This window comes from Treponema denticola (assembly GCF_024181645.1).
GTDB classification, from domain to species: domain Bacteria; phylum Spirochaetota; class Spirochaetia; order Treponematales; family Treponemataceae; genus Treponema_B; species Treponema_B denticola_A.
The window spans coordinates 2,591,703-2,707,045 of sequence record NZ_CP058624.1 but is presented as its reverse complement, the minus strand read 5'-3'; the positions used below and the strand labels follow the sequence as shown (position 1 = coordinate 2,707,045).

Here is a 115,343-nt window from a genome sequence, read left to right as displayed (position 1 = left end):
TCGAAGGGAGTTGATGCAACAGCCCAAAACATAAAAAGAATTGCTCGGGAAAACAACATTCCTACTATTGAAAATGTTCCATTGGCCCGTGCCCTATACGCTAACGTAGATTTAGGACAGATAATTCCAAGCGAATATTATCAATCGCTTTCGATTATTTTCTTAAAAATTTACTCGATGAAAGAAAAAGAAATGTTAAGGAAAAGATGGAGGTAACCCGATAAATGGCCGAAAACAGAATTTTTAAGGAAGCACCGAATGCCTTGGTAGCTATGGGAGCTATCTTGGTAATATTTGTAATTGTTATTCCTCTGCCTACTGCTCTTTTAGACTTTTTTATGGCACTGAATCTTATATTCAGTTTGATAATATTACTCATAGTTTTATTTGTAGATAAGCCTACGGAGTTTACGGTTTTCCCTTCATTGCTTTTAGTCTCCACCATATTCGGCCTTGCCCTAAACGTTTCATCTACAAGGCTTATTCTAACATATGGAGAAAAATTTGACGGAAAGATGATAGCAGCCTTCAGTCAATTTGTTATCGGCTCTACAGGAAATCAAGGTTTGGTCATAGGTTTTGTAGTTTTTATTATCTTGATTGCCGTTCAAGCCTTTGTAATCACAAAGGGAGCAACAAGAATTGCCGAGGTTGCAGCCCGTTTTGCCTTAGACTTTAATAATACCAGAAGTATGTCTATAGAAGCAGAGTACAATGCAGGCGTTATAACTGAAGCCGAAGCTCGAAAGAAAAAAGAAGAATTACAAAGGTCTACGGATTTTTACGGGGCTATGGACGGTGCGAGTAAATTCGTTTCGGGAAACGTAAAAATAGGAATCTTTATAACGGTCTTAAATATTGTAGCAGGTTTAATCGTAGGTATAGTGTTTAGACAAGAAGAATTCACTAAAGCGATGCAGATGTACACAAGGTTTACAATAGGGGACGGACTTTTAGCTCAGCTTCCTTCTCTTTTTATATCGGTTGCAACAGGTCTTGTAGTAACCCGCTCAGCTTCAACAGGCTCTTTTGGAAAAGACATCACGGACCAGTTTGCACGCAATTCGACTGTTTATTACATAGCCGCTATCACCTTGACTGTGATGGCAGTTTTACCCGGTTTCCCCTCAATAATCTTAATCATCATCGCATTAAGCCTTGCTTTTTTAGGCTGGAGGCTGCAGACAACAAAGGTAACAAGGGCTCAAAAAGAACAGGCGGCTAAAGAAGCCCAAGCAGCATCGGAAAAAGCGGCAAAAACCGAAACAGACGATACCAAGGCTGTAAGCCCATACGACGATCTATCCTTGCAATTCGGATACGGCCTTATTCCATTGGTCGATGAAAAAAGAGGCTCAGACCTCGTTCCGCGGGTTAAACGCATAAGAAAAGAAATAGCTCTCGAAACCGGTCTTGTAATGCCGGTTATCAGAATGATGGATGCCATGAACCTTCCTCCTGATGAATATTGTATTACAATACAGGGAGCCGAGGTAGCAAGATCAAAGATAAGAATGGGCGCATACCTCGCAGTAAACCCTGGAAATGTTCAAGATGAAATACCCGGCGAACCTACCTTAGATCCGGCTTTCGGTCTTCCGGCTATTTGGATTTCCGAATCAAACCAAGCAGCCGCCGAAAGGGCAGGATATACGGTTATAGATCCGCCTTCCATCATAGCAACTCATTTAACTCAGGTTATAAAAACACATGCGGATGACATCCTTTCAAGACAAATGGTAAACAACATCTTGGATTCCGCAAAAAAATTAAACCCAATCGTCGTCGACGAAATTCAGTCAAACGACAAGCTGACATTGGGAGACTTGCAAACAGTCTTTAAGTGTCTCCTTAGGGAAAATGTTTCCATACGCAATACCACAGCCATTCTTGAAACCATCGCAGACTATAGGCGCATAACCGGCGACATGTATATAATAGCCGAAAAAGTCAGACAAAGGTTAGGCAGACAAATTGTTCAGCAATATCTTGGAGAAGACAAGGCATTGCGAGCTTTTATGGTAGACTCCGCTTTTTTCCAAACCGTTTTGGCAAGCCGCATAGATACCCTGACCGGCCCTCAACCTGCAATAGACACTGAATCGAAAAAAGCATGGCTTAGAGCCGTTCAAAACGCATACAACAACTTTAATGCTCAATTTGTAGGCATTGCAGTTATCCTCGTTCCCGAAGAAGGCAGACTTTTGATAAAACGGCTTCTTGAATACGAAATGCCCATGGTTCCGGTCTTATCAGTCCCCGAAATTCCAAAGGATATTTCGGTCATCGGCATGGGAAACATCACCCCGGAAATTCAATAAGTGAAAATATTGACTTTTTTCTTAAATAATAGTAGAATAGGGCTATGATATTTCCATTAGAAGAACTCATCGAGTTTGATGACAATATTTACGAGATTACATGCGCATCGACAAGAAGGGCCTATCAGCTGGCTAAAATCCAAGAGCCTAATGCCGAAAAAAGCGGAGACAAGGTTGTTTCAGCCGGAGCAAAGCAAATTTTTACCGGTGAAGTAAACTATCAGATAGAACGGCACCCCGAATTCAACTAAAATTTCTGCTTCAAAAGTTTGCGTGGTTCCCGTATTGATTTTTTTCGGAGCGACGGCTTCGGGAAAAACAAGCTTAGCTTCCGAGATATTTTCTTATAAACATTCAAAAGATTTCTCAAAAGAGGACGGAATTTCGGCTCTTTCAGCTTGTGCCGAAATTATAAGCGCCGACTCGGTTCAGGTGTATAGACACCTGCATATAGGCTCGGCTTCTCCTTCCAAAGAGGAATTAGACGGCCTCCCCCATCACTTAATCGCTATAAAAGAGCCTTCCGAAGAATTTTCGGCAGCCGATTTTGTAAAAGAAGCCGATAAACTTTGCCCCGAAATATATAGGCGGGGAAAACTTCCGGTCTTGATGGGAGGCACGGCTTTTTTCTTAAAGAATTTTCTATACGGCCTTCCCGTTACGCCCACAGCCGACTCTAAAATCCGCGAACACTTTCAAAAGCGGGCAAAGGAAGAAGGGGCAGGCGTTCTTTTAGAAGAGCTAAAAAAAATAGACCCCGAAACGGCAAAGAGGCTCCATGTTCATGATGAATACAGAATAATAAGAGCTCACGAAGTTTTTGCCGCTTCAGGGAAGCCTTTAAGCTCTTTTGCCCTCCCCGAAAACCCAAGAGAAGAATACGAGTTTTTTATCTTAAGCCTCGAAAGAACCCGCTCCCTTTTATACGAAAGAATCGAAAAGAGGGTCGATGCCATGTTTGCCGAGGGCCTATATGATGAAGTAAAAAAGCTTTATGAAATGGGCTATACAAGCGAAAGCCCCGGACTCAAAGCCATAGGCTACAGGGAATTCTTTGATGAAAATAGGCGTTTAAAACCGGAATCGGACTTGGAGGAAGTCTCGGCCCTTATAAAACGGAATACCAAACACTACGCCAAGCGTCAAGAAACCTTTTTTAAAACAATCCCCGATGTTCACCGTTATTTTATAGAAGATAAGGCTGAAATATTAAGGCTTTATAAGGATATTTGCGGATTTTATGAGAAATGGGTGTAATTTTTATTCATATCTTACGCAAGTTCAATTTCATTATAACTTGAATGCCCGCCCGCATTCCTAAGGCTTACAATATATACAGGATAGCCTCTTCCAAAAATTATCATTTGTTTAATCTTTATTAAATAAATCATCCGATACATCACTGTATATTGTCGGAAATGGAAATCTCGGTACAGGAGGAATAGGCGGAACCTCATAGCCGGGAACCGCAGGCACAAGAGGAGTCCGTACCTTAAACATATTCAGAACCATACCATTATTAAGCTCACCCACATAGCTGCCGTCGCTTTTATGAACATGACTTCCGTCAAGCGGACCTGAATAAGCTCCCTTCATGTCATAAATGCGGTTATTTTTCATAATCCCAACCGCATTTCCGTTTTTTGCATTATGTTTATATTAAAAATGCTTCTCTAATATATCTTTTAATTGTTTTGCGACATCTTCTGTAAATCGTAAAGATTGACTAGTTCTTCCATAATTTTTTCTTTCAGAAGAACCATAAGAGTCTATTTGAAAATATTTTTTATCATCTTTTTCAAATATAAAATATGTACATTCTGTTTCTGTAATATTTTCTCTTATATTTTTAGATTCTAGTCCTTTCAAATTTTTTACTAATGCCATAAAGTTCTCCTTAAAACATCTAAAGATTTAGATACATTATACAACAAATTAATTAAAAAGCCAGTATATAGCTATATTTTTTAGGATTATCAGCAATTCCATAAAACTGTACACAAACCTTTATTTAAAATACTTCTTTAAGTCTATTTTTTTTCCTTCAAATTGGTTTATTCCGTTTTTGTATCGAAGTTTTTTACCTGTAAAACAATAGTCAAAAATCTGGGTGTCTTCATGATACCTCATTTCATAACAAAAATTGCCGCCAAAAATAATTGTAATAGGACTATATACATCAGTATCAAAAGCACAATCGGAGGAGCTGTCTATCAAAAACTCCACAATTTTATCATACATTTCATAGGCGGTTTCTGCACAGTCAAAATAAAAAATTGTCATTTGCCTATTTTCCGGTGCAAAATTTTCAAATTGAATTACATATATTGGCTGTTTATCGGAATAACATTTGCGCGGAAAATTCATATATTGATTTTCTTCTATGTATGAAAGGTTAATATACCTCAAATTTATATAAGCAAATCTGTATACCTTATTTAAATTTAAGTTATTTTTTATGTTATGAAATTTAGAAAGATCGAATTTAGGATTATCATTATTTTGTACGGCAGATGGATCTTTTTCAAGTAGATTATCAGAACAAAAGTATTTAAGAACCTCATCTCTTTTTCCTGCAAATTGCATACGCTCAAAATCAAAATTATGTTTTAATCCCGTACTGCAAAATTCAAGTATAGTAAATCCATCTTCCTCTGTTACTTCCATATTTCCCATTTTCCTATACCTCCATAACGCGATGTTTTGTGCAAGAAATATCAATTTCTAAAAAAACAGTCTATCATAAATATTTGCATAATTTAATTTTTAATTAAAAATTTTGATTTTTTCTGCGAATCACGGGTTCAGTTAGTTTTAAAAAGCCTTCATCAGCCTCATCCGATAGGAGAATCATGTCGTCAGGGATTTGCTCCACTAGATCTATAAGCAACAAACAGAGTAATTTATCCCTTTTAGTATTGGAAAGTCCTGTTGAAGCACTATTTTTACTTATTTTTTTGCCGATGGGTGACAAGGAATTTAAATAATTTCTTCTTATAATTTTGAGCTCTTTAAGCCTTTCATTGAGAGATTTAAGGATATTTGATTTTGTTTGTTTGTCTTGAAACGGAGGTAATCCAATTTCTTTCTGCAAAGAACCGATATCGCAATGTTCCATGCTTTTTAATGTTTTTTTTATTTCTTCGATTGCAGAAGTATATGACCTTGCAATAATAGGCGGCTCTTTATACACCCATAATATCCACTCATAAAATTCAAGATCAACATCTTCACAAATATTCTCAAAAAACATGGTGTCGAAAAACATAAGCCATCGCCTCCATAAAAACTTTGAAATTAATTCGGTAATTATGGAGATGATAGCACACAATCAAAAAATAGTATTCATGCGAGTCAAAAAAATTCAAATTTTTATCAAAATCTTTAAGATTTGCCTACTCTTCCCCTTCCTCGTCTTCAGTTTCGTCTTCGGGGGGAGGCGTTTTTTCCTTTACAGGCTTGGGAGCTTTCTTTTTTACAGCAAAACGCCTCGGTTTTTTCTTATAGCTCATTACATAAAAAATAAAGCTTAAAATAAGACCGCAAATAATGGTTACACCTATCACTATGGGGGAAAGTAAAACATTTTTTATAACATAAAAAAAATCGGGCGAATTCATATTTCTTTTATCGGAAAAACTTATAAAAACTTTTAGAGGCTTCTCCTTTTGCTGCTTGTCAAAATGGGGGATTCTTAACCTTATCAATAAACCATTGCCCTTATTTTCTTTTTGTTTTTAAGGGAATGTTTAAATATTTGTGGGAATTACTTTAATCTATAATAACAAATGTTTTTTCCTGAGCCTTCTTTTTTCAATTCACCGGCTGATACTAATTTTCTGAGCCCTCCCTCGATAGAACTTATACTCAGTGAAGGACAAAGTTCACGAATATCCTGCTTAGTAAATCGGCCAATCTTATTTAGAGCGGCACGTCTTACAGTTTCAAGAGCAGGAAGTTTTATTTCCACTAAAGCGAAGCGGTCTGCAAAATCTCTATAGGCCACAAGAACCGTTCCAAGCAAGTATTTGATAAAAGGAACCACATCTTCTTTGCCTTCATGCCAACCAATCTGAGCTCTACCAAGTGCGTCATAATATAAATCCTTGTTTTTTGCAATTTTTGCTTCCAAAGAGATATATTTTCCTACATAAAAGCCGTTTCTGTATAACAGAAGAGTTGTCAGCAGACGGCTCATTCTTCCGTTACCATCGTTAAAAGGATGTATGCAGAGAAAATCATGAATAAAAACAGGAATTGCTATTAAGGGCTCCACTTCCATATTTCCAATTACTCGGTTATATTCTTCACAAATTTTATCCAACGCCTCCGGTGTCTCAAAGGGAGCAAGCGGCGTAAATAATATTTCCGTATGATTATCCGAATATGCAGCACTGATATAGTTCTGTACACTTTTTATTCTGCCTGCCATCGGATTGTTCATATGACTATACAGAATCTTATGGAGCTGCAGAATATAGTTTTGGGAAATAGGAATCGCATCAAAACTTTCGTGGATTATATTTAATACATCACGGTAACCCGCAATTTCTTGCTCATCACGATTTTTAGGTGTTGTTTTCTCTTTCACCAACTGCTTGATACGGGTACTTGTTGTTACAATACCTTCAATTGCATTCGATGCCTCTGTACTTTGTATCTTTGCAATCTCGACCAGTTTCTCTAATTCTTCCGGACGCTGTTTCAAGTACATTTCCTGTTTTCCGGCTTCTTTATATATTGCAGCAATCAGACCCAGGGTACCGGAATCCCACTTTTGATTTTTGATTTTAGAATAATTAAATGGTCTCATTGTTTTGCCTCCGATATTTTCCCTTAAATTATAGCAGAAAATAAGGGGAAATTCAAGTCAATTTAGATATTCATTCTTGTAACTGCTATATTCTTCAACCGCCGGATAAAGGCTTCGTTATCTTAATCTTAATTCCATTCTTTCGGCCAAAAATCGAAACTTAGGAAAAAAGCTTTTATTTGGGAATTAAAAAGAAATTTTAAAAAAAGCTAAAAAAAACTTGACTTTTAATCAAAAGAGGCTTAGAATGTATACATGGAATTTAAAGATGCATTAAAACCCGATTCTGTAGATTTGAAGGATGTTATAACTCCTGAAACCATTAATCTGCACTTAAAAGGGACTACAAAAGAAGCTATTATTGATGAGTTACTTGATACGCTTGTAAAAGCCGGAAAAGTAAAGGATAGGGTTGCTACAAAGGCTTGTGTTTTAGATAGGGAACGCAAGATGTCTACAGGGATGAAGCATGGCATAGCCATACCTCATGGAAAGACGGACTCTGTAAGTGATCTCGTTGCCTGTATAGGCATTGCAGATAATCCGGTAGACTTTGATTCTTTGGATCAAGAACCGGCCAGAATATTTATTATGACTCTTTCCCCTCTGGATAAGACAGGCCCCCACTTGCAGTTCCTTGCACAGATAAGTTTATTATTCAAAAGTGCAGAAAAAAGAGAAGAACTTTTAAGGGCTGCAAACGAACAAGCCGTCATCAAGCTTTTAATGGAAAGTGACGAAGAGTAACAGGTTAAAAAGCTGTAAATAATGGTCTATGCCGGACTTGGCACAGACCGTTATTTTTTGCTCAACTTATTTTTACTCCATGAGCCGCTGTACCGGTTGACAAATTAGCGAATTTAACACATATTATTATCATGGCCCATAAAAAAGAAAGTTTTTTCCAAAAAATAATAGGTTTATTTATGTCCTCAGAGAGTCCCGAGGCCGTCAAAAGGCGTAAGTTGAAGGATATTGCAAAAACCATAGGAAAAACCAGATACAGCAAATGGTATAAATCGAGTTCTCAAGAGGTATTACCCCAAGCGGCACAATTTTTTTACAACATTTATAAGGTCGTAGGCCCGGCCCGGCCCCTCTTAGCAGGAGCTGCTTCTTCGAAGGTTTTAAAAAACGTTACTGTGGAAAACTCTTTTTCGGATAAACAAAAAAAACTTCTTGAAAATTTGTCCGAAGAATCAATAATAGAACAGTCAAAAAACACAAATACCGAAGTCCTCGCCGAAAAGGTAAAAAAGGAATTAAAAACCTTTATAGGAGAACTTGATTCCAATCAAATACAAAAAATAGATCTAAGTTACCAACATCTTGATGCCTTTATACAGTTTGTACTCTTTGACTATTATTTTTTACTTCGAAAATTCGATTCCAACTTTATTGAAAATAATTTCAACTATACCCCTAACTTTCAGGCAATAAGGGGAGAGTATATTTCCGAAGACTTAAAAGATTTTGCATCGGTTTTCTATCAACTAAGTATAGATACCGATTGGAATCTTATCTTCGATATAATAAAAACCTATAAAAACATTCAGCCGGTTCATGCAGGCCAATGGAAAAAGCTTTTAGGAACCCTAAACGACCTTCGCCGCTCACGGGCTCTCGAATATATTATCCAACATATTACCGAGGATATAATTTACACGGTTGAAACAACCCCCTTTACCGAAAAAGTAACGGATACCTATGTGTCACAAATTAAAACAAATACCCAAAACGTTATCAATAAGCTCATCGAAGAGCAAAGATCGTCAAAGGTTGCGGTTTTAATACACAAAATATTCGGGGAGCAAGTCATCTCCGGTATGAAAAACTACGTCATCGATGCAAATAAGCCTTTTACAAAAAGAGGCTTATCGGGATATATCTATGCCGAAGAAATGAGTTATCTAAAATCTTTTTTATTAGAATATGTAAAAACGGATATACGGGCTCTGTGCGACCTATTTTTAGTACGGGGAAATTGGGGAGGCTTTGCCGGCACTACAGCAGATTTTTCCAATAGTTTTCATGCAATAATGCAAGTAACTTCCAAAACGGTAGAGTTTGATGATAAACTTTCCGAGGTATCCGATATAGGCGTAAAGTTCCGAACCCTTCTTTCCAGAATGGAAAGAGAAAAGGAAGCAGGACGCCAGGCTGCAAAACTTTTAAATGATGTAAATGACACAGCCCTTAAGCTTATAAATATTTCGCTAAAGCACATCATAGTAATAGGAAACAACTTTAAGAATATAATAGCCGATTATGACAAACCCCGCCGTGAATTAATTCAAAACTGGAAAGAGATTGAACAAAATTCGGAAAGGCCTGTAAGGGAATGGCTTGTCGAAGCCTACAAAAAAATCTACGATTTTACCATGTTGATGCAGCTTTTTATAAAAAAAGAATAAAAAGCTTCTTCACAAAAATCTCAATCCTATCTTTAGTCTGTACTATCCTTAGCTTATATCATTGTAGTGGGCTGACCTGTAGCATCCAGAGCATCACGCCACAAAGAACTTTCAGGGTTGACATATTTCCTTTCCGAAACAACTTGTTCAATCGGCAGGTGCACAAATTTATTGTTTACAAGCCCGATAAGGGTGCGGGTCTTCCCTGCCATAGCAGCATGAACCGCATTGTTGCCTAAGCGTTCGCAATAAACCGAATCAATGGGCGCTGCAATTGAAGATCTAATCTGATAACTGGGATCAATGTACTTTAAGTTTATGTGCATACCAATCTTTTCAAAATACTCGGTTATTTCTTTTTTCAAAAACAAACCTATATCTGCAAGTTTTTTGTTTCCTGAGGCATCCGTTTCTTCTTCAATATTCATTAAATGCTGACCGGCGCCTTCGGCGGCAACAATTAGGGCATAACCGTTTTCAATAAGCTTTTTTTCCAAAAGCTTTAAAAAGCCGTTTTCGCCGCCCAATTCAAAGCGGACTTCAGGTATAAGAACAAAGTGAGCCTCATGGCAGGCAATGGCCGTATGGGTTGCGATAAATCCCGACTCCCTTCCCATAAGCTTTACCAAGCCTATACCGTTGATCTGCGAACTGGCCTCCATATTGGCAGCGGCAACAGATTCGGTAGCCTTTGCAATAGCCGTATCGAATCCGAAAGACTTTTGTATAAAAGAAAGGTCATTATCTATCGTTTTGGGAATACCTATTACCGAAATTTTTAATTTACGCCTTTCAATTTCTCTTGAAACCTCTAGGGCTCCTTTTTGCGTACCGTCACCGCCGATAAAAAATACCATATTGATATTCATCTGCTCAATTCCGTCTACTATTTCGGTTACCCTTGTACCTCCGCCTCGCGAAGTACCCAAGAAAGAGCCCCCCGTTTTATGTATTCCGTTTACTGTTTCAGGAGTCAATGGAATGGGAGAAAACCCATATTCGGAAATAAATCCCTTATATCCGAATTTTATACCGCTGATTCGGCGGACTCCGTATCTTGTCCACAGACAGCGTACTATAGCCCTTATAACATCATTTATACCGGGGCATAAACCTCCGCAGGTAGCAATTGCAGCATGTACATAGTTAGGGCTAAAATATATCTTTTGGCGAGGGCCGGCCTTTTCGATAAGGTCGGCATGGGTTAGAGGCTCTCCGGTTTCACCCAAGGAGGCATCCAAATTATACCTTATAAATTCGTTATCGGTAACATAGTTTGCAATCAGATCTCCGTGTGTCTCCGACAGCATAATAGGAGACTGTATTTTACATTCTCCCAATGTAGAAATGGAAAAGTCCGTTTTTTTCATAATAACCTCCTAACTCCCGTTCAATGAATTATTTAATTTTTCTCTTCAAAAGATAAATCGTTTCTTGCGTCAATTTATCGCCTTCTTTTATATCCATTCTTTTAAACATACCTTGAGGAACTTCAAGAGCATAGCGTACGGAATAAGTACTTTCAATTGTTTCCAGACTATAAGGTGTCATATCGCATATTTCTTTAATTATACCGGAGCTGTCTATAAAAGCAATTGAAAGGGGATGGGGCGTATTCTTCATCCAAAATCTTAACTTAGTATCTTCTTTATACAAAAAAATCATTCCCGTGCCTTCAGGGATAAGTTTCCGCTCCATAAAGCCTCTTTGCTGCTGGGCAGGAGTGATTGCAAGTTCCACATTTATTTTTTCGATATTCTTTTTAACGGATTCTTCGGTTTTTGCTTCTTCATTTGTTTCATCCGTTTCTTCATTTGAGATTTTTTCTATAAAGATATCTTCCGTTTCCATTTTATTTTGAGAAGAACACGAAGCAAAAAAACAAAGCATTAAAAATACTATTAGAACCTTTTTAAAAATCATTTATAAATTCCTCTCGCAAAATATCACTGTAGGCCTTATCGGTTTGACTTTTTTCTAAAAGCTCATTAAATACCTTTAAATCAATATACTTTATTGCCAGAGGGCGCTCTAAAATCATTGACACGGTTTCGTTTTTCCAAATAGCCCTTTTGGGATCTATACTTAAAGGCTCACCGTATTTTGAAGTCAGCGCAGAATACATCGAATAATAATCTATCTTGTCGGTATCCATCTGGATAATAATAATATATAGATTGTCCTCATAAAATTGAAACCAAGCTCTTTTTATATTGCTTGAGCCCTTTGTTTCAATAAGGCTGCGGTTTTTCCCCGGTAAAAGCGAAATATCCCTTTCTCCTCGATATCCGAATATGGAATCTTTTAAAAGGGCTTCTTTAACAGCATCCATACTCATTCCAAGGCTTATTTCTCTATATCCGGCAGGAAGTTCAGCAAACTCAAGCTGCTCTTCTTTTTTTTCGGTTTCAGTTTTTTTAAGAATTTCTTTAGCGGACTCTGTATCTTCGGAAAAAGCAAAGCCTATCAAAATAAAGACTATACAAAAAAACAATTTTTTCATAATGCGTTTCCGTTCTACCAATATCCGCCGTTCTTTGCACGTGCATTTATACGGGATTTTTCAATTTCCTGCATCTTTTTAAAGTAGGCAGCCTGTTTTGAAAGCTCCAACTCATCCGTTATGGAAATTTTAGATCCGTCACATCTTACTATCGGTTGTTTTAAAAATTTTGTAACGGCTTCGGCTACTTCTTCTTTAGGTATACCGCACATATTTGCCAACTCGACGGGGCCGAAATTAAAGGTATGGTACTTGCCCTTTACAGGTTTAATTCTGGATTTTTCAAGTTGAATAGCAAGCATATCATACATTTTTTCGACATGGTCTTTGATAAGGGTATTGGCAAGCTGCTTGTACATTGCCCAAATTCTATCTGCAAAGGTAGTTGTAAGGCGGGCAATCAGCTGGGGCTGAGTTGAAACCATTTGATTAAAGTTTTGGCGGTTTACGGCTAAAAGCTGACATCCTTCTTCGGTAACAATAGCACTTGCAGATCGGGGTTTATTTTCCAAAAGGGCCATTTCACCGAACATATCGCCTTCTTTTAAGACAGCCAATAGAACTTCATTATTATCAAGAATCTTTGTTATTTTTACATGGCCTTTTTGAATAATATACAATTCCGTTCCGGATTGACACTCACAGAAAATCATATGCTCTTTATCATAGAGCCTTATCATTTGGTTTGTAGGAGGTTCAAGAACTTCCATAGGGATTTTTACCCCCATAGCCTTGATAGCCATAACCCTTTTTTGAGCTGCATCAGCAAATTCACCCTTGGGCTGAGCTTTTAAATAATGATAATATGCATAAAGAGCCAAATCAAATTTGGACATCCTCAAATAATATTCACCGATTGTAAAAAGATGGGAAATTCCGGTTACGGCATTCCGTTTTAGAGTAATGCGGGTTAGGGCCTCATCCAAATAGCGCATCTTTTTTGAAAAAGAATAAATTATCTTCATTGCAACAGAGGTGTTTTTTTCTATTAAGTGGGGGAACTGGCCGTATGGAACGGAAATTAAAAGCGCATCGGTCAAAGCAATAGCAGTTTCGATTTGAGTATGTCCGGACATACAAGAAACAACACCTAAAAAGTCTCCCGGCCCTAGAACATTGCCGCCTTCTTCAGCAACTACCTCATCTTCCTTTGCGACTTGCACCTTTCCGCTTTGTATAATATAAAAATGATCGGTATCCGACTTTCCTTCTATGAGAATATATGAGCCTTTTCTAAAATTCAAAAATGACAGCTGTAACAAGTTTTAACCTCTCATACCTTTATGCATTGATAAATAGAAACATTGCACATTTACAGTATATTTTGAAAAAGTCGAATTGTCAACCTACTTACCTAAAATACTTATATAATTATTTCTCCGATTGTATTTTTACACTTTTTTTGATAGAATAGGTAAATGAGTACCTTTAAAAAAATTACCGATTTTATTGAATCCAAAACAGACGATATTGTAGGATTGGAAAGGCTTTTAACTTCCATTCCTGCCATGGCTCCGGAATCCGATGGAGACGGAGAATTAAAAAAATGTGAAGCCCTGGAAAAATACTTAAAAGAAGCGGGTTTTAGCAATTTTGAACGCTTAGATGCCCCTGATGAGCGGGTTTCTTCAAAAATACGCCCTAATCTGATTGTTACCATTCCCGGAAAAAACGATAAGGAAAGGCTCTGGATTATGAGCCATCTGGATGTCGTTCCACCCGGAGACCTGTCTAAGTGGGAAAGCGATCCTTGGACTGTAATCGAAAAGGACGGAAAACTCATAGGCCGCGGAGTTGAAGACAACCAACAGGGCCTTGTTTCTTCGGTTTTTGCAGCCTTGGCTTTTATCAAATTGGGAATCACCCCCGAACACACTATTAAGCTTTTGTTTGTTGCCGATGAAGAAGTCGGCTCCCAATACGGTATAATTTACCTCCTCAATAAGCACAATCTTTTTACCAAAGACGATTTGATTCTTGTACCGGATGGCGGCGACCCTAAGGGAGAAACAATAGAGATAGCCGAAAAAACCAGCCTTTGGCTAAAAGTTATTACGAAGGGTGTCCAAACCCATGCTTCAATGCCGAACACGGGCAAAAATGCCTTTGTTGCAGCATGCGACCTTGCCCTCCGCTTAAACGATCTGGAAAATCATTTTAACAAAAAAGACGATTTATTTTCGCCTAATTATTCAACATTTCAGCCGACTAAAAAAGAAGCCAATGTACCGAATGTAAACACAATTCCGGGAGACGATGTTTTTTATGTAGACTGCCGAATTCTTCCTTCTTACGATGTAAACGAAGTCCTAAAAGAAATGCAGAAGAGAGCTTCAGAGGTTGAAAAAAAGTACGGAGTGGGTATCAAGTTTGAATATGATGAGCCTGAGGCTTCCCCTGCAACACCTAAGGATGCGAAGATTGTAAGCCTTCTTTCATCTGCCATAAAAAAGGTAAAAGGAATTGAAACCTCTACGATAGGAATAGGAGGCGGAACAGTCGCTGCCTGTCTTAGAGCTAAAGGATTTAATGCCGTTGTTTGGAGCTCTCTTGATGACAGCTGCCACCAACCCAACGAATATGCTTTTATAAAGAATATCATAAGCGATGCAAAGGTTATGGCAGCCATGATGTTCGGTGTCAAAAATATTTAAAACCCAAACACTTAAAATATGAGCGAAAAAAATTGGAGGGAATTTTCGGCCGCTGAAACAGCAGATTTTGAACAGCCCGTCTTAATTTCCTCCGCTTTTCAAAAATTGATACAGGAAGCAGAGCCCGAAGACTCAAAGGCCCTCCGCCTCCAAGTTGAGCCTTCAGACTGCGAAAAAACAGCATGTTCTTACGAAACTGCCGACCCCCTCGGCGAGCATAAATACTGCATCACCCCCTATCTTGTTCATCAATACGAAAACAGGGTACTTCTTATAACGACAGGAAAATGCCTTTCATATTGCCGTTATTGCTTTAGACGGGGCCTTACCGCCCGATCTCAAAGCTATATTGGAGGCGGAGAATTAAAGGCAGTTACGGACTACATCAAAAAGATGCCTCAGGTTACGGAAATCCTTGTTTCAGGGGGTGACCCTTTAAGCGGAGGTTTTGAAAAGCTTGAAACCGTGTTAAAAAAACTAAGAACCGTAAAAGATGACCTTTTGATAAGACTGTGTACGAGGGCTCCTATTTTTGCACCCGAACTTTTTACTGAAGAACTTTTGAACCTGCTAAAAAAAACAAAACCCCTATGGCTCATTCCTCATATAAACCATCCTGCAGAGCTTGAAAAAGAGCAAGCTAAGGCTTTAAATGCCTGCATTGAAGCCGGCATACCCATTCAAAGTCAAACAGTTCTTCTAAAAGGAGTAAACGATAATGAAAAAACTTTGATTAAGCTTTTTCATAAGCTTACCTGCATGGGCATAAAACCGGGCTATCTTTTTCAGCTGGATCCTGCAGCCGGAACCTCCCATTTCCGTGTTCCTCTAAAAGATGCCTTAGAGCTTTGGGAAAGAGTCGAACCGAAACTTTCAGGCCTATCCCGCCCTCAGTTTGCGGCGGACCTTCCGGAAGGGGGCGGTAAATTTCCCCTTTCGGCACTTATTTATTCCAAAAAAATAATAGAGCAAAAAGAGGATTTAAGTTTTAGTGCCCTTGGTATGGACGGCGTTATACATAAGTATACATATTGATGTATACAAAAATATACAGCATCTTACTAAAAATTATGATTTTTGATCTGAAGCGTCTATAAGTTTTAATAACTCCATTATTACCCTGTAAAAAATAAATAAACTTAGGCAAACTTATAAAAGCATCTTATAAATGTTAGAAAAAATAAATATATTTTAGCACGCTTTTTGCTTACTGACTTATGAGGTAATAAATTATGACGGAAAATCTGCTTTTACAATACATTAAGGATAGCAAAAAATATCCTCTTTTATCAGCCGAACAAGAAGCAGAATTAGCCGATGAGGTAAAAAAAGGCAATGCAGAGGCAGTAGAGACTCTTATTACATCAAATTTGAGGCTTGTAATAAAAATGGCTAAAAAGTTCAGCTCAAATGAAAACCAAATTTTGGAGCTCATTCAAGAAGGAAATATGGGACTTATGAAGGCGGCCTCTAAATTTTCAAAATCGTTTAAAGTTCGTTTTTCAAGCTATGCAGCTTGGTGGATAAAACAGTCTTTTATAAGATACTTAAATTCTTCCGACAAAGTTATAAAACTCCCTGTAAGAAAAGAAGCCTTAATGAGACAAGTACACAAAGAAGAAGAAAATTATAGAATAAAATACGGAATTTCACCTTCTTATAATCAGCTTGCAGAAATAATGAAAGAAAAAGTAGATATTATCGCTCAGATAAAATCCTTTAATTATACCGATATATGCAGTTTAGACGATCCGGTTGATAACGAAAGATCGGCAAACCTGTATGATTTTATTCCATGCAATACCTATAACCCGGAAGAAGAGTTTATAGATAATGAATTCAAAGAAAAATTAAATAAGTGTTTGGAAATACTGAATGACCGCGAAAAAGATGTTTTAAGAAACCGGTACGGTCTTGACGGTACTATGACTTCAACCACTTTTGCCGTCTTAGGAAAAAAATATTCAATCTCGGCTGAATCCATCCGCCAAACCCAACTGCGGGCTTTACGAAAACTAAGAGCCGATACAAATAAGATTAAAGCAATGGTCTCGGTATAGCTTTTCTTTCCAGCTGATTTTTTTTATCAAATATGATACAATGGGCTAGAGGTATAAACAATGAACATAGAACTTTTAGCTCCGGCAGGGAATACTGAGGCCCTTGATGCTGCCGTAAACGAAGGAGCCGATGCCGTATATTTAGGCTTAAAAACTTTTAATGCGCGTATGCGTTCCTCCAATTTTGCATGGAGCCAATTTGAGGCAGCCGTAGACAGCCTCCACAAGCGGAATAAAAAGGTCTATGTTACCGTTAATACGGTTTTAACCCAAGAAGAAACCGAAAAAATGTACCGCTTTTTAAAATATCTTGACTCCGTTTCTCCAGACGGCATCATCGTTCAAGATTTGGGCATAGTTCAAATGGCAAAAACACACTTTCCAAAATTAAAGCTTCACGCCTCAACCCAGATGAATATAGCCTCGGCCAAGGCTGCAAATGCTTTAAGCCGTTTCGGAATATCAAGGGTTGTTTTAGCAAGAGAACTTTCATTAAAAGAAATTGAAGCGGTCAACTTAAATACCTCCTGCGAGCTTGAAGTTTTTGTGCACGGAGCCCTCTGCGTCTGCCAATCGGGGCTATGTATGTTTTCTTCATACCTCGGAGGAAAATCGGCGAACCGCGGAATGTGTGCCCAAGCCTGCCGAAGACTGTACACAGCCCACACACCGCAGGGCGACAAAGACGGCTATTATTTTTCTCCCCATGACTTGCAGCTCATCGATTATGTTCCCGACCTTATAAAAGCGGGAGTTTCTTCCTTTAAAATTGAAGGAAGAATGAAGAGTGCAGAATATGTAGGGACAGTAGTTTCAGCCTACCGCCATGTAATCGACAATTGGGAAAAGAATAAAAAGGAAGCCGTCGAAACAGGCCGCCGCATCCTAGCCGGAGACTTTGCCCGAAAAAAGACGAGCTTTTTATTTGTTTCGTCAAAGGCTGAGGAAATATTAAACCCGAATCAGGCGGGAGGCACGGGTATTTTTTTAGGAACGATAGACAAAACCGCCCAATTTAAGATTAAAGAAGTTGAAGGAAAAACAAAAGAAGAGCCCATGCGCAAGGTTCACTATGTGCTTTTAAAGGGCGGCTCCTATACTCCCGATTTTGGGGATTCGATTCGCCTCCATACAAAGGATGACCGAGGCAGGGAAAGCTGGAAGATTCAAGATATAAGGATTGAAAAAGCCTCTTCACAAAAAGCAGGTTCGGCCGATGAAGCATGGATTCAGGTCCCTGCCGATTTCGGAATAGGCGACAGCGTTTACCTTTTGCAGACTAAAAGCATGAGTAAGCGTTATACTCCGGTGCTGCCCAAAACGTTGAGCTTTTTTAGAAAAAGGCCCGGAGACGAAAAACTTCCCGAACTTAAACTCTATCCCGAAGGGAATCCTGCCGGTAATGAGAATGTAAAGGCCGGGGCAAAAAACAAACAGGACGACAATCGGGCTAAAAAGATTTTAAGTAAATCCAATGTCGATATCTTCCCTGACGGCTTCTATGTCCAAGTATCTTCAGTAAACAGCCTGCACACCATTCTTTCCGACAAACCTGTGCGGGTCATTATAAACCTAAACGAAGATACAAAAGAAGCCTTAGCCGGTACGGCAAAAAACGGCAAACCTCTTCCCTTTTCAAAACGGGAAATTTTTATTTCCCTTGATCCTTTTATGGGGCAGGCCGAAAGCGATGAGCTTGAGCTTTATCTTATGAGCCTCATCGAAAAGGGCTATACTCAATTTGTAGTCAATAATCCTGCTCATATTACGATGCTGAAAAATAAAAATCTAAACCTTGTTGCAGGCCCCTATCTTTACAGCTTTAACCGCTGGGCAGTAAAATGGCTCCAAGAAAATAATATTTTAAAGTTTATATCCCCCATCGAAAACTCTCAAAAAAACCTTGAAGAGGTTTATGCCCCCGGTATGCGAAAACAGGTACTGATTCCGGTATTTGCCTATCCTGCCCTCTTTAGAATGAGATTTACGCTTCCAAAAACTTATGATTTCTTATATTTTTCCGATAAACAAGGAGAGGCCTTCAAGACTTTTTCAACACCGTCTGCTTCATTTGTGCTGCCGGAAAAACCTTTTTCAATAACAGACCGTATCGGGGCCCTCGAAAAGAAAGGTTTTGATAAATTCCTCCTTGATTTTTCTCACACGGAAATTGAACGCAGTGAGTACAGACACATTGTGAATTCATGCAGGAAAGGAATTTTTCTTGAAGATACTTCACGCTTCAACTGGAAAGAAGGCTTTTATGACCCTGTAAAAATTGAGGCGAGAAAACAAAAGTAATATTTTAGAAATTATTGATATTTTTAATAATTTGCAGTATAATGGATATATCTAATATTGTTATCTAAGGAGTTTTTTATGTCAAAAACAACAGACACCTCAGCTCAACTTTCTCATTCGGCAAAAACGAGGTTCTATTCTATAGGAAGTAGGCTTTTACTTTTTACCGTTATATTGCTTTTAGCCCAATATCTAATAATCGCATACAAGGATTGGCGAAGTCTTAAAAAATTCTCTGCAAATCAAATAAAGATGATGGCAGACATAAAACACTCAGCTTTAAACCATGAATTAAATACATATGAACTTATGGGTAAGATAATACTGAATAATATTTCTAAAGATGACGAAATAATACAAGCCTTTGCAGAAAGAGACAGGAAAACTCTTACCGAACTTACCTTACCCCTGTTTGATGAAATGAAAAAAAACTATAAAGCCAAACAATTCCATTTTCATATACCGCCTGCAATTTCATTTTTACGTGTTCACAACCCAAAGAAATTCGATGATGATCTTTCAGGGTTTAGAAAAACAATTTTACAGGCAAATTCCGAAAAAAAAGAAATATACGGGCTTGAAGTCGGAGTAAGCGACTTGGGCTTTAGAGTAGTAAAACCTCTTTTTGATCAAACCAACAAACACATAGGTTCCGTAGAATACGGGGGAGATGTTAATAACGATTTTATACAAAATTTTATTAATAACTGTTCCCGTGAAGTATTGGAAGGCGGTTTAAATCTAAGCATATGTGCCCGTACGTTAGACAACACTTATAAAATAATAGCTTCCAATTTTGAAAGCGATAATTCCGAAGACTCTGCTGCAATTATGGAAGAACTGGGAAACAAAGAGAACCTTATAAAAATTGACGGAACTAATGCAGCAGCTTATTATCCTATGTATGATTTTTCAGGGAATATAATAGGCTACTCAAAATTTTTATATTCGATTGAAATGATTCAAAAAAGTCAAGCAAGCTTCTTCTTAAAAACGGCAGCTGTTTTACTTTTTATATTTGTCCTATTTGTCTTGACAATCATAATATTTACAAAACTTTTTATCATACGACCTGTTAATAGAGTTATCGCAGCTCTTAAAAGTATATCGGAAGGAGACCTGAGGGTTGCTCTTCCTTCAACGGGTAATAATGAAATTGGAAAACTAATCGGTTATTTTTCCGACACAATTGCAAAAATAAGCCATATGATAAAAACGGTTTTAATGAATTCGCAAGAAATGAAGAATGTCGGTGAAGTACTTGCACAAAATATATCCGAAAGAGCAAGTGCCATACACCAAATTACTCAAAATATAGAATCGGTAAAAAACCAAACAGTCAATCAAAGCGCTAGTGTAACGGAAACGTCTGCAACAATCGAACAAGTTATAAGCAGACTTGGCGAATTGGACAGCGACATCGAGGTACAGGCATCAAGTATTGAGCAATCATCCGCAGCAGTTGAGCAAATGGTTGCAAATATTGCCTCGGTTACAAACAACCTTGAAAAAAACAATGCCCTTATTAAAACGGTATATGAGCAAACGAAAAACGGTAAAATCGGAGCAAGGTCGGCAAATGATGTTGTAGCTCAAATAGCATCGCTATCAGCATCTCTTATGGAAACGAGTGAGATTATTCAAAACATTGCAAGTCAGACGAATCTTTTAGCTATGAATGCCGCAATAGAGGCAGCTCATGCAGGTGAAAGCGGAAAAGGCTTTGCAGTTGTAGCCGATGAAATCAGAAAGCTATCGGAAGAGTCAAATATGCAGGGTAAGCAAATAGGCGAGGTTATGAAAAAATCTACTCAGATTATAGAAAAGCTCTCAGTCGTAGGAGCGGCCGCCGAAAAGTCCTTCATTACAGTATATGAATTAGTAAATCAAATTTCACAGCAAGAAGAGCTGATGGTAGCAGCTATGAAAGAACAAGAAAACGGAAGTAATGAAGTCTTACAGGCTATAAAAAATATAAATGAAATAACGGGTGAAGTAAAGACCAGAGCAGTAGAAATGCTGTCGGGTGGTATTAAGGTTTCAGAAGAAATGCAAAAGCTTGATGCTCTTACCAAAAATATTAACAACAGTATGAATGAAATGGCCGCCGCTTCTTCCGAGATAAATGACTCAAGTAAAGAAGTAAGCGATATTTCTCAAAAAAATAAAAACAGTATTGAGCAGCTGTCTATTGAAGTAAACAAGTTTAAAGTATAAGGTATTTTTACGTAAATACTATAATTAAACTTGAATAATCAAAGCACCGGTTTTTCTGTCATGGAAGAACCGGTTTATTTTTTCGTTTTCAATTTTTATAAGAGAGCCGTCTACATATTCTTTAAGCTTTGACCGAGAGCTTTTTTTTTCGGTTAAGAGTAAAAAACCTTTTTCGGAACAGGCATAACGGCCGATCTTTCCATCGCCAAGCTTTATTATTTCGGAGCTTATGCGTGCAAGAAAATCTTTTTTTTCCTTTTTAGACTCAGCCTGCTTTTCTTTTTTTTCTTCTCCTCTGCAATATATAAAAGAAAGGCTTGCCCTGGTCTTTTCGAGTTTTGCCGCTTCAGAAAGCTCAACAAGTTTTGGAGGGGTATCATCTGCATAAAAAGAAAAATGACACCACTTATCCGAGGCTATGGGATATTTTATATTTTTCTGTTCAGACATTTTTTTCCCGGGAATAGGACAGATTTCTGAATGTGGGCAGGGAGAAATGATTTTATATTTTTTTTCGATAAAGTTTTTACGCAAGGCAGAAACAAATTCGCCGGCAAGGGGAATGCCGGGCTCAATTATCAAGGCCGCCCCATTCTTTTGAAGATAATGTTGAATTGTTTTTGCAGCTCTTTCAGCTTCACCTTCAATCTTAATTGAAGAATCCCAAAATATTTCGTTAAACATATTTGCACTTACAAAAAGGTTTACCTTTTCTTTTAACGGAAGACCGAAGCTGCCGTTTAATTTTGTAAGTTTCCAATTCGATGTTTGTTCTATTCCGGCTTTTTGATTTGTAAAGGCAAAAAGAGAATTAAACAAAGCCTCTCCTGCCGCCAAAGCCTTCCCCGAAATATCGGCACAATACCAATGAAGTTTTTTTGAACGCAATTCAGGCTTGGCAATCCAAAAAGCACACATAAGAGTCATAGGCCCGCAGCCGAAGTCTGCAATTATGTCGCCGTCCTTTAAATCAAAATCAAGATTACCTATCAATTTTGAAATACGCACCAAGTTCCACCACATATAGTGGTAAATATAGGCTGTTAGTTTTACGGGATTATTTAGGTAATTTACTTTTCGTGAGCTTCTTTCATTTGTAAGCTCATGGAATAGGATGCGGATATCCTTTGGAACCGAAGCAGCTTGCTTTGAAGAAAGTTTTAGAGCATCCTTTATTATTAAATCAAAGGAATTTAAAAGAGCCTTTGTGTCCGCATCATTTTCTTTAAAAATATTTTTGCCGGTATTTTTTGTTTTTACAATCTTTACCGGAAACTCTTCCCGATTATTTTTCTTTTCAGACCTCTTTTCTTTGGTCAGGGGTTCATCAATTTCTTTCTTTTTTTGATGATGAATTTTTGCCTCATTCTTCTTTACAAACTTTTCGTAAAATGGTTTATTTTGTTCAGTCATTTTTTTCTTCCCGTATAATTCCATAAATATCTAAAAGCTGATCCCTAAGCTCGGATATTTTAGCCGTAAGGGAGCCTTGGGCTGCACTTTGGTTTATTATTTCGGCAGCAGCTCCTTCAACCGTGTACTTTTTTTTATTTATTAAATAATCCAGCCGATAGATGATTCCCAAATCATGGGAGCTGTAGATACGTCTTCCGCCCAAATCTTTTTTAGGCTGCAAGATGGGAATATTGTCTTCCCAATATCTTAAAGTATGAGATTTTATCCCTGTAATTTTTTCAACTTCACCTATCGAAAAACCTTTCATTCCTAAAGCCTTTCTTCCCAGCGTTTTCGGCTTCCCTTAACTTTAAGCAAGATAGGAATCATTTCAAAACCCAAATCGCTTCTGATTTTATTTTGAATATATCTCATATAAGATTCGGTTACATAATCGGGCCTGTTTGAAAATAACAAAAATTCAGGCGGACGGGAACCTGTCTGCACAATGTATTTAAAGGTAAAGGCTGTTTGGCGGCCTTGCGGAGGGGGAGCAGCCTGAAGCCAATCTTTTAAGGCAATGTTTAGAGCCGATGTTTCTATTTTTTTATTTAGCTGCTCGAACATTTTGACGGCCGTGTTTAAAAGCTCTTTAATTCCCGTTCCTTCATTTGCCGAAATAGCAAGTACGGGAGCATAATCCATTTTGCCGAACATAACTTTTATGCGCTCTTCTTCATCCTTAAAAGCTTTTTTTGTTTGCTCCATCAAATCCCATTTATTTAAAACAAAGATAACGCCGAGGCTGCGGTTGGTAGCCTGCACTATAATTTTTTTATCCTGTTCTGTTAAGCCTTCTTGAACATCTATCAAATGAAAAACTATATCGGCATTATCCATGCTTTTAATTGCACGCACTACGGAATAATATTCTATATCTTCATTGACCTTTGCCTTGCGCCTTATTCCCGCAGTATCCTGAATAAAAAAATTTTTATTTTTATAAGAAAATTCGCCCTCAACAATATCGCGGGTAGTTCCTGCAACATTTGAAATTATCGAAGCGGAAGAACCTGTAAGATAATTTGCCAAGGTTGACTTTCCCGTATTGGGTTTACCGACAATCGTAATTCTTATTGTATCATCTTCTTCAAATTCTTCTACCTTGCTAAAATCAAGACCGGCTGTCAACTCTTCAGCCAGATCCGAAATATTATCGCCATGCTCGGCACTTATGCAGGTCAAGGATTTAAAGCCGTAAGAATAATAGTTGCAAGCCTCCGCCATGAGTCTTCCGCCCTCGGTCTTATTGACGGCAACAACCAGCTTATTAAAATATGGCCGCAAAAATTGAATAAACTCTTCGTCTTCCGCAGTTGCAAGACCTGCATCGAGAAGAAGCAAAATCCTGTCGGCTTTTTTTAAGGTGGAAATAGTTTTTTCCATGACAAGTTCATCTATCGTATCTTCAAACGCATCACCGCTCCTTGTAAGTTTAAAGCCGCCCGTATCGACAAGCATAACAGGAAGGCCGTTTATAATCGCCTGTGCTTCAACAGGATCGCGGGTTACGCCGGGAGTCGGATCGGTGATGGAACGGCGTTTTCTTAAAAAGCGGTTAAACAATGTAGACTTGCCGACATTGGGACGGCCTACAATGGCTATCAAAGGAATGTTTTTATATTTTTTTTGATGAGAAAATTCCGAGCTATCCGGACTTATATTTTCTTCATCAATAATTTCATCTTTATTTTTCGGCATAATATTTCTCCAATGTTTTTTGTACCTCTGCTTTTATTTGAGATGCAGAATTTAAATTTTTAATTTTTTCATATAAGACTTCCGCATCCTTGACATTTACGGACTGCATAAACTTTTGCATTTTTAAAATTTTCCCGGCAGGCATACTGAAATGTCTCAAGCCCATTCCCAAAAGTAAAAAAGCGGCATCTTCATGCGAGGCCATTTCTCCACACATAGAAACCAAATGTCCTACCTGTTCTTTTATAAACCTTTGTGCATCGATAACATTTTTGATAAGCCGCAAAACAGCCGGTTCAAAATAATTTGCAAGATAAGCAACCTTTGTGTTTTCCCTGTCTGCCGCCATCGTGTATTGAATAAGATCATTTGTTCCGATAGAAAAGAAATCCAAGTGCGGAGCATAGAGATCGGCAGCTACAGCCGTGGAGGGAACTTCAACCATAATTCCGACATTAACCTTTTCAATTATTTTTTTCCCGGCAGCATTACATTCAAGTTTACATTCTTCGATTATTTTTTTAACTTCGATAATTTCTTCAATGTTTGAAATCATCGGAATCAAAAGAAAAACGTTTCCGAATACTCCGGCCCGCAGGATAGCCTTTATTTGAGTTTTAAATACTTCTTTTCTTTCTATGCAATAGCGGACAGCCCGCCAGCCGAGAAGGGGATTTTTTTCACGCAAGGTTTCCTGTTCATCAATCATCTTATCGGCACCCACATCGAAGGTTCGAATAATTACGGGCTTTTTGCCCATAGCTTCAACAACTTTTTTATAGGCTTCAAACTGAGTATCTTCATCGGGAATTTTACCGTCCTCTAAAAATAAAAACTCGGAGCGAAAAAGACCTATGCCGTTTGATATGGTAACGAATTTATTTTCAATTTCTTCGGGGAAGGCAATATTCGCATTTACCGAAACCTTAACTCCATCCTTTGTTGTGATTGAAAGACGCTCAGTATAATTTTTTTGAGCTTCTAAGAGTTCCTTAATTTCAGCATTTCTTTTTTCAATACGGCTCTCATATTCTTTTATAAGAGTCTTGGAAGGGTTAAATAAAACAAAGCCCCCGTCCGCATCGAGAGCCGCTGGCATATTGGTTCGGGCAAAATCCATACAGTTTTTTACACCTACGAGCATGGGAATATCCCAAGCACGGGCCATAATCGAAATATGGCTGGTAACGCCGCCCTCTTCCATAATTATACCGCTCACTCCCGCATTTTTTACCAAGAGAGCCTCGGAGGGTTTTATCAGCTTGGCTGCAATAATCGCACCCTTTGGAACCTTTGTAAATCGGGAATCCCTTGCTCCCTGCTTAAGGAGATGAACAAAAACGGATTCAAAAGCATCCTGAATATCTACAGCTCTGGCACTAAGGTATTCATCTCCGGCTGTTTGTAACATTGCAACGGTTTCGTCCAATTTTCTTTTTAAAACAAACTCGGCATTCATCCTTGTTTTTTCGATATCGGCAAAAACGGAATCCAAAAAGGCCGTATCCGACAGCATAAGAATGTGGGTTGATATAATATCTTCACCGGTTTTGTCATTTTCGTTTTTTTCTACATCAGATGATGAAGAAATTAATTCAGAAAGTCCGTTTTTTGCCTTTTCCACGGCACCGGTCAATCTCGATTTTTGCAAATCAATTTCATTTTCAGATATGGAATAAGAAGGAATCACCGTTTCAGGCTGTTCCATTATACAATACAGCGGTCCGGCGGCTAAACCGTCGGAGGCTATGAGTCCGTTAAGTTTTTTCATACTGTCTTTATTATAGTAGAAAACGAGGGGATTGGCAACTTGTTAGGGGAGGAAAGACACTTTTTCGGATAAAAGTTTCTTTCCTCCCCTATAACCCCTCCTATCTTCAAAAGAACCGCTTAGGGCTCTGCCCTAAGAACCCAGTGTTTTTACAAAGGTTTTGATGGTTTTTTAGTTGAGATTTCAAACATAGGGATTGGGATATGTGTAAAGGTTCAAATAAAGAAGCCATTGCTATTATCTCAAGGCATCATTCTATTTATTTTTTTACATCATAGACCGATACATAATTTGTACAAGATATGCCCGACATATCACCCGTAGTTTTATCATATTTAAAAACGCTTTCTCATGAAGAACTTATCGCATTAATCCATTCTTTTGCAAATGCCCATGAAGATATTCGGTTTACCCTTGAAGAAAAAGCCGCCGTTCAAACGACAAAAAACAAAAACGAGGCTGCCGCAGACAAACAGCAAATACTGCAGACAGCGGCGAATGCTCTTGTTAATCGAAACAGCACGGCACAGGAAAAAATCAATTTGTATACATCTCTCTTTGTCGGCCGGCAGGATGTATTTACCCTGCGATGGTACAATGCAAAATCAAACAAAAGCGGTTATTCGCCGGTTTGCGAAAACAAATGGAAAACGGGAAAATGCGATATGAAAAAATATGCCTGTGCAGCCTGTCCTTTTAAACTTCACGTACCGCTTTCCGATCGGTATATTTTTAATCACCTAGCCGGAAAAGATAGCACCTGCCGCGATGTTGTCGGTTTATACCCGCTTATGGAAGGAGATGTATGCCGATTTCTAGCGCTTGACTTTGATTCACACACGGGAAGTTCCGATACATGGAAAAAAGATGCGGCCGCTGTATGTAAAACCTGTGCGGCATTTTCTATTCCCGTTTCGGTTGAAATATCACGTTCGGGGAAAGGGGCTCATCTTTGGATTTTTTTCAGTGAAAACATTAGCGCAAAACGGGCTCGCAATTTGGGAATGTTGATTTTACAGGCTGCGATGAATGAGCGGCATTCTCTGCCGTTTGAATCATTCGACCGAATGTTTCCTAATCAGGATTCAATACCGAAAGGCGGCTACGGCAATTTAATCGCTTTGCCGCTGCAAGGACAGGCAGTAAAAAATAAATATTCCGTTTTCGTAGATGAAGATTTTATTCCGTTCAATGATCAATGGGCCTATTTAAGTTCCGTCAAAAAATTATCGGCAAAAGATCTGGAAACATGCTGTATAGAAATCACAAAAGTCGTACATAACTTTTTGCCGAACGGATGTGATGACTGCGGAATCAATAAAATAGACGATATTGCCAAAGACAGAACAGCATATAAAATTTCCGGAATACTGTCGAACAATCCAATCAATCAGAACAAGCAATCAAACAATCCGGCATCGAAAAATGTACAACTTACACAAAAAGATTTTTCTTCGGCTGTGTACATTACGCTTTCAAATCAAATCGAAATTACAAAAACCGGAATCTCGGAGCGGGCTCTGGGTATTTTCCGACGGACGGCGGTTTTCTTAAATCCCGAATATTTTAAAAATCTTCACATGCGTCTTCCGCTGTATAATATCCCGCGCTATATCGATTGTTCCGGCGAAACCGAAAATGCTTTACTGCTGCCTCGCGGCAATATCGATCAGATTCAAAAATTATTAAACGATTGCAATTCTCACTATGAAATAACGGACGACAGGGAAGAGGGTATGCGCATTGAAGTCGATTTTAGTGCGGAACTGTATGCGGAACAAAAGGCGGCTTTGCAAGCTATGCTCAAATCGGATATCGGTATTTTATCTGCCGGAACGGGCTTTGGAAAAACGGTAACTGCCGCTGCTCTCATTGCGGAACGGAAAACGAATACGATCATTCTTGTGCAAACGCACACCCTTTTGGAACAATGGAAAAAGGCCGTCAAGCGATTTTTGAATTACGAAGCGGGAACGATCGCTACAGGAAAAGATATGTCTACGGGAATTATCGATATTGCAATTATTAAATCTCTTACGGAAAAAAATTCGGATGCGGTAAAACCGCGGCGGCATACATACGGTATGCTCATCGTCGACGAGTGCCATCATGTATCGGCCTTCGGAACGGAAAATCTTGTAAAGAGCTTCCGCTCAAAATATGTATACGGATTGACCGCAACACCTGTACGCCGTGACGGCCGGCAAAAGATTATCTTTATGCAGTGCGGGCAGATTCTTTATGCAACGACTACGAAGCAGATGAACCGCGTGCAAAACTTTGAGCATTATTTTATCCCGCGTTTTACGAATTTTCATATCACCGCAGAAAATGAAGAAAATTCAAAACAATCAATACAAAATTATTATTCCGAAATGATAAAAGCGGAATCATGGAATTTATTAATCGTTTCAGATGTACAAACCGCCGTCAAAGCAGGACGAACGCCGCTTGTTCTTTCCGATAGGATAGAACATTTAAAATTGCTAAAAGAAAATCTAAAAGATGCAGCTGCCAATGTCATCATGATTACAGGAAAAGGAACGCAAAAACAAAAAAAAGAACAGTTGGAAATACTCAACAAAGTTCCTGCCTCTGAATCGCTTATAGTGCTCGCGACAGGCAAGTATGCCGGAGAAGGCTTTGACAATCCGCGGCTTGATACGCTTATGCTTGCAATGCCGTTTAGCTGGAAGGGTACTCTTGCGCAATATTGCGGCCGCCTGCACAGAAATTTCGCAGGAAAAGAAGAAGTGTTAATTTTCGACTATGTCGATTTTCGTCTTCCGGTTTTCGATAGAATGTACCGGAATCGGCTTAAAGGGTATAAGCAGCTCGGCTATACGATAAAGCCGGTTTTCGATTCAGGTAAGAAAGAAGAAGTACCATCAAAGCTATATTCCGCCAACGACTACACAACCGATTTTATTCAAGACTGCATGGACGCAAAAAAATCGGCTATTCTTTATTCACCGTACCTTTCCAAAACGGAAGTGCAAAAATTTTTACCTCTCGTACCTAAAATTATTTCAAACGGGTGCAAAATTTTTATTATGACAAAACTGCATGAAGATGAAGGACGGCGAAAAAAGCAACAGCAGTATATTAATATGCTCGAAACGGCGGGAGCTGCAGTTTCGGCGAAAGAGAATATTACACAAAGGTTAGCTATTTTTGATGAAAAAATTTTATGGTACGGCAGTATCAACTTTCTCGGATATTCGGAAGAGGCAGATTGCAGTATCCGTATCTGCAATTCGGAAATCGCATCAGCTGTAGAAGCGGAAATTATAAAATGAGCCGACATATCCCGACTCAAGAATATCGGGGTTCTTGATTTATGCTCAACAGGTTTTACCCCATAGCTCCTACTATAGAAGAGCCTCCGATTTTTTTCCATACCTCCCGAATGCCGAAGTTTTCCGTTTTGGAAACTTTGCCGTTGCTATAAAGATAAAAAGCCGGAAATAAGTCTGAATTCACTAAAATCAGTTTTTCTTTGCCGCCTTTCAGATTCCAGTAACACATTTCCCAGTAGTAGACATCTCCTACGGCTTTAAAACTCAAGTAGCGGTTTTCCTCATCGTATACTTCAATAAGCGGATCGAGACCATCGCTGCGTTTTATTTCGTTCAATGTAGACAAAAATGCCGCATCGGGCAAGCGCATCAGCAGGTCTTTCAGTGTTCCTGCTTTTTCGGCAAAAACACCTGAAGTACCTACAGTCAAAATAGTAAGGGCCATAATTAATATAATTTTTCTTTTCATATCTCCTCCTATCTTCAAAAGAACCGCTTAAGGCTTGGACTGCTACACCGACTTGCAATCACTAAGAACCCGTCTTATTTTGTAAATTTTTAGCATTATCTTTATTAAAATATTACCATATAAATATCAATTTTTCAATAGTTAAAAAAGATTGTTCTTTGAACAAACTCACTGTTCCACCTGTTTTGAATTTCTATGTCGATAATTGTGTTGTTCTTTAGGCGTAATTTTACGTCTAAGACTCCGGTTTTAGCGCTTATCAAATCCTTATGAAACTCCTTATCCAAAAGTTCCAAGCCTGCGATTGTTTCAGGGGGAATATCCAATATACACTCCAATAAATCCTGAAGAACATCTTTGTTTTCCTATAAAAAAATAAGCGCAAGGATTTTCAAATCCTGAGCATTATTTTAGCATAGTCGTTGCGGAGGGTTATTTTAAACAATTTTTCCATAATTAAGCCTCGTTAATAATTTTTTTAAAAGAAGAAAAATTCCTCCCTTTTCATAATTATTGTACGAAAAGTTTGCAATAAATAGTAAAATTCTATTGATTTCAAACTCAATTAAAGAATTGACTAAAACCTTGGTAACAATACGGGTTCTTAGGGCAGAGCCCTAAGCGGAATTTTGGCGAAAGGAGGGGTCATAGGGGAGGAAAACACCTTTCTCCGAAAAAGGGGTTTTCCTCCCCTAAAGCATTGTATTGACAAAAAGCTTTTAGTGTGTAAACTATTATCTATGATGACAAAAGACCTATATAACATCCTTAACCGGATAAAAAAAATTTATTTTCATCCTAACACGGTCAAAATAGCTTCTCTTATAATTCTTGGAGGGCTGATGCTTTTGCCATTTAGTATGACTAAAATGGACTTATTCAATACCGTGCAGAAAGCGGTAAATCTTTACCCATTAACGGTTTTATTTTCAGGCTTTGCACAAAGAGGTTTAAACTTTTTTTATGTAAGCAGTCTTTTGCTGTTTTTATTACCTATAGCATTTATAACCATCTTTATATCTATTTTCCAAAGAAAAATATCACGGGAGGTTGTCTATTTTTCGGCCTTAGTTCCTATAAGCCTTTATATTGCAGCCTCGATCTCCGGCATGAATTTATTTGCAAACACCCCCAGATGGTTCTATTCTTTAAGTCCTCTTACATATTTTGCTTTTTTTATAGCGCTTATCTTTCATGCTTTTTTGATAGCACACGGCATAATTTCCATAAAAAGACAAAACGAATCCTATATGGAATATAAACGCTTGTTAAAAGAAGAGGAAGAACAGAAAAAACTGTTAAACAAACGAATAATAGACAAATTAAAAAAACAAAAAGGAAAAGCACTAAAAAATACTTCCGGATCCATGCAAGAAGATGCCTTTTCTGTAGACAAACTATTAAAACAATCTATAAACAAGTTTAAAAACAGAAATAGAAGATCTCACATAAAAATAAAAATTACAATAGTTATTCTTTTTACCATATTAGTGATTCTTTCAACCTTTATTTACACGGATTTAAGAAATTATAACATGCTTCTTACCCAAAATGTCAACACAACCGGAAAAAATCAAGCCGAGCAGGTTGCGGCCATATACAGCTTTTCGGACGGTCTTCACGCTAAAATTAATGCATTCCTCGAAGGAATAAAAAAGACCAATCTATCTTCGCCCTTTCCTTTCCAAAGGGTCGATATAATAACCACAAGCAATAAGCAGCCTGTTTTTCTTGAAGAAATCAATGAATCTACCGAACTTCCTTCTTTTGACGTATTTTCTTATACTACAGCTGCAGGACAGGTACGGCTGATACCGGAGGAAGAAAAAAGCATAAGCCCCGAAGATGCAGCCCTTTATATAAAACATTTTAAAAATGAAAATACGGTTAGTATACCTATTTACAAGAACGAAAAAGGAACCTGCCTTTATATCTATCCTGTAACCTTTACCCGTAAGGAGGGCCAAAGACTCGTAGGCTTTTCCGTGGTTACATATCTTAAAGAAATTCTAGACCGTCCTTATTTTCAGGCAAAGGTATTTGTGTTTTCAATTTCGGCTGTATTTTTCTATGCTTCTATAATAATCGTCCTTTTTTTGGCGGACTTTATTGCAAATCCGATTATTTTCTTATGCGGGAATATACGAAAAACCGCAAATATTTTACGCGGAATGATTTCGAGCAATGCAGCTGTTGAAGCAGATCGGCTTATTTTTGAAGAAAACATCAAAACCCATGACGAAATAAAAACTCTTTCAATAGAGTTAAAAAATATTATCTCACTTATCCGCGGAATTTTACCCTATGTATCTTTTCATACTATTCAAAATGCAGAAAAAAATCTTTCAAGTAAAAGCACCACAAGGGACCTCTGCTTCTTGTTTACCGATATACGGGGTTTTACAAGTATGTGCGAAAACATGCAGCCTCGTGAGGTAATCAATATTTTAAACCGCTATCTCGATCTCGAAACAAAGATAATATTCGAGAACGGAGGAGATGTAGATAAGTACGTCGGCGATGAAATTATGGCTTTTTTCTCAGGACCTAAAAAAGAAATCAACGCATGTAAGGCCGCTATGGAAATACGCAAGGCAATGAGGAGGGAACAGAAGGCAGCTTTAAAAGAAGGTTCGGCTTTAGTTTCAATAGGAATAGGTATTAATTCAGGGCCTGTAGTATTCGGTCCCGTCGGCTCCAAAACCCGCAAAGATTTTACATCCATAGGAGATACGGTAAACCTTGCAGCCCGTCTTGAAGGAGCAAACAAAGAATACGGTTCAAAGTCGATTATCTCGGAAGATGTTTATAAAAATTTAAGCAAAGATTTTATTTGCAGAGAGCTTGATTTTGTTGCAGTTAAGGGAAAAACTGAAGCTGTCCGTATTTATGAAATCCTTCAGCCTACAGAAAAACTTACAACTGAAAAACTTTATGATATAAAAAAATTATTTGAAACAGGACTCGCCTACTATAGAAAAAGAAAATGGAAGCATGCCGAAAAATATTTTTCTGAATGTGCAGAAAAATATAATGATGCACCCTCCAAGGTCTTTTTAAAAAGAGTTGCCCACTATCAAGTTTCTCCGCCGAAACCAAAATGGAGCGGCGTTTTTGTAATGAACGTAAAATAAAACCGGCTCAATTTAAACCGAAAAGGAGTTTTTATGGAATTTAAACAGCTTGAAATATTTATCAAACTTGTAGAAAATTTAAGTTTTTCGACTACGGCAAGCGAGTTGAACATATCGCAGCCTACAGTCAGCCTTACCTTAAAGCAGCTTGAAGAAGAGCTGGATACGCCTCTCTTCTTGCGTTCTACAAGAGAGCTAAAGTTAACCGAAGCCGGAAATAAACTTTACGGCGAAGCAAAAACTATCCTCGCTGAAAGGGACAAAATAATAGAAAAATTTATTCATCCTGAAAGAAAGGTTATAACCATAGGGGCATCCACCATTCCGGCAGGCTACCTTCTTCCTTCCATAGTGAGGGAGTTTAAAAAAAAGCATCCCGACATTTATATAAAGGTTGAAGAAAAAAACAGCCTTGAAACAATAAAAAAGGTTTCACTAAATACCGTCGATATAGGCATTGTCGGAATGAAAATAGAAGACGAAAACTGCGAGTTTCTTCCTATCTATAAAGACGAATTTGTATTTATAACTGCAAATAATGCGTACTATCAAAAGCTAAAAAAATCAAACCCCAACTTAAAACGCATTGCCGAAGAACCCTTTATTATCCGCGAAACAGGTTCGGCCGTTAAGCAAAATATGGAGCTGATTTTAAAATCTCAAAAGATAGATTTAGATGCGATAAATATAAGTGCTTCGATAAATGACACTGAGGTAATAAAACAACTAACTGCAGAAGGCTTGGGTACATCTTTTATATCGAGAATAGCTGTTGAAGACATGGTAAAAAATAAAAAGCTGATAGCCTTTGAATTAGGAGAAGTTCCTCATCAATACCGCAATATCTATCTGGTATGGAATAAAAAAATAAACTACGCAAGCCATATCAAAGACTTTTTAAACTGCACTGAATGTTTTAAGGTAAAAAAAGAACTTAAAAATTTTGAAGATGTTTAAGAGGACTCGAGCAGATATCTTAACTTTAAAAAATAATTTATATATCTTCTAACACAATTCACCTGTTTTGTCAATATAAAATAACAATAAAATTTTATTTACCTCAACTACTTGTAATTTTTTTTAATAAATATTAACATATTATAATAAATATAGAGTAACTCAATCTAAATCATTTTGGAGTATGATTATGAACAATTTGCCTAAGGGCTTTGACAGCTTGGCTGAAGCTCAACAGAAAAAATTTTTAGCTTTAAAAAATCTAAAAGATGCAGGCGGCAAGGTTATCGGCCTTTACTGTTCCTATGTACCTACTGAGCTTGTATATGCAGCAGGAGCCGTTCCCGTTTCTTTATGTGCAACAAGTGAAAAACCCATAAGCGCAGCCGAGCGTGATTTACCTAAAAACCTCTGTCCTCTTATAAAGGCTTCTTACGGACATGCCATAACCGACACCTGTCCGTTTTTTTATTTTTCCGATTTTATTGTGGGAGAAACTACCTGTGACGGTAAAAAAAAGATGTTCGAACTTTTAAACGATATAAAGCCTACCTATGTAATGCATCTTCCTCAAAATAACCTTGATCCTAAAGCCTATCCCTTTTGGACCGATGAGGTAAAAAAACTAAAGGAAAGAATCGAAGAATTTTATAACATAAGGATAACCGAAGCCGATTTAAGAAAGGCTATAAAGGACTGCAATCAGGAAAGAAGAAACCTTGTAAATTTCTTTGAGCTTTCGGCCCTAGACCCTTCTCCTGTTTCAGGCTTGGAACAGTTTAATGTAAAGGAAGCCTTTGGTTTTCAATACGATATACAGCAGAAAAATGCCGAGATAGTAAAACGCACAAAAGAATTAAAAGAATATTGGGAAAAGAATTTAAAAGGCACTAGGGATGAACGCCCGAGGATTTTAGTTACGGGCTGTCCTCTGGGAGGCGTAAAAGAAAAAATTTTGGCACAAATTGAAAAACTGGGAGCCGTAATCGTAGGTTATGACAGCTGTTCCGGTTTACGCACCCACATGGAATTTGTAGATGAAGCCCCCGCAAGGGATCCGATTGAGGCTATTGCCGAAAAGTATCTTAAAACAAACTGTTCCGTTATGAGTCCAAATCCCGGAAGGCTCAAGGATTTGGATTATCTTTTAGATCACTACAAGGCCGATGCCGTAATCGAATGTACCTTGGTTGCCTGCCACACCTTCAACCTTGAAGCTCACACGGTAGGAAAACACATCATGCAAAAAGGTCTTCCATACATTCACATAGAATCGGATTATTCGCAAGAGGATGCGGGACAATTTGTAACAAGACTCGAGGCCTTTTTGGAAGTTGTTTCAGAAAGGAAAAAACTAAAATGAATTATATAATTACCTTTGGAACGACAACAGCAGCGATTCAATGCGACTCAATGATAAAGGCTGACCCTATAAATGCAAAGCTGGTTCCAATACCGGGCTTTTTAAAAGCCGGCTGCGGTTTTGCATGTTTCTTTCAAAACTTAAAAAAAAGCGAGGTCGAAAACTGGATAAGTAAAAACGGCATCAGCTATGAGACTTTGATTGAAGTAATATACGAAAATGGACTTATAAGTCCTAAAGCATAAAAAGAAACGCCGTACAAGAATTATTCTTTACGGCGTTCCCTAAAGAATCAGCAAAATTTATTTCTTTCGGGATTAAAAGCTTTTTCACTTTCCCAAAATTTACTTATTTTAATGCCTTCTTCTTCGATTATCTCCTTAATTTTATCCGTGTCGGAAAAATCATAATAGAGAATACTTACACCACAGCAAGCATCAGCTTCCCTGGGAGTAGGAGCCATTGTACACTTTATGCCTTCTTTTTTTATAAGACCGTAAAGCTTAAGAGCTGTTTTTGAATCGGGCAAAAAAACGTAATAATTTTTCATCATCTTAACATTTCTATAAAAGCACCGATACGGGTTTTTAGCTGTTCTGCATCTTCATCGGTATAATCCGTTTCAATGCCTAAACATGGAATATTATGTTCGCGTAAAACCTTTTCGACAAAATATCCTTCCGTATCATAGATATTACAGAATTTTAAATTTAAATCGATAACACCGTCTGCCTTATATTCTTTTGCAAGCCGGATAATATCATCGATTCTTTCTTTATTTGGGGTAAAACAAGCACAGTTTATATTTCCCAAATACCTTTTTGTTAAGTTATTAACCATTTCATCAATTGTGGTTCCCGTTTCATCAACCAAAGCCTCACAGTATCTTATTCCGGTACACATCTCTTCACAAACAACAGCTCCTCCTGTAGTTTCGATTATGTGATGAATTTTCCAGTTTGGAATTGAAAGCGGAGTTCCCGTCAAAAGAATTCTCTTTGTTCCTTTTTTGAAGACGGAAACGTTTTGCTTTTTTCGTGTCTCAAGTTCATCACAGAGCTTGTTTACCATTGTTACAAAACGGGTAGGATCATCGTAAAAGGCAATTTGATGAATCAGTAAAACGTCCTTTCCGGAAATAGGAATGTTTTCCAGCTTTCTAAAATTATTCAATCTTTGTAAGGCCTTTCTTTTGCTGTTTACAATTTCGATTGCCTTTTTTAAAGATTCGGGAGTTACTTTATTTCCCGTAAGTTCTTCAAGCTTTTTAATATAGCCCTTGATTTCTAAAGCCCATTTTTCAAAATCCTGAGGCCTTTTCATCTGGGGAATGTCCATAATATGCATGGGTGCATCTTCTGCCAAAATTTCCCAAGCTTTCTTTTTTCCGTCACAGGTTGTTTCACCTACAAACAAGTCACATATTCTAAAGAAAGGACAGGTCTTTCCAAAACGGGCTCCCAGCGAAGCCTTAATTAGGGGACAAGTTGCCGTAGGTAAAAATTTTTCACCATCAGGAACCCAAAATTGTGAACCGCTGCAAAGGCCTGTTGCAATGGCTCCTGCAGCAATTACTACTTCATCAGGAACATGAATACAAAAGGAACCTACAACCTTTCCTCCTTCCTTTTGAAAATCCACAAGTTCTTGCGGACGAATACCGTGAATGTCTGCTACAACCATGTTGAAAAAATCCATTCCCTCAGGTCTGTTTTCTTGAGCCAAGTAGACATCTCCAAATGCGCCGGGCAAAGCCTCGCATAACAAGTCGTGGGTTTTAACATCCATACCCAGATCTTCCCACATTTTTCTGTAATCTGCCATTTTAATCCTCCTGGTACATTACGTTCATATTATATTTATACGGACAATATTTATATCCGTAATCCGCATTATTCCAGCCTCGGCAAAGGCGTATAACTCTATTTTCTTTTTTAGGATTAATATCAGCTTTTTTTTTCACCTCCTTTAAAATTGTTTTATATGAACCCCTCGGACAGAGGGCAAAAATTTTTTGAATTATATTTTTTTCGGTTTTAAATTTTATACTGCTGCAAATATCATCAAAATATTTTTTTCTTCTTTCAAGGTCTAAAATATAAGGCGTATAATAACGCAGCAAAAAAGCTTCTTCAGCACTGAGGTCTGAATACTCATCTATTTTTTTTAAAACACTTTCAATGTAATATAAAATTTCTTTTGCTTTTAGGTATTTTAAATTATCAAACTTTTTTCCGTAAACTTCTTGTATGGCTTTTTCCAATTCAGATTTATTTTTATATAAAAGAACTTTTTTATCGGTGTTTTCTTTTAGCTTATTAAAAAAATGAGTACATGTATTTTCTATTAAATACATGCTGCACGAAAAAAGAATGGGACACTTATCGGTTTTTAAATAAATTACGGAACTTTTTATAACATCGCATACATTTTCCATATTACCGAATTTAAAAATTGCAGAATCGGTTCCTTCACAAGGTACGGGCAATAGATCGTAGCCATATAGAATATCAAGAGGTAAATTTTCTCCGAAGATTCCTATAACATTTGATGAGGATAAATAATTTTCGGCAGCTTCGACGTATGCCTCACGTCTAAGATTCTCCAAAAACGAAATATCTATCATGATAATATACAGGCTCCTATTGCTCCGGCAAAGGCTCCCAAATCATCCGATAAAACGGGAGCTTCAAGTTTTTTTGAAATTTCGCCTATTATGTAGTTGTTTGAACTAAAGCCGCCTGTTAAAAAATATAGATCGGAACGCGGTTTCCTGTTTGCTAATGAAACTACTTTTGAAACTATTTGACTGATAACGCCCCTTGCAATATCTTCGCGGGGACTTCCCTTTCCCATGAGGGAGGTTACTTCAGATTCGGCAAAGACAGTACATACGGAAGAAAGGTTTAAATCGTTTCCACGCGCTGCGTACTCGCTTATTTCCTGTAAGCTCAAGCCCAGCCTGTTTGCCATTAACTCCAAAAATTTACCCGTACCGGCCGAACACTTATCGTTCATGATAAAGTCAATTACAAGCCCGTCCTTTACAACAATGACTTTTGTATCCTGCCCGCCGATATCAATTACGGTTACATCTTTTTTTGCCAAAAAGTGAGCCCCCTTTCCGTGACAGGAAATTTCGGTTAAGGTTTTGTCAGCAAAAGGAACGCTCACTCTTCCATAACCTGTGGCGGTTATTTTAAAGTCCTTATTTTGCAAGGTCTCCTTTATCCAGTCCAAGACAGCCTCTCCCGTTTCCTTGCTGTTCCATCCGCTGGGTATACGATTTTTATAAAGAATGTTTTTTTTATTTTCATCCATTATAACGGTTTTGGTTGCCGTTGAACCGATATCTATTCCTATGTAGTGCATACTCACAAGTTCTCCGTGTGGTATCTATAATCCTACATAAAAAATAAAAAGTCAATAGATATATTATAAAATTTATGAATTTATTAAAATTTATATTGACTCTTTTGCAATATCATAGTATCTTAAAATATCTAATTATAATTTTGGAGGGCAAAATGAAAAAAAATATTTTTGCTGCACTATTTTTATTGCTTGCAAGTTCCATTGTGTTTGCAGCCGGTTCTTCCGAAAAAGAGTCAAAAGACCTTTCGGGAAAAACATTGAATGTGGTTGCAACAAGTGCTTACAAGGAGCTCTTTGATGCATTTACAGCAAAGACAAATGTAAAAGTTGAATTTCTTTCGATGTCGAGCGGAGAAGTTTTGGCAAGAACAAGGGCCGAAGGAAAATCTATGGCCGATGTTTGGTTCGGCGGCGGACTTGATGCCTTTATGGCTGCAAAGGCTGACGGACTTTTGGAAAACTATGTTTCTCCCAACTCAAAAGATATTCCGGCTCAATATAAGGACCCTGACGGAGCATGGATTGCAAAAGGAATTACCGTTGTAGGCTTTATCGGAAACAAGGATGTCTTAGCCGAGAAAAAACTTCCCATGCCCAAAACTTGGGCAGAGCTTGCAGACCCCAAATACAAGGGAGAGGTTATTATGAGCGACCCTGCAATTTCAGGTACAAACTACGGAGCGGTAAAAGGCTTACTCGATCTTTTCGGTGAAGAAAAAGGCTGGGATTATTGGAAAAAAATAAACGCAAATATTCCGTTCTTGGGAAAGAGAGGAAAGGATCCGCAAGAAAAAACGGCTCAAGGCGAATTTGCAGTGGGCATTATTCCCGCCGATGGAAAGGCTTTTAAACTTGCCGACGACAAAAACCTGACCGTAGTATATCCCGAAGACGGAATTCCGTGGGTACCGGAAGGAACTGCAATCTTTAAATCATGTCCGAATCTTGATGCGGCAAAGGCTTTTATCGACTTTATGCTTACAAAAGAAGCTCAGGAAATTATCGCAAGGCTTGATGGAAAAGATTCCGCTCAGATTGTAAAGCCGGGCATTAAGGGTCTTTCATTAGGCTTGCCGAAAGATAAACTTATAAAGGAAGATTTAAGCAGCTTCGGAAAAGACAGGCAAAGAATCTTAGATAAATTTGCTTCGTTAAGACCGAAAAACTAAAACAAATGCTAATCACCGGTTTAATATAAAAATCGGTGATTAGTTTTTTTATAAAATACCTTTGTTCGATGCATTTATTTTGATTTCAGAATTTTTTATAATTCTTTTCAAGCTATAGCCGTATTTTTACTTATTTTTCTAAGCCGTTTTAATTCTTTTTTTATTTCTTTTGCGCAAGGATGATTATTATCCCTAATATTTAAAACTCTCAAATGTTCTTGTAATAACTGCTTTTCAATATCGGTCAACTCATTTTTTGCATCACTAGATTTTATCGGATTATCATTAAAAAAATATTCCACTTCCAATTTATCAATAAAATTATCCGTAGCTTCTTTATCATACTGATTATGCACAAGTATACTGGCTATACTTTGTCTAAGAGTTGATAATGTTCCATATTTTACACTGCTTTCCGTATGTTTGTCATTGACATGCCAATTTAATCTATCTCTAATAGATTCTTTTACGGCAATACCGACATATATACAAAACATTCCCGACTTTGTTTCAATTGAGGATTTTATATCATCAAACTTGACATTAAGTTCGGTTAAGATAATATCCAATTCAGTTCGTTTTGCCCACCATTTATAATATCCCGGTACTTTTTTTATCTTTTGTAAATTTTCTTTATTTCTTAATTCTATCGCTTTTACTATCATGAGGCTTTTCGTTCCTATATTCGTTTTTTTTATCCAAATCAATACAATTACTATTTTTATACCTAAAAACAACACAGTTTAAATGAGGCATTAAATGCTCATAGTATGATTTACCGCCAAAAATATAGAATATATCGTTTTTTAAATCATACTTTGACTTTAATTTATTCAACACATCTTCCGCCCATTTCTTTTTATATTCTGCCGATTGTTTTCCCAAATAAAGATTATAATATGAGATATGTTCGTCTTTATCTAATAGTCCGTATTTTCCGGATAGAATATGCCATTCTTCACACTTGTATTTTTTAAATCCTTCTTCTTTTGATAATATAAAGGTGTGCCCTTTATATATATCTTTAGCCAAATATTTTTCGGCAGGGCTGTCTTTTCCTAATTTAGTACTGCTGCAAGCAATTAACCCAATTATTTTACTCATAACTCATCTCCTTTCATACCAATAACAGGTATCTTTTTTTAAAGTCTTTCCATCTTTGTGATATTCAAGTTTATGAACATAAACATTGGTAGAATCTTTTTCCCTTTTATTCACATGAGTAAGTGTATTCCCATATTTATCGTACTCATACCAAGATTCATTATTCTCACTGTCTTTACTATATGAAATTTTTCGCAATTCAATATTATATTCAAACCAAATTTCATATCCATCGGAATCTTTTTTGTGTATTAGATTATTATTACTATCATACTCATTCCAAATTTCATGATTTTTTTTATCTTTTTCATATACCATATTACCGTTGCTGTCATACTGATACCAGTACTCGTATCCGCCAGAGACCTTATGATAGATCATTCTTCCTTTGCTGTCATACTCGCACCACGTTTCATTGCCGTCAGAGTCTTTGGTATGTATTTCTTTATTATTACTGTTATACTCATACCAAACTTCTTTACCTTCGGAATCTTTAGAATAAATTTTATTGCCTTTTTTATCATAGCGATACCATATTTTACTTTTATACAAATCACCATTCTGTTGAGGTTTAATATATATTGTATTTATCAACTTTCCTTTTGAATCATACTCGTAGATAAATTCATACTGACTGTAATCTCCGTATACTTTAGTATGCAGTAAATTTCCTTTACTGTCATATTCATCAATAGATACGAGCTCTACCCATTTACCGATTTCTTCTCCATTAATTTTTATCTCAAGATATACTTTCTCACCGGCAAATAAGAATGCCGTTACAATACTATAGAGAAAAAGAAATATTGCAAAAGATAAAAATTTTCGTATCTTAATTTTGACAATCATAATTACCCCTCCTATAATTGGACCCCGAATAACTCATTTTTACTACCGCATTTTGGACAGACTCTATCAGACACTTTCATATTTTCACCGCAAGAAGAGCAAGACACCATTGGAGTTTCATCTTTGTTTATTTTTATATTATTGCTTCTCTCCGTATTATTTATTCTTTCTACCAGAGTAAGAGATTCGGTTTTTCCTTTTGCAGGTAAATTTTCGCATAATATGTCATATATTTTAAACACTATCACAAAAAAAGGTATTATTGCAGCTTCTATTAAAAAGGCAATCACAATAAATTTAATGGCACCTAAAAAACTATATAAAAACTCGTCATTGCCGATGATTTTATTTGCATAGTCATAACCGCGTGTACCTCCTATAATACCCGCAATTATCAAAAAAGCCCATGCAAAAATTTCCATCAAATATTTATAACATTTTACAAGCAGTTTTGTAAGCATCATATTTCTCCTTACATTATAAATACAGTTTACTCAAGCATAAATTTCATCGGAAAAAATCCTTTCGGTTTTAATCCATGTTTTATCCACATTTTCCTTGATGATAATTGGCAGTCCAATAAGGCATTTACTATATTGTCTTCCGTGTCCGTATTTATCGGTTTTGCACTAGCACCGATTTCAAATACGGTAGATAAAAATCTGTCATCGGCAAACCTTAATAAAAACACCCCGTTAGAAAAATAAAACCATATATCATAGCCTGTAAAATTCGGTTTAGAGAGTTTCATTACCCGTAGCTCCCATTTGTTTTGCTGTTTATATGATTCATCATATATCATCCATTCATGCGCACAATGCGATAAATTTTTAAGGTAGCCATTCATTTTTTCTTTCACCAACGCAATGATTTTAGCTTCCGTAATTTTCTTATCATTCCGCGTAGAAAATATTTGCTCATACTTAATTTTATCTTGAGTATAAGAAAAATCTTCTTCTTCCCACCAGTTTTGTTCAGCAAAAAGAGAAATGCCGAATAGAATTAAAAATATCGAACACGTAATTTTTTTATATACACCCATGGTAATACTCCTTTATCATTAAACTAGTATTAAAAAATCAATAGATATATTATTTATTGTTTTTCAATCTTTACAATTTTATTGTATTTAATATAAGCGTCTACTGTCATTCCTTCTTTAGTCAATCTTCTGGTATATCCTTGCTTCTCATAATATTTTTCATTTTCAAGTGCTTGCGAAAGGCTAATCTGCCTTCCTTTTGCATCATAATATGTAAGATGTTTCAAATCGAAAACGTAAGCGATCTCTGTTTCAGTAGTTGCCTTTTGAGTTGATGAAACATCCACTCGCCAAATATTATAATGGTAAAAGGGAATATTACTGGGAGGTTCTTTTACATATGGGTTTCCGCCATGATATACGTATTCACTGCTTTTTTTATACACAAAATACCAGCTGCCGACAGGAGTATTATTAAAACATGCATCCTGCTCACTTGTAGAAACAGCTTTGAGTCTTTTAACTTCATACCAGAACCGATTGAGTTCATTTTTTATAATGGCATTATCATTACTATGCCTTGGCATGATCACTTTCCCAAAAGAAGATGTGCCTCCTGAATAATGACTCCGTCCATTTAGAACAAGGCAGCCGTCATTATATTCAACAAAATCCAAAGAAAAAATACATTGCGATGTTCCCTTTTTATACATCTTGACCGTTGTTTTATCCATATAGAGCGTGTCTATTTGATTACAGAATCTTATTACTTTATCATATTCTGTTTTGTTGGATGATTCGATGCCATGGTCTCCAAAATATTTTATCAAATCATTTTCAGTTTTGCCAACAAAATATTGTTCTCCGTGCATCCATACCCCTAAACTTGCACAAGAGGTACATACCAGTATAAAAATGCAGTATACAAGTACTACAGTTATCCATTTTTTCATATCACACCTCCTTTTATCGCAATTATTTTCTTAGTTTATTACGGGCAGCTTTTCTATCTTCTTCCGTAAATAAATCGTGCCACTGTTCTTCAAGGACAATGCTTTCCATTGTCAGTCCAGGATGCCCCAATTCATGAAGTTTAAGAAAACCGCCTTGAGGTCTTGGATCATGAATAAGTCTTTTTATCGCTTGTACTGTTCCATAGTCATTTCTCATTTGCATAAAATAAGTCGGCTTATATCCCAAGCTGTTCATCTTTTTTATGGCGCCATCAATGTATGTTTCAAAGTCCATATTTTATCATACCTCCTTTATTCTCTTTGAAGAGGCTTCCAAAATCGAAAATATTTTTTTTAAAAGCCCCGGTTTTATTATTTATTTTTTATTTCCTGAAAACGATACTGTATTTAGTCCCTGTACCATCACCTTACCGGTTACTTTATTATCACTTGTTATCTTTCCTGTAATGGTAAAAGTTGTTCCTGTCAATTTCGTTTTGCCGGAACCTGTAAAACTCCCACCAGCTTTTATACTACCGCTGCATTCCGATTTTGCGTCAGATAATATTTGAAACCATCCTGTAAAATTTCCTGAAGCACTGACAATGAATTCCCAATATCCAACACCGGAATAATTTTCACCCTCACCGCCATAGGTTCCGGCATAAGATATACCTGCTAGTGCATTTTCTATCTTATTGTTCGTACCTGAACATCCGCTCATCACCACCGCTGCACCAAGTATCAAAACTAATGCACCAACCATTGAAACCGATCTTTTTTGTTTCATCTTAACCCTTCCTTCTTGAGATATAATTTTATAAATAGAATTATTTTTATGAGAAAAACAATAATGTAAAAATTTATTCGTTAGAGATATTAGAATTAATAGAGAAAATGGGGGGGGGGGGGTAAACCAAGGCTAACATCTTTCTCTACTTTTTTAGTAAGTAAATTTGAGTTTTGAGAAAAATAAAATTGAAAATAAGCTAAAAATCTCCCAAGCATATATCCATATTAAGCCAAAACCTAGAATCTGTCAAGCCTGAGTAAAACGGGTTTCCTATATCAATCACCTAAAATTTATTCCATATCATATACTAGTAAATTTATTAAAAATAATATAGACTTATAGGATAATTTAATGAAACAGCAACTTAAAAGAAATTATAACGGCCTTATAGACTATATCCTCATACTAAGCTTAATTTTAGGTATTTTTATATTTATAGCTATGCCTTTTTTTTATGTATTTAAAGAAAGCCTTGTTATAAACGGAAGCCTTAGCTTTGAGCTTTTTAAAGATGTTTTTAAAAATCATCTTCATCTTTTAAAAAATTCCTTATCGGCAGGACTTTATACGACGGTTTTAACGGCAATCGCAGGAATAACCACGGCCTTGTTTTCTTATCTGATGCCTAACAAAATAAAACGCCTTGTTTTTCTAATTTTAGCTGTAACGATGATAAGCCCGCCCTTTGTAACAGCCCTCAGTTATATAAACCTCTTTGGAAGGAGGGGCCTTGTTTCTTATTATCTTTTAGGTATTTCAAAAAGTCCGTACGGAATTACCGGCATTGTGCTGATGCAGTCTTTAAGTAATTTTTCTTTAGCGGCTTTAATCTTAATCGGTTTTTTAAATAATTTGGATAGATCTCAATTAGACAGTGCCCGTAACCTCGGAGCAAAGACAAACCGCCTGATTATAGATATAATTCTTCCCTTTCTTTTTCCTGCAATCAAATCGGTTATGCTCTTAACTTTTTTGCGAAGTTTGTCGGATTTCGGAACTCCTGCAATCATAGGAGGTTCTTTTAATGTGCTTGCAACAGAAAGCTATTTTGCGGTAATAGCTCAAGGCAACTTAGGTAAGGCTTCCGCAATAAATGTGCTTCTTTTAATTCCTGCAATTATTATTTTTATTCTTTATCAAAAAAGTTTTAAAAATATTTCCATATCTTCACACGGCACGGCTTCATCGGAAATTGAAATAAAAAGGCAGGGAATTCTTTTTTATCTTATAAGCGTAATTGCTGTTTTCTTTTTATTATGGATAAGCATTCAATATTCTTCTATTATACTATCCGCATTTACAAAAATGAAAAAAGGGAAAATGATTTTTACCTTTGCAAATATTTTAGAAACAAGAGATCATATTACAAGCACAGTTATAAGGAGCATAGTCTATAGTCTTATCGCTGCAGGCGGAGGCAGCGTAATCGGTTTGCTTATCGCTTATTATAAACAAATAAGAAAAATAAAGATAATGCAGGCTGTAGATTTTGCCGCAACTCTTCCCTATATAATTCCGGGAACTTTTTTTGGGCTCGGTTATTTATTGGCCTTTAATTCAAAACCATTAATGCTTACAGGAACGGCAGCAATAGTTGTTTTAAATATACTATTTAAACAGCTGCCATTTTCTACAAAGATAGGGAATGCTGCAATGGAAGAAATAAACATCGACACTTTAAATTCAATCAGAGATTTAGGCGGTAAAAGAATAAATGAAGTTACCGATGCCGTTATTCCTTTAAGTAAAAATGCCTTAGGCGTTTCTTTTATCAACGGATTTACAACAACTATGACTACAATAGGTTCAATTATTTTTTTGGTATACCCGAGTCAAAAAGTTTTAACCCTTGTTATGTTCGATGTAATTCAAAGCGGTTATTATGAAATAGGCTCGGTAATTGCTTTGCTTATAATTATAATTTGTTTAATTGTAAATTTAATTTACTTTTTAGTTTTAAAGAAAAAATAATTTTTAAAATGCCGGAGGTTTTATGTATTTGGAATTAACAAACCTAACAAAAACATATAAAGAAAAAAATGCGGTAAAAAATATAAGCTTTAATCTTGAAAAAGGGAAACTCCTCTGTCTTTTAGGACCGTCCGGCTGCGGAAAAAGTACGGTATTAAAATCGATAGGAGGATTTTTAAAACCTGACAGCGGAAAGATAATTCTTGACGGCAAAGAAATTACAAATGATCCGCCTGAAAATAGAAATGTTTCTACCGTTTTTCAATCCTATGGACTTTTTCCTCACATGAATGTTTTATCGAATATTATTTACGGTTTAAAATTTAAAAAGATGCCTAAGGCTGAACGAGTTGAAGCCGGAATGAAGATGATAAAAACGATGGGCTTATCGGGTTATGAAAAAAAACACATAAGCGAACTTTCAGGCGGAGAACAGCAGAGGGTCGCTCTTGCACGCAGTTTGATTATAAGGCCCAAACTTCTTTTGTTGGACGAGCCTTTAAGCAACTTGGATGCAAAGCTTAGAATCAATATGCGTAAAGAAATAAAACAAATTCAAAAAGAATTTAATATCACTACAATTTTTGTTACCCATGATCAAAGCGAAGCATTTGAAATTGCCGATAAAATTATTTTGATGAACAATGGAGAAATTATTCAGGAAGGAACAGCCGAATCTCTTTATAATCAACCTGCAAGCGAATTTGCTCTTGACTTTATCGGTGCAAACAATAAAATAGAAAATTCATATATCAGACCTGAAAAGATAAAAGTATTTAAATCCTTACCGGAAGAAGATACGGAAGATTTTAAAGAAGCCCAAATTATCAATATTATTTTTAAGGGAGAAATAATAGAATTATTTCTTAAATCTAAAGAAAAAGAATTAAAGGCCATTGTTTTAAACAATGACTGCAATTATCAAAAGAATGAAAAGGTCTACATCAAATACAATATGGAGAGTTTAAATTGAAGATACTTCACTGTCTTGCACAACTACCGATGAAAACAGGAAGCGGCGTTTATTTTAGTACCCTCATCGAAGGAATGATAAAAAAAGGACATGAAAATGCGGTTCTTTACGGCACACAGCTCCCCTTTGCCGAAAAAACTTTTAATCAATCTTTACCCGACAAATTACAAGGAAGCGTAAAAGAATATCCCATTAAATTTTTATCCGATTATGTGCAAGAAGAAAAAACTGTTTTTAATGAAGACATCCCTTTTCCGATTGCAGGAATGAGCGACATAATGCCCTATACATCAACCGTCTATTCCGAAATGAATGATGAGATGTATCAAAAATGGATTTCGGTTTTTGAAAAAACTCTTCTCCGTGCAAAAGAAGAATTTAATCCCGATGTCATTATAAGTCATCATCTTTTTATTTTAACCTCTTTGGTAAAAAAAATATTTTCCGGCAAAAAAATAATAGGCATAAGTCACGGTACGGATATAAGGCAGATTAAAAAAAATCCTTGGATAAAGACACGGTACATACAAAACTTGGATAAGCTTGATTTATATTTTACCGTAAGCCCTAAGGATATTAACGAAGTACAAACTATTTTTTCGGCACCGCCTAAAAAAATTAAATTGGCAGGAGGAGGCTTTAACCCCGATATTTTTAACGATAAGGATAGACATATCTTTGACGGAACATTCAGGCTTTGCTATGCAGGAAAGATATCCGATTCAAAGGGAGTATTTGAACTTGCAAAAACCCTTCCGCTTATTTTAACAAAATATCCTAATACGGAATTAACCTTAATCGGAAATGCAAGCGAAGAACAAAAGAACATTCTTTTAAAAAATGCAGACTACAGTGAAAATTTAAAAATAGTAAATGCTTCATCTCAAATATGTATGTGTAAAATTTTAAAACAAAACGATATTTTTATTTTGCCTTCGTACTATGAAGCCTTAGGTCTTGTCGCCGTTGAAGCCTTAGCCTGCGGCCTTTTTACAGTTACCACAGAAATTGAAGGCCTAATAAACCTCCTCGGCGAAAAAATCAACACAAGCGGCATTATCGAATTTGTCAAACTTCCACGCATTTACGATGTGGACAAGGCATACGAAGAAGATAAGCCCGCCTTTGTCGAAGCCCTTGCCGAAAAAATAATGCTTCAAATGGAAAGACTTAAATCTCAAAAAGATTTTTATTCCCCTGTCGCAGAAGAAATAAAAAAACATTCTTGGGACAGCATCATAGATAGGGTTGAAGAGGAGATTAAAGGTGCTTTTTCTTATTAATGATATTAATGTGTTTACCTATTGCATAATATATATATATATATATATATAATAAGTATATTATTGATTTACAGAAGATATGACTCTGAAAGTTATAGTTAAAAATCCGAAACTATTATTAACAAAACATTCTTAATTTCTGGATACAAAAGGTAGTTGCGGAGTAAATGAACATAATCAGTATTATAAAACAGGAGACAAAAATGTACTTCATATTGATTTTTATTCTTAAAACCATTCAAACGGCAGTCTCAACAGGTATCTTATATTTTTTTGGATTCGCTATTGATGAATTTACAAAAAATCCTTCACCCGAAAAAATTAAACTCATTATATTCTACGCTCTGCTTGAAATTCTTTTTGTAGTCATTCATCACCTATGTCAACGAGGCGTATTTTTTATGCGCAAGAAATTTGCTCTTCTTTATAGTCAAAATCTTTCAAATGCTATTTTTAATATTCCTCCTGAAGATTTTTTAGAACATGAAACAGACTATTATTTTACCGCATTTAAAGATCAAATACCTAAAATACAAACCTCATATTTACTTGGACGCATTAATATCGCTTCAAGTCTTGTAGGAATTTTACTGACAGTTTTTGTTTTGATATCATTTCATTTTAGTTTGCCGATTATTATGCTCTCGTCTTTTATAATCGGTAAATTAGTTACAAAAATCATTGAACCTCACATTGACAAAATGTCTTCTCAAGAAATTAGACTGCAAGAAGAATATAATGCAAAGACAAGCGAAAATCAAAAAGGCCTTCCCTTCTATATTTTAAACGGAAAAAGAAATCTGCTTTTTACCCGTCAAGTAAGCGCAAATAATATATTTGAAAACAAAAGCTGCAAAATAGAAATTAAAAAAACGGTTTTTGAATGGATAATGATTTTAACTTCAATGTGTTTAGCGGTAGCCGGTTTAGCATTTGCAATTTTTTTGTTTACAAAAAACAAAATAACAATCGGTATGTTGAGTTCTACAATCTTATATATGAATGTTTTTTCGCAAAAGCTTGAAGGGCTGCTTAAGCTTTTTATTGAAGTCCGTTACGGAAAAACAAGCAAAGAAAAAATAGACAAAATTATAAAAAGCAAAAGAAATAAAATTTTATCGGCAGAGGAGTTTCAAACACTTAATTTGAGCGATGTTTCTTTTTCATATAATACAAAAAACGGAGAGAGCATTCCGATTCTAAAAAATATAAACTTACAAATCAACAAGGGCGATAAAATATTATTAACGGGAAAAAGCGGCAGCGGAAAATCTACTTTGATAAAACTTATATTGAATTTACTAAAACCTAATACCGGTAAAGTATATTTTAACGATAAACTAATTTCAGATAATGAATATCCGCCGTTTTATTTTATTAATCAAAATTTTCATCTTTTTAAAACATCGATTGAAGATAATATTTTCTTTGGAGATAAAAAACAAAAAGAACCTTATGTATTTGCACGGCTTGAAAAATTTTACGATAAGGATATAACCGCATTAGATACTGACGGAGTACAAATATCCGGAGGAGAAAAAGAACGCACCTCTTTAGCTAGAGTTTTTGCAGGTTCATATAAAAATATAATTATGGATGAAACCTTTGCAGACCTTGACTTTGAAAATTATAAATTTATTCAAAATAAATTTTTGGATGATAAAGAGTTAACATATATTGAAATTTCGCATCGTGAAATTGATACCGAAAAATTTGATTATATATTTACTCTGGAAGGAGGAAAATTAAATGTTACAACTGTTAAAGAAAAATAAATTTCTATTTAGTATAACCTTTTTATTAGTTGCAATGACTGCATTTTTAAATACTTATTCATCAAAAATTTTACAGATTAGCATAGATAAGACTATTGAAGGAAATGGAAAGGTCGAATATGTTTTTCTATTTGCCGCATTCGGTTTTGCTGCAGCTCTGATATTATTTATAGAAAATTTAGCTGAAACTAAACTGCGAAAAGATTGCAGATTGACACTTAGAAACAATATCGCAAATTATATGGCTTTTGAAAACAGAATTGAATATCATCAGGACAAAACAAAATACTATGAGCTTTTTATAAACTCTTGCGATTATTTTTCTTCCGAAGCAATTTGTAATCTAATGGATGCCCTCTATAATATAAATGCAATTATATTCGGTCTCGTAACAATGTATTTTATTTTTCCTCCGTTTATTATTTTTTGTTTTGTTTCAATGGCTTTTTCTTTTTTAATGTTCAAAAAAATTGATCCTAAACTTGATGAACTCTCAAATACATTTATAGACAAAAGGTCTGATTATTATAATTACATTCAAGATATTTTAACGGGGCATTTTACTGTTTTTATTAACCGTGCAAAAAAATATTTTGTAAAACGTACAAAAAAAGAATTTGAAAATTATGAAAACTACCGATATAAATATAGCGCAAACAGAGATTTACTTTTGAATATTGTGAATTTTCCAAGTATTGTTATAAATGTTTTGATGATTATCTTTTTATTCTATTTTATTTTAAAAGGAAAAGCAACAGTCGGATCGGTTGCCGGCATACTCGGATTGAGTGCACTTATTTCAAGCAGCTTTGAAAATTTATTTTATAATATTGTTTCGATTCGATCAGGTCTTTTAATTTTGGACAAAAAATATTTTAAAGTTAAAATTCCTCTTTCGGAAACTAAAATAACCACAAAACCCCTTACTTCAATACAGATAAAAAATCTTAATTTTTCTTATGGAGATAATCCTGTCTTTACCGATTTTAACATATCACTAAAAAACGGGTTTTACTATTTGCAGGCCGAAAGCGGAAAAGGAAAGTCTACTCTAATAAAACTTATTACAAAAGAATTACCTGCCCCTGATAATTCGATTTTTATTAACGGTAAAGATATCAATTCCTATACTGAAGATGAACTTATCGGTGAAATTTCATATATTCCGCAAGAAAATTTTATTATCAATGGATCTATCGAAGAAAACTTTTTTGTTCCTATTGAACAAAAACAAAAAGAGCTTGATCTTGTCTGTGCATTTACCCTTGCAAATACTTTACATGAAAAAGGCAGCTTAGATGAAAAAAGTATTTCTGGAGGCGAAACTAGAAGACTTAACCTTGCCCGAAACCTTGATTTATCAAAAAGCGTTATCATCTTGGATGAGCCTTTTAAAAATGTAGAACGCGAAATTTACAAAAAAATAGAGCACAATCTTATGCAAATAACCGATAAAATTATTATTGCCGTTACACATGAAAAAATTGAAGACAAAAATGCAGCGGTGATAAGCATTTAACTCTCATCATAGAATGAAACAATTTTCTCCATTAGACCTTTATCAATTTCAAAAAAATGTTTTTTGTCCAGATGTTTTTTAAAATACTCGGCTCGTATTTCAGGCGTAATTTCTACTTGCAAAGATTTTTTAAAACTTGTAAAATCTTCGCTGAGTTTTTTACCGTAACTTCTAGCTTCGTCAGTATAATACAAATAATTATGACCTCTATTATCATACTCGATAAAAGTGAAAAAGTATCACAATAGATAAAGTAAGCAATACCCATGGGCAAAATAAAAAGAACAAACATAACAGCTGTTATCCATAAAATCAATTTTCTTTTTATCTCCATATAAAACCTTTTTTAAGCTATTAGTTTTACACCCATTTCTATAGCTATCTTTTTCAATTTTTTATCACAAGTCAGTAGTTTGGCATTATTTTTTCTTGCAGCAATGAGATAAAAAATATCATAAGCAGGATGTTTGTATTTTACCGCTTCTGCGTATACCTCATTACATAAAAATCTCGTATCTACAAAATCATCTATTAGATCTATGCAATATTCAATTCCTTTTTCACATTTTATTAAATCCAAATTAGAAAAAATTCTATACTTCCAAAAAACATTTGTTATTTCAGAAGGGTAAATATCCGGAGCAAGTATTATATCTGCTTCCATACAAGAATTTTTAAAAGCTTCTGCATTTTTCATGTTTAAAGCAATTTCAATTGCGGCACTGGCATCAAGAATTAAAATCAACGTTCTCTATCCTCACGCAGCAGTGCTACAGGGTCTGGAAGTTGATCAGCTTCAATGTTAAGGTCTTCCATTTTTTTAAATACAAGCTGTCTTTTACTTTTATTCCCTATCCTTTTATCAATACTATCCTGTAACATTAAAATCGTTTGTTGCCTTATAGTTCTATGCTCTTTTTTTGCAAGAAGATATATTTGTGAATAAATTTCATCTGGTAAATCATGTACTTGAAGTATAGGCATAATCCCTCCTGCCCTACATTATACCATATTTATATATATAGGGCAATCTATAAAAATATCAAATTCTATCAGCAAAATATTTCTTTTACCTTTTCTTTAAATTTATTACCGCGGTCGAATTCGTTTTTAAACATGCCGAAGGAGGCCGCTCCCGGCGATAGAATTACGACATCGCTTTTTTCTGCATTTTCTTTTAATGAAAACAAAAGAGAGTCCAAGCTGTCAAAGGGGCCATTATATTCAATAGACGTTTCTTTGAGGAGAGGAATTAAAAGGTCTGTTCCCGTTCCTGCAAGAAGATATAGGCTTTTGGCAAGATTTGCTTTTTCGGCAAGCGGAATAAAATTTAAGTTTTTATTTGTTCCGCCGCAAATTAATACGGGCGGCTTATCAAAGGCTTCTAAGGCAGCAGCAGATGCTTCGGGAATTGTAGCGGCCGTATCATTATAAAATTTTATTCCGTTTTTTTCATAAAAGAATTCCAATCGATGTTCAATACCCGAATAATCGTCCATAAATTTACGGATAAATTCGGATTGCTCTTTGATGTTATTGTCTTTTAAGATGTCGTTGCCTTTCAAATTTTCAGGCTTATGAATTTTTTGATAAAGCAGAAGAGCAAGCCCTGCGTTCAAGACATTTTGTTTAAGTTTAAGCCCTGGAACTTTTGCATCCTTTGAAAGTAAAAGCCTTTCTCCACCACTTAAATTGCAAAGGCCTTCTTGGTTCTTATTAAAAAAAACACCTCGATATTCTTTAGCCGGTTTTTTTTCACTGTACCAAAAAACATTTGCCCTTGTTTCTTCTGCAAAAATTTTTCCCCAGCCATCATCAAAATTACAGATTAAATAATCCGCTTCATCCATATTTTCATAGATTATTTTTTTATCGGCAACATATTTTTCCATTGTGCCGTACCAGTTTAAGTGGTCGGGCATTATGGGCGTAATAATCGCAATCTTAGGCTTAAGCAGTTTTTTATTTTTTAAATCGGCAAGCTGCCAACTGGAGAGCTCCAGAACTACAGGTGTATCGCAAGAGGTTTCTTCAAAAAAACTTAAAGGGCTGACTGTAATGTTCCCGCCCAAAAAAGCATTGTAGCCTAACTTTTTAAGCCCGTAATAAAGAGCACTTACCGTAGAGGACTTGCCTTTGCTTCCGGTTACCGCCAAAATCGGAGCCTTTGAAAGGGAAAGAAAAATCGAAACGTCGGACTCTATTCGTTTTGCGGCTTCTAAAAAAACATTTCCTTCAAGTTTTACGCCGGGGTTTTTGATGACAAGATCGGCTTCCCTAAAATCCTCTATTCTATGTTCACCCAACACAAATCGAATATTCTTAAAGGCAAAAAGTTTTTCGATTGACGGCCTTAATTCTTCTGAAGTTTTTAAATCGGTTACCGTAACCTCGGCTCCATATCGTGCAAAAAATTGGGCAGTCGCAAGGCCTCCCCCATTTAGACCAAGTCCCATAACGGTTACTTTTTTATTCTTTATATTTTCTAAGCTTATTTGCATAGCACCATTATAACAAAAAATTTTAGGAAGTACCAGATGAGGGGGAATGGATTGTAAGTACATAAGACTGGAATTATCGATGGAGTGGTAGAATTTGTTAATTATTTGTCATAGGGTATACAAATTTTAATGATTTTATGCTATATTTTATTGGGTGGGTGATATAATGACAACAACAAAAATAAATAATCGTCGATATTTAGGAAATAAATATAAACTGCTTCCCTTTATTACTGATGTTATATCATCGGAATGCGGTAATTTTAATAGTTTTGCCGATATTTTTGCAGGTACAGGAGCAGTTTCTTCTGCATATGCGGATAAACATCTTATTATAAATGATATTCTATACAGCAACTATCTTTGTCACCTAACATGGTTTTCCAATGAGGCATTTGATGAAAAAAAAATACAAAAATATATAGATTATTTTAACTCCGATATACCCTATGAAGAAAATTATATGACAATAAATTTCGCAAACACATATTTTTCGTCTAAAGTATGTTCAAAAATCGGCTTTATACGTGAATATATAGAAAAAGAATACAGCTTAGGAAAAATAAACGGCAAAGAAAGAGCTATGCTTATAACATCTTTATTGTATGGTCTTGATAAAATAGCGAACACATGCGGTCATTACGATGCATACAGACAAAATGTTGAACTTACCGAAGATTTTATACTCCCATGCCCTGAACCCAATATTGACTTAAAGGATAATCTATGTTTTAACAGCGATGCCAATGAACTTGTTAAAAATATTTCTGCCGATGTCGTATACATAGACCCGCCATATAATTCACGCCAGTACAGTGATGCCTACCATCTTGTTGAAAATATTGCCAGATGGGAAAAACCTGATGTTCATGGGGTTGCAAAAAAAATGGATAGATCTTCCATAAAAAGTAAGTACTGCACCCGTTCAGCACCAAAAGCATTTGAGGACTTAATAAGTGATATAAAAGCAAAATATATTGTTGTATCATATAATAATATGGCCAAAAAAGGAAATGACCGTTCAAATGCCAAAATTTCAGATACCCAATTACTTGAAACTTTAAAAACAAAAGGAAGTGTTAAAGTTTTTTCAGAGCAATTCAAGGCTTTTACAACAGGTAAATCCGAATATTTAGATAATCAAGAGAGGCTCTTTGTCTGTAAATGCAATTAAAAGAGAAAACTATAATAAAATCACCCCTTAATTTTACGGGAGGAAAATATAAGTTGCTGCCTCAACTTTTACCTTTATTTCCAAAAAAAATTACTAGTTTTATTGATCTGTTTTGTGGAGGCTGTAATGTATCATTAAATATTGATGCTGATAAAATTATTTGTAATGACAATGACGATAAACTTATTGAGCTGCTTTCATTTTTTCAAAAAAATTCTTTTACAGATCTATTTCCAAAAATAAAAAAAATTATTAATGATTATGGATTATCAGATTCACAAGAAAAAGGATATAAATTCTATCGATGTAATTCATCAGACGGCCTCGGCCGATATAACAAACTAGGGTTTCTATCTTTACGTTCATATTTTAACTCACTATCTATTAAAAACGAAGATTATTACCTCATACTTTATGTACTTATCATTTTTTCATTTAATAATCAAATAAGATTTAATAGTAGAGGACAATTTAATCTTCCTGTAGGAAAACGAGATTTTAATATCAGAATGCAAAATAAATTAAAGGTATTTTTATCTGCAATTAAACAAAAAAATATTATTTTTATGAATAATGATTTTTCACAGATAAATCCGAATGAACTAAAAAAAAGCGATTTTGTGTATGCTGATCCGCCTTATTTAATAACCTGTGCTACATATAATGAAAGAGGTTGGAATGAAATGCAAGAAAAAAAATTACTTGAATATTTAGATAATCTTACAAAAAAAAGAATTCAATTTGCTCTTTCAAATGTGATAACTACTGATAGCAAAACCAATTATATTTTAAAATACTGGTTGGAAGATAATAAAAAGTATAATTGTCACCACTTAAATTTTTCTTATAAAAATTCCAATTACCAGAAAAAAAACATTGGAAAAAGTGATGAAGTTTTGATTACAAATTATTAAAGGTGGTAAATAAATATATGAAACAACTATGGAGCTGTTCAACAACAATGAGAAACCCCGAAAGGGCTTTTCAATTTCTGTCAACAATTGCAGAAATGGAAGGTGTAGAATGGACTAAATCAGCCCAGGAAGAACTGCAAAGCCGATTAATAAAAAACCGTTATTATGTCCCTACAAAAATAGATATTCTTTCAAAAGATTTACAAGATGCCTTTAATGATTTATCTCATAATCTAACATTGGAAGAAGCTAAAGAAATTTTTTATACTCAAGATTACGAAGATCCTCCAATGAGAGGGCGGACTTCATTTGATCCGATTGAAAAAATGGGGTTGGCAGTACTTATTGAAAATAAAATTCAAATTACAGATATGGGTCAGAGATTCCTTGATGGAGAAATAGAAATAGGAGATGTGATGCTTTCATATCTTTTAAAATTTCAATATCCAAATCCCCTTATGAAAGGCTTTAAAGACTATAATACAATTCCATTTATAAATACACTCAGACTTATACGATATGTCAATGAAAAATGCCGGAAGAGAGATATCAAAGAAAAAGGAATATCAAAACTTGAATTTGGCATATTTGCACTTTCGATAACGGATTTTGAAAATGTAGAAAACATTGCAGAAAAACTTATATTGTTTCGCAACAAAATGGAAGCTTTGAAAAAAGATAAAGAAAAAAGCCTATATATTGAATCCTATATTTCAGAATATCTAAAAGATTTTAATAATCCTCAAAAAAACATTCATGAATATACCGATAATATTATCCGATGTTTGAGATTAACAAAATATATATACATACGAGGCGGAGGTTATTATATTGATTTGGAACCTCGCAGAAAAGTTGAAATAGATGCAATTCTTAATGATTTAACAGGTGAAGCTCGCTATTATTCCGTTGAATCATATCAAGCCTTTATTGGAGACTATTACGGTTATACTCTGCCTTTTGAAACAGTTTTTGAACTACAGAGAATTGCTTCCGAAATTATTTTAGAAATTAAAGATTTAAAAACAAAGCTAAATAAAACAATTTCAGAAATAATACTTCAAAAAGACATAGACAATTTAAAAAAACAAATTGAAAGTTTGCGAAAAGAACGGCTTGCTCTGCAAAATGAAATGCTTAAATACACATATGAGAATGATGTAAAAATTGATGATGCAAAAAGGGCTTTACAAAATATTTCTAAACTTGGTATAAAACCCTCTATAGCTTTAGAAAAATGGACAAATATTGCTTTAAACATTATAGACGACGCAAAACTGATAAAGCCGAATTCTCCATTAGGCGATGATAATGAACCAACATTTACCGCTCCGGCAAAAGTTCCTGATATTGAATGCTTTTACAAAAACTTTAATGCAATTTGTGAAGTAACAATGCTCACAGGTAGGGATCAATGGTTTAATGAAGGCCAGCCGGTAATGAGACATTTAAGAGAATTTGAAGACAAAAATAATGAAAAACCCAACTATTGTTTATTCATCGCACCTAAATTACATGAAGATACAATAAATACATTCTGGTTTGCCGTAAAATATGAGTATCAAGGTCAAAAACAAAAAATCATACCGCTTACAATATCTAACCTCATCGACTTGCTGGAAATTTTTAAAACAGCAAAAAAACAAGGCATTAAAATACATCATTTAGATATAATGACGCTCTATAATGCATGTGTGGATATATCCGATGTGTCTGATTCAACTGAATGGCGAACTCATATCTCTAATCAGTTATTATATTTTAAGAAGAGATTTTTAGGGTAAAGAGGTAGAAAAAAATATGGAACTGTGATAGGATTATGTAAACTATGTTATTGATAAGGGAAAATAACGATGAAATATATAGAATCAGAAGAAATTATTAAATTAGATTTTCAAAAAGAGTCTGAAAGTCCTGATATTATTTTTCACTCGCTACAAACGATGTTTAATAGTATAATCACATTACAAAATGAATTGTTAAGTAAAGTTGATCCATTGCTGGATATACAATTTATTCTTTCTGATCTAAAATATAGCTCAATAATAAGCAAATATATAAAAAAAATACTTATTCCAGATGAGGAAGATAATATAACGACTATTCCAACTGTTGAAGGAAATATTATGCAATATTTAAATGCATCACAAGATAGTGTTATTAATACTGTAAGTAATTTTGATGGTCTATTAATAAAAAACGACACATTAAATGAAATAGTAGAAAACATTTCAAAAATATCAGTAGAAACAGGCGTTAGTAAAAATGTTAATTTTCGTATGCCAAATAAAATAATAATAGCTAAATCATTAGAACAATTAGCAGATTCAACAAACATTCTTGATTTAAAAGATAAATATCACTTTATAAGAAAAAATGAAGAAAAAACTATTAGAAAGGTATATCTAAATATTGATTATGATCAGCTTAAAAATGAAATGACAGAAAAAATTATTGAAACACCTATACATATCAAGTTAAAAATAAAAATTGCAGATTTCCTTGGGCATTCTAGATGGAAATTTAAATTAGAAAATGGAAAAACTATCGATGCAAAAATATTAGATGAAGTTTGGTTAAATAAATTTCATGAAAAAAAGGAAATTCTTGGACCAGGAGATTCAATAGAAATAAAAGGAACGGTAAAAGATTATTATGATGAAACAGGCAATATGATTTATTCAGATTACATTATTAATAATGTTATAAGGATACATGAAGCAAATGACCAAAGAGAAATTAATTTCTGAAAAAAAAGCTATACAAGCAGTAATAATAGATGTTGTTTTTACTTTTTTCCCTGCATGTGTATTGATTTTCATAAAAATTAGTACTAAATCAATGGAGAATTTTTTTATACGTTCTGATTGGTCCTATATAGCAATGATACTATTTGGACAATCAATTATAAAAATGATAAATGCTATCTCTGAAAATAAAAATGACAAAAATACTATGTTAATTGTATTACATATGACTTTATTAATATGTTTTGGTTTTGTTCCCTCTGTTATTATATTAGTTTTAATTGAAACCGGATATAATCACTTGCTAATAATAATATTACAATTTGTTTGGTTAATAATATCCGTATTAACTCATTTTTTATTTGGTTGTATAAGTTATATACTTAGTAAAAATAAAACAATAAAGAATTCTGATTTTATACAGTATTAGTATATTTACAATATGACAAATGCCTATTTTATCATATTGTAAAATACCAATTTTTTATTCATATCATTGTCTATGAAATTTATAGTGAAATATATTTTGAAATTGTATTCTAGCTCTTTATTACTTAATATCATTACTACAGCTAAAAAGTTGATATTTTTAAGTTTCTTGTTATATATAATTTATATTATCTACTTTCGCACTCAAAGAGATAAACTCACTATTTCACGGCATATCAAAAATATTTTACCGAAGGTAAATTACAAACTGTCTCAACTGTTGCAAATTTTGCAACAGTTCAAAATGAAGAGAATCGTCTGGTAGAATGTGAATAGACTACTACAACCTTAATTTTTTATGATCTTCAACCATTAGACTATATGAAATAGCGGTATCTTTCCGTAAAATTCACGAAAAATTACGAAAATACACGAAAACAGACTTGACAAATCATAAAAAACTATTTATCATTAAGAAAACCCTTTAAAAAAAGGAGAATCTTTACTTTATGAATAAAGCTTATAAGCATTTTTTTATGGCTATGGCAGCTCTTGCCCTTGTGTCGGCTATGACATCATTGGTTGTACCCTTTCTGTTAAGTTTTTGGGCAAAGACCGATGTTGAGATGAATTTAAAAAGATTTTTTATTGTTATATCGGTGTTGGTACTGATGTTCTTACTTAAAACCGCTATAATTTTTTTGCGTGAAAATTTTGCAAAACATTTTAATATAAAAAATGCAAAAAACATTATTGAAAAAATTTTAAGGTTAAAATATGATACGATTATTTCTCAAGGGAATATGAATTTGGTTGAGCGGATGGCACAGGCTGTAAACAATATGTACATATATATGACGGGAGATGCCGTTCGGATATGGTCAAGCATAATTTCAACAATAATTATTTTAATCGCAATATTTTTTGATAATTTCATTATAGGTTTGATACTGCTTGTTTTAATTCCAATAAATTATTTAGGTTATAAATCCTTGAATGCCGAATTAAAAAAGCGCTCTCAAGTTATGCAAACAAGTACTGCAACGGGATTCCAAGAAATACTTTCAGTTGTAAACCAAACAGATTATTTAAAACAATGCCCCGATTATGATATTGTACTAAACCAATTACAACCCGCATTGGATAAAATTTACGGAAGCATGGCTCAAGTAAACAAATATGCTCAAACTTCTTCATCGTTTATATCATCGCTTAATTCAATGCTGCAAACGGTTTGTATTTTACTTGTTATGTACAATTATCTAAGCGGAGAAAATCAAGTTTTACCGGTTGTAATTTATACAATTGTACTTCCTTTATTTTTTTCCAATATCAGTATAATTACAAATATTAATTTAAACAAAAATAATCTAAAAGTCTCGCAAGAATTTATTGCATTTTTAGATTCGGAACAAGAAAAAGATTCAAATGAGACAATCAGATCGATTGAAAAAATAGAATTTGATATAGGTGCAATACAAATAGGAGAAGAAATATTTAAGGCCAATATAAAAGATAAATTTATAAAAGGTGACATTGTTTGGGTACAGGGAAAAAGCGGCTCGGGAAAGTCAAGTTTAATGAAACAACTTGTAAAATTTAGAAAGACATCAGAAATTTTAATAAATGAGAAACCGATTTCTTCTATTAATAATACTTGTATCAGGTCTCTTATTGATTATATCCCGCAAAATAATTCAATTATAAACGGAACAATTCGTGATAATTTATTTTTAAACAAACATCATTCAAATGAAACTGAAGAAGCACTAAAGAAAAGCGATCTCCTTTCTACAATTTTACAAAACAAAAACTTTGATACAATGATAATGGATATGGGCGCTAACCTTTCAGGAGGAGAAAAACAAAAACTTGCCATAGCCCGAAGTTTATATTCAGATGCAGAAGTTTTAATCTTTGATGAGGTTACGGCTAATATTGATACTGAAAGCACCTCCCTAATTTTAAACGCAATAAAAAATATTTGTAAGAATAAAATAGTCTTTATAATTTCACATGAAGCATTACCTGAAAATTTTGCCAATAAAGTTATACGGATGGAATAAAACTTACAATGCCCGATTGCAATCAAAGAAATTTTATTGTAAAATTAAAATAGGACTAGGGGAAAAAATTTGGAAAAATTATATACAATGAATCAGATAGCCGAGATGCTCGAACTCAGTGTAAGGACAATTCAAAATTATTTAAAAGAAGGAAAACTTACAGGAAAAAAAATAGGTTCTCAGTGGCGTTTTACCGAAAAAGACCTTGAACGGCTTTTTTCGGACGAGAGTTTTATTGATGAAAAAAATATCGATGAAAACCATAGATTACAAGAATTTTTAAAAAAAGATTCCGTTAACAAACCTGAAATCTTTTCAATTCTAAATTATCCGTATAAGAAAGATTTTAAACTAAAAGAATTAATGAAAAAAATAAATGAAAATATCGAGAAAGCAAATAAATGCCGGTTTTATTTTGCCTCAACAGCAAACACTTTTAAATTTTTTTTGGAAGGGGATATTGAATCAGTTATCAACTTACAAAAAATAATAGATGAAAATTTTAAGTTTTAACCTTAATATTACACAAATATAGAGAGTATTCCACGGATCCCTTGACTATATATGCAAAATAATGTATTTTATAAACATATTGGAGATTATTTTATGATAAAAAGACACAAATTAATAGGATTTGCGGCTGTTGCAGCGTTTTTTTTGCTGCTATCTTGTAAAAACAACCTTTCACCGGAAATCCCTGTTGAGGACATTATTATTTCGCCACATAATGAAGGCGAAATTTCTATTGTAAGCGGTATGTCAAAAAACATAACCGTGAAAATCATACCTGAAAATGCGACAAATAAAACACTAGCATATTCTTCAACACCCGGTGAGGTCGCAGCCATTGACAGCTCCGGTTCAATTAGAGCAGGCAAAGTCGGAAATGCGGTCATCAAAATAACGGCAGCAAACGGCGTAAAAAGAGAGATCAAGGTTACCGTTGTGCAGGACCAGAATTCTGTTGCTTCCATTGAGTTTGAGGAGCAGCCTGCAGATCCTGTTGAATTGATTATCGGCGAGTCTTATGAACTCAAGTTGAAGGTAATGCCGGAGACTGCCGCTAATAAAACGCTGAATATCACTTCATCTAATGATAGTGTAGCATGGCCGAATGGCGATGGGAACCGATGGATAAAAGCCGATGGTGCTGTCGGAGAAGCAACTGTAACCATAACCTCTGCGGATAATTCCTCTATCAAAAAAGAGGTTCGTTTTAAGACGAAGGAAAAACCCACAGGACCCTCAATTAGCATAGAAACACTAGACGTTGAGTATGAAAGTGATGAAGCCAATATTACCGTTGCGGTAAAAACGCTTGACGGCAAGCTTGCGTATACGCCTGAGGTCGTAGGAGGCGGAACAGGTGAAAAGGCATGGCTTACCTTTGTTAGTAAAGTCAATACGGATGCAAACACAGATACGGTACATTTAAGTCTTAAGAAAAACAAAACCGTATGGGATAGAACGGCATACATCAAATTTAAAGATAATAATACAAATGAATATATCATTTCTGCAGGTAAGCATCTGGAAGTAAACCTTACCCAAAAAGCAACCAAGAATCCAACCGTAACGATAAAGTGGGTTGATGGCATAGGTGAGCCGACACAGGCTGAAAAGAAGAAAATTCCTGTTTATGGTGGCGAAAAGAAAGTTTATTGGGATGATGATAAGATTTTTTGGTGGAATGAAACCAATGAAACAAAATGGTTTAACAATAGAAAGGCGCAGCCCGTGGGTGCCGTTGCTCCTGACGGCGGCGATGGAAACCAGTGCTGGGGTAAAACCGCTTCCAATATGTTGCATTGGTGGTTTGTACAGAATAAAGAAAACATAGACAATTACATAACAAAGAAAAATATAACAGGTGCTGAAAAAAATAAGTATCAAGATTTTTACAACCGGAATTATTCCGATAGTCAAGAGCCGGAGAAAAGTTATATAGCAAAAACTTTCAGGACAAAGGCACATAACGGAGCTAAAGGAGATTATATTATAAGCGGACTTTCATGGTATTTGTATGGTAATGAAACGGCAAAAATATCAAGACCAGGGAAAGATGCCCCGGCCTTGTTCACAGACGTTTTTAGCAAAGAAAACACGCCTATTGAAAGAATAAATGTGCATGGTAAAGACAATTTTAATGAAATAATATCTAGTGCTCTTAGATCTAAGAAAGCAATCGGGATAGATATATGGGGTACAAAAGGTGGAAATGAGTATGGTCACGCCATAACGCTTTGGGGTGCCGGCTTTGATGAAGAAGGAAATATCCTTATAATTTATGTTGTTGACAACAATTTTAAAGAGAATAGAATATTTCCATATGGAATCTGGTATAAAGAGGGTAAACCGTATTTATTTAACTACGGCGTAAATGGTTTTGTGCAAGATAGGTATGTAGGCCAAGTAACCACCCTCGATAAAGGTGAAGCCCAGTGGCAAGAATGGTTTGATAACAATCCGTAAGCCAAAAAATAAAGGGCTTGGGGCCGGTCTTTTGTTTATAAGGTTTTTACAGATACCCTATAACAAAAGACCGAGCCGCCGGCCTAATTTTAGCCGACCAAGCCTATGGTAATACCAATTATCATTATATTGAAAAAATCAATAAATAAGGAGCCGACTATAGGAACAACAAAGAATGCTATTTTTGAATAGCCGTATTTTTCACATATAGAGCCCATATTAGCCATGGCGTTAGGGGTTGCGGCAAAACCGAAACCGATGTGTCCCGCCGTGATAACCGCAGCATCGTAATCTCCGCCCATAACCTTAAAGGTAACAAAACGGGTGTAAAAATACAAAAGAACGATTTGTGCACTTAAAATAATCATCAGAGGGATAGCCAAACTTACCAGCTGCCAAAGTTTTAGCGAAACAAGAGCTAAAGCCAAAAACATATTCAAAGAAATATTTCCGAGTGCATCAATTTCATCCATATTTACCTTGAATTTTTTTGAGGTATCTGCAATGTTCCGTATAACGGCAGCACAAATCATCGCCCCGATATAAATGGGGAATTTAAATTTGGGCGACAACGAATTAAGATGATTGGTAACAAAAAGACCAAAACCTGAGGCCAGAACTAAAAGCATAAATGACATTAAAAGCTTTTCACTGCTAAGATGCTTTTCAGAACTGGTTTTTGAGTTATCTACTTCACCTTTTGCGGAGGCTTTGTGAATAACTTCTTCTTGAACCGTTACGACTTCCTGAGCTTCTTCTCTGCCTTTTGTGGGATTAAAGAATAGCCTTTTTATAAAGCTCGGATGAAACGTTTCAACTTTCTGAACAACTTTTGTTGTTTTTATGATGTTTCCCGATTCATCAATTCTTACCCTTTCGGAGGAACTTGAAGGCCCTAAGCCGTATTTTTTTATCAGGCGGTTTCCGACGGGGCCGCCTAAGATGGAGCTTATCAAAGAGCCGAAGGTGGGAACGGCTACTGCGAGGGATAAGGCTCCCAGAGTGCTTTCCGGATCAACAATCGGTGCAAAGGAGGCCGCTGTACCGAACCCCCCTGTAAAGGATGTTGAACCCAGCATGACGGCGAGCATCGGACTAAAGTTTATAAGCCTTGCGGCTCCTTGAGCTACAACATTTTGCAAAATAGCAAAAACGATAGCTACAGCCAAAAAGATAAAAACTTTTTTCCCGCCGTCTCTTAAAATCGAAAACCCTGCATTATAACCCACAGAGGTAAAAAACATCACCATCCAATAGGTTTGCAGGGTTGTGTCAAATTCGAAGTCGAGTACTTTTGTTACGTGAAGTGCTAACGAAATCAGCGCAAACAAAAAGCCGCCCACTATCGGGGCAGGTATACAATACTTTTGAAAAAACTCAAACTTCGCCTTAATGAATCGTCCGACAAGCAACCAAGCGATTGCAAAACCGAGCGACTGGTACATATTCATATGAATTACCATAACTCCTCTCCTTTTGCGTGCGTCTAACGCAATTCGGGATGCAAGAGTGAGTATAGGCTTTTTATATGAAGATGTCAATCTATGGATACAACATCTATCGATACAAAATCTTTGTCTTCGGAGGCTTTAGAAAAACCGATTGCTTTTCGGAATAAATAGTAGTATAATATAGCTCTATTGAAGGATAACTTTATGCTGAAAACCTTATCAAAAAGCCTTCGGGAATATAAAAGAACGTCCGTGATCGCAGTGCTGCTGACAATCACGGAGGTTGTATTTGAAATTATTATCCCTTCCTGTATGGCGTATTTAATTGATTTTGGAATTGAGCTCGGTGCAATGGAAACCGTGTTTAAGTACGGTGCGATGCTTTTGCTCTTTGCAATTATTCAATTGCTGACAGGCGTTTTTTCATCGGTTACAGCGGCAAAGGCTTCGGCAGGATTTGCTGCAAACCTTCGGCAAGATATGTACGCTAATGTTCAGACCTTTTCTTTTTCCAATATCGATAAATTTTCAACTTCTTCTATTATAACACGGCTTACCACCGATGTAACGAATGTGCTCAATTCTTATCAGATGCTTGTAAAGCTCGCTGTGCGCGCTCCCGGTATGATGATTTTTGCGATGATTGCATCGTTTAGAATCAGTCCTAAAATTTCCATGATATTCCTATGTATGATTCCGCTGCTGGGACTCGGCATCTTTTTGATTATCAGTAAAGTGCACCCGATATTCAGAAATGTTTTTAAGACCTACGATAAGCTCAACAATGTCGTGCAGGAAAATGTGCGCGGAGTACGGGCGGTAAAGTCCTTTAACCGGCAGCAGTACGAAATTGAAAAGTTTGAAAAAATTTCGGAATCTATTTACCGAGGTTTTTCAAAAGGGGAGAGGTATATCACTCTGATGATGCCGATGGCACAGCTATGTATTTATACCTGTATGATTTTGATTTCATGGTTCGGCGCGAGGGAGATTGTCGCAAGCGGCAACAATGCGGCACAGGGCTTAACCACCGGATCGCTGATGGCTCTTTTTTCGTATGCAACACAGATTATGATGAGCTTGATGATGTTCTCCATGGTCTTTGTGATGATCACGATTTCCCGCTCATCTGCGGAACGCATTGCCGAAATTTTAAATGAACGCTCTACCATCCAAAACCCTGAACATCCTGTGATGGAGGTAAAGGACGGAAGTATATGCTTTACCGATGCCGATTTTATGTATCGTGCCGGTGCAGATAAAAAAGTTATTACCAATGCAAACATTTCAATCAATTCGGGAGAAACGGTTGGAATTATCGGAGGCACCGGTTCTTCCAAGACTTCTTTTGTGCAGCTCATTCCCCGCTTGTACGACGTTACTTCCGGTTCGGTCAGCGTAGGCGGCGTGAACGTAAAAGACTATGATGTAAAAACTCTGCGGGATGCGGTTGCCATGGTTTTACAGAAAAACGAATTATTCTCAGGTACGGTGAAAGATAATTTGAAGTGGGGCAATGAACACGCAAGCGATGAAGAAATTGCCGAGGCCTGCCGCCTTGCCTGTGCCGACGAATTTGTCGAAGCAATGCCGGATGCTTATAATTCCCGTATAGAGCAGGGCGGAACAAATGTTTCGGGCGGACAAAAACAGAGGCTCTGTATTGCGCGGGCTCTTTTAAAAAGACCTAAGATTTTAATCCTCGATGATTCTACCAGTGCGGTGGACACCAAGACGGATGCTCTGATTCAAAAATCATTTAAAGAGTTCCTTCCGGAAACAACAAAGATTATTATTGCACAGCGGATTTCTTCCGTGCAGCATGCGGATAAAATCCTCGTATTCGATAAGGGTTCAATTACTGCGGTAGGTACGCATGACGAACTGCTGCAGACTAGCGCCATCTATAAAGAAGTCTTTGAAACTCAACAAAAAGGACATGAATAATATGAAACCCATTAATGCAACAAAACCGGAAATGAAGCTTTCCATGCCGGCCGTCAAACGCCTTCTTTCCTACCTTAGACAATATAAAACCGTCCTTACGGTTGTTACGGTCTGTATTTTATTAAGCGCAGGAGCAACTGCATCAGCAGCTTTGTTCCTGCAAGTATTGATTGACCGGTATATTATGCCGCTTCTTGCACAAAGCACTCCGGTGTTTAGCGGACTTTTACGGGTGCTCATCTTTATGGCGGCGATTTACGGCACCGGTGTTCTCTGTTCGTGGATTTATAATCGCCTGATGATTAAGGTTGCACAGCGAACTCTCAAGCGTATTCGAGATGAAATGTTCTCTAAGATGCAGCGCTTCCCTCTGCGGTATTTTGACACGCACACTCACGGAGATATTATGAGCCGCTATACCAATGATACCGACACACTCCGGCAGATGATTACGCAGTCGATGCCTCAGCTGGTTTCTTCTATGTGTACGGTTGTTACAGTTTTCTTTGCAATGCTGTATCAGAGCGTGTATCTTACGATTATCGTTGTCGCTTCTATCTTTTCTATTTTAAAAGTGATTAAGTTTATCGCAAAAAAAAGCGGCTTTTATTTTGTACGGCAGCAGGAAACGCTCGGACAGCTGAACGGCTATGTTGAAGAAATGATTAACGGACAAAAGGTAATTAAAGTGTTCTGCCGGGAAGAAGCGGTCAAAGCCGATTTTCATGAAAAAAATGCCGCATGGCAGGAAAGCGCCTCAAAGGCAAACTCCTATGCGAATATCATCATGCCTTTTATGAATGCGCTGGGATATTTTCAGTATGTGATTGTCGCTCTTGTCGGTGCATGGTTCGCAATTGCAAAAATACCTAATCCGACTATCGCCGGTATCAATACGCTGACGCTTGGTACCATCGCTTCGTTTTTAACGCTGTCGAGGAATTTTACCAATCCTATTTCTCAGCTTTCAAATCAGCTCAATTCGGTTATCAATGCCGTTGCAGGAGCCTCGCGTATTTTTTCACTTATGGACGAAACTCCGGAGGAAGATGCCGGTACCGTTACGCTCGTAAACGCACGGGAAGAAGCCGGTACACTGACCGAAACTGCGGAGCACACCGGGGTATGGGCTTGGAAAGAAATGCACGAGGACGGCAGCATTACATTAACAAGGCTTACCGGTAAGGTGATTTTTGAGCATGTCGACTTCGGATACTCACCCGATAAAAAAGTTTTAAAAGACATAAACCTCTTTGCAGAGCGGGGACAGAAGGTCGCATTTGTCGGGGCAACAGGTGCGGGCAAAACAACAATTACCAATTTGATCAACCGCTTTTATGATATTAACAAAGGAACTATCACCTACGACGGAATACCGATTACCCATATAAAGAAAGAAGACCTGCGCAGCTCACTCGGTATCGTATTGCAAGAGGTTAATTTATTTACCGGCACCATTATGGAAAATATCCGTTTTGGCAACTTGGATGCAACCGACGAACAGTGTATTGAAGCGGCAAAACTTGCCAATGCACACAATTTTATTACAATGCTTCCACATGGTTATGACACGGTTATTGAAGGAAATAAAAACTCTCTTTCGCAAGGGCAGCGCCAGCTATTGTCCATCGCCCGCGCCGCAGTCTCCGACCCGCCCGTCATGATTTTGGACGAAGCAACATCTTCAATCGACACCCGAACCGAAGCTCTTATCCAAAAAGGTATGGATAGCCTGATGGAAGGCAGAACCGTTTTCGTCATCGCTCACCGTCTTTCCACCGTTATGAATTCCGATGTTATCATGGTCTTGGATCACGGTGAAATCATCGAGCGCGGCACACACACCTCCCTGCTGGAGAAGAAGGGGGTATACTACCGACTATACACCGGAGCATTTGAGCTCGATTAAGTCTTTGACAAATATGCTGGCATCTGCGTTGTCGCTACGCCGAAATAAATACTCAACGTATACCCGATACGCCTCCGTTTTATTTCGGCTAGGCTCCTAGCATCTACCTAGCCTATTTGTCAAAGTGCTTACAGAAAAGGCGGGGCATCTACTGCGTCGTTACACAAAATGTAAATACTTTTTGTTGACCGGTAATAGTTTTGTTTTACTGAAAGCGGAGCTTGGCAAAGAGATGGTTGAAAAAGAGTGACAATATTGTTAAAATTGAAACGGAGGATAAAATATGAAAAAAATCATGCTTTTATCGGCGGCCATTTTATTTATTGGAACAATTGCCGCGGCACAAACAAAGGCGGCGGTGCACGCCTTTAAAGTCGAAGAACAAAGTTTTCAAAGAAACGGCATGAAAATATACGGGAAACTTTTTCTTCCCGATAGCGCATCGCCTGTGCCCTTAGTAATCCTTTCGCACGGATTCGGCGGAAACCATGGCGGTGTTAAAGGCTATGCTGCGGCTTTTGCGGAACAGGGTATTGCTGCATACATTTTTGACTTTATCGGCGGCGGCAATCATATCAAAAGCGATGGAAAAATGACGGAAATGTCGGTGCTTACCGAGGCCGAAGATTTGACGGTCATTCTCGATAACTTAAAAGCCGACTCTCGTTTTAAGCCTGAACAAATCTTTTTATTAGGAGAAAGCCAAGGCGGATTTGTTTCAACTTATATTGCCGCACTGCGCCCCGCCGATGTAGCGGGCTTGGTTTTATTATATCCTGCTTTCGTGTTGCATGATTACGTTCGGCGGCGCACTCCCGATCCGGAACGGATTCCCGACACAATGAAGCTGCTGGGAAAAACCATAGGGCGCATTTATAATGAGGATGTACTGTCCTTTGATATTTATACATTGATGCCCCGGTATTCAGGCAAAACGCTCATCATTCACGGAACAGCCGACTCGCTTGTACCGCTGTCGTATTCGGAACGGGCGATTAAAACCTTCCCCGACGCGAAGCTCATAAAGCTTGACGGAGCAAAGCACGTCTTTTACGGAGACATGATGCAGAAAGCAGCGGAAGATGCGGTAAAATTTGTACAAAGTATAATCGGCGAGAAAAGGTCTCAGGGTAGGTAAAAATTTTCTCTAACAATCGACAGCTTAGGGCGAACTCCTATAATTTGTATTTTACAAACAAAGCAATTTTATAGTTTTACTAAACCGTTACAATCTCATCAACTGCGCTCAATAAGCTTAAAGAGGTCTGTATATTCTCGTTTTTGCTGATATATACTTCCAACTCGGCATCGTCTTCGGGGAGGTCGTCAACAAAGCCCGGATCCATGTGCATTAAAAACCGGTACTGACCGTTTGCATCCCGATATGTAACCGCTTCGCCGTCTTCGGAGCCTTGATACTCGCGAAAGACGGAAAAGCCTTGTTTTTCCAACACGGCTTTCACACGCAAAAAGTTCCTCTCGCGCTTTTCGATATAAGTTTTAAGTTCGTTGTTTCCGATTAAGTAGGCATCGACGAGTGTGCATCCTTCAAAGGTGTTTGCTTGCCCGTCATCAAAGGCTTCAACCTCAATCGCAATAGCTTCGGCTTCGTCATCGGCAAACGAAAACTTCGATAATGGAAATTTTTTCTTTCCATAAGCTATTTCAACGAGGTCGCCTAAGGCTGCAACATGCAATTTACCTAAGACGCCATACTCATCGCCGGAATACACTTCAAAGCCCGGAATTTTTTCCAAAAAAGCTTTTATGTTGGCTTCGGAATCAAAAGCTCCAATGAGGTGTTCCCTGCCGCTTTCCATCAATTTTAATAAAAACATTTTTTCTCCTCCCTTACATTAAAAGAAAGAATTTTACAGACATAGCTATTACATTGGTACCGTTATCGCATTGCGCTAAAAGCGGGAATTCCGAATTTTAAACCGTCTTGAAGACTGAGATGTTCCGAACCTATACGACATTATTCGATTATGCCTCATGTTTGTTGCAGCGCATCCAACCAAGCTAAATAGTCCCTTGCGCTCCGCTCTACCTCTTGCCGTGCAGCTTCGCTATATCCCGCGTTGCTGTCTATCGTATGGAAGGTAAACGGCGGGCGGTAGTCTGCATTGCAGTATTTCGCTGTCAGTTCAAACGGACGCAGTACTTCGGCAACGCTGCACCCGACAGCACCGTCTGCGCGGTAGTCTGCGGCCGGCGCACCGAGCGAGACGGCAAGCGCAATTTTTCTGCCCTTAAGCGCCTTGCCTTTCGAGCCATAAGCCCAGCCATGAGTCAGCATTTCATCTAACCACTGCTTCAGTAACGGCGGACAATTAAACCAGTATATGGGAAATTGCCACACAAGTGAATCGTGTGTTTCTATCAATTTTTGTTCAGCCGCTACATCAATCTTACCTTGAGGATAGACAGCGTACAGTTCGTGAACAGTAAAGCGATCGCTATGTTGTCGCACTGCAGACGCCCAGTGTTTATGAACGGTAGATTGAGAAATATTAGGGTGAGCAAGAATAATCAGAGTTTTCGGCATTGTAAATTTCTTGAATGAGTTATATCGAGAGTATACCATAAAAGATAAAAATGTTCTATACTGAGGGACAGGTATTAAAATGAAACTTTTAATTTACGGTGCGGGCGTAATCGGCAGTTTGTATGCCGCTGCGTTCGCCGAAACAGGCTATGACACAACCGTGTACGCAAGAGGGAAAAAACTTGAAACGCTGAAAACCCGCGGCTTACTGTATGAAAAAAACGGCAAACAGCATAAAGCAAAGGTTAAAGTTATCGATGCATTGCAAAACGATGATATCTATGATTTTATCTTTTTGACGGTAAAAGAAAATCAAGTGCATACGGCGCTTGAAGAACTCCGGCCGAACGGCAGCCCGAACATCGTTACAATGGTCAATACGCTTGAACCTTACGCCGACTGGGAGAACCTGTGCGGCGAAGGGCGTATTGTTTCCGCCTTTCCGGGGGCGGGAGGCAGCTATGAAGACGGCGTGCTGAAAGCGGACTTTACGCCGCCTCTTATTCAGGCGACGACATTTGCCGAAATCGGCGGGAACACATCGGAGCGGCTGAAAAAACTCGCGGCTCTTTTTAAGACGGCGGGCGTGCCGTACCGAATCGTAAAAGACATGCACGGCTGGCAGTTGTGTCACTTGGCGCTGATTGTTCCGATTGCCGATGCGTATTATAAAGCCGAAAATCCGGAAGAAGTTTGGAAAGAAGCGGACATTATGAACAATACGGCACGGCAAATAAAAAACAATTTTCAAAAATTGTACCGTTCGGGAGTAAAACTTTCGCCGCCGAAAATGCACCTTTTGAGACTGCTGCCGGCTCCGGTGCTGCAAGCCATTTTTACTCAGGTTTTTAAAAGCCGCTTCGGAAATTTATTTATGTACCGGCACTCGATGAAAGCGCCCGACGAAATGAGAGCCCTGCACTCGCAGTTGTATCAATACCTTGCCGGAATCCCGACGAACATAGTCAGCGTGGAATGAGACTCATCTGTATCGGCATCGGCAAAAATTTTGGCTGCGGAAATAGAAAAAGCCGCAACAACCGGCCAGCCATCGTAAAAAAAATCGGCTGAGATCCGTTTTTAAGTTATATTTTAGTATTCAATTATTTCAGGAAAAATTATTTTTCCTGAAATATTTACACAAATTCTTAGAATATCTTTTGTTTTTTTTACTTGATAATTACGTGCCGCAATATATCCCGTCTTGGAATCTTTTATATCTTCCGTAACATCAAATATTAATAAATTTGACATCGCATATTTATACGATTGATTTAAAACTTTATTTGTTGTTACGGGAGAATGTACGATATAGTAGTTTACGTCTTTAAAAGGAGATTCATTTTTAAAAAGCATATCGAAATTAGATACATACGGTGTAACCGTTGCTTTAAATTCAGTAAAACCGACAAAACTGTTTATTTTATAAATAACATATGTCTCTGCAACTTCAGAATATGTCTTTACTTTGTAACCGACTGTTGATATATATATTTTTTCATCGGTAAGAGAAAACGAGGGATTTACATTAATTATTATTTGTTTCAGTTCATCGCTTTCGATTATTCGGTTTTTATTCAAATCACAAAAGCCGTAGCAAAACAGTTTGTCGAACGACTTACTGTTATCCGTCTCCGCGAAACCTTTTATTTTGAGAGAAAAACTTGTACTTTCGGTATTTTCCTTTGGAAATAAATAATTATTTACTAAATCCGAATTAAAATACAAAATCTTCGGTTCCGTTTTATCCATAATTATCATATTTCCGACCGAAAAAGGAGTTTCATCTATTTCTTTTCCAATATATTGCCGGGGGTCTAATTTCTCTCTTGAAAGAATTATATGAATGCCTTTGATGGGTTCTTTTGCTTCTACAATAAAATTAAAGTTTTCTCCTACGGAATATTCATTTTCTGAAACCGAAAACTCCTCATCTAATTTCATTAAATACGAATTTTTAACATCGGCATTTCCAACACGCCCCAAGCTCGTGCAAGAACATAATAAAGCGCAAAATACATTGAATAAAATTAACGACCTTTTCATTATTTTTCTCCAATCGGCGGCCGCGTTTATTTACCGTATTTTCTTTCTATAGCGGAAAGGGTGTCGACTCGTTCCGTGTAAACGCCGCCTTCAAAGCGGGCATCGAGAAAGGCGTCGACAATCATTTTTGCTTCTTCGGGTCCGACGATGCATACGCCCATGGCGACCGCATTTATGTCGCTGTGTTCGACGGCGAGCTTTGCCGTACACGGTTCGCTGCACGCCGCAGCCCTCACTCCCGGAACCTTGTTTGCGGCAAGAGAAATGCCGACGCCCGATCCGCACACCATCACACCCTTTTCAACTTCACGCGATTTAATCGCTTCGGCAACCTTTAAACCGAATTCGGCATAGTTTGCCGGAACCTTCGAATCCGCCGCACCGTAATCAACGCATTCGTATCCTTTATTGCGAACGTGTTCCATTAAAATATGTTTTAATGCGACTCCCGAATGATCGCTTCCAAATCCGATTTTCATATGCGCACTCCCTTTATATAAAAATATAGGGCACTTATAAAAAACTATTTTTTTAGCACCCATAATTATTTTAGTAGTTTTTTTATAAATTGTCTAGTGTAAAACCCGGGTTACTTTCTCCGCCTTGCATAACAATCTTTTTGTGATAATTTTGCTTTATTTCTTTCTTCTTGCCATTGTTAAGGTTCATGAATTCTTCTGTACAATCCCCTTGCCTAAACGTATGCATTTCAGTATTTTTTAAAAGGAGGTAATCCTATGGATGAAAAGAAACGCAAAGTTACCGTTGTGGGAGCAGGTGCGGTCGGTTCAACCTTTGCCTACGCATTGGCTCAAAGTGGTTATGCGGACGAAATAGCAATAACCGATATGAATAAAAATTTTGCCGAAGGACAAGCTCTCGACCTTGTACAGGGTCTGCCTTTTTTGCCGCAAGTCGACATACACGCAGGCGATAAAGCCGATTATGCCGACAGCGACATCGTTGTGGTTACGGCGGGAGCAAAACAACAGAGCGGAGAAACGCGCATAGATTTGCTGAAACGCAATGCATCCATTATCACCGGCATTGCAAAGGACATCGCGGAAAGCGGCTGCAGCGGCGTTATGCTGATTGTGAGCAATCCCGTCGATATTTTAACGCGGGCGGCACTCAAGGCTTCCGGATGGGAGCGTGGAAGAGTTATCGGTTCCGGTACCGTTTTAGACACTGCACGTTTCCGCTACACTCTTAGCAAAGAGTGCAGTGTCGATGCGCGCAACATTCACGGTTATATTTTGGGAGAACACGGCGACAGCGAATTTGCGGCTTGGTCGATGACATCCGTTGCAGGACGGCGCATCGACGAATATTGTTCCGGAGGTGTGTGCAGCTCAGGCCTGCACTTCGATAAAGCAAAAATTCTGGAAGAAGTACGGAATTCCGCTTACCACATTATCGACTACAAAGGTTCTACTTATTTTGCCGTCGGCTTAGCCCTGACGAGAATAGCCGGTGCTATTTTGCGCAACGAGCACAGCATTTTGTCCGTTTCGATGACTCTGGACGGAGAGTTCGGACTTAAAGACGTATGCCTGAGCGTTCCCTGCATTGTCGGGCGCAGCGGTGCGGAACGGGTTATCGAAAGCGATCTTCCCGCTGATGAACAGGAAGCGTTGGAAGCAAGCGCAAAACGGCTTAAAGAAGCTTTTACCGAGATGAATTAACCCAAACTGCTTTTTACCGAGAATTTCGTTTATTACGATTACTCTGCATTTAAAGGTTTCGTTTATCCTGCATTTAAAGCTGAACTGAACGCCCCGGACGAGTACCACCTGTACACTACCGCAACGGCAAACAAAAACGACAAAACATCGGAGAAAGGCTGCAGCAGGTAAATGCCGGTCTTTCCGTATAGGGCGGGCAGAATATATAAAAGAGGTAAGTAAAAAAAGCCTTGCCGTGAAATCGATATAAGGAGGGATGAAAAATAATGACCGATGTTCTGCATGAACATACTGCTCACGGCAAAAAAGCTTAAAAGCGGAAGCGAAAAACATTGCATTCTCAGTATCTTAATTCCGGCAAAAATTACCTCATTATCGCCAGACATAACTCCGATACATTTTTCGGCAAAGAGAAATAAGATTATTGAGGCGGCCGTTAAAAAAATTGTTCCGACGGAAACAGTAATAATAAAAGCTTTTTTTACTCTTGAGTATTGCTTGGCACCGTAATTCATTGCACAAATCGGTTGAAAGCCTTGTCCCCACCCGATCATAATCATATAAGCCAAAGCGGCAACTCTTGAACTTACCGTTAAAGCCGCTATCAAGCTTTCTCCGTATTGTGCCGCTTTAACATTAAGTAAAACCAATGCGGCGGAGGTAATTGCCTGGCGCGAAAAATTGGGCATACCGCCCGCAAGAATATGATACATACGCTCTTTGCTGTATTGAACTTTTTTTAGATTGAAAGAAATACTCTCGTGCCTTTTTGCTAAGAGCGTCAATACAATACACCCGATAATCTGACCGATAAGCGTTGCATATCCTGCACCGATAAACCCCTGCTTAAAAACAAACATCAGTACGGGATCAAGCACCATATTGCTTAGCATTCCCGAAAGAAGCCCGATCATTCCGTCGCGTACATTTCCGCAAAGACGCAGCTGATTATAAACCGTCAGTGAATATAAACTAAACGGAATGCTGATGATAATAATCCTTAAATACTGAACGGTAAAGCTGAGTACATCTTGAGATGCACTTCCTCCGATGAGTTTTGAAAGCGTTACAATAAAAATACTTGCTCCGATTGCGATCACAATACCGGTTATAATTGCAAGAACAATTCCTATCGAGGACATAATTTCCGCTTCCGCATAGTCTTGTTCTCCGATTTTTTTTGACATTGCATTACCGCTGCCGTAGCCGAACCAAAAACCGATTGCCTGAATAATGCTGACAAAACTAAACACAATGCCGATTGCCGCAATCATCGCTCTGTTATTTAAGCGGCCGACAAAAAAAGTATCGGTCAAATTATATATAACGCTGATCAACATTCCGACTATTGTCGGAATTGAAGTTTTAACTAACAGCGAAAAAATAGGTTTTGTTAAAATGTTAAACCGTCTCAGCTCTTTTGAATCCATCTCAACAGCTCCGCACTTCGCCTTTGTTTCCGTCAACTTTTATAAAATCGCCGTCTTTAAATTTTGCGGTGGCAAAACCTACACCCAATACTGCCGGTATATTAAATTCCCGAGCGACAATCGCAGCATGACTTAACGCGGAACCTGTATCTGCAACGACAGCACTTGCAAGTTTAAAAAGCGGAGTCCATTCGGGATCCGTAAGATGACACACAAGTACATCGCCTTTTTGCATTTTATAAAATTCCTCAGGCTTGCAGATAAGGCACGCCTTTCCTACAACAGTCCCCGGACTTCCGCTTACTCCTTTCAGCACATCGCCTCTTGAATCAAACACAAGTAATTTTGAAGCTTCCCAAACTTTTTCCGCAAGCGGAAATTTTTCATTCCGTATTCTTATCTTTTCTTTATAGACATCGGTTAGCCGTCCCGTTTTAAGCACTTCCATTAATTCACGATGAAAAAGATTTACAATTCCGTGTTTATAATCTTCGCTGTTTAATAAAAGAATATTTATCCGCTTTATACACTGCCTGACATAATAAAAGACAGCTTCCCACAAATATTGTGATTCTTCGCGGACAACATGCAAATATCGAAAGTTCCGTATATCTTTTTCTATACGAGGATATTTGTTTCCATAAATACGCTGTAAGTTCTGCATTAAACTTGAGTATTTTTTATCTTTTTCATTATAAGAATCCTGAACGTCGGCACTTAATAACGGGCGTATAATATTGACAAGCCTGTCGGAATCTTCGATAAATGTTTTTGCTTCAATACAATAACAGTTGTAATCCGACTTAAAACCGTTGCGTTTTATAAAATCATCTGCGAGCCGTTTAAATTCGGGAAAGCCGGCACACAGGGTGTTGAATTTTTCTCCGGATAGTATGGCTTCGGTTAGAGCGGCATTTTTCTTTATCTCATCGGCTATGCGTGAAATATCGTTTGCAATGACGGCTGTTTTATTATTGAGTTCCCAATAAAAATCAAATGCAGAATAATTTTTATCTACTCGTTTAATTATTTTTGTGAATTTTTTACTCATAAAAAAAGACGGGAACAAGGCGTATTTAAATCTGTCATAAGCAAGCTGTTGAACGAGCTCATAACTTTCTTCCATGAATTTGCTACATTCCGCCAAACTCATATTTTGAAAGTCTAAAGTTTTAATACGCTCTATCTCTTTTTCATAATGCGCAATAAATTTTTTACACTTTTCCGAACAATAGTCGAAGTTTTTGAGCATGCGTATTATTTTAAAGATATGAAAAATATTCAACGATAACCTTTTTTTGACATTAAAAATCGTTTGAATACCGTCGTCATCAATTGCAGGATTTGAATTAAAAACAAGACCGCCTTCCGCGAATATCCTTGCTTTTTGGTCGTTAATCGCCATCATATAATCAAAGTCCAGCACCCGATATGCAAAGGGCATCTTTTCAAGCAGAAATGCCATATTTTCTTTTGTACTTTTTGTTAATGGCTTGCTTTGAATATATTTTTGAATAAGTTTTTTATCATCATTGTTTTTTAAGGTTGTTATTGCGCGTGCCTGTAAAATATATATTTCGTTCTTTCGTATTGCCCATTCAATATCCATCGGCATACCGTAATGCTTTTCTATTTTTAATCCGGCTTTTACAAGACCGGCAATCTCGACATCATTCAATGCCCGAGCTGTTCTTTTTGCTTCGCTTACCGATTCTTCTTTTGTATTCTTATCGCCATAGACGATTTGCGTTTCTTTACTTCCGATATTTATTTCAATAATATTACCTGACTTGTTTACAATGTAATTATCCGCCGTTACGCGTCCGCTTACAACACTCTCACCCAATCCGTAACTTGCATTGATCTGCATTTCATCTTTGTTTTGCGTTACCGGATTAAGCGTAAACAAAACACCGGCTTTTTCACTTTCTACCATTTCTTGAATGACAACTGCAATCGCAACAGTACTTTGATTATATCCCTGATTAAAACGATAACTTACCGCCCTGTCACCCCACAGTGAAGCGTAGCAATGACATATGTAAATCAATACATCCTCTATGCCTTGCACATTTAAATAAGTTTCCTGCTGACCTGCAAAACTCGCATCGGGTAAATCTTCCGCCGTTGCCGATGAGCGCACTGCAACTCTCGCCGATTCTCCGAGTTCAGCGTATTTCTCTCTTATCTCTTTTTCCAATTGAGCGGGAAAATGTCCTGCTATGATTTTTTTCCGAAATTCTCCGGCTGCAGATAGCAATGCCTGTTCATCCGTTTGCTTTTCTACGAGAGTGCGTAAAATAATTTCGTCTATTTTGTTCTCTTTTAAAAATTCCCGATACGCCTCTGCGGTAATGACAAATCCTTTCGGAACATTTATTCCCGCAGCAGTCATCTCTCCAAGGTTAGCACCCTTGCCGCCGGCCCTTAATATGTCATCCTTATGTATTTGTGCAAAATCAAGTATCATTTTTGCTCCTCCATAATTAAAATTTTCAAAACTATACCGTTATTTTTCTATATACTTATTTACTATTCCGGATATAAATGTCAGCAGCATTTCATTAAAATACTCTTTATCAAATTGATAATAATGAGAACATAATAAAAAGCTCCCGCTAAACGCATTCAATAAGCCTTTTTTATCTGCCCGCTTAATCGAACCGTTTTGCTCCCAATATTCTATGAGCTTCGTTAAAAAGTCATCATATAGAATTTCAATCCTATGAACCTCGTTTAGTCTTTTTGCTTCAAGTATTTTAAAAGCATCTTCATACATGGGCTGCTTTTGCATTTTTACCATAAGATCAACCGAATATCGGTATATTATGTCCGTAAGAAATTCCGCCGGATCGGAGAGTGAATTCGAAAATTTCTTTTCAATATAATTTAATTTTTGGCTTGATCGGTATGCAATGAGTTCCATAATCAAAGCCTCTTTATCTTTCCAAAAATTATAAAAACTCCCCTGCGCAATACCTGCCCGTTTTGTCAATTCCGCTATACTCAGTGCCTTCGTCCCCTTATCGTGAAATAGCTCCAGCGCCGCTTCCAATATCTTTTCTTTTATTTTGATTCTTTCTTGTTCGGTAAATGCTTTTGCCATCATCCCCTCCTCAGTACATTTTCATTTTACATCGAAATGAATATTCTGTCTTTTATTCATTGCTAGTATATCAAAATATTTACTTTATGTCAATGAATATTTTATAATTTATTCATAGAATAATTGCGGCGGCTGATATTATCATAATAATTCCTTTTTCTTTCCCCTATTAACTTAAACCCAATATCAACCCGCCCCAAGTGACTTGCCGAAAAATAAAAATATTGATATAATTAATGTATTCTATATAATAGAAAAAAGGATTTGACAAAATGAAAGAAAAAGTTACATTACCTTCACTCCAAAAAACTAAGGACGGCGCTATTAGAAAAAAAACTGCATCTATTACGGCTCCCTTTTACGGGCGATTACAGTAACAATTATTTCAATCGTAGCCATTATTTGTGCGGTTGTAGGCTTCCAGCTATATAAAAAGAACATCGCCCAGTTTGATGAATTTACTGAGCAGCAATTTTCCAATATTGAAAAGTCCATAAATCTTTTTATCCGGAACGGAAAAAATGCCATTACTATGCTTGCGGAAAATCCCGCCGTCAAAAATGCCGACGAAACACTTTACAGTTATATTGTGCAGGATCGGGAAGTATCGCATAACGGAAAAACAGAACAGGATATTGTTTCGGAATTTAACCTTATAAAAGCGAATTATACGGACTTTACAGAAATATATATGGGTACAAAATGGGGCGGCTTCATAGGGCTGAAAGATAAACAAGTTTCGAAGGGGTTTGACCCGCGTGAACGGGGTTGGTACAAAAACGCCGCAGCAGCAAACGGAAAACCTGTAATAACGGAAGCGTATACATCTATAGACGGCAACCTCGTCTTTACAATTGCGCAAAGCGTAAAAAATGATGCGGGAGAATTTATCGGGGTTATAGGTATAGATATAAACCTTGCGGACTTGACTTCGTTTATAGACAGCATCAGTATAGGTACTTCCGGCTATTGTATGCTTATGCAAAACGATGGGTTGATTTTAGCTGACCCAAAACATACAGACTCCAATCTAAAAATATTAAAAGAAACAGGCATTTCTGCCTTTAACGAAATAGACAAAATGAAAGAGGGTTCGGCTTTTATTATGCTTGACGGAAAGAAATGGAAGGTTTCAGTATTTTCACTTTCCGGCCTCGATTGGAAAGTTGCTCTTTTTATCGAACAAAACGAAATACTTTCGCTTTTTTATACGCTTTTAAAAAATATGATTCTTATCGGTCTTTTTATGTTCGTCCTTTATTTTACATTGGCTTTTATTTTTGCAAAGGCTCTTAAACGCTATTTTAAGCGGCTTGAAACCGTTTTCGGCAAAATTGCCGAAGGAGACCTTACCGATAGGGTAAAGATAAAAAAGAATAACGAAGTCGGACGTATTATGATGAACCTCAATACCGCAATCGAACACAGTCATACTATGATATGCCTTTTAAAAGATGAAGCCGATAAAATGAGCTCAATCGGGTCTCAGCTATCAAGCAGTATGGAAGAAACGGCAGCTGCAATTAAACAGATAGGCGAGAACGTTAAAGGCGTAAAAGGAAAAGCCATGTCTCAGGCTGCCGGCGTTACCGAAACCGTTGCAACGGTGGAACAAATCAATGGGCGGCTTAGCAGGCTCGTTTCAAGTATCGAAATGCAGACCGAAAGTATCAACGAATCTTCTGCAGTCATTACGCACATGGCAGAAAATACCGTTAAAATAGCTAAAACGCTTAATGAAAATAACGAGCTTATCAAAACAGTCTACGGACAAACCAAAGTAGGTAAAGATGGGGCAAGAACTGCAAATGAGATTGTAAAGCAAATCGCCGAAAAATCGGCATCTCTTCTTGAAGCCAGCCAAATCATTCAAAATATTGCGAGTCAAACCAACCTTTTGGCAATGAATGCCGCAATAGAGGCAGCCCATGCAGGCGAATCCGGTAAGGGTTTTGCAGTTGTCGCCGGCGAGATTAGAAAACTTGCAGAAGGCTCTAATTTGCAAGGAAAGCAAATTGCTGCGGTTATAAAAGAGACAACGGAAATTATACGCAACATTACAGAGGCCGGTTCTCAAGCGGAAAAGACCTTTATCGATGTATACAACTTGGTTAGTCAAATCTCCGAAAAAGAAGATTCTATTTTGGAAGTAATGAGCGAACAGGAAGAAAACGGAAGGCAGGTACTTGATGCTATTAAGAGAATAAACGGTGTAACAAGCGAAATTGACTCAGCCTCAGCTGAAATGCTTGAAGGCGGCACTCAAATAGAACAGGAAATGCACAAACTCGCCGAGATAACACTCGAAACAACCGATAGTATGAACGAAATAGCTTCAGGAGCCGATCAAATTACCGCTGCCATTGCAGAAGTAAGCGACATTACACAGAAAAATAAAGTAAGTATTGAAAATCTTTCCAATGAGGTTTCTAAATTTAAAGTATAAGGAGAATCATAAAAAAACACTGGACGAAATGCGCTAAAATAAGTATATTAAAAACGGCGGAAATGTAAATCTAAAAAACGTCGTGAATCAACAACCCCGACGCAAGCGTCGGGGTTGTTGTTCTCATAAGGTGGTTCAGTCGGCTTTAATACCCTTTGTTACGACGCAGAGCGTCGGGGTATTAAACCCTCCGCACGAATAAATTTAAGGGAAACCTCGAAAAACAAAAAGTTTTTCGAGGTTTCCCTATATTGCAAGGAGTCTTAAAATGACAAAGAACGGCGGAATTTCCTATAAGGAAAATAATGAGAAAAATCAGATTGCAAAAACAGGTAAAAAGCGGTTTTCATTGCGAAAAAAACTGGTTTTAATTTTCGGCTTTTTAATTGCGGCTGCGCTCACAATTGCAGCTCTAATTACGATAAGAAATGCACGTAAAGCCGTGCTTGAAAAAGTAGAAGCACATCTAACCGATAAAGCGACCGACATAGCAGAAGTCATCGATGGAAGAGTATCTTCCGTTGTTCAATTTATTGAAGGTTTGGCCCGCATGCCGTTTTTACGCGACAATTCGATGACTTTACCCGAAAAAGCAGAACTTCTTATAAAAGAAGCCGAACGCAACAAAAAGATAGACTATTTCGGCATCTGCGATATGCAGGGCAACCGATATGATGGAGCCGGACTTCATATGTCCGTAAGTGACAGAGAATGGTTTAAGTCCGCTTCACAGGGTAAAAACTTTATTACCGAGCCTACAATTTCACACATAACAAACAATATGCAAATCCTTTTTGCAGTTCCGATTTATGATGACAATAATGCCGTAATTGGCGTACTCAATGCGGCCGTTCCGGCTAAGCTCCTCTCTGAGGAAATCGATGACATCGTAGTCGGGCAAACAGGTGAATGCTATATACTCGGTTTAAAGGGTACCGTTATAGCACACAAAAATTTTGATATGGTAACCAAGCAGAGGAATATGATTGAAGAAGGTAAGAACAATAAAAACCTTGCTTCCCTAGCGGAATTTTTGCAGCATGCCCTTGATACCGATGATAGTGAGCTCGGCTACTATGATTATGACGATATTTCAAATATCGCTTCATATGCGACGATCAAAATTACCGGATGGACGGTCATTATTAAAGCACCGGTTAAAGAATTCATAAAAACGGTAGACGATTTGAGGATGAGTATAAGAATTTTAGGTATTATCATTTTGATTATTACTCTTGCCGTTATATATGCCGTCGCTCACTATATGCTCCAGCCTATTCGAAAAATGGTTACGGCGTTAAAAGATATTGCACATGGAGAAGGAGACTTAACTGTTCGCCTTCCTGTTGCCGGAAATGATGAAATTACCGATTTATCCGAATACTTCAATCAAACAATTGAAAAAATAGGCGCCGCAATCAAAAACGTCGGTGAAAATTCGATTTCAATGGAAGCCATAGGAGAAGAACTTGCTTCCAATATGACTCAAACGGCAAGTGCTATAAATGAAATCAGTGCAAATATTGAAGGGGTCAAGAGCCAAACCCTTACTCAGGCTGCAAGCGTAACAGAAACTGCTGCTACAATTGAACAAATTGTACGCACTATAAAACAGCTGAATAACAGTATCGAACATCAGGCAGCGAGCGTTGCTCAGTCTTCGGCCTCAGTAGAAGAGATGGTTGCCAACATCGCATCCATTACTCAAACGCTTGAAAAAACCTATGATGTTGTTAAAAATCTTGCATCGGCAACTGAAGACGGAAAAGAAACGATTGTAACCTCAAACAGCGTAACACAGAAAATTGCAGAAGAGTCCGGCTCGCTCATTGAAGCTTCAAGTGTTATTCAGCATATTGCAAGCCAAACCAATTTGCTCGCAATGAACGCCGCTATTGAAGCTGCCCACGCAGGCGAAGCAGGCAAAGGGTTCGCCGTTGTAGCTGATGAAATCAGAAAGCTCGCTGAAGACTCGGCAACTCAAGGCAAGACGATAACGTCTACGCTTAAAACCTTATCGAGCGAAATAGAATCTCTTTCGGTTTCTTCTAAAACCGCCGAAGACAAATTCAATACGATTTTTAATTTGTCCGAACAGGTAAAATCGATGAGCGACCGCCTTACCGAAGCGATGCGAGAACAGGAGAACGGAAGCAAAGAGGTCCTCGGAGCAATTAAAAATATCAATACGGTAACGGTAGAAGTGCAAGCCGGTTCCGAAGAGATGCTGAAAGGCGGTGAGGGGGTCGCAGAGGAAATGCTGAAGCTTGATAACTTAACCCGTATGATAACCGACAATATGAACGAAATGGCAGCAGGTGCTGTTCAGATAAACAAAGCAGTTCAGGAAGTAAATGCAATAACCCAAAAGAACAAAACCAGTATTGAAAATCTGGCTGCTGAAGTCGGCAAGTTTAAGGTTTGATTAAACGGTAAAGATTTTATATCGGCAGACTCTTGCATTATAAACGCTAAGCCTGTATAATCCTTTATTGTTATGGGTAAGGTTGAAAATAAAAATAAATCTCTCGTAAAAAGCGGGTCAAAACTTTCTCTTTTAGTTTTCGGGTCAAGGATTTTAGGACTTGTCCGCCAGATGACTATGTCTCATTTTTTAGGGACCGGGCCATTGGCGGATGCCTTTGCCACAGCCTTTATGCTTCCCAATCTTTTTAGAAGGCTCTTTGCCGAAAACAGCATAACCGTTGCCTTTATTCCGACCTTTAATGCCTATCTGCAAAAGCACAAAGACTCGCAAGAATCCGAAAAAACAAAAAAAGAAATAAACGAGTTTTTAAATTCTATTTTTACTCTTGTAAGTTTTTCGACAGCCATTGTAGTTACATTGGGCATAATACTTTCTCCGCTGATAGTAAAACTTTTTTTTAAAAACATTGCAGACTATGATTCTACCGTTTTTTTAACACGGATAATGTTTCCGTATTTATTTTTAATTTCGGTTGCCGCCTTTTTTCAAGGCATTTTAAACGGAGTAAAGATTTTTACCCCCTCAGGCATTACGCCTATTTTATTCAACATAATCGTCATTTCTTCTACCTACATTTTTGCAAAACCTTTTGGAGATCCTGCAGCAGCAATGTCATACGGTGTTGTTGCAGGAGGCCTTGTGCAGGCGGTTTTTCAGCTACCCTTTGTTCTAAAGACGGGTTTTAGTTTTAAGATTACAAGCCTTGCAAAAACTTTTTCAAACCCGGGAACAAAAAAAGTCCTTGCCCTTATCGGTCCGACCATAATCGGCATGGCAGCCTATCAAATAAACGATTTAGTTTCGACCTCGCTTGCAACCTCGGCAGGTCTTGGAATAGCTTCAAGCTTACAATATTCTATGAGACTTCAAGAATTGTTGCTGGGAATATTTGCCGTTTCTGTAGGCACGGTAATCCTCCCCGAAATGTCGGCCTTGGCCCTTCGTAAAGATTGGGAGACATTTCAAAAGGTACTATTACAAGCTATAAAAGTGATAGCTTTAATCACAATACCCGCAACCTTTTTCTCTCTTTTATCGGGAGAAAATTTAATCATCCTCATTTACAAAAGCAATAAATTCGATGATGCTTCGGTAAAATTAACATTTGGAATTTTTAAGTTTCATATAATCGGGCTTTTTGCAATTGCAGCAAACAGAATTATAGCTCCTGCCTTTTATGCCCAAAGCGATTCAAAGACCCCGACAATCGCAGGGATAATCTGCTTTGCGGTAAATATCCTGCTCGCTCTTATTTTGGCAGGCCCTATGGGAGGAAACGGCATCGCTCTTGCCCTGACGATAGCTTCATTTATAAACACAATAATTCTCTTAATATTTTTAAAAAAGAACAAGGCTCTTGATATAAAAAAGCTCATCTTCCCGGCCCTTTTATTTATTGCAAAAATATTTGTTTTTTCGATTGCAGCCTCAATTCCCCTTTATTTTTTAAAGGATAAGATTTATTCTCCATTTGCTTCATTCGGAAAACTTATCGGACAAGGAGTTCCTGTTTTTATTTCTTTTATTATTTTTGCAGGGCTTGGTGCAGGCCTTTTACTTATAACTAAGGATCGAACAGCAAACATAATTTTAAGACGCTTAAAGGAAAAATAAAATGCAAATCATAAAACGAAACGGTGAAACTAAAAATTACGAGCCGGAAAAAATTGAAGGAGCTATCCGCTCCGCTTTTAAAAGTGTGGAAAACTCTCCGCATAAAGATTTAGATACTCTCATTCCGCCCTTGGTAAAAGAAATAGAAGAAGACATATTGGAGCTTACCAAAAGCGGAAGTCTTGTTCAGGTCGAAACAATTCAGGACTTGGTAGAAAAAACTTTAATAGAGCACAACTACTATGCGGAAGTAAAAAACTTTATACTCTACCGTGTCGGCCGCACAAAGAGGCGGGATTCCCGTCAAATGATAAGCCGCTTTTTTGATACAATAGAAATTCAGCCTATTCTTACCGAGATTCAAAACGACTTTACTTCGGACGAGTACAGCCTAAACTTGCTTGCACATAAATTCCTTTCTTTTAGAAAAGAAAATATGAGCGAGACCGAATCCCTCGCTATGCTTATTAAGGCCTCCGTCGAACTAACCGCCCAAGATGCCCCGGATTGGGAATTTATTGCGGCTCGCCTTTTAATGCTTCAATTTAAATTAAAACTAAAAACCGAGCTTGAAAAAAGGCAGATTCATTCTTTTTATGAAAAAATCAAATACCTTGAAAACGAAGGTCTTTACGGGACATATATTTGCGAAGCCTATAGCCGAGATGAGTTGGAAGAGGCTGCTTCATTTATAAACGAAGAAAGAAATAAACTTTTTACCTACAGCGCCCTAGACCTTCTTTTACGCCGCTATGTTATTCGCACTCATTCAAACACCGTTCTTGAATCGCCTCAGGAAATGTTTTTAGGCATTGCTCTTCACTTGGCAATGAAAGAAAAATCAAACCGGCTTGAATGGGTAAGGCGTTTTTACGATATGACAAGCAGCTTAAAAGTTACGATGGCGACACCAACCCTTTCAAATGCCCGAAAGCCTTATCATCAGCTTTCTTCATGTTTTATAGACACGGTTCCCGATTCTCTTGACGGTATTTACCGCAGCATAGATAATTTTGCCAAGGTTTCCAAATTCGGAGGAGGTATGGGGCTCTACTTCGGGAAGGTCAGGGCTGTCGGTTCGCCCATACGCGGGTTTATGGGAGCGGCAGGCGGAATTATCCGCTGGATAAAACTTGCAAACGATACGGCTGTTGCCGTTGACCAGCTTGGAGTAAGGCAGGGCTCGGTCGCCGTCTACCTCGATGTTTGGCACAAGGACATCCCCGAATTTTTACAGCTCCGCACCAATAACGGAGATGACAGAATGAAGGCCCACGATGTTTTTCCGGCAGTCTGCTATCCCGATCTTTTTTGGAAAACAGTCCGCGATGATATAAATGCTTCTTGGCACCTAATGTGTCCCCATGAAATTTTAAAAATCAAGGGCTATGCCCTCGAAGATTTTTACGGAGAAGAATGGGAAAAGAGGTATAAAGACTGCGTTGCCGATTCCCGCATCAATAAAAGAGAAATTCCTATAAAAGAGTTGGTTCGTTTAATCTTAAAATCGGCTGTCGAAACGGGTACCCCCTTTGCTTTTAACCGCGACCATGCAAACAAAACAAATCCTAACCCCCACAAGGGAATGATTTACTGCTCAAACCTATGCACAGAAATTTCTCAAAATATGAGCGAGATAAAAACTAAAAGCATCGAAATAAAAGCTGAAGACGGAGATACTGTCGTTGCTACAACTACTATCCCCGGAGACTTTGTTGTATGTAATCTGGCTTCCCTTGTTCTCGGAAACATAGATGTAAACGATGAAAAAGAAATTGACACAATCGTTTCTTCGGCAGTGCGTGCCTTGGACAATGTTATAGACTTAAATTTTTATCCTATTCCCTATGCACAAATTACCAATAGCCGATACAGGTCAATCGGTTTGGGTGCTTCGGGCTATCATCATGCTCTTGCAAAAAACGGCATTGCATGGGAAAGCGAAGAGCACCTTAACTTTGCAGATAAAGTTTTTGAAAGAATAAATTATGCAGCAATCAAAGCTTCTTCACAGATTGCAAAAGAAAAAGGCTCCTATTCTTACTTTGAAGGAAGTGATTGGCAGACAGGAGAGTATTTTAAAAAACGGAATTATGTTGATGAAAAATGGAAGACTCTCGCAGAGGAAGTAAAATCAAACGGAATGAGGAATGCCTATCTTTTGGCCGTCGCACCTACAAGCTCAACCTCGATTATAGCAGGCACAACTGCCGGCGTAGACCCGATTATGAATAAGTATTTTTTAGAAGAGAAAAAAGGTTCTCTAATGCCTAGGGTTGCCCCCTCTCTTTCACCGGAAACCTATTGGCTTTATAAAAACGCCCACAATATTGAACAAGGCTGGAGTATAAGAGCCGCAGGCTTACGGCAACGCCATATTGACCAAGGTCAATCCGTAAACCTTTACATTACAAACGAATTTACCTTCAGCAAGGTGCTTTCGCTCTATGTAAAGGCTTGGGAAGAAGGCCTTAAGTCAATCTATTATGTGCGAAGCCGCTCCCTCGAAGTCGAGGAATGCGAAAGCTGCAGCTCTTAGAAAAGATAAGAACTATGTTATTGAAGCTTCGTAAACGCCCTTGATTGTTTTTTCCAAGGTTGCATTAAACTCGGCATCGCTTTGACTTGCAAAAAGGCCTTCGGCAAGAGCTCTGGAGAAACTTGCAATCATACCTCTGTTTTTAGCCAAGAGCTTATTTGCATCATCTCTGGAATAACCGCCTGATAGGGCTACCATTCTGACTACCTGAGGATGCTTTGTAAATTCCTCATAAAGATTTTCTTTTGTCGGAATTGAGAGTTTAAACATTACAAGCAAGTCTTTCGGCAATGTTTTAAGGTGTTCTTCCAATTCTTTTTTGAGAATTTCTTCACACTTGGCCTTGTCGGGAGATTTAATATCTACTTCAGGCTCAATAATAGGAACAAGCCCGGCCTTTGCAATTTGAATACCCAATTCAAACTGCTGATCTACAACAGCCTTTATTCCTTGAGGATTTGCTTCTTTTATAACGGAGCGCATCTTTGTTCCGAAAATGTGCTTTTCTACGGCGTGCTTTAATATAGCGTCCAAATTGGGTATCGGTTTCATAAGCTGAACGCCGTCCTTTAAGTCGGCAAGCCCCTTATCGACCTTTAAAAATGGGAGAATCTTCTTTTTTTCCCATAAGAAGTCGGCTGTGGGCATTCCTTCAATTTCCCTCTCCATTGTTTGTTCAAATAAAATTGCACCCAAAATATTATTGGAATTAAAGGCTTTTCCTGTGATTATTCTTGTACGCATAGCATGAACAAGATCAAACATCTCATCTTCATTGGAATATGCCGTTTCGGGAACTCCGTAAGCAGCCAAAGCTTTAGGAGTACTTCCTCCGCTCTGATCCAATGCCGCAATAAAACCTTTATCGTTTTTCATTCTTTCAAGTTTTACTTTATCCATAATTTACCTCTCTAAAAATATTTACCGCAAGTTACCCTGCGTACTTTTCTATTATAACATATAAACTTTACTTCACTCAAGGGCTTGGATTAGAAAGATAAATTCATAAGTGTCTATTTTTCTTAATTTTTGAAGAACATTAATCTTTTAAGAAATAAATATCATAAATTTAAACAAGCCTTGACAAATTTTATTTTTTAATTTAGTATAATCTGCGTTTAATCGATTTAAAAATAAAGGAATTTTGCAATGAAAAAGCTATATATATCGGCAACGATTTTTTTTCTTACATTGTCTCTTTGCTTTCCTCAAACGTTTTTACCGAAAGGTACCTATCGTTCTCCTTTTGAAAAAGGCGTAAAGGGAAATAGCGGTACAAACAAAATAGGTAAAAAAACCGGTCAATATTTGCTCCTACCCACAGTGGGTTATGGAAATTATGCAAATATGGATGTCGGGAATGCAAATTTAAGCCTATTCGGTTTAGACTTTATGTATGCAAAAAAATCGGGATTTGCGATTTGGGTTAATAATACATTTTTTCTTGGGAAAGGATCTTTTTCCCGAGAGAGTGAAGGATGGGGTCATCACTATGGAAGTTCAAGCTTATATGATCAATATGATTCAGGGCTATTAGGCGGCTGGAGCGGAGAGCTGTTGTTGGGGTATTCAAAAAAAATAGAAAAGCACAACATAAGCGTGGGAGCCGGTTTTCAAGCGGCAGTAGGAGACGGCTTTGAATTTATATTAGAGCCGGGCGCTTTCGCTATTCGTGTTGACTATTCATATTTTTTTAATGATAAGATTGGAATTACTGTTTCTATTACAGATGGTTTAGGTGCAGGAGTTTCCGGTCGTAATCCTCTCGAATTTATGAACTCTTTTAGTCTTAAATTTGGACCTGTTTTTAAGATATAATGCTATATTAATTAGTTTATATAAAATCTATTTTTTAGGAGATATATAATGAAAAGATTTTTTAGTTTTTGTTTTTTAGTTGCGGCTGTAGGATTAATTTTAACATCTTGTACAAGTAGTCAACAAATGTCAATAAGCAGAATGCGACACAGTGAGCCTGCCTTCTCTGAAATTCCATTTGATTCCTATACTGTACTTGAGCGAGTCAGCGGCGAGGGTAAGGTTTCAAATGTAGTAAATTCTGTAGGCTTATTTGAAGGAGATACAGGACTTTATGGTAGTTTAGATGCATTTGATGCAATTTACCTCAATATGGATCAAGCGACAGTAATAAGGCCCAAAACGCCATATGAAGCCGCTTTGGCAAATGCTATATACCAGATGGTTGAAAAAGCAGATGCCTTAAAAGCAGATGCTGTTATTTTTGTACGCACCAAAACAAAAATTGTTAATGAAAATGGAAAAGCCACTGTGTCTGTTAAGATAAACGGAGCAGCAGTTAAATTAAAATAGTAATTTATTTTACTAAATCACAAAAGCTGCTCAAACTTTAGCTAATCGGTATTTTGAGCAGCTTTTCTTTTGACCAATGAATATATTAATTTTCTAAAACGATTACCAATTTATAACCGCTGAATTTCCAACAGTTCCCCGATTGTTTTTTTTTGATTTTTTTGCTATTATTTTCGCTTAAATAAGATTTTGGAGAATGTGAAAATGCTTGATAAGATGCGTAACATAGGAATAATGGCTCATATAGACGCGGGAAAAACCACCACGACTGAGCGTATTTTGTTTTATACGGGAAAAATTCATAAGATAGGCGAAATAGATGACGGTCAAGCAACCATGGACTGGATGGCACAAGAACAGGACAGGGGAATCACTATCCAAAGTGCCGCCACCACTACTTATTGGAAAAACTTTCAGATAAATATAATCGACACTCCCGGGCATGTGGACTTTACGGCCGAGGTAGAACGCTCCTTGCGTGTCTTGGATGGAGCCGTTGCAGTCCTCTGTGCAGTCGGAGGAGTTCAGCCCCAGACCGAAACCGTTTGGCATCAGGCAGACCGGTACAAGGTACCCCGCATTTGCTTTGTGAACAAGATGGACAGAATCGGGGCCGACTTTTTTGCAGTTTTAAAAGATGTGCACGAAAAATTCGGCGTTGAAGTCATGCCTGTTCAAATTCCTATCGGAGCAAGCGAGAGCTTTGAAGGCGTCATCGATCTTATTGCAATGAAAGAAATTCACTGGGATGCCGCAACCGAGGGCGAAAAATACGAGTATACCGCAATAGCTCCAGACCGTCTTGCCTTGGCGGAAGAATGGCGCGAAAAAATGCTCGACACTATTTCTTCTGCCTCGGACGAAATCACCGAGCTCATCCTCGAAGGAAAAGATGTCCCCGAAGAGCTTATCAAAAAAGAAATAAGAAAGGCGGTTTTAAATCAAAGCTATATTCCGTTTTTGTGCGGGTCTGCACGAAAGAATATCGGAGTTCAACCCTTAATCAATGCAGTCGTCGACTTTTTGCCCGCCCCCGATGAGGTTCTTCCGGCAGAGGCCTTTAATCCCAAAAAGGAAGAAAAGCTCTCGGTTCCGTGCAAGGTAGAAGGGGCTCCCTTAGGCCTTGTATTTAAAATTCAATATGATAAGGATGCAGGAAGCCTTTGCTATGTCCGAATGTACTCGGGTAAGATCAAATCGGGCGATCAAGTTTTTAATACGGGAAAAAAGAAAAGAGAACGCGTAAACAGAATCCTGCGTATGCATTCAAATAAGTCGGAACAAATGGATTCCGTTCAAGCCGGAGATATTGCCGTTTTTATCGGTTTAAAAATCTCTCAGACAGGAGATACCCTTGGCTCCGAGGGACAGCCTCTCTTGCTTGAATCCATGCAATTCCCCGAACCTGTTATTTCCGTTTCGGTAGAACCTAAAAGCTTATCGGAAAGCGACCGCTTAAAAGAGGTCTTGGAAATTCTTTCAAAGGAGGATCCCACATTTACAAGCCGAGAAGACAGCGAAACGGGGCAGCTTATAATTTCCGGCATGGGAGAACTTCATATAGATGTTCTAACCCGCCGAATGTTGGATGACTTTAAGGTAGAAGCCAGAGTCGGAAATCCGCAGGTTACCTACAGGGAATCTATCACTACCGAAAAAACTCAAACCGAAAAATACAGCAAACAGCTGGGCGGAAAAGACAATGAAGCTGAACTTACCCTTACTGTCCGTCCCCTTGAAAGAGGAAGCGGAAACCGCTTTATTTCAAAAGTTAAAACCTTCCAGAAGTCCGGTTCGGGCGGCACCAATGCTCTCCCCGAAGAGCTTTTAGAAGCCGTTAAGCGTTCTATTGAAGGCTGCTTTAGCTCGGGTATCAAGGTCGGTTATCCTTGTACCGACATCGAGGTAGAACTTGTTTCGGTAAAATACAATGAACTTACGGCAACACCCTTCGCCTACGAAGCCGCCGCCGCAAAATGCTTTGATGATGCTTGCAGTGCAGCCGACCCCGTGCTATTGGAACCGGTAATGGCTGTGGACATTATGAGTCCCAAAGAATTCGTCGGAGATGCCATGAGCCAAATCACTCAGAGGGGTGGCTTAATCTCAAGCATGGATTCAAAGGCAAGTACCGATATTGTACACGCTCAAGCTCCAATGGCAAAGATGTTCGGTTTTTCCACAGACCTCCGTTCAGCCACACAGGGAAGAGCTTCCTTTACGATGAGCTTCAGTCATTTTGAGATTAAGCGGTAGAAATTAAAAAACATCTTCGGGTTTAAATATTTTTCTACCATATCTTTTTTTATCTGCAATTTTCTACGCCCAAAACGGATAATTGCAAAACGCGCAAGTATATTGAGAGGAATATAAATCTAAAAGAATATATTGAGCCCCGAGTAAAACAAGAAAAATAAAAATATATAAAAAGAGAAGATTTTTAACTTTGGTTTATTTGACATTAAAACATCTTTATATAATTACTACACTTATTATTCTATTATATATATATATATATTGTCAAGTTATATTTATTTTAGTATACTCAAAATTTCTTCTTGTGTTAAAGCATCAACTAAAATATACTTAGCATCTATGAATCGATATTTGTCTTTTGACAGGCGTGCTATAAAATCCTGATATTCAATATCTCCTGCGCCTTGATAAGATTCTTCATCATCCGGATCGCCGTTAATAATAACTAGGGATAATTTCCAAGAACTTATATCTTCATCTTTTACTATGTTTATATTCCTGTATTCTACACTCGGCTTATAGGGCAAAATGGTTTCTACTTCTTGGGTTAAAGTATAAAGCCCAATAATTTTTTTTGTAGCATTATCCTCAAAAAACATCTGATTTGCTGAAAAAGCATCTAAATACTGAATATCTTTAAAGAATTTACTAAATGCTTCTATTGGATTTTCAGAATTTAAAAATCCTTCGACAATCGTATGGTTAATAGCTACTTCGCGGAAAATTCCAAAACTGATGTACTCATCCGTATCTTTATTTTCAAAATAAGATTTTATTCCGAATAAGATATCCTCGGTATAATTAAATTGATCAATATCCTCGACTGTAAAATGTTCCCCTCTTTCACTGACAATATCACTCCCTAACTTCCGGGCTAAATCTTTAATATAGGTGAGAGCAATTTGCCAATCTTCATTTGTGCTTGGCGTGAAAACTCTCACAACATACTGATTAAACTCCTTTGCAAAAGAGAGCTCAAACCCGCGAGAGCTTTCCCCATATACTCCGCATAGCAAACATTCATAATCGGCAACAGACGAGTTATAGAATTTTTCTAAATCGAAATTATTTTGTGTTTCATCAAAAGCAAATTGCTCTATCTTTTGTGAAGAAAACCCTAAACATTCTTTTACGGTCATGGGTGTTTTACTTTTTAAAAAAATCTTTTTGTTGTTAATATAAAATGATACGCTCATAATGTCCTCCATTGTATCTGACAAATTTATTTATGGATGTTTATTTTTTTCCATGTTATATAATCTTTTTTTACCTTCATATCTTTTAGCATAGTCCATGCCTCTAAAGCGTCTTTTCTTGTTGCATTTTTTTCATTTGCCAGATAATCGCTTATAAAGTTATTAAATTTACAGGATGGAATTTGCGGAAGCTTTTCTTCAGTTTTATTTAATCGAATATATTCGCAAACGACATCATTATAAGTTATTTTTTCGCCATTAGAAAGCTTATTTTCAATCCAACGATTAAGCCAATATTTTGCGCCTGATTTCGGTTTTAATCCCGGAACTCGTTTATCCATTTCACTATTGATGAATTCCCATGTTTCTTTTTTGTTTCTAAAATTTTTAACATAACTATGATTATTCAATATGTCTATATTCCGGTTTTTAATCCGAAAACTATTCTTTTTATTTACCGTTCCGATTTCCAAAAATTGAATAATCATGTCTTCAAGCTGATCCTTTCGTGTTCTTGAATCAAAAGGAATTTCAAGCGACTTTGCTAGTGCTTTGAGTTCACTCATATACCAATATTTATTCTCAAGTTCTTTTATTGTCATAGAATCTTTTGCTTATGTGCAGTAATTATTGTGTAACTGTATGCATTAACGGTTATAATAATTTTCCATAATCACGTTTTGCATAAAATATATGCATTATAGTAACTATTTTTTTATTATCATCAATTAAATATATGGTTTTATTATACCATAATAATACCTTTATGCCTATAGTAAATACTTTTTTATTTCACTATGAATTTTCACATAATCATAGGGAGAAAAATTAAAACTTATAGTTCTTCAATCTAACCTGACACTTACTTTCTCAACATACTCACAAATTCCTTTCAGTTTTTCTTCCAAGCCCCATGGCGGATTTGTGATTAAAAGGCCTGAGCCTTGTAAGCCGTATTCATTTTCAGAATCTATCTTGTTTGAAAAATGTTTAACCTCAATGTTTAATATTTTATTGTTCATGGCCTTACTGATTCGGCTTTTTAAATTTCGGCACTCTTCAATTTTATGATTCAATATGGGATACCAAATTATAAAGATGCCTATAGGCCATTTTTTAGAGACCTTTTCGACAGCTTCTGCAATCGCTGTATAGTCCGAGTCGACTTCGTAGCTGGGATCAAATAAGGCAAAGCCCCGGATAGGGAGAGGCGGCGTAAGAGCCCTGACAGCCTCATAGCAATCCCTTTTATGTACATGAACATTTTCTACACGCTTATAAATTTCTTTTAATTTTTCAGCTTCGGCAGAATGTAAATCGCATAAAATCAAATCGGATTCTTTTTGTAAAAATGAACGGATAATTTCGGGAGAACCGGCATAAGAGGAATCTTTATCATAATTTTTTAGGCAAAAATCCAGATAGGCCTTAAGGTCTTCAGGTATCGGAAGAGGCAGTTTTTCTTTTTTATATAAATCTAAAAAACGGATTATCCCCTCTTCCGCTTCGCCGGTTTTTAAACTCCACTCGCTTAAAAGATTATAGGAAGCGCTTCCTGCATTTAAATCGAAGGCCGTAAACGGCTTTTGCTTTTGGGTGTAGAGTTTTAAAAAAGAAAAGAGAGCCGAGTGCTTAAAAACATCGGCCTGATTTCCTGCATGAAAACCGTGTCGATAACTCAGCAAATTTTAAACCCTCTTATTACACCAAACCCCTTTGCGGTAGTGATATAGAATAACCATAAATTCGGCTGCCTCCGAAAAAATATATGAAGTCCAAACGGCAAATAAGGGAAGGTGTAAAATATTTACAACCAAAAATAAAAACGGGATTTGTACAAACCATCGAGAGCCCAAGGTAGAGTAAAGTATGGGCCTTGTATGACCCGAACCCGAAAAGACCACAGCGAGCCCCAATCCCATAGATAAAATTATAAAGGACGGATAAAATATACGCAGCATTAAACTTCCCTGCAAAAGCATCGACGGATCATTTGGGAAGAAAAACCGCAAAAAAGTTTGAGGCGTTCCCATAATTATAACTGCAAAAAGTCCTACTACAGAGGCTGACATAAAAGCGTTTATCTTAGAAGTAAGTCTTGCTTCCTTAACATTATCTCGGCCGAGGCTTTGACCTACCAGAGTTGCGCCTCCCATATTAAATCCAAAAATAGGCATAAAAGCAAACTGTGAAAGCTTACCTCCGACACCTGCAAGAGCAACTGCATCGGCACCGTAAACTGTTACGAATTTCATAATCGTTACCTGAGCAAAACTGCGGACGAGGGAATTAATACCTGAAGGAAGTCCTATAAGTAAAAGGTCGGTATCTATTTTTTTGTCAAGTCTAAAAAGACCTTTAAAGCTTATTTTTACCTTGCGCCTTCCGCTTAAGAGAATCAAAAATCCGTATAAGAAACTTATAGTTCGGGCTGTTACCGTTGCAAGGGCTGCACCAAAAACACCCATACCTAAGCCCGGGATGCTTGTTCCGGGAATTATATCGAACATAAAAACAGGATCTAAAACCAAGTTTATGATGGTGGATATTATCATAATGTGCAAGGGTGTTTTTGCATCTCCGGTACATCTAAAAATCGTATTTACCGAATACGAAGAAAACATTACAGGAATAAAAAAGATTCTAAGCCATCCGTATTCTAAAGCGGAATTTAAAACTTCTTGATCCGGAAGAAAAAACCATAAAATCGGTTTTAAAAAAAGAGCCAAAAGGGAGCCAGATATTACTGCAAGGACAACCTTAAAGCTGATAGTCTGTTCGGCAATACGCTGAGTCTTTTCCATATCGCCTCGGCCGTAGTTTTGAGAAATCATCGACACGGAACTGGCCCCTGCGACTTCATTTAAAATAGTAAAAAGCATATATATGGAAGAAAAGAGGGTAACACCTGAAAGAGCCGTCTTAGATATCTGTCCTACCCAAACCATATCGACAATATCATAAAAGTTTTGCAAGCCTGCTGAAATCATCGTAGGATAAGCCAGCTTCCATAAATTTTTTGATATTTTTTTAAGTTTTAATTGAAGATCGGTTTCATCACAAACACACTTTGAGCAAGATAGATTCTCCATAATAGCATACTCTCCTTTAGGCTTTTAAATCGGCAATCTCCCAATTATCAATTATACTTTTTTTGAAGAAAAAAGATTTTTAAAGATTGACGGTTTTATCTCTCCATCTTTTTTTAAATTATTTTTTAGGCTTATCTTTCCGCCGGAAAAGTTATAGATGTGTTCTTCAGAGGCAACAACTAAAAGAACATCATCATCTTCGAATTTATACTCAGGGTCATCCATAAAAATAAAGTCTTCGCTTTCTTTTTTTCGGCGGGCTATGATGTTTACGCTCATATCTTTTCGGATATTGGATTCGGCAAGGCTTTTACCGACATATCTTGCTTCCACTCCTACTTCGGCAAGGGCAAGATTTTTTGAAATAGGCATAAATTTAAGAAGGAGGTCGGCGGCTAAAATAGGGGTTGTTCTTTTAGCTGCTTCACTGTCAGGATAAATTACACTGGTGGCTCCGACAGTTTTTAAAAGTCTTCCGTGTTCGTCGGATTGGGCACGCACAACAATATTTGCAATGCCTAAATTTTTTAAGATTGTCGTACTAATTACTGAAAGCTCCACCTTGCGGCCGAAGTCTACGATTACCGTATCCACCTTGGAGGGAAGAATTTTGCGTACCGAAAGCTCGCTTATTTCTTCAAGGACAATTGCAGAAGAAGCCTTTGGTTTATACATTTCGATAAGATCTTTATTTTGCTCGATGATTATAACCTCAGCTCCGATTTTTATAAGCTCATCCAGCATCCTTACTCCGAAGGTACCCAAGCCCATAATCGCAAATTTTTTCATAAACTTTACCTATTCTTCATCGCGGGCAACAACATCAAGCCCGATAAGCATATCGGGACTTTCAATATCCAATATTCTTACACCCTGTGCAGACCTTCCCATAGTGCCGACAGAGTCTACATTGATGCGGATAGTTTTTCCCTGACCCGTTATGCAGACAACCTCATCGTCATCAAAAACCGTAAGAAGCCCTACAACTTCTCCCGTTTTTTCCGAAAGGGTATAGATGCGCTGTCCGCCGGTTCCTCTTCCGTGAGCTGAAAATTCGGAAAAGTCCACGCGCTTGCCGTAACCGTTTTCGGTCATAACAAGCATTTTTTGATTTTCCGTTACTCGAAGCGCTCCTGTAAGCTCATCCTCGGAAGAAAGCTTTATTCCGGTAACACCTCGCGACGAACGCCCTTGAGAGCGGATGTCCTCTTCGCTTGTGCGGAGGGCTTGACCTCGGCGGGTAATCAGCATAATTTCGTCTTTGCCGCCTGTAAGAATTGCACTTACCAGTTTATCGCCCTCATCGAGTTTTATCGCTATGATTCCGCGGGTTTTTGCATTTGCAAAATTATCGGTTGTTACTTTTTTTACAACACCGCCTGCTGTTGCCATCAAAAGATAGGTCTTATCGTCGAATTCTTTTAAGGAAACAACAGCCGTAATTTCTTCATCAGAAGAAACGGAAAGAAGGGATTTTATGTGAGAGCCGCGGCTTGTTCTGCTTGCTTCCTGTATTTCATGCACCTTTAACCAGTAGGCCTTTCCCGCATTTGTGATAAACATAATGTAATCATGGGTTGAGGCAGTAAAAATCTGATCCAAAAAGTCATCTTCGGCAAGGTTTGCGGAATTGGAACCTTTGCCTCCCCTGTTTTGGCTCTTATAGGCTGTGGCAGGAATACGCTTAATATATCCGAGGTGAGAAATTAAAATAACCATCTCTTCTTTTTTGATAAGGTCTTCGATATTGAGCTCTTCAACCTCATCGGCTACTATATCGGTCTTGCGTTCATCTCCGAACTTTTCAGCTATCTCGTTAGTTTCTTCCTTTATTAGAGCTAAAATCTTTTCGGGATGGGCAAGGAGGTCTTTTAAGTGAGCGATTAGAACCTGCAATTCCTGTAACTCTTTTCGGAGGTCTTCAATTTCCAAGCTGGTCAAACGCTTTAGCTGCATATCGACTATGGCCTGAGCTTGAACATCATCAAAGCCGAACCTTTCCATCAAGTTGTTTTTTGCCGTTTGCGGATCTCGGGATGACCTTATTATTTTGATAACTTCATCTATGTTGTCGATGGCGACGATGAGGGCTTCCAAGATATGAGCCCTTTCTTCCGCCTTACGCAAATCGAATTTTGTTCTGCGGGTAACTACATCGACTCTGTGCTCAACAAAGTATTTTACAAGAAGTTTTAAGTTGAGAGTTTCAGGTCTTCCGTTTACAAGAGCAAGGTTTATAACTCCGAAAGAAGATTGCAGAGCTGTCTTTGCAAAGAGCTGGTTTAAAACAACCTTTGTAATAGCCCCCCTCTTTAGCTCTATAACAATACGCAATCCCGTTCTATCCGAAGTTTCATCGTTTACATTTGCGATTCCGTCTATAATTTTTTCGCGGGCCAGTTCTCCGATACGGGATACAAGGGTGGTCGTATTTACCTGATAGGGTACTTCGGTAAAGACTATAGTTTCTTTTCCTTTTTTATCGACCTCGATTGTAAATTTACCGCGTACCAAGATTTTTCCGCGGCCTGTCTTAAAGGCTTGTTTTATTCCCTTCCGTCCGTAGATAACTCCGCCTGTCGGGAAGTCGGGGCCCTTCATATATTTACAAAGCTCGTCTATTTCGATTTCGGGATTGTCTATGTAGGCTGAAACCGCATCGGCTATTTCGCGTAAGTTATGGGGCGGCATATTGGTTGCCATACCGACGGCAATTCCGCTTGAACCGTTTGCAAGCAAGAAGGGGAATTTAGCCGGAAGAACGGTCGGCTCCTTTGTAGAATCGTCAAAGTTCGGAATAAAATCGACTGTTTCTTTTTTTATGTCCTCGACCATGGTTTCGGCTATTTTGGCCATCTTAGCTTCCGTGTATCGGTAAGCTGCGGGCGGGTCGCCTCCTATGGTTCCGAAGTTTCCTTGAGGATAAATAACCGGATAGCGGAGAGAGAAGTCCTGTCCAAGGCGGACGAGGGCATCATAGACCGAAGCGTCGCCGTGAGGGTGGTAACTTCCTAATACATCACCTACAATCTTAGCACACTTTCGGGTGGGGCCTGAACTGCGTAAGCCCTTTTCCTCCATTGAATAAAGGATTCGCCTGTGAACGGGTTTTAGACCGTCCCTTACATCGGGCAGGGCTCGGCTTACGATAACTGACATTGAATAATCTATGTAGGCTCTTTTTACTTCATTTTCGATAGGAATCGGAATTACGGCTCCGCCTTCCTTAGTTTCTATCTCTTCCACGCATTATACTCCTAAATTCGAGGCATTTTAGCATAAAAAAGGGGCTTGGTCAAGGAATGGAGAAAATTCAAATATCTGCAAACCGGAAAAGCGCCACTAGCCGCAAGAATAAAGCAGCATAAAATAAAAAAACAGATTACCGAGCATTCCCGATAATCTGTTTTTTAAAAATTCTTATATCAAATCTATTCGAGTAATCTTGCCTCGATTATCTGGCTGAATTCAAAGTTTTCGATTTGGAGATAATAAGAAGCAACGTCCATTAAGGCTGCCATCGGGGTGAGGCCGACAATTTCGGTACCGACGATATTTACGCCATAGCGTTTTGCTTCCATCTTTACCATTTCGTAGGACTGATAGAGAGAAGTCTTTGTATAGTCCGTCATGTTCATTGAAACTTGAACAATGCCGCGCTCCGTAAGGTCTACACCCATTGCTTTAACAAAGCGTAAACCGCCTCCTAAAAAGCGTACCTTTTTTGCAATCTTATCTGCGATTGAAAGATCGTTTGTTGCCAAGTTTACGTTAAAGGCAACGAGGGGCATTCGGCAGCCGACTGCTGTAACTCCTGCAGAAGGATGAATTTCCGTTCCGCCGAAATCGGGCTTCCATTCGGGCTGCTTTACCTTTTCAGCCATTCCTTCAAACTGTCCCTTTCGGATATTGGAAAGGTTTTCACGTGCAGGGGCAGATGCCGATTTTTCGTATAAAAATACGGGTATCTTGTGCTGCTCCCAGATGAGTTTTCCAACCTCTTTGGATAATTCGATACATTCTTCCATTGTAGAATTTTTAATCGGGATAAAGGGCACAACATCGGTAGCTCCCATTCTGGGGTGGGCTCCCTCATGCTTGCGCAAGTCGATGAGGCTGGCTGCTATTCCGATAGCTTCTACTACGGTTTTTTTAAGCTCTTCAGGCTCACCGATTACGGTTACAACAGAGCGGTTATGATCTTTGTCGGATTCATAATCAAGCAGTTTTACATTTTCTTTTCCGCGGAAGGGGGCTATAATCTTTTCCAAAACTTCAGGATCGCGGCCATTACTAAAGTTGGGAACACATTCAATTATTTTATTCATCATAAAAAACTCCTAAGACCTTCAACGTCTTTGGTAAGTGTAACACAAAAAAAGGTCTTAGACAAGATAATAATACCGGTTTATAATAAATATTGTAATTTATATAAAAATCAGCAAAATTCCATAAAATTTTGAAGAAATGACATATTTTCAATATAATAATATTGAAGAAACCGCATTATTTAGCTTTTAAAATCTTGAAGAAACAACGTTTTTATACTAAAATAATATTGAAGAAACCGCATTATTTGGCTTTTAAAATCTTGAAGAAACAACGTTTTTATACTAAAATAATTTTGAAGAAAGTGAGGCATACTATGGTTTTTAGAAGAAAAGTTTATGATAAATTATTAAGATGGAAAAATGAAAATTCAAAATCCTACAGTGTTCTTTTGGAGGGAGCAAGGCGAGTTGGAAAATCAACCATAGCGGAAGAATTTGCTAAAAATGAGTATGCTTCCCATATTTTGATTGATTTTGCAAATATATCCAATGCCGTAAAATCCTGCTTTGATGATATTCATAACCTTGATATGTTCTTTTTGAGATTACAGGCAGCGACAGGAAAAAACTTGATAGAAAATGACAGCGTAATTATCTTTGATGAAATTCAACTTTTCCCAAAGGTACGGCAGGCAATAAAATACTTGGTCAAAGACGGCCGATACCACTACATTGAAACAGGATCCTTGATTTCAATTAAAAAAAATGTAAAGGATATTTTGATTCCGTCAGAAGAAATGAAAATTGCTGTTCACCCTATGGATTTTGAAGAATTCCAATCGGCAATTCAAGGGAATACCTATCAGTTAAGCAAAGAAGTATATAAAAGCGGGAAGAGTGTCGGCGGACAAATACACCGAAAATGGATGAGAGATTTTAGATTGTATATGGCCGTAGGAGGAATGCCGCAGGCAGTTGAAGCATATTTGGAGGGAAAAAATTTTACCGAAATCGATAAAATAAAAAGAGGTATTATAAATCTTTATGAAGACGACTTTAAAAAGATAGATCCTTCAGGCAGGGTTTCAGCCCTATATCATTCCGTACCTGCCCAACTTTCAAAAAACGGAAAAAGATATATCCAATCACAAGCTACCGGCAAACGAAAAAGCGTAAAAGATGAAGAAATACTCTATGATTTGATTGATTCAAAAACCGTCCTTATTTCTTATAATACTACAGACCCAAGAATCAGTCTTTCTTTGACCAAATCGCCTGAAAGCTATAAACTTTACTTGGCAGATACGGGGCTTTTTATAAGTCTTATGTTTATGGATAGGCCGGAGGCTGTTAATGACATTTACACAAAATTATTATCCGATAAACTACCGGCTAATCTTGGCTATCTATATGAAAATGCAGCAGCCCAAATGATAGCCGCCGCAGATCATGAGCTTTATTATCACACTTGGGATAAAGAAAAAAGCACCCACTATTATGAAATTGATTTTTTAATTTCTCAAGGTGCAAAAGTAAAGGCAATAGAAGTAAAATCTTCGGGTATGGGCAGACATGAATCTTTAAAGATATTCCGTAAAAAATATTCCAAGGTCCTAACCTCCTCAATCTTAGTTTCCTCTAAAGATAGAAAAACAGAAGACGGCATAGACTTTTTGCCGGTGTACATGCTGGATTTTGCGGTTAGGTAGATTGAAAAAATTCTTATAATCTCTATGTATCTTGCCGTTAATCGATAAAAGATGTATACTCTAATTGTAAAGTAAGCATAACTTTAATACAATTTTGGAGGAACTATGAAATTTAATATTGCAAAAAAAGGCGGTGTAGCTGCCCAGTTGGTTTTTGAGGAGAAAATTGAAGGCGGCTATCTTAATCATTTGAAGGAAAAAGAATTATTTTCCGGAAAAGCGGAAGAGGTTTATTATACTCTCGACTCCAATCTTAAAGCTCAGCTTTTTATCGGTCTGGGTAAAGAAGAAAAAATTGACTTGGAAGTTTTAAGAAAAACCTTTTTTAACGCAGCAAGTGAGCTTTTAAAGAATAAGGTAGAAGAAGTCGAGCTCAACATCCCTAAACTTAACAATCTATGTAATTATAAGATGGCTGAGGCTATTGCAGAAGGTATGCTCCATGCCACCTATAAATATGATAAGTTTAAAAGCGATCGTAAAGAACAAACCGAAATTACGGTTAATTATAATCCTGAAAAAGGCAAGGAAGACAGAGCCGAAAAAGGTATAAACGAAGCCGTCAAGCTCATGGAAGCGGTTTTCTTAACCAGAGACTTGGTAAACCAGCCGGCAAATGTAATCTATCCTGAAACTCTGGCCCAAATTGCCAAAGAAAAACTTGAAGCAAAGGGTGTCAAGGTTACAATCCACGGCAAAAAAGAAATTGAAAACCTCAAAATGGAAGCCTTCCTCAACGTAGCCAGAGCAAGCACCAAGGAACCTAAACTCATCGTTATGGAATACTACAATAATCCCGGTTCCAATGAAAAAATCGCTCTTGTCGGTAAGGGCTTAACCTATGACAGCGGCGGATACGCAATTAAACCGGCTACAAGCATGGTTGATATGTTCACGGATATGGGAGGTTCAGGTACGGTCATCGGAGCAATGCACGCACTGGCCGACCTCAAAGCAAAGGTAAACGTTGTCGCTGTTGTTGCTTCTTGCGAAAATATGATTTCGGGAGACGGCTACAGAAACGGCGATATTATCGGTTCAATGAGCGGTAAAACTATCGAAATTATTAACACCGATGCTGAAGGCCGCTTAACCTTAGCCGATGCCGTTTATTATGCTACAAATAATTTGGGAGCTACTAAGCTGATTGACCTTGCAACCCTTACCGGCGCTTGTGTGTCAGCTCTTGGAGAACAGGTCAGCGGTGCAGTTACAAACAATGATGAGTTCTTTTCAGAACTTGTTAAGGCAAATGAAAGAGCCGGCGAAATTGTTTGGAGAATGCCTACTATCGAATATTATAAAAAAATGAACGAATCGAAAGTTGCAGATATAAAAAATTCGGGCGGAAAGTTAGGCGGAATGATGACGGCCGGTCTATTCGTCGGTTCCTTTCTTGCAAAAGAAGATATCCCGTGGATTCACATTGATATAGCCGGAACTGCCTACATTACCGAAAAATTCGGCTACCTAAAAGAAAATGCCACAGGAACCCTTGTAAAAAGTCTTTACTATATGCTAAGCAAAGAAGCTTAAATAGCTCTTACTCATGCCGCAGGAAAGCAAATATCTTTCCTGCGGTTATTTTTCTATCTGTTGAAAATATCTTTAAAATTATGATATAATGACGTCTTTACGGAAATATTATTTTCTAGTGAGGACAAAATATGAAAAAGTATAATTATGAAACCAAGGGCGGCAATACGGCTCAAGACCGCCTATATGAAATTTTTAATGATAATACGAAAATTGCAAAAGATGAAATAAATTCTTTACAGACATACTTTAGATTGATTCACATAAGGATTCAACTTGTAATTATTATTATTGCATTTTGCTTTGAGTTCTCTTACTATTTTATTTTTCAAAACCAAATGCCCTTATCTTTTAACAAATATTTTTTAAAATACATAATGTTACCCTTTGTTATTAACTTTCTATTATATATTATCACAAAAATACTTAATCAAAAATTTTACGACTCAAAAAAGAAAAATTATCTTGTAATGATGAGCTCCTTATTGCAATCTTTTCTTTATATTGTAGTCCATCAACTTTTTGTTACAATTTATGCAGGTTTATTATTAATGATTTTTTTGTCAACTATTTATCACGATAAAAAATTAACAAGACTTACATCATTAATATCTTTTATGGGAGCAATCTTAGCCGTCTTTGTTATAAAGTATGACGGAGATCATACTATAACAAGCAAGTATATTTCTGATTTTATAGTCATGGTCTTTATTTTCATAGTAGCTCATGTTACGGCAGAATTCGTTATTAACAGCAACAAAGCAGAACACTCTAAAATATTAAAGGCAATCGAGGAAAAGGAAAAATATTGGTACGGAATGATGATAGATGATCTTTCCGGTCTGTACTCCCGAACGGCATTAAGAACTTATATTAATAAATTACAAGATTATAAGGGTGAGCTATTTGTTGTAATGATAGATCTTGATAATTTCAAAAAAATCAACGATACCTATGGGCATCAATATGGTGATAATGTAATAAGAATCTTAGGACAAACTTTTAAGCCTTACTTAGGGGATTCATTTTCTGCATTCCGTTACGGCGGTGATGAATTTTTGACGATAATAAAATCTGATAAGAATCATGCCAATATGCTGATAGCAGAAACCAGAGAGTCTTTTAGAAAAACCTGCTTAACTCAATTTAAAAATTCCGAACTAAGTTTTAGTGCCGGTATAAGCAGATTTTCAAATGATATACCTATAGCTGAGATTATCAAACAAGCCGACTCAGCACTATATAAGGCAAAAAAAGCCGGAAAGAATACAACCGTTATTTACGAGGAGTAACCTTACATTTACCCATGGACGCAAATTCCGATAATAAATCCGATACAAAAATAAATATTTATGTTATAATGGTTATAATAAAAGGAGAATTATGATATGAGTACAAAAAACTTACTTGATGGTGTAGAAGATACATTATATATCCCGCTTGCAGCAAGAATATATGCATCCGAGAAATTTCCTAAATTTTTCTATGATGAAAAAGCATTGTCATTAAAACAATATATACCGACGGATAACATAGAAAAGAATACTACCGAATATTTTTATATGGCTAGTGTTTGCAGACAACAAACAATCGATAAAAAGGTAAAAAAATTTCTTGAAGAAAATATTCAAAGCAATGTAGTGTTTTTAGGAGCCGGCTTAGAAACCGCCTATAATCGTATCAATAATGTTAAATCTAACTTTTATCAAATAGATTTACCTAACGTTATAGATACCAGAAAAAAAGTATTAGGAAATGCAGATAATGAAAAACTGCTCTCAGGGGATATGTTTACTCTTGATTGGGTAAAAGAAATAGATACTTCATTGCCGACTATGATTGTTGTTTCGGGAGTATATCAGTACTTCGATGAAGGTAAAATTATAGAGATGATTAAAAAAATGAAGTCTTTAATTCTTAAAGGAGAATTGGTATTTGACGCAACAAATTCTACCGGATTAAAATTAGCTAATAAATATGTTCAAAAGACCGGTAATGTTAATGCTAAGATGTATTTTAGTGTCGATAACCCAAAGGAATTTGCAAATATTACTGATACAAAACTTATAGAGGTCGATGGATTTTTTGATGGAGCATTAAAACATTGTGAGGGATTAAAATTCCTAACCCGAATATATATGTATTTCGCCGATAAATTGCATAGAACATTGGTTGTTCACTTAAAATTCAATTAGGATTGAGACTAAAAGCTTTTCCTGTGTTTTAGTGTGTTTTTTTATAAAATTATCCTTGATAAATACACAAATATTTGATATAATTTTACTATAAAGCACGGGAGAATGGATATGTACAGAAAAATCAGCAAGGATTTGGAAAAATGGAAGAACAGCAAATATCGTAAACCACTCATATTGCAAGGAGCAAGACAGGTTGGCAAAACCTATTCTATCTTAGAGTTCGGCAGAGAAAATTATGAAAATGTAGTCTATTTCAATTTTGAGATGAATCCTAAGCTAAATGAAACCTTTAAAGAAACCTTAAGCCCCGATTACCTGCTTCCTATACTTTCCAATATTGCGGGTAAGTCCATCGTAAAAGAAAAAACATTGATTGTATTTGATGAAATTCAGCTTTGTGAAGAAGCCTTAACCGCACTAAAATACTTTTATGAAGAAGCACCTGAGTATCATATTCTGGTTGCCGGAAGTCTTCTCGGCGTTGCCGTGAGCAGAAAAAAATTTTCTTTTCCGGTTGGTAAGGTTGATATGAAAACGCTCTATCCTATGGACATGGAAGAGTTCCTCCTTGCTATGGGCGAAGAAATTCTCGTAAAAGAAATAAAAAAAAGCTTTGATACAAATACCCCCCTCTCCGCTGCCTTGCACGATAAGGCAATGATTCTTTATAGAAAATACCTCATCGTGGGAGGAATGCCCGAATGTGTAAAACTTTTTATTGAAACGGAAAATTATATCCTTGTCCGCCACATTCAAAATACTATACTGGCAAGCTATCTAAATGATATGAGTAAGTATAATAACTTAAATGAAATAAAAAAAACCAGACTTGCCTATGATAACATAACCATTCAGTTGTCAAAAAAAAATACACGCTTTCAATATAAAATGATTAAAAGAGGAGGAAGGGCAGCAGAATTTGAAAATGCAATCGAATGGCTGTCTCTTTCAGGTATTGTATCTCTTGTTTATAAGGTAACCCGGATTAAAAAGCCGCTTGAAAACTATCGTGATATAGATTCGTTTAAAGTTTATGTATCTGATTTGGGCCTACTGCTTGCAAAAAAAGATTTGTCGGCAAATGATGTACTTTATATGAATGATGAATTAAATGATTTTAAAGGCGCTATGACGGAAAACTATGTACAGGTTCAGCTTTCTATAAACGGTTATCGAACTTATTATTGGGAATCCGAGCGGGAAGCGGAAATAGACTTTATCATAAAACGAAAAGATAAGATTATTCCTATTGAGGTAAAATCGGCAGATAATACCAGAGCAAAGAGCCTAAAGGTTTATATGGAAACATATGAACCGGAATATGCCGTAAAACTTTCTTCAAAAAATTTCGGCTTTGAAAATAAAAAAAAGATTGTTCCTCTCTATGCCGCTTTTTGTATTTGATCGATACGTGTTATGACAGTCAAGATGTTTTTAATGAATTAGTGAAAGCCTTCGAAGTTTAAATATTTTTTGGTCTTGACAAACCTCATCTCTTTGAAAATTTATCTTAAATAGTATATAATGCAACTATGAATCAAGATAGGGTTAAAGAAATTTTGCTTGAGACGGCGGATACGGAGCTTGAGTTTTCTGTTGTTTTTACGGGAAAGAGCAGCAAAAAGGTAAACGGGCTTTATAAGCCGGACACGCACGAAATTATTCTTCATAATAAGAATTTTGCAAATGATAATGAACTTATTTACACAGCTGTGCATGAATATACTCATCACAAGCAGTGTGAAAAAGAGGGCGGTTTTTATTCAACGCGGGTACACAGCCCCAAGTTTTGGACTCTCTTTCACAGCCTTTTGGCTGAGGCCGAAAAAAAAGGTTTTTATAAAATCACTCTTGAGGAGTCGCCCGAGCTTTTGGAATTAACCGATGAAATCAGACAAGTCATAATGGTAGAAGACGGTAAACTTATGAAAGAACTCGGCCGCCTGCTTGGAAAGGCTCGGCCTCTTTGCAAAAAAGCCGGCGTAAGATATGAGGATTATGTCGATAGGGTGCTCTGCCTTCCGAGGGCATCCGCAACTGCTATCGAAAAAATCAGTGCCTACGATGTAAACCCGGCCATCGGTTATGAAGCGATGAAGTTTGTAGCCAATATAGGCAATGCGGAAAAAAGAGCTGAGGCAGAAGAAATGTTTTTAAATAAGACAAGCCCTGCAACTGTCCGGGGTACAATTTCTAAAAAGAAAGAAGAAGACCCGCGGCGAACCTTAGAAAAAGAAAAACGGCGTTTGGAAAAAACTATTTTAAGTCTTCAGGCTCGGCTTGAAACCGTTGAAAGCAGGCTTGCCAATATGCCGATAAGTCCTTTTATAATCGCAGTGATTTTTTCTATCTTTATGTCCCTGCCTATGATTGGGCAAAACTCTAATCCGATTCCTATTCCTTCCGTTCCTCCTATCCCAGGTATGCCGGAAATCCCTAAACCGAATACAATAAACCCTGTAATACCTCAAGCTCCGGCTGCCCCGGAATTTTTAAAAACAACCAATCAGCCTAAGACTGAAAAAACCTTAACAAGAAAAAAAATAAGCCCTGCCGAAATGATAGAACGCTTAAACTCAAGCCAAGGCGGAGCTTTTGCAAAACGGCTGATGAGTACCCTCATCGAAAATGACGATCAAGGCTTTGATGTTCTAAACAAAATTATCGAGGAACTTTCAAAGGATAATTTACAAGGATTCCCTATTCAAACAGTAGAGTCCAAAAATAAAAAAAGCGTTTTAATAAAGAATTTTAATTTTAACGGAAAAAATATGTTGGAAGAATTCGGCTCCTTTGCCTTATCCGGCATAACGGCCGATGAAAGTTTTTTTATGGCAGCAGAATCAAAGGCTGCGGCAGCAGGTCAAAAAAACGGAGAGCGGTTGTATATTTTTGCAAAACGGAACATAGCCGGAACCTACAAGCTCTTTGTAGAAATAGACCAAGACACCAAAAATCACAGCTCACTGTTTTTTAAGTTTTTTAAAAACTCTCCCTTTGATGCGAAGCTTGACCAAAATATTTTATTTTCTCAAATAAAGACCGATAGACTTGATTTGGATGCGGTTTTTGACCTAACCGCAGAGTAAAGGTAAACTATACAAACATAAACTTATGTAAAAAAATAAAATGGAACAAAAAAAGAAGACTCACCCAAAAGGAGGATAATGAGCGAGTCTAGTGAAAAACAGTGTGTATCGTTTGTGTGTGGCTTGAGTATACTTAAAACGGATAAAAATGTCAAGCATTTTTATAAAAATTTATCTAAAATTTAAACATTAAATTTAAAGAACATAACATCACCGTCATTTACTACATAGGCTTTCCCTTCTTGACGGTAACGCCCTGCTTCCTTTATCTTTTGTTCACTTCCATATTTTACAAAGTCATCAAAGCTGTATACTTCAGCCTTTATAAATCCTTTTTCAAAGTCGGTATGAATAACTCCGGCAGCTTTTGGAGCCGTATCCCCGGCATGAATTGTCCATGCACGGCACTCATCTTCTCCGGCCGTAAAAAAGGTTCTAAGCCCGATTAAGTGATAAGCAGCCCTTGCAAGCTGTGAAAGGCCCGATTCTTCTAAGCCTACCTCAGCTAAAAAGCTTAGGCGTTCTTCTTCACTTTCAAGGTCGGCTAATTCGGCCTCAAACTTTCCGCAAATTACAACGGTATCGGCCCCCTCCGATTCTGCAATCTTTTTAACTGCCGCTATATAGGGATTACTGTCTTGGGCACCTGTTTCATCTACATTGCAAACATACATTTGAGGCTTCATTGTAATTAGATGGGTGTCGTAGATTGCATCTCTTTCATCATCGGTCAAGTCGGCAAGGCGGGCGCCCTTTCCTTCCTGCAAAAGAGGGCGAATTTTTTCGATAGCCCGCATTACAACGGCAGCTTCTTTTTGAGCTTCCTTGCCCATGCGGCTCGCCTTTTCGGCACGCTCGGCTCTTTTATCCAAACTTGCAAGATCGGCAAGAGCGAGCTCGATATTTATCGTTTCAATATCGGAAGCCGGATCTATTTTCCCCGAAACATGGACTATATCATCATTATCAAAACAGCGTACAACATGGGCAATAACTCCGACTTCTCTGATATGGGACAAAAACTGATTCCCTAAACCCTCTCCCTTTGAAGCTCCCTTTACAAGACCTGCAATATCCACAAATTCTACGGTTGCAGGAATTACCTTTTTGGGATTAAAATGTTCAGCTAATTTTTTTAAACGGGCATCGGGTAAACTTACAATTCCTACATTGGGGTTTATTGTACAAAACGGATAATTAGCAGCCTCAGCCGGCGCACTTGTAAGAGCCGAAAATATAGTCGATTTTCCTACATTGGGTAAACCCACAATTCCGCAATTTATAGCCATATCTCTTCCTCCATTACCGCAAGTTTAGTTTTCCCAAATAAGATATTCGGGGCTGTAAACATAGATGCCTTTTTTTGATTTTAAATTTAAAAAGTCAGTGAAGGCTTTGATATCTGCAAAGTTCATCTGCGAAAGCGTCGAAGCATCAATATCTTCTAAAATACTTTTTACCAAAGCTTCCGTAAAAGGCAGGGGCTTTTTTATTTCCTTTACGGAATATTGTCCGCTTATGTTTGCAAGCTCTGCAGCATATTTTACGGCCTCGTCCAAAGAACCCAAAGCATCAACCAATTTTAAATTTAAGGCCTGTTCACCTGAATAGACACGGCCGCCGGCTAACTCTTCAACGGTTTTTTCCGGAAGGTTTCTTCCTCTTGCGACGGTTTCGATAAATGTCTTATATATGTGCATAACTTCCAGCTGCCTTACCTCTTTTTCTTCCAACGAAGGTTCTTCTAAAACGGAATATGAAGGCTTTTGTCCCGAATAAACCAAATCGCTTGTTATGCCCAGATATTTTTTTACGGCTTCCTTAAAGGATGGAGCTGTAGCCAATACACCGATTGAGCCGGTAATTGTGTAAGGGCTTGCAAAAATATAATCTGCAGAAGAAGAAATCCAATAAGCTCCTGAAGCGGCAACAGAACCCATGGAAACTACAACAGGTAAACCTGATGCTTTAGCTCTGTCGATAGCCCGTCTTATTTCTTCCGAAGCAAAAACCTCTCCTCCGCCTGAATTTATTCTTACAACGATAGCCTTTACAGTCGGGTCATCTTGGGCAATATCAAAAAGTTCTACAATTTTATAACTTACGGCAGAGTCATCTATACGCCCTGTACCGGTAGAAGAGATCGCTCCGTTTAGATGAATAACACCTATAGAATTTTGAGAGGGCATTTCTGCAAAATTTGCATTATATGAAGCAGAGCCTATTGTGTTTACATTTACCGAAAATGTTTTACTATCGGCAAAACCTATGTTTGCAGCAAATTCATCGACTGAGGCAATATCGGTAACAAAGCCTTCTTCTAAAGCAGCCTTCGCTCCGTTTCCTTCACATTTTTTTATAAGGGCATTATTGTTTTCGGCGAAAGCTATAATTTTTTCGGGCGGCATACCTCTATTCGCTGCAATATCCGAAGTGTATTTATTCCATAAATCATCGAACATGGATTTTAAATTGGATCTTACATTTTGAGAAAGGCTATCCCGCGAATAAGTTTCTGCCATACCCTTGTAGGTTCCGGCCTGTATCACATTCCACTTGATGCCGAATTTTTCTTCCAATCCTTTAAAAAAGACCGGACGGGAAGCAAAACCTGCAAAGGAGACTTCTCCCAGCGGATCGATGCCTATACGGTCTGCATAAGAAGCCAAAAAGTAAGAGGGAATGGAATAGCCTACAGCATAGGCATATATTTTCTTACCGGAATTTTTAAAGACTTTTAAAGCGTCTCCCAGTTCACTTAAGTGTCCCGATGAGAGTCCGCTCAATTCCGAGAAGTCCAAATAAAGGCTTGTTATCCGTCTATCGAAGGCCGCATTTTTTATCGCCTTTACAATGTCCGAAACGAGGACTGCCGATTTTTTCCCGATTGCGGGAATGCCGGCCAAAAAAATATCCGATTCCTTTTCTGTAAGAATTCCGGAAGGATTTATCATTAGGACAGCCTCATTCGGTACGCGCTCTACTGTTTTTGTGTTAGAGGGTATGCTGCCCATAACCCCCAAAAATGAAAAAAAGAAAAAAAAGAAAATGATGTTTATTATTAGCAAACGTAAAATGTTTATTCCACGAAAAAACGCCATAAAACAACCCTGACGCTTTTTTTGTTCTTGGTTTTCCTGCATATTTATCTCCTAAAAATACAATTTAAGATATCATCATAGCAAAAAAACGTTTTTTTTTCAACCAAACGCATTGCCGTCAATATGTAAAAGAGAAAATATGGGCTGATGATCAAAAAATAACCGATTACGATGATAAGGGGTTCACTGAAATTACTTTTTCCTCTTCACAAGATGACATCATTATGAGATGTATGGCAGAACGAGCCGGTATATTATAATTTTACAAAAAAATACCGATTAGCTTACAAGACTAATCGGTATGAATGCTTACTTAAAAGAGCTGTTATTTTATGGGTTCCAAATGAGCTTGGAAGTGTCTAAGAATCGGGGGTTCCCAGATAATTTTGTAGCCCTTCACCTGAGATGCTCTTTCTTTAATGTTGATTAAAGCTCCTGCAATAACATCTAAGTGAGATTGTGTGTATACTCTTCTCGGAATTGCAAGACGGGCAAATTCGAATTCGGATTTGATTTGTTCTCCGGTTTCGGGATCGTTTCCGAGCATAAAGGAACCGATGTCGCATGTTCGGATTCCGGCTTCTTTATATAACTCTACGCAAAGAGTGTGGCCGGGGAATTGATAGTACGGAATGTGCGGGAACATGGCGTTGGCATCAACATAAACACCGTGTCCGCCTGCCGGGTTTTGAATGGCAACACCTGCATCAAGAAGCTGAGAGGCTAGGTATTCCATAGAAGCGTTTCGGTATTTTAAATATTCTTCATCAATACCTTCGTACAAACCGATAGCCAAGGCTTCAAGATCACGGCCGGCAAGGCCTCCGTAGGTAATAAATCCTTCAAAAGAAATACAGTTACCCTTAATCATTTG

96 protein-coding genes and 3 pseudogenes (2 of these 99 cut by a window edge) are annotated in these 115,343 nt (G+C 37.3%); 48 read left to right on the top strand and 51 right to left on the bottom strand.

The annotated features are described in order from the left end of the window. The 4 genes in view from flhB to miaA are tightly spaced (at most 44 nt apart) and all read left to right on the top strand, a layout consistent with a single transcriptional unit that may run on beyond the window. Positions 1–216: the final stretch of a flagellar biosynthesis protein FlhB gene (gene flhB / locus HO345_RS12695; protein ID WP_253683222.1), read on the top strand. Its footprint begins 957 nt before the window's first position; only the last 216 of its 1,173 coding nucleotides appear in the window; its start codon lies beyond the left edge, outside the window; its stop codon occupies positions 214–216. An 8-nt stretch (positions 217–224) separates the two neighbouring features. Further along, a complete protein-coding gene (flhA, locus tag HO345_RS12690) occupies positions 225–2,321 on the top strand; it encodes a flagellar biosynthesis protein FlhA (RefSeq protein ID WP_253683221.1) in 2,097 nt (698 codons plus the stop codon). A gap of 44 nt (positions 2,322–2,365) precedes the next feature. Next, positions 2,366–2,572, top strand: a complete 207-nt coding sequence (locus HO345_RS12685; RefSeq protein ID WP_010694339.1) for a DNA-directed RNA polymerase subunit omega — start codon at positions 2,366–2,368, stop codon at positions 2,570–2,572. Positions 2,573–2,594: 22 nt separating this feature from the next. Continuing rightward, positions 2,595–3,578: a tRNA (adenosine(37)-N6)-dimethylallyltransferase MiaA gene (gene miaA, locus HO345_RS12680; protein WP_253683220.1), complete on the top strand. Its 984-nt coding sequence runs from the start codon at positions 2,595–2,597 to the stop codon at positions 3,576–3,578. Positions 3,579–3,689: 111 nt separating this feature from the next. Here miaA and HO345_RS12675 read toward each other — a convergent pair. From HO345_RS12675 to HO345_RS12650, 6 genes and pseudogenes are all read right to left on the bottom strand, one after another. Next, positions 3,690–3,953: pseudogene (locus tag HO345_RS12675) on the bottom strand (hypothetical protein); the annotation flags it as partial. A 27-nt stretch (positions 3,954–3,980) separates the two neighbouring features. After that, positions 3,981–4,208, bottom strand: a complete 228-nt coding sequence (locus HO345_RS12670; RefSeq protein ID WP_253683218.1) for a hypothetical protein — start codon at positions 4,206–4,208, stop codon at positions 3,981–3,983. A 120-nt stretch (positions 4,209–4,328) separates the two neighbouring features. Then, entirely contained in the window at positions 4,329–4,997 is a 669-nt protein-coding gene (locus tag HO345_RS12665) for a hypothetical protein (protein WP_253683217.1), read from the bottom strand. Between the two features lie 94 nt (positions 4,998–5,091). After that, a complete protein-coding gene (locus HO345_RS12660) occupies positions 5,092–5,589 on the bottom strand; it encodes a hypothetical protein (protein ID WP_253683216.1) in 498 nt (165 codons plus the stop codon). A 127-nt stretch (positions 5,590–5,716) separates the two neighbouring features. After that, complete coding sequence (locus HO345_RS12655) at positions 5,717–6,028, bottom strand: hypothetical protein (protein ID WP_253683215.1); 312 nt, start codon at positions 6,026–6,028, stop codon at positions 5,717–5,719. A 59-nt stretch (positions 6,029–6,087) separates the two neighbouring features. After that, a complete protein-coding gene (locus tag HO345_RS12650) occupies positions 6,088–7,134 on the bottom strand; it encodes a Fic family protein (RefSeq protein WP_253683214.1) in 1,047 nt (348 codons plus the stop codon). Between the two features lie 255 nt (positions 7,135–7,389). On the opposite strand from HO345_RS12650, the gene HO345_RS12645 reads away from it, so the two are divergent. After that, complete coding sequence (locus tag HO345_RS12645; protein WP_010694333.1) at positions 7,390–7,881, top strand: PTS sugar transporter subunit IIA; 492 nt, start codon at positions 7,390–7,392, stop codon at positions 7,879–7,881. A 131-nt stretch (positions 7,882–8,012) separates the two neighbouring features. Further along, positions 8,013–9,548: a DUF5312 family protein gene (locus HO345_RS12640; protein ID WP_495574027.1), complete on the top strand. Its 1,536-nt coding sequence runs from the start codon at positions 8,013–8,015 to the stop codon at positions 9,546–9,548. Between the two features lie 53 nt (positions 9,549–9,601). Here the strand turns inward: HO345_RS12640 and HO345_RS12635 are convergent, their stop codons facing one another. The 4 genes from HO345_RS12635 to HO345_RS12620 are packed head-to-tail and all read right to left on the bottom strand — an operon-like array spanning position 9,602 to position 13,313. Further along, positions 9,602–10,918, bottom strand: a complete 1,317-nt coding sequence (locus HO345_RS12635) for an ATP-dependent 6-phosphofructokinase (RefSeq protein ID WP_253683212.1) — start codon at positions 10,916–10,918, stop codon at positions 9,602–9,604. Between the two features lie 28 nt (positions 10,919–10,946). Beyond that, positions 10,947–11,471, bottom strand: coding sequence for a DUF192 domain-containing protein (locus tag HO345_RS12630; RefSeq protein ID WP_253683211.1), 525 nt, complete (start codon positions 11,469–11,471; stop codon positions 10,947–10,949). Beyond that, positions 11,461–12,051, bottom strand: a complete 591-nt coding sequence (locus HO345_RS12625) for a hypothetical protein (protein WP_253683210.1) — start codon at positions 12,049–12,051, stop codon at positions 11,461–11,463. The genes HO345_RS12630 and HO345_RS12625 overlap by 11 nt, the downstream gene beginning before the upstream one ends. Before the next feature lie 14 nt (positions 12,052–12,065). Further along, positions 12,066–13,313 carry a Crp/Fnr family transcriptional regulator gene (locus HO345_RS12620; RefSeq protein ID WP_253683209.1) on the bottom strand — a complete coding sequence of 416 codons (1,248 nt, stop codon included), beginning with the start codon at positions 13,311–13,313 and terminating at the stop codon, positions 12,066–12,068. 156 nt (positions 13,314–13,469) lie between these two features. On the opposite strand from HO345_RS12620, the gene HO345_RS12615 reads away from it, so the two are divergent. From HO345_RS12615 to HO345_RS12595, 5 genes are all read left to right on the top strand, one after another. After that, positions 13,470–14,705 carry a M20 family metallo-hydrolase gene (locus HO345_RS12615; protein WP_253683208.1) on the top strand — a complete coding sequence of 412 codons (1,236 nt, stop codon included), beginning with the start codon at positions 13,470–13,472 and terminating at the stop codon, positions 14,703–14,705. Between the two features lie 18 nt (positions 14,706–14,723). Further along, entirely contained in the window at positions 14,724–15,740 is a 1,017-nt protein-coding gene (locus tag HO345_RS12610; protein ID WP_253683207.1) for a KamA family radical SAM protein, read from the top strand. Positions 15,741–15,937: 197 nt separating this feature from the next. Beyond that, positions 15,938–16,765 carry a sigma-70 family RNA polymerase sigma factor gene (locus HO345_RS12605; protein WP_253683206.1) on the top strand — a complete coding sequence of 276 codons (828 nt, stop codon included), beginning with the start codon at positions 15,938–15,940 and terminating at the stop codon, positions 16,763–16,765. A 60-nt stretch (positions 16,766–16,825) separates the two neighbouring features. Next, the gene (locus HO345_RS12600; protein ID WP_253683205.1) at positions 16,826–19,066 is read left to right on the top strand and encodes a peptidase U32 family protein; all 2,241 of its coding nucleotides are present in this window, start codon (positions 16,826–16,828) and stop codon (positions 19,064–19,066) included. A 78-nt stretch (positions 19,067–19,144) separates the two neighbouring features. Beyond that, positions 19,145–21,283: a methyl-accepting chemotaxis protein gene (locus tag HO345_RS12595; protein ID WP_253683204.1), complete on the top strand. Its 2,139-nt coding sequence runs from the start codon at positions 19,145–19,147 to the stop codon at positions 21,281–21,283. 24 nt (positions 21,284–21,307) lie between these two features. Here HO345_RS12595 and HO345_RS12590 read toward each other — a convergent pair whose 3' ends face one another. Genes HO345_RS12590 through ptsP form a run of 4 tightly spaced genes read right to left on the bottom strand, consistent with a single transcriptional unit; the run spans position 21,308 to position 26,210 of the window. After that, on the bottom strand, positions 21,308–22,696 hold the full coding sequence (locus HO345_RS12590; protein WP_253683203.1) for a small ribosomal subunit Rsm22 family protein: 1,389 nt from the start codon (positions 22,694–22,696) through the stop codon (positions 21,308–21,310). Further along, the gene (locus HO345_RS12585; protein WP_253683202.1) at positions 22,689–23,006 is read right to left on the bottom strand and encodes a MerR family transcriptional regulator; all 318 of its coding nucleotides are present in this window, start codon (positions 23,004–23,006) and stop codon (positions 22,689–22,691) included. The genes HO345_RS12590 and HO345_RS12585 overlap by 8 nt, the downstream gene beginning before the upstream one ends. 2 nt (positions 23,007–23,008) lie before the next feature. Further along, complete coding sequence (der, locus tag HO345_RS12580) at positions 23,009–24,439, bottom strand: ribosome biogenesis GTPase Der (RefSeq protein ID WP_253683201.1); 1,431 nt, start codon at positions 24,437–24,439, stop codon at positions 23,009–23,011. Further along, positions 24,426–26,210, bottom strand: a complete 1,785-nt coding sequence (gene ptsP / locus HO345_RS12575; protein ID WP_253683200.1) for a phosphoenolpyruvate--protein phosphotransferase — start codon at positions 26,208–26,210, stop codon at positions 24,426–24,428. The genes der and ptsP overlap by 14 nt, the downstream gene beginning before the upstream one ends. Before the next feature lie 302 nt (positions 26,211–26,512). On the opposite strand from ptsP, the gene HO345_RS12570 reads away from it, so the two are divergent. Next, a complete protein-coding gene (locus HO345_RS12570; RefSeq protein WP_253683199.1) occupies positions 26,513–29,509 on the top strand; it encodes a TOTE conflict system archaeo-eukaryotic primase domain-containing protein in 2,997 nt (998 codons plus the stop codon). Between the two features lie 55 nt (positions 29,510–29,564). Here the strand turns inward: HO345_RS12570 and HO345_RS12565 are convergent, their stop codons facing one another. Both HO345_RS12565 and HO345_RS12560 read right to left on the bottom strand, forming a co-directional pair. Next, positions 29,565–29,978: a hypothetical protein gene (locus tag HO345_RS12565; RefSeq protein ID WP_010694312.1), complete on the bottom strand. Its 414-nt coding sequence runs from the start codon at positions 29,976–29,978 to the stop codon at positions 29,565–29,567. Positions 29,979–30,121: 143 nt separating this feature from the next. Further along, positions 30,122–30,363, bottom strand: a pseudogene (locus HO345_RS12560) (PD-(D/E)XK nuclease family transposase); the annotation flags it as partial. A gap of 355 nt (positions 30,364–30,718) precedes the next feature. On the opposite strand from HO345_RS12560, the gene HO345_RS12555 reads away from it, so the two are divergent. The 4 genes from HO345_RS12555 to HO345_RS12540 all read left to right on the top strand — a co-directional run bounded on the left by HO345_RS12555 (position 30,719) and on the right by HO345_RS12540 (position 35,677). Further along, on the top strand, positions 30,719–33,112 hold the full coding sequence (locus HO345_RS12555) for an adenylate/guanylate cyclase domain-containing protein (RefSeq protein WP_253683198.1): 2,394 nt from the start codon (positions 30,719–30,721) through the stop codon (positions 33,110–33,112). 33 nt (positions 33,113–33,145) lie between these two features. Continuing rightward, positions 33,146–34,069 carry a selenium metabolism-associated LysR family transcriptional regulator gene (locus HO345_RS12550; protein ID WP_253683197.1) on the top strand — a complete coding sequence of 308 codons (924 nt, stop codon included), beginning with the start codon at positions 33,146–33,148 and terminating at the stop codon, positions 34,067–34,069. 190 nt (positions 34,070–34,259) lie between these two features. Further along, positions 34,260–35,432 (top strand): double-cubane-cluster-containing anaerobic reductase, encoded by a 1,173-nt coding sequence (locus HO345_RS12545; protein WP_253683196.1) that lies wholly within the window; start codon positions 34,260–34,262, stop codon positions 35,430–35,432. Next, complete coding sequence (locus tag HO345_RS12540; protein WP_253683195.1) at positions 35,429–35,677, top strand: putative Se/S carrier protein; 249 nt, start codon at positions 35,429–35,431, stop codon at positions 35,675–35,677. Before HO345_RS12545 ends, HO345_RS12540 begins: the two co-directional genes overlap by 4 nt. Positions 35,678–35,724: 47 nt before the next feature. Here the strand turns inward: HO345_RS12540 and HO345_RS12535 are convergent, their stop codons facing one another. The 4 genes from HO345_RS12535 to HO345_RS12520 are packed head-to-tail and all read right to left on the bottom strand — an operon-like array spanning position 35,725 to position 38,804. Further along, positions 35,725–35,985 (bottom strand): putative Se/S carrier protein, encoded by a 261-nt coding sequence (locus HO345_RS12535; protein ID WP_253683194.1) that lies wholly within the window; start codon positions 35,983–35,985, stop codon positions 35,725–35,727. Next, complete coding sequence (locus HO345_RS12530) at positions 35,982–37,256, bottom strand: double-cubane-cluster-containing anaerobic reductase (protein WP_253683193.1); 1,275 nt, start codon at positions 37,254–37,256, stop codon at positions 35,982–35,984. The genes HO345_RS12535 and HO345_RS12530 overlap by 4 nt, the downstream gene beginning before the upstream one ends. Position 37,257: 1 nt before the next feature. Next, on the bottom strand, positions 37,258–38,058 hold the full coding sequence (locus tag HO345_RS12525) for a hypothetical protein (RefSeq protein WP_253683192.1): 801 nt from the start codon (positions 38,056–38,058) through the stop codon (positions 37,258–37,260). Continuing rightward, positions 38,055–38,804, bottom strand: coding sequence for an acyl-CoA dehydratase activase (locus tag HO345_RS12520; RefSeq protein ID WP_253683191.1), 750 nt, complete (start codon positions 38,802–38,804; stop codon positions 38,055–38,057). The genes HO345_RS12525 and HO345_RS12520 overlap by 4 nt, the downstream gene beginning before the upstream one ends. A 155-nt stretch (positions 38,805–38,959) precedes the next feature. Between HO345_RS12520 and HO345_RS12515 the strand changes: the two genes are divergently transcribed. Then, positions 38,960–39,976 carry an ABC transporter substrate-binding protein gene (locus HO345_RS12515; protein ID WP_253683190.1) on the top strand — a complete coding sequence of 339 codons (1,017 nt, stop codon included), beginning with the start codon at positions 38,960–38,962 and terminating at the stop codon, positions 39,974–39,976. 107 nt (positions 39,977–40,083) lie between these two features. Here the strand turns inward: HO345_RS12515 and HO345_RS12510 are convergent, their stop codons facing one another. From HO345_RS12510 to HO345_RS12475, 8 genes are all read right to left on the bottom strand, one after another. Next, the gene (locus HO345_RS12510) at positions 40,084–40,641 is read right to left on the bottom strand and encodes a GIY-YIG nuclease family protein (protein WP_253683189.1); all 558 of its coding nucleotides are present in this window, start codon (positions 40,639–40,641) and stop codon (positions 40,084–40,086) included. After that, entirely contained in the window at positions 40,610–41,080 is a 471-nt protein-coding gene (locus tag HO345_RS12505; RefSeq protein ID WP_253683188.1) for a DUF6884 domain-containing protein, read from the bottom strand. Before HO345_RS12505 ends, HO345_RS12510 begins: the two co-directional genes overlap by 32 nt. Positions 41,081–41,083: 3 nt before the next feature. Beyond that, the gene (locus tag HO345_RS12500) at positions 41,084–41,929 is read right to left on the bottom strand and encodes a hypothetical protein (RefSeq protein WP_253683187.1); all 846 of its coding nucleotides are present in this window, start codon (positions 41,927–41,929) and stop codon (positions 41,084–41,086) included. A gap of 11 nt (positions 41,930–41,940) precedes the next feature. Continuing rightward, positions 41,941–42,393, bottom strand: a complete 453-nt coding sequence (locus HO345_RS12495; RefSeq protein WP_253683186.1) for a zinc ribbon domain-containing protein — start codon at positions 42,391–42,393, stop codon at positions 41,941–41,943. Positions 42,394–42,419: 26 nt separating this feature from the next. Further along, a complete protein-coding gene (locus tag HO345_RS12490) occupies positions 42,420–42,971 on the bottom strand; it encodes a hypothetical protein (RefSeq protein WP_253683185.1) in 552 nt (183 codons plus the stop codon). Between the two features lie 53 nt (positions 42,972–43,024). Then, positions 43,025–43,864 (bottom strand): hypothetical protein, encoded by an 840-nt coding sequence (locus tag HO345_RS12485; RefSeq protein ID WP_253683184.1) that lies wholly within the window; start codon positions 43,862–43,864, stop codon positions 43,025–43,027. A gap of 22 nt (positions 43,865–43,886) precedes the next feature. Continuing rightward, the gene (locus HO345_RS12480) at positions 43,887–44,159 is read right to left on the bottom strand and encodes a hypothetical protein (protein ID WP_253683183.1); all 273 of its coding nucleotides are present in this window, start codon (positions 44,157–44,159) and stop codon (positions 43,887–43,889) included. A gap of 81 nt (positions 44,160–44,240) precedes the next feature. Further along, positions 44,241–44,654, bottom strand: a complete 414-nt coding sequence (locus tag HO345_RS12475) for a hypothetical protein (protein ID WP_253683182.1) — start codon at positions 44,652–44,654, stop codon at positions 44,241–44,243. Between the two features lie 354 nt (positions 44,655–45,008). On the opposite strand from HO345_RS12475, the gene HO345_RS12470 reads away from it, so the two are divergent. From HO345_RS12470 to HO345_RS12450, 5 genes are all read left to right on the top strand, one after another. Further along, positions 45,009–46,628: an ABC transporter permease gene (locus tag HO345_RS12470; protein ID WP_253683181.1), complete on the top strand. Its 1,620-nt coding sequence runs from the start codon at positions 45,009–45,011 to the stop codon at positions 46,626–46,628. Between the two features lie 22 nt (positions 46,629–46,650). Continuing rightward, positions 46,651–47,601, top strand: coding sequence for an ABC transporter ATP-binding protein (locus HO345_RS12465; RefSeq protein WP_253683180.1), 951 nt, complete (start codon positions 46,651–46,653; stop codon positions 47,599–47,601). Next, positions 47,598–48,884 carry a glycosyltransferase family 4 protein gene (locus HO345_RS12460; protein WP_253683179.1) on the top strand — a complete coding sequence of 429 codons (1,287 nt, stop codon included), beginning with the start codon at positions 47,598–47,600 and terminating at the stop codon, positions 48,882–48,884. Before HO345_RS12465 ends, HO345_RS12460 begins: the two co-directional genes overlap by 4 nt. Before the next feature lie 203 nt (positions 48,885–49,087). Continuing rightward, a complete protein-coding gene (locus tag HO345_RS12455; protein ID WP_253683178.1) occupies positions 49,088–50,659 on the top strand; it encodes an ATP-binding cassette domain-containing protein in 1,572 nt (523 codons plus the stop codon). Continuing rightward, positions 50,634–52,178 (top strand): ATP-binding cassette domain-containing protein, encoded by a 1,545-nt coding sequence (locus HO345_RS12450; protein ID WP_253683177.1) that lies wholly within the window; start codon positions 50,634–50,636, stop codon positions 52,176–52,178. Before HO345_RS12455 ends, HO345_RS12450 begins: the two co-directional genes overlap by 26 nt. On the opposite strand, the gene HO345_RS12445 is transcribed toward HO345_RS12450, so the two are convergent. From HO345_RS12445 to murD, 4 genes are all read right to left on the bottom strand, one after another. Beyond that, a complete protein-coding gene (locus tag HO345_RS12445; protein WP_253683176.1) occupies positions 52,175–52,372 on the bottom strand; it encodes a hypothetical protein in 198 nt (65 codons plus the stop codon). The genes HO345_RS12450 and HO345_RS12445 overlap by 4 nt on opposite strands. 152 nt (positions 52,373–52,524) lie before the next feature. Then, positions 52,525–52,923, bottom strand: coding sequence for a type II toxin-antitoxin system VapC family toxin (locus tag HO345_RS12440; RefSeq protein ID WP_253683175.1), 399 nt, complete (start codon positions 52,921–52,923; stop codon positions 52,525–52,527). Next, a complete protein-coding gene (locus HO345_RS12435) occupies positions 52,920–53,162 on the bottom strand; it encodes a hypothetical protein (protein ID WP_253683174.1) in 243 nt (80 codons plus the stop codon). The genes HO345_RS12440 and HO345_RS12435 overlap by 4 nt, the downstream gene beginning before the upstream one ends. A gap of 68 nt (positions 53,163–53,230) precedes the next feature. Further along, entirely contained in the window at positions 53,231–54,679 is a 1,449-nt protein-coding gene (gene murD / locus HO345_RS12430) for a UDP-N-acetylmuramoyl-L-alanine--D-glutamate ligase (RefSeq protein WP_253683173.1), read from the bottom strand. A 166-nt stretch (positions 54,680–54,845) separates the two neighbouring features. On the opposite strand from murD, the gene HO345_RS12425 reads away from it, so the two are divergent. The 8 genes from HO345_RS12425 (at position 54,846) to HO345_RS12390 (ending at position 64,481) form a co-directional block, all read left to right on the top strand. Next, positions 54,846–55,853, top strand: a complete 1,008-nt coding sequence (locus tag HO345_RS12425; protein ID WP_253683172.1) for a DNA adenine methylase — start codon at positions 54,846–54,848, stop codon at positions 55,851–55,853. Further along, positions 55,844–56,767, top strand: coding sequence for a Dam family site-specific DNA-(adenine-N6)-methyltransferase (locus HO345_RS12420; protein WP_253683171.1), 924 nt, complete (start codon positions 55,844–55,846; stop codon positions 56,765–56,767). Before HO345_RS12425 ends, HO345_RS12420 begins: the two co-directional genes overlap by 10 nt. Positions 56,768–57,006: 239 nt before the next feature. Next, the gene (locus tag HO345_RS12415; protein WP_253683170.1) at positions 57,007–58,551 is read left to right on the top strand and encodes an AlwI family type II restriction endonuclease; all 1,545 of its coding nucleotides are present in this window, start codon (positions 57,007–57,009) and stop codon (positions 58,549–58,551) included. A 69-nt stretch (positions 58,552–58,620) separates the two neighbouring features. Next, entirely contained in the window at positions 58,621–59,517 is an 897-nt protein-coding gene (locus tag HO345_RS12410; RefSeq protein WP_253683169.1) for a hypothetical protein, read from the top strand. Next, on the top strand, positions 59,492–59,944 hold the full coding sequence (locus HO345_RS12405; protein ID WP_002692378.1) for a hypothetical protein: 453 nt from the start codon (positions 59,492–59,494) through the stop codon (positions 59,942–59,944). Before HO345_RS12410 ends, HO345_RS12405 begins: the two co-directional genes overlap by 26 nt. 508 nt (positions 59,945–60,452) lie before the next feature. Next, the gene (locus HO345_RS12400) at positions 60,453–62,009 is read left to right on the top strand and encodes an ATP-binding cassette domain-containing protein (protein ID WP_253683168.1); all 1,557 of its coding nucleotides are present in this window, start codon (positions 60,453–60,455) and stop codon (positions 62,007–62,009) included. Positions 62,010–62,078: 69 nt separating this feature from the next. Next, positions 62,079–62,522: a helix-turn-helix domain-containing protein gene (locus tag HO345_RS12395; RefSeq protein WP_002681368.1), complete on the top strand. Its 444-nt coding sequence runs from the start codon at positions 62,079–62,081 to the stop codon at positions 62,520–62,522. Positions 62,523–62,615: 93 nt separating this feature from the next. Then, positions 62,616–64,481 (top strand): IdeS/Mac family cysteine endopeptidase, encoded by a 1,866-nt coding sequence (locus HO345_RS12390; protein WP_253683167.1) that lies wholly within the window; start codon positions 62,616–62,618, stop codon positions 64,479–64,481. 89 nt (positions 64,482–64,570) lie between these two features. Here the strand turns inward: HO345_RS12390 and HO345_RS12385 are convergent, their stop codons facing one another. After that, positions 64,571–65,944 (bottom strand): sodium/glutamate symporter, encoded by a 1,374-nt coding sequence (locus tag HO345_RS12385; protein ID WP_253683166.1) that lies wholly within the window; start codon positions 65,942–65,944, stop codon positions 64,571–64,573. Between the two features lie 192 nt (positions 65,945–66,136). On the opposite strand from HO345_RS12385, the gene HO345_RS12380 reads away from it, so the two are divergent. From HO345_RS12380 to HO345_RS12370, 3 genes are all read left to right on the top strand, one after another. Further along, positions 66,137–67,879 (top strand): ABC transporter ATP-binding protein, encoded by a 1,743-nt coding sequence (locus HO345_RS12380; protein WP_253683165.1) that lies wholly within the window; start codon positions 66,137–66,139, stop codon positions 67,877–67,879. Between the two features lies 1 nt (position 67,880). Beyond that, positions 67,881–69,788 (top strand): ABC transporter ATP-binding protein, encoded by a 1,908-nt coding sequence (locus HO345_RS12375; RefSeq protein WP_253683164.1) that lies wholly within the window; start codon positions 67,881–67,883, stop codon positions 69,786–69,788. Positions 69,789–70,071: 283 nt separating this feature from the next. Beyond that, the gene (locus HO345_RS12370; RefSeq protein WP_253683163.1) at positions 70,072–70,926 is read left to right on the top strand and encodes an alpha/beta hydrolase; all 855 of its coding nucleotides are present in this window, start codon (positions 70,072–70,074) and stop codon (positions 70,924–70,926) included. A gap of 79 nt (positions 70,927–71,005) precedes the next feature. Here the strand turns inward: HO345_RS12370 and HO345_RS12365 are convergent, their stop codons facing one another. Together HO345_RS12365 and HO345_RS12360 are read right to left on the bottom strand one after the other, a co-directional pair. Beyond that, a complete protein-coding gene (locus tag HO345_RS12365) occupies positions 71,006–71,626 on the bottom strand; it encodes a hypothetical protein (RefSeq protein WP_253683162.1) in 621 nt (206 codons plus the stop codon). Between the two features lie 155 nt (positions 71,627–71,781). Beyond that, the gene (locus HO345_RS12360; RefSeq protein WP_253683161.1) at positions 71,782–72,336 is read right to left on the bottom strand and encodes an NAD(P)H-dependent oxidoreductase; all 555 of its coding nucleotides are present in this window, start codon (positions 72,334–72,336) and stop codon (positions 71,782–71,784) included. A 79-nt stretch (positions 72,337–72,415) separates the two neighbouring features. Here HO345_RS12360 and HO345_RS12355 point away from each other — a divergent pair, with 79 nt between their 5' ends. Further along, complete coding sequence (locus tag HO345_RS12355; RefSeq protein WP_253683160.1) at positions 72,416–73,315, top strand: ketopantoate reductase family protein; 900 nt, start codon at positions 72,416–72,418, stop codon at positions 73,313–73,315. A gap of 113 nt (positions 73,316–73,428) precedes the next feature. On the opposite strand, the gene HO345_RS12350 is transcribed toward HO345_RS12355, so the two are convergent. After that, positions 73,429–74,382, bottom strand: coding sequence for a hypothetical protein (locus tag HO345_RS12350; protein ID WP_253683159.1), 954 nt, complete (start codon positions 74,380–74,382; stop codon positions 73,429–73,431). Between the two features lie 26 nt (positions 74,383–74,408). Next, positions 74,409–74,861 (bottom strand): RpiB/LacA/LacB family sugar-phosphate isomerase, encoded by a 453-nt coding sequence (locus tag HO345_RS12345; RefSeq protein ID WP_002676697.1) that lies wholly within the window; start codon positions 74,859–74,861, stop codon positions 74,409–74,411. A 258-nt stretch (positions 74,862–75,119) separates the two neighbouring features. On the opposite strand from HO345_RS12345, the gene HO345_RS12340 reads away from it, so the two are divergent. Further along, positions 75,120–76,067 carry an L-lactate dehydrogenase gene (locus HO345_RS12340; RefSeq protein WP_253683158.1) on the top strand — a complete coding sequence of 316 codons (948 nt, stop codon included), beginning with the start codon at positions 75,120–75,122 and terminating at the stop codon, positions 76,065–76,067. A 62-nt stretch (positions 76,068–76,129) separates the two neighbouring features. Here the strand turns inward: HO345_RS12340 and HO345_RS12335 are convergent, their stop codons facing one another. From HO345_RS12335 to HO345_RS12325, 3 genes are read right to left on the bottom strand one after another with little or no spacing between them, the layout of a single operon-like run. After that, the gene (locus HO345_RS12335; protein ID WP_253684606.1) at positions 76,130–77,497 is read right to left on the bottom strand and encodes an MATE family efflux transporter; all 1,368 of its coding nucleotides are present in this window, start codon (positions 77,495–77,497) and stop codon (positions 76,130–76,132) included. Position 77,498: 1 nt separating this feature from the next. Then, positions 77,499–79,967 carry a PEP/pyruvate-binding domain-containing protein gene (locus HO345_RS12330; RefSeq protein WP_253683157.1) on the bottom strand — a complete coding sequence of 823 codons (2,469 nt, stop codon included), beginning with the start codon at positions 79,965–79,967 and terminating at the stop codon, positions 77,499–77,501. A gap of 39 nt (positions 79,968–80,006) precedes the next feature. Beyond that, positions 80,007–80,603: a TetR/AcrR family transcriptional regulator gene (locus HO345_RS12325; protein ID WP_253683156.1), complete on the bottom strand. Its 597-nt coding sequence runs from the start codon at positions 80,601–80,603 to the stop codon at positions 80,007–80,009. Between the two features lie 272 nt (positions 80,604–80,875). On the opposite strand from HO345_RS12325, the pseudogene HO345_RS12320 reads away from it, so the two are divergent. The 4 genes and pseudogenes from HO345_RS12320 (at position 80,876) to HO345_RS12305 (ending at position 89,690) form a co-directional block, all read left to right on the top strand. After that, positions 80,876–83,049, top strand: a pseudogene (locus HO345_RS12320) (methyl-accepting chemotaxis protein). Positions 83,050–83,317: 268 nt separating this feature from the next. Beyond that, entirely contained in the window at positions 83,318–85,474 is a 2,157-nt protein-coding gene (locus tag HO345_RS12315) for a methyl-accepting chemotaxis protein (protein ID WP_253683155.1), read from the top strand. A gap of 72 nt (positions 85,475–85,546) precedes the next feature. Beyond that, positions 85,547–87,151 carry a murein biosynthesis integral membrane protein MurJ gene (gene murJ, locus HO345_RS12310; protein WP_253683154.1) on the top strand — a complete coding sequence of 535 codons (1,605 nt, stop codon included), beginning with the start codon at positions 85,547–85,549 and terminating at the stop codon, positions 87,149–87,151. Position 87,152: 1 nt separating this feature from the next. Then, entirely contained in the window at positions 87,153–89,690 is a 2,538-nt protein-coding gene (locus HO345_RS12305) for a ribonucleoside-diphosphate reductase subunit alpha (protein WP_253683153.1), read from the top strand. Positions 89,691–89,702: 12 nt separating this feature from the next. Here HO345_RS12305 and HO345_RS12300 read toward each other — a convergent pair whose 3' ends face one another. Then, positions 89,703–90,590, bottom strand: coding sequence for a fructose bisphosphate aldolase (locus HO345_RS12300; RefSeq protein ID WP_253683152.1), 888 nt, complete (start codon positions 90,588–90,590; stop codon positions 89,703–89,705). Positions 90,591–90,839: 249 nt separating this feature from the next. Between HO345_RS12300 and HO345_RS12295 the strand changes: the two genes are divergently transcribed. The 3 genes from HO345_RS12295 (at position 90,840) to fusA (ending at position 94,277) form a co-directional block, all read left to right on the top strand. Continuing rightward, entirely contained in the window at positions 90,840–91,508 is a 669-nt protein-coding gene (locus tag HO345_RS12295; RefSeq protein WP_253683151.1) for a DUF2715 domain-containing protein, read from the top strand. Positions 91,509–91,556: 48 nt separating this feature from the next. Continuing rightward, a complete protein-coding gene (locus tag HO345_RS12290) occupies positions 91,557–92,021 on the top strand; it encodes a heavy metal-binding domain-containing protein (protein ID WP_253683150.1) in 465 nt (154 codons plus the stop codon). Positions 92,022–92,225: 204 nt separating this feature from the next. Further along, positions 92,226–94,277, top strand: a complete 2,052-nt coding sequence (gene fusA / locus HO345_RS12285) for an elongation factor G (protein WP_253683149.1) — start codon at positions 92,226–92,228, stop codon at positions 94,275–94,277. Between the two features lie 275 nt (positions 94,278–94,552). Here the strand turns inward: fusA and HO345_RS12280 are convergent, their stop codons facing one another. The 7 genes from HO345_RS12280 to ftcD all read right to left on the bottom strand — a co-directional run bounded on the left by HO345_RS12280 (position 94,553) and on the right by ftcD (position 102,896). After that, entirely contained in the window at positions 94,553–95,473 is a 921-nt protein-coding gene (locus tag HO345_RS12280; RefSeq protein WP_253683148.1) for a DUF4299 domain-containing protein, read from the bottom strand. A gap of 26 nt (positions 95,474–95,499) precedes the next feature. Continuing rightward, a complete protein-coding gene (locus HO345_RS12275; protein WP_010698428.1) occupies positions 95,500–96,075 on the bottom strand; it encodes an SAP domain-containing protein in 576 nt (191 codons plus the stop codon). Positions 96,076–96,318: 243 nt separating this feature from the next. Further along, entirely contained in the window at positions 96,319–97,158 is an 840-nt protein-coding gene (gene rlmJ, locus HO345_RS12270) for a 23S rRNA (adenine(2030)-N(6))-methyltransferase RlmJ (RefSeq protein WP_253683147.1), read from the bottom strand. A gap of 3 nt (positions 97,159–97,161) precedes the next feature. Further along, complete coding sequence (locus tag HO345_RS12265; protein WP_253683146.1) at positions 97,162–98,565, bottom strand: MATE family efflux transporter; 1,404 nt, start codon at positions 98,563–98,565, stop codon at positions 97,162–97,164. 51 nt (positions 98,566–98,616) lie between these two features. Beyond that, the gene (locus HO345_RS12260; RefSeq protein ID WP_253683145.1) at positions 98,617–99,354 is read right to left on the bottom strand and encodes a potassium channel family protein; all 738 of its coding nucleotides are present in this window, start codon (positions 99,352–99,354) and stop codon (positions 98,617–98,619) included. 9 nt (positions 99,355–99,363) lie between these two features. After that, complete coding sequence (gene gyrA / locus HO345_RS12255; RefSeq protein ID WP_253683144.1) at positions 99,364–101,811, bottom strand: DNA topoisomerase (ATP-hydrolyzing) subunit A; 2,448 nt, start codon at positions 101,809–101,811, stop codon at positions 99,364–99,366. A gap of 185 nt (positions 101,812–101,996) precedes the next feature. After that, positions 101,997–102,896 carry a glutamate formimidoyltransferase gene (gene ftcD / locus HO345_RS12250; RefSeq protein WP_010694153.1) on the bottom strand — a complete coding sequence of 300 codons (900 nt, stop codon included), beginning with the start codon at positions 102,894–102,896 and terminating at the stop codon, positions 101,997–101,999. Positions 102,897–103,210: 314 nt separating this feature from the next. Between ftcD and HO345_RS12245 the strand changes: the two genes are divergently transcribed. The 6 genes from HO345_RS12245 (at position 103,211) to HO345_RS12220 (ending at position 111,368) form a co-directional block, all read left to right on the top strand. Further along, a complete protein-coding gene (locus HO345_RS12245; RefSeq protein WP_253683143.1) occupies positions 103,211–104,545 on the top strand; it encodes an ATP-binding protein in 1,335 nt (444 codons plus the stop codon). A gap of 105 nt (positions 104,546–104,650) precedes the next feature. Then, on the top strand, positions 104,651–106,081 hold the full coding sequence (locus HO345_RS12240; RefSeq protein WP_253683142.1) for a cysteinylglycinase: 1,431 nt from the start codon (positions 104,651–104,653) through the stop codon (positions 106,079–106,081). A gap of 131 nt (positions 106,082–106,212) precedes the next feature. Beyond that, complete coding sequence (locus tag HO345_RS12235; RefSeq protein ID WP_253683141.1) at positions 106,213–107,373, top strand: GGDEF domain-containing protein; 1,161 nt, start codon at positions 106,213–106,215, stop codon at positions 107,371–107,373. A gap of 96 nt (positions 107,374–107,469) precedes the next feature. After that, a complete protein-coding gene (locus tag HO345_RS12230; protein WP_253683140.1) occupies positions 107,470–108,276 on the top strand; it encodes a class I SAM-dependent methyltransferase in 807 nt (268 codons plus the stop codon). A gap of 111 nt (positions 108,277–108,387) precedes the next feature. Continuing rightward, the gene (locus HO345_RS12225) at positions 108,388–109,683 is read left to right on the top strand and encodes an ATP-binding protein (protein WP_253683139.1); all 1,296 of its coding nucleotides are present in this window, start codon (positions 108,388–108,390) and stop codon (positions 109,681–109,683) included. A 128-nt stretch (positions 109,684–109,811) separates the two neighbouring features. Beyond that, positions 109,812–111,368, top strand: coding sequence for a hypothetical protein (locus tag HO345_RS12220; protein ID WP_253683138.1), 1,557 nt, complete (start codon positions 109,812–109,814; stop codon positions 111,366–111,368). 182 nt (positions 111,369–111,550) lie between these two features. Here the strand turns inward: HO345_RS12220 and ychF are convergent, their stop codons facing one another. From ychF to HO345_RS12205, 3 genes are all read right to left on the bottom strand, one after another. Beyond that, positions 111,551–112,657, bottom strand: coding sequence for a redox-regulated ATPase YchF (gene ychF, locus HO345_RS12215; RefSeq protein ID WP_253683137.1), 1,107 nt, complete (start codon positions 112,655–112,657; stop codon positions 111,551–111,553). Positions 112,658–112,681: 24 nt separating this feature from the next. Continuing rightward, positions 112,682–114,511, bottom strand: coding sequence for a signal peptide peptidase SppA (sppA, locus tag HO345_RS12210; protein WP_253683136.1), 1,830 nt, complete (start codon positions 114,509–114,511; stop codon positions 112,682–112,684). 283 nt (positions 114,512–114,794) lie between these two features. Next, on the bottom strand, positions 114,795–115,343 hold the final stretch of the coding sequence (locus HO345_RS12205) for a tryptophanase (protein WP_010694138.1). 831 nt of this gene lie beyond the right edge of the window; only the last 549 of its 1,380 coding nucleotides appear in the window; its start codon lies beyond the right edge, outside the window; its stop codon occupies positions 114,795–114,797.

What these genes read in the sequence shown, in the direction of transcription:
- flhA (WP_253683221.1), top strand. Translation starts at nt 225, where the DNA reads ATGGCCGAAAACAGAATTTTTAAGGAAGCACCGAATGCCTTGGTAGCT.
- HO345_RS12685 (WP_010694339.1), top strand. Translation starts at nt 2,366, where the DNA reads ATGATATTTCCATTAGAAGAACTCATCGAGTTTGATGACAATATTTAC.
- HO345_RS12670 (WP_253683218.1), bottom strand. Translation starts at nt 4,208, where the DNA reads ATGGCATTAGTAAAAAATTTGAAAGGACTAGAATCTAAAAATATAAGA.
- HO345_RS12665 (WP_253683217.1), bottom strand. Translation starts at nt 4,997, where the DNA reads ATGGGAAATATGGAAGTAACAGAGGAAGATGGATTTACTATACTTGAA.
- HO345_RS12660 (WP_253683216.1), bottom strand. Translation starts at nt 5,589, where the DNA reads ATGTTTTTCGACACCATGTTTTTTGAGAATATTTGTGAAGATGTTGAT.
- HO345_RS12650 (WP_253683214.1), bottom strand. Translation starts at nt 7,134, where the DNA reads ATGAGACCATTTAATTATTCTAAAATCAAAAATCAAAAGTGGGATTCC.
- HO345_RS12645 (WP_010694333.1), top strand. Translation starts at nt 7,390, where the DNA reads ATGGAATTTAAAGATGCATTAAAACCCGATTCTGTAGATTTGAAGGAT.
- HO345_RS12640 (WP_495574027.1), top strand. Translation starts at nt 8,013, where the DNA reads ATGGCCCATAAAAAAGAAAGTTTTTTCCAAAAAATAATAGGTTTATTT.
- HO345_RS12635 (WP_253683212.1), bottom strand. Translation starts at nt 10,918, where the DNA reads ATGAAAAAAACGGACTTTTCCATTTCTACATTGGGAGAATGTAAAATA.
- HO345_RS12630 (WP_253683211.1), bottom strand. Translation starts at nt 11,471, where the DNA reads ATGATTTTTAAAAAGGTTCTAATAGTATTTTTAATGCTTTGTTTTTTT.
- HO345_RS12625 (WP_253683210.1), bottom strand. Translation starts at nt 12,051, where the DNA reads ATGAAAAAATTGTTTTTTTGTATAGTCTTTATTTTGATAGGCTTTGCT.
- HO345_RS12615 (WP_253683208.1), top strand. Translation starts at nt 13,470, where the DNA reads ATGAGTACCTTTAAAAAAATTACCGATTTTATTGAATCCAAAACAGAC.
- HO345_RS12610 (WP_253683207.1), top strand. Translation starts at nt 14,724, where the DNA reads ATGAGCGAAAAAAATTGGAGGGAATTTTCGGCCGCTGAAACAGCAGAT.
- HO345_RS12605 (WP_253683206.1), top strand. Translation starts at nt 15,938, where the DNA reads ATGACGGAAAATCTGCTTTTACAATACATTAAGGATAGCAAAAAATAT.
- HO345_RS12600 (WP_253683205.1), top strand. Translation starts at nt 16,826, where the DNA reads ATGAACATAGAACTTTTAGCTCCGGCAGGGAATACTGAGGCCCTTGAT.
- HO345_RS12595 (WP_253683204.1), top strand. Translation starts at nt 19,145, where the DNA reads ATGTCAAAAACAACAGACACCTCAGCTCAACTTTCTCATTCGGCAAAA.
- HO345_RS12590 (WP_253683203.1), bottom strand. Translation starts at nt 22,696, where the DNA reads ATGACTGAACAAAATAAACCATTTTACGAAAAGTTTGTAAAGAAGAAT.
- HO345_RS12585 (WP_253683202.1), bottom strand. Translation starts at nt 23,006, where the DNA reads ATGAAAGGTTTTTCGATAGGTGAAGTTGAAAAAATTACAGGGATAAAA.
- der (WP_253683201.1), bottom strand. Translation starts at nt 24,439, where the DNA reads ATGCCGAAAAATAAAGATGAAATTATTGATGAAGAAAATATAAGTCCG.
- ptsP (WP_253683200.1), bottom strand. Translation starts at nt 26,210, where the DNA reads ATGAAAAAACTTAACGGACTCATAGCCTCCGACGGTTTAGCCGCCGGA.
- HO345_RS12570 (WP_253683199.1), top strand. Translation starts at nt 26,513, where the DNA reads ATGCCCGACATATCACCCGTAGTTTTATCATATTTAAAAACGCTTTCT.
- HO345_RS12565 (WP_010694312.1), bottom strand. Translation starts at nt 29,978, where the DNA reads ATGAAAAGAAAAATTATATTAATTATGGCCCTTACTATTTTGACTGTA.
- HO345_RS12555 (WP_253683198.1), top strand. Translation starts at nt 30,719, where the DNA reads ATGATGACAAAAGACCTATATAACATCCTTAACCGGATAAAAAAAATT.
- HO345_RS12550 (WP_253683197.1), top strand. Translation starts at nt 33,146, where the DNA reads ATGGAATTTAAACAGCTTGAAATATTTATCAAACTTGTAGAAAATTTA.
- HO345_RS12545 (WP_253683196.1), top strand. Translation starts at nt 34,260, where the DNA reads ATGAACAATTTGCCTAAGGGCTTTGACAGCTTGGCTGAAGCTCAACAG.
- HO345_RS12540 (WP_253683195.1), top strand. Translation starts at nt 35,429, where the DNA reads ATGAATTATATAATTACCTTTGGAACGACAACAGCAGCGATTCAATGC.
- HO345_RS12535 (WP_253683194.1), bottom strand. Translation starts at nt 35,985, where the DNA reads ATGATGAAAAATTATTACGTTTTTTTGCCCGATTCAAAAACAGCTCTT.
- HO345_RS12530 (WP_253683193.1), bottom strand. Translation starts at nt 37,256, where the DNA reads ATGGCAGATTACAGAAAAATGTGGGAAGATCTGGGTATGGATGTTAAA.
- HO345_RS12525 (WP_253683192.1), bottom strand. Translation starts at nt 38,058, where the DNA reads ATGATAGATATTTCGTTTTTGGAGAATCTTAGACGTGAGGCATACGTC.
- HO345_RS12520 (WP_253683191.1), bottom strand. Translation starts at nt 38,804, where the DNA reads ATGCACTACATAGGAATAGATATCGGTTCAACGGCAACCAAAACCGTT.
- HO345_RS12515 (WP_253683190.1), top strand. Translation starts at nt 38,960, where the DNA reads ATGAAAAAAAATATTTTTGCTGCACTATTTTTATTGCTTGCAAGTTCC.
- HO345_RS12510 (WP_253683189.1), bottom strand. Translation starts at nt 40,641, where the DNA reads ATGATAGTAAAAGCGATAGAATTAAGAAATAAAGAAAATTTACAAAAG.
- HO345_RS12505 (WP_253683188.1), bottom strand. Translation starts at nt 41,080, where the DNA reads ATGAGTAAAATAATTGGGTTAATTGCTTGCAGCAGTACTAAATTAGGA.
- HO345_RS12500 (WP_253683187.1), bottom strand. Translation starts at nt 41,929, where the DNA reads ATGATTGTCAAAATTAAGATACGAAAATTTTTATCTTTTGCAATATTT.
- HO345_RS12495 (WP_253683186.1), bottom strand. Translation starts at nt 42,393, where the DNA reads ATGATGCTTACAAAACTGCTTGTAAAATGTTATAAATATTTGATGGAA.
- HO345_RS12490 (WP_253683185.1), bottom strand. Translation starts at nt 42,971, where the DNA reads ATGGGTGTATATAAAAAAATTACGTGTTCGATATTTTTAATTCTATTC.
- HO345_RS12485 (WP_253683184.1), bottom strand. Translation starts at nt 43,864, where the DNA reads ATGAAAAAATGGATAACTGTAGTACTTGTATACTGCATTTTTATACTG.
- HO345_RS12480 (WP_253683183.1), bottom strand. Translation starts at nt 44,159, where the DNA reads ATGGACTTTGAAACATACATTGATGGCGCCATAAAAAAGATGAACAGC.
- HO345_RS12475 (WP_253683182.1), bottom strand. Translation starts at nt 44,654, where the DNA reads ATGAAACAAAAAAGATCGGTTTCAATGGTTGGTGCATTAGTTTTGATA.
- HO345_RS12470 (WP_253683181.1), top strand. Translation starts at nt 45,009, where the DNA reads ATGAAACAGCAACTTAAAAGAAATTATAACGGCCTTATAGACTATATC.
- HO345_RS12465 (WP_253683180.1), top strand. Translation starts at nt 46,651, where the DNA reads ATGTATTTGGAATTAACAAACCTAACAAAAACATATAAAGAAAAAAAT.
- HO345_RS12455 (WP_253683178.1), top strand. Translation starts at nt 49,088, where the DNA reads ATGTACTTCATATTGATTTTTATTCTTAAAACCATTCAAACGGCAGTC.
- HO345_RS12450 (WP_253683177.1), top strand. Translation starts at nt 50,634, where the DNA reads ATGTTACAACTGTTAAAGAAAAATAAATTTCTATTTAGTATAACCTTT.
- HO345_RS12435 (WP_253683174.1), bottom strand. Translation starts at nt 53,162, where the DNA reads ATGCCTATACTTCAAGTACATGATTTACCAGATGAAATTTATTCACAA.
- murD (WP_253683173.1), bottom strand. Translation starts at nt 54,679, where the DNA reads ATGCAAATAAGCTTAGAAAATATAAAGAATAAAAAAGTAACCGTTATG.
- HO345_RS12425 (WP_253683172.1), top strand. Translation starts at nt 54,846, where the DNA reads ATGACAACAACAAAAATAAATAATCGTCGATATTTAGGAAATAAATAT.
- HO345_RS12420 (WP_253683171.1), top strand. Translation starts at nt 55,844, where the DNA reads ATGCAATTAAAAGAGAAAACTATAATAAAATCACCCCTTAATTTTACG.
- HO345_RS12410 (WP_253683169.1), top strand. Translation starts at nt 58,621, where the DNA reads ATGAAATATATAGAATCAGAAGAAATTATTAAATTAGATTTTCAAAAA.
- HO345_RS12405 (WP_002692378.1), top strand. Translation starts at nt 59,492, where the DNA reads ATGACCAAAGAGAAATTAATTTCTGAAAAAAAAGCTATACAAGCAGTA.
- HO345_RS12400 (WP_253683168.1), top strand. Translation starts at nt 60,453, where the DNA reads ATGAATAAAGCTTATAAGCATTTTTTTATGGCTATGGCAGCTCTTGCC.
- HO345_RS12390 (WP_253683167.1), top strand. Translation starts at nt 62,616, where the DNA reads ATGATAAAAAGACACAAATTAATAGGATTTGCGGCTGTTGCAGCGTTT.
- HO345_RS12385 (WP_253683166.1), bottom strand. Translation starts at nt 65,944, where the DNA reads ATGGTAATTCATATGAATATGTACCAGTCGCTCGGTTTTGCAATCGCT.
- HO345_RS12380 (WP_253683165.1), top strand. Translation starts at nt 66,137, where the DNA reads ATGCTGAAAACCTTATCAAAAAGCCTTCGGGAATATAAAAGAACGTCC.
- HO345_RS12375 (WP_253683164.1), top strand. Translation starts at nt 67,881, where the DNA reads ATGAAACCCATTAATGCAACAAAACCGGAAATGAAGCTTTCCATGCCG.
- HO345_RS12370 (WP_253683163.1), top strand. Translation starts at nt 70,072, where the DNA reads ATGAAAAAAATCATGCTTTTATCGGCGGCCATTTTATTTATTGGAACA.
- HO345_RS12365 (WP_253683162.1), bottom strand. Translation starts at nt 71,626, where the DNA reads ATGTTTTTATTAAAATTGATGGAAAGCGGCAGGGAACACCTCATTGGA.
- HO345_RS12360 (WP_253683161.1), bottom strand. Translation starts at nt 72,336, where the DNA reads ATGCCGAAAACTCTGATTATTCTTGCTCACCCTAATATTTCTCAATCT.
- HO345_RS12355 (WP_253683160.1), top strand. Translation starts at nt 72,416, where the DNA reads ATGAAACTTTTAATTTACGGTGCGGGCGTAATCGGCAGTTTGTATGCC.
- HO345_RS12350 (WP_253683159.1), bottom strand. Translation starts at nt 74,382, where the DNA reads ATGAAAAGGTCGTTAATTTTATTCAATGTATTTTGCGCTTTATTATGT.
- HO345_RS12345 (WP_002676697.1), bottom strand. Translation starts at nt 74,861, where the DNA reads ATGAAAATCGGATTTGGAAGCGATCATTCGGGAGTCGCATTAAAACAT.
- HO345_RS12340 (WP_253683158.1), top strand. Translation starts at nt 75,120, where the DNA reads ATGGATGAAAAGAAACGCAAAGTTACCGTTGTGGGAGCAGGTGCGGTC.
- HO345_RS12335 (WP_253684606.1), bottom strand. Translation starts at nt 77,497, where the DNA reads ATGGATTCAAAAGAGCTGAGACGGTTTAACATTTTAACAAAACCTATT.
- HO345_RS12330 (WP_253683157.1), bottom strand. Translation starts at nt 79,967, where the DNA reads ATGATACTTGATTTTGCACAAATACATAAGGATGACATATTAAGGGCC.
- HO345_RS12325 (WP_253683156.1), bottom strand. Translation starts at nt 80,603, where the DNA reads ATGGCAAAAGCATTTACCGAACAAGAAAGAATCAAAATAAAAGAAAAG.
- HO345_RS12315 (WP_253683155.1), top strand. Translation starts at nt 83,318, where the DNA reads ATGACAAAGAACGGCGGAATTTCCTATAAGGAAAATAATGAGAAAAAT.
- murJ (WP_253683154.1), top strand. Translation starts at nt 85,547, where the DNA reads ATGGGTAAGGTTGAAAATAAAAATAAATCTCTCGTAAAAAGCGGGTCA.
- HO345_RS12305 (WP_253683153.1), top strand. Translation starts at nt 87,153, where the DNA reads ATGCAAATCATAAAACGAAACGGTGAAACTAAAAATTACGAGCCGGAA.
- HO345_RS12300 (WP_253683152.1), bottom strand. Translation starts at nt 90,590, where the DNA reads ATGGATAAAGTAAAACTTGAAAGAATGAAAAACGATAAAGGTTTTATT.
- HO345_RS12295 (WP_253683151.1), top strand. Translation starts at nt 90,840, where the DNA reads ATGAAAAAGCTATATATATCGGCAACGATTTTTTTTCTTACATTGTCT.
- HO345_RS12290 (WP_253683150.1), top strand. Translation starts at nt 91,557, where the DNA reads ATGAAAAGATTTTTTAGTTTTTGTTTTTTAGTTGCGGCTGTAGGATTA.
- fusA (WP_253683149.1), top strand. Translation starts at nt 92,226, where the DNA reads ATGCTTGATAAGATGCGTAACATAGGAATAATGGCTCATATAGACGCG.
- HO345_RS12280 (WP_253683148.1), bottom strand. Translation starts at nt 95,473, where the DNA reads ATGAGCGTATCATTTTATATTAACAACAAAAAGATTTTTTTAAAAAGT.
- HO345_RS12275 (WP_010698428.1), bottom strand. Translation starts at nt 96,075, where the DNA reads ATGACAATAAAAGAACTTGAGAATAAATATTGGTATATGAGTGAACTC.
- HO345_RS12265 (WP_253683146.1), bottom strand. Translation starts at nt 98,565, where the DNA reads ATGGAGAATCTATCTTGCTCAAAGTGTGTTTGTGATGAAACCGATCTT.
- HO345_RS12260 (WP_253683145.1), bottom strand. Translation starts at nt 99,354, where the DNA reads ATGAAAAAATTTGCGATTATGGGCTTGGGTACCTTCGGAGTAAGGATG.
- ftcD (WP_010694153.1), bottom strand. Translation starts at nt 102,896, where the DNA reads ATGATGAATAAAATAATTGAATGTGTTCCCAACTTTAGTAATGGCCGC.
- HO345_RS12245 (WP_253683143.1), top strand. Translation starts at nt 103,211, where the DNA reads ATGGTTTTTAGAAGAAAAGTTTATGATAAATTATTAAGATGGAAAAAT.
- HO345_RS12240 (WP_253683142.1), top strand. Translation starts at nt 104,651, where the DNA reads ATGAAATTTAATATTGCAAAAAAAGGCGGTGTAGCTGCCCAGTTGGTT.
- HO345_RS12235 (WP_253683141.1), top strand. Translation starts at nt 106,213, where the DNA reads ATGAAAAAGTATAATTATGAAACCAAGGGCGGCAATACGGCTCAAGAC.
- HO345_RS12230 (WP_253683140.1), top strand. Translation starts at nt 107,470, where the DNA reads ATGAGTACAAAAAACTTACTTGATGGTGTAGAAGATACATTATATATC.
- HO345_RS12225 (WP_253683139.1), top strand. Translation starts at nt 108,388, where the DNA reads ATGTACAGAAAAATCAGCAAGGATTTGGAAAAATGGAAGAACAGCAAA.
- HO345_RS12220 (WP_253683138.1), top strand. Translation starts at nt 109,812, where the DNA reads ATGAATCAAGATAGGGTTAAAGAAATTTTGCTTGAGACGGCGGATACG.
- ychF (WP_253683137.1), bottom strand. Translation starts at nt 112,657, where the DNA reads ATGGCTATAAATTGCGGAATTGTGGGTTTACCCAATGTAGGAAAATCG.
- sppA (WP_253683136.1), bottom strand. Translation starts at nt 114,511, where the DNA reads ATGCAGGAAAACCAAGAACAAAAAAAGCGTCAGGGTTGTTTTATGGCG.